Consider the following 112,666-nt stretch of genomic DNA (forward strand, 5'->3'; position numbering starts at 1 on the left):
ATGCGCGGCAAAACGGCAAATTTCGTGAACACGGCAGTGCGAGAGAAAAAAACAGACGAGGAGCTGGGTCAGGAAAACCTGAACGCGGTCATCCGGCAACATTCCGAATGGCTGGCCAGCCAGTTGCATGCCCAGCGTGAAAACCTTTTTCCGCCCGACGCGCACAAGGCCATGCGCAAGTTCACCTCGGGCGAGGCTGCCGCGCTTCTGGATGTGAATGATAGCTATCTGCGCAAGCTGCATCTGGACGGCAAGGGTCCTTCGCCTGAGATGACGGCCGGCAATCGCCGTATGTATTCCGTGCAGGATATCCAGGAACTGCGGGAACTTCTGGAGAGAACAGCCCGGAACCCCGGGGATTACCTGCCGGGTCGCCAGCCTGGCGACAAGCTGCAGATCATCGGCGTGATGAACTTCAAGGGAGGGTCCGGCAAGACGACGACCTCGGCCCATCTGGCGCAACGGCTGGCCTTGAAGGGCTATCGCGTGCTGGCCATCGATCTGGACCCGCAGGCGTCGATGACGGCCTTGCACGGGGTGCAGCCGGAATATGACCTCCAAGACGGCGGGACGCTTTACGACGCGATCCGCTATGAGGACCCTGCCCCGATCCAGGACGTGATCCGCAAGACCTACCTGCCGAATCTCGACCTCATCCCCGGCAACCTGGAGCTGATGGAATTCGAGCATGAAACGCCTCGGGCCTTGGCGCAGGGCAATGCCGGACTGTTCTTTTTTCGTGTGAAGGAGGCCTTGGCGCAGGTCGATCCCGATTACGATGTCGTGGTCATCGACTGCCCGCCCCAGCTGGGGTTTCTAACGATGTCGGCCCTGTCGGCAGCAACCGGGGTTCTGGTCACGATCCACCCGGAAATGCTGGATGTCATGTCCATGAGCCAGTTCCTCCGAATGACGGCCGACCTAATGGACGTGATCGCCGAAAGCGGCGCGGACATGTCGCATGATTGGATGCGCTATCTGCTGACCCGTTACGAGCCGACGGATGCCCCGCAGAACCGGATCGTGGCCTTTCTGCGCACGATGTACGGCGACAAGGTGCTGAATGCGCCGATGCTGAAGTCCACCGCCATTTCGGATGCGGGGCTGACGAAGCAGACACTTTACGAGGTCGATCGATCAGCCTTCACGCGATCCACCTATGATCGGGCGATCGAAAGCCTGAACGCCGTCAATGACGAGATCGCGCAGCTGATCCAGCAGACATGGGGGCGCAGATGAGCGACAGCAAGAAGCGGCGCATGTCGATGCTAGACACCCTAGCCCAGGGTGCAGCAGCCGCGCCGCCGTCGATGATGTCGAACAACCGCGCGCTGCGTTCAGCACGCGATGCCGTGGACAGCCACCGGATCTGGGAATTGGATCCAGAGCAGATCATAGATAGCCGGGCCATCGACCGCATGGACCCTCAGGATGTGGGGGATCTACGCGCCTCGATCGAGTCTGTGGGTCAGACAGTGCCGATCCTGGTCCGCCGCGATCCGGCAGACCCGGACCGCTATCTGCTGGTCTATGGGCGCAGGCGGCTGGAAGCTGTGCGTGGATCGGACAAGGTCACTAAGATCCGCGCGATGATCGCGTCTATGGATGATGGTGCTGCTATCCGCGCCCAAGCATCCGAGAATACCGGCCGCCGCGACCTAAGCTTTATCGAGCGCGCGATGTTTGCCCAGCAACTGGCCGAGAGTAATTTTGGCACGCAGGCCCAGATCGCAGAAATCCTGAACGTGACCAAATCGGCAATTTCGATGTTCCTGGCCGTCGTGCGAAGCGTGGGTGCCGACCTTGCTCTGGCGATCGGCCCTGCCCATGGCACGGGCCGCCCCCGATGGGAGGCCTTGGCCACCGCGTTGAACGAGACGGAGGCGGACCGCGCTGAACTGGTCGATCTTGCGACACGGGTCAGGGCGCAGACCGATCCTGATATTGCCGATCCCTCGGTTACAGCGTTTGAAGCGGTAACCCGCCGTTTACGAAAGATGGCCACCCTGCCCCGCCCGACATCAGGAGATTCGAATGTCCTGACCATCGATGGCAAGCCCGCTGGCAAGATTGTCAGGACAAAGGCCGGAGTCCGGCTGGACATCAGGGTCGAGGACGCGACATTCGCGGAATGGCTGCAATCCGAGGCAGCCGGTGCGATCGAGGAACTTCACGCCCGCTGGAAGAAGCGCGGCTGAGTGCAAGACAGGTATAACAGCAAGGAGGCACGACCCAGCCAAAGAAAAGGTCCCGCAAAGCACGAAACCTTACGAGACCCTTTGATCGTAGCACATTAAAGGTAATCGCCGTCGGAAGCCTCTGCAAGTCCCTTCGTGACTTGCAGCGCGGGATTTCTTTGTCTTCGTGAACGAAAAATGACTTATCACGCCATAACGCCGTTCCGGCGACCGGTGGATGCTGACCGCGTTCGCCGCCACGCGACGCTGATGCGGTCTGCGGTCGGGGAAAGCGTCAACAAGTGGGCCATATTGCGCGATCTGGTGGCGGGACGCGATGCCTTTGGGGTTTCGGATCGCGACTTGACGGTCCTGCAGGCGCTGGTCAGCTTCCATCCTGGCAATGACCTGGATGATCCTGCAAGGTTGATCGTTCACCCCTCGAACGCCACGATCTGCGAGCGGCTCAACGGGATGCCCTGTTCGACCATGCGCCGTCACCTTTCCCGTTTGGTAGAGGTCGGTCTGATCCTTCGTAATGACAGTCCTAATGGGAAGCGATACGTCCGTCGGAGTTCCTTTGGCGAACAACGCTTCGGCTTTGACCTGTCCCCCTTGTTGCAGCGTGCCGGCGACATCCGGGCGGCTGCCCAGCAGGCGCGCGACACCGCAGCAGCAATCGCAGCTCTGCGCAGCGACATTAGCCTGATGCGGCGCGACGTAATCGGACTCCTCGACCTGGCCGAGAGGCAGGGAAGCCCCCTACCCCACAGAGACCACTACCAAGACCTCGTGGCCCTGACAGCCCGCGTCCTTCGCCGCAGGCTTGATACGGCAAAACTTGCTGCCTTGCGCACTGAACTCGCCACCATACTTCGTGATATCCAGACCCAGATCACGAATTGCCAGGCAGATGATGTGAGCATCAGGGGCAGCCAAAATGAGCAGCACCATCAGAGATCAAATAAAGAAGAATCTGAATCTGAATGCCATGAAGAAAAAGACTTGTGCTTACCGCGTTCTGGCCAAGCCCAAAGCTTGAGCTTGAGCGTGATTTTGTCAGCTTGCTTTGACATCGTGCAGCTGAGTACCCATGACATTAAAGACTGGTCTGGTCTGATCCATGCCGCCGATCAGGTTAGCCCGATGATGGGGATTGAACCGTCGGTATGGTCTCGGGCAAAGCGGAGAATGGGAGCCATTTGTGCAGCAGCAACCCTTGCGGCTATTCTACAGCGGTTCTCTCAAATACGCTCGCCGGGAGCTTATTTGCAGACACTCGCTACCAAGGCCGAGGCAGGCCAGTTTTCGGTCGTCCGAATGATAGAGGCAATTACTCGTCAGGATAGGCCAAAGTTCACAGCTGTGAACTGTTAGTCAAATGCAGCATGGCTTGACATACATGTCGCGCGGCTCTGAAATCGGACTGTTGGGCTGGACTTCATCACCACAGCCAGGGAACAAAAGAAAAGCGCCATCGCATCTGCCGACACAGGCCAACTCCCGCGACAGATCCTCGATCCGATGCACTACAAAATGCACCACCTCGCCCTCTCTCTGGATGCGGCCCTGTACAGCGATCATGCTGGCCCCCAGGACGATCCGACGATGCGCCTCGAAAACCTTCGCCCAGACCACGACGTTGGCGACGCCTGTCTCGTCCTCCAGCGTGATGAACATCACCCCCTTGGCTGACCCCGGGCGCTGGCGCACTAGCACCAGGCCTGCGGTGGCGCACCAGCGGCGATCCCGGCTGGCCATGGCCTCGGCGCAGGTGATGACCCTCCGCTCCCCTAGTCTCCCCCGCAGAAACGAGACGGGGTGCCGGCGCAGGCTGAGGCCGGTATGGCCATAGTCCTCGACCACCTCGCGGCCCAGAGTCATCGGCCGGAGTGTAACATTTGGTTCTTCGGCCTCTGCTCTGGTCTCGTCGTTCCGCCACTCGGGTATCCTTGCGTTCCCTTCCCCTCGTGCTTCGCCTTCCTGCTGCTCCGATGCCTGCCGTGCCGCGGCAAAAAGCGGCAGCTCCTCCGGCCCAAGCCCCTTGATGGCCCAGAGCGCCTCACGGCGGCTGAGCCCGAGCGAGGGGCAGAACCCATCCGCCTCGGCGATGCGGGTCAGGGCTGCGATCGGCACCAGGACCCGGCGCCAGAGTTCCTCGACCGAGGCAAAGGGCTGATCGGCCCGCGCCGCGACGAGGGCGGCGGCATGGCTGTTCGCCAGCCCCTTGATCATCCGCAGCCCGAGGCGGACGGCAAAGCGGCTTCCCTCGTCGCCCGGCCGTCCGGTTGGTTCCAGCGTGCAGTCCCATCGGGAGGCGTTCACGCAGACGGGCCGGATCTCGACACCGTGCTCCTGCGCGTCGCGGACGATCTGCGCAGGCGCATAGAAGCCCATCGGCTGGCTGTTCAGAAGTGCCGCGCAGAAGGCATCGGGGTGCCAGCACTTCAGCCAGGCCGAGGCATAGGCGACGAGCGCAAAGCTTGCCGCGTGGCTTTCGGGAAAGCCGTAAGAGCCGAAGCCCTCAAGCTGGCGGAAGGTGCGCTCGGCGAAGTCGGGATCGTAGCCGCGCGCGACCATGCCGGAGACGAGCTTGTCCTTGAAAGCCGAGACCCCGCCGGTGAACTTGAAGGTGGCCATGGACTTCCTGAGCATGTCTGCCTCGCCGGGGGTGAAGCCTGCGCACTCGATGGCGACCCGCATGGCCTGTTCCTGGAAGAGCGGCACGCCCAGGGTCTTGCCCAGCACCTTCTCCAGCTCCGGAGTGGGATACTCCACCGGCTCCAGCCCCTCCCGTCTGCGCAGATAGGGATGGACCATGTCGCCCTGGATGGGGCCGGGCCGCACGATCGCCACCTGCACCACCAGGTCATAGTAGGTCCGGGGCTTCATCCGCGGCAGCATGGCCATCTGCGCCCGGCTCTCGATCTGGAAGGTGCCGAGCGTGTCGGCCTTGCGGATCATCGCATAGGTGCGCGGGTCCTCGGGCGGAATGGTGGCGAGGTCATAGGAGACGCCCTTGTGCTCCTCGATCAGCGCCAGCCCCTTGGCCATGCAGGTGAGCATGCCGAGCGCCAGCACATCGACCTTCATGAACCTCAATGCGTCGATGTCGTCCTTGTCCCATTCGATGATCTGCCGGTCTTCCATGGCGGCAGGCTCGATCGGCACCAGATCATCGAGGCGATCCTGGGTCAGGACGAACCCGCCCGGATGCTGTGACAGGTGCCGGGGAAAGCCCATGAGCTGGCGGGCCAGCTCCAGGGTGAGCCGCAGCCGCCGGTCGGAGGGGTCGAGGTTCAGTTCCCTGATCTGCGCCTCGCTTACGCCTTCCTCGGACCAGGCCCAGATCTGGCCGGAGAGGGTCTGGATAAGGTCCTCGGGCAGGCCCATGGCCTTGCCGACATCGCGCAGCGCGCCCTTGGCACGGTAGCGGATCACCGTGGCGCAGAGCGCGGCGCGATCCCGGCCGTAGGTCCGGTAGACCCACTGGATCACCTCCTCGCGGCGCTCGTGCTCGAAGTCGACATCGATGTCAGGCGGCTCGTGGCGTTCCTCGGACACGAAGCGCTCGAAGAGGAGATCGTTGCGGCCCGGATCGATGGCGGTGATGCCCAGCACATAGCACACGGCCGAGTTCGCAGCCGAGCCCCGGCCCTGGCAGAGAATGTTCCGCGAGCGGGCAAAGCGGACGATGGAATGGACCGTCAGGAAGTAGGGGGCATAGGACAGCTTGCCGATCAGGCGCAATTCATGGGCCAGTGACGCCTTCACCTCATCGGGGACTCCCTCGGGATAGCGGGATGCCGCCCCTTCCCACGTCAGCCGCTCCAGCGTCTCCTGCGGGGTGAGGGTCGGATCGTCCCGTTCCTCGGGATACTGGTAGCGGAGTTCATCCAGCGAGAAGCGGCAGCGGGACACGATCTCCGCCGTCCGGGCCAGGGCCTCCGGGTAGCGCGAGAAGAGCCGGTGCATCTCGGCGGGCGGCTTCAGATATCGGTCGGCATGGCGCTCGCGGTGAAAGCCCAGGGCTTCGACTGTCACAGTGTGGCGGATGGCGGTGACCACGTCCTGGAGGATGCGGCGGGAGGGCTCGTGGTAGAGCACGTCATTGGTGACGACCGTCGGCACCCGCAGCTGCGCAGCCATGATCGACAATTCATGCAGCCGGAGCTGGTCATTGGGACGGCGGCGCAGGGTCAGGGCGAGGTAGGCGCGGTCACCGAAGACATCGCGCAGCCGGCGCAGGCGCAGGGCGCCCGTGTCATCGGCCATGTCAGGCACCAGCACCGCGATCAGCCCCTCGGCATGCTCAGCGACATCGGACCACTCGAGATGGCACTTGCCCTTGCCGGCGCGGGACTTGCCCAAGGTGAGCAAGCGGCAGAGCCGGCCATAGCCCACCCGGTCCATCGGGTAGACCAGCAGCGCCATCCCGCAGGCGAGATCGAGCCTGCAGCCCACCACCAGCCGGACATCGGTGGCCTTGGCCGCCTCCCAGGCCCGAACGATGCCCGCCAGCGTGTTGCGGTCGGTCACGGCCAGGGCCTCGATCCCCATCATCGCCGCCGTGGCAAACAGTTCCTCGGCCGAGGAGGCGCCGCGCAAAAAGGAGAAGGGCGAGGTCACCTGCAGCTCGGCATAGCGCGGCCTGGTCATCCGATGACACCGTTCATCCGAACACCCCGTGCAGGAACCAGCGGTGCGAGCCGGTCTCGGCATGCTCGCCGTCGCCTGCCCGAAACACCCAGTAGCGCTCCCCGGTCTCGTCCTCGATGCGGAAGTAGTCCCGCACGGCGATCATCTCAGCATCGCGCTTCCACCATTCGCCGAAGACCCGCTCGGGTCCGTCGGCACGGGCCACCTTGCGGCGGATGCCCCGCCAGGTGATGGAAACCGGCGGGTGATCGGGCAGGAGTGCCATGGTCTCGATCGGCTCGGGCCGGGGCAGCAGGCGGGTGGGCCGCGGCCAGTGATCGGGCCAGCCGGCGCCGACAGGCTCGGACAAGGGCGCGACGCGGGTCACGGAGCGTTCAGGGACGTCGCTCGCCACAGGCGCCATCCGGTAGACGCCGCGTGCGCCCACGCGGTTCGCCAGCACATCGACGAGACCGGAGAGATCCGGGGCAGGGGCCTCCAGCAGGGAGCTGACTACTTGCCGCGCCTCCAGGGGCTCGACCATCACAGCCGTCAGCGACAGGATCTCGATGCCAAAACCCGGCGCAATGGTCTCGATCTTCTCGCAAAGGAGCCGGGTCAGCCGCTGCGGGTCGCGCTGCGGGCGGGCTAGACCCACGCGGACGGTCTGGACATGGGCATCGACCCGCCAGCAGAGGAGATCGAGCCTGCGGGCGCCGAGGCCGCGCTCCTCAAGCGCAGCGCAGAGCTGGACCACCAGCTTGCCGAGGTAGCGGGCGATGGTCTCGGCGGCGGCAATGGGTTCGGCAAAGGAGCGACGCACCTCGACAAGCTCCGACGGGCGCAGCGGCTCGATCGGCTCGGAGGCACGGCCCAAGGCCTGATCAAGCCTGCGGACAAGGTCGGGGCCGAAGCGCCGGGTCAGGGGCGCGCGGGGCTGATGGAGGAGATCGCCGATGCAGACAAAGCCCAGGGTGCGGAGGCTCGCAAGCGTCGCGGGCGGCATCCGCAGGGCCGAGAGGGGGAGGGGGCTCAGCAGCGCCTCGGCTGTGCCCGGCTCGGCCACATGCATCGGCGCTGCAACATGCCGGGCCAGGGCATGAGCGGCGCCCCAGGTGTCGGCGACAGCGGCGCGGGCGGTGACGCCCGACATCACCAACCGGCCGATCAGTGTCTCGAGCATCGCCCCCTCGCCGCCATGGAGATGATCGGCGCCGGTGGAGTCGATCACCAGCCCGTCAGGCGGATCGACCGCCACAATGGGCGAGACCCTCTGCAGCACCCAGAGCGCCAGCCGTTCCAAGGAGGCGGCATCGGCTGCCGGATCATGGGGCATCACCTGCAGGTCCGGGACCATTGCCTGCGCCTTGCTCACCGGCATGCCGACCGAGAGCCCCAAGCCTTGGGCCACAGCACAGGCCGCCGTGACCAGCCGGCGGCTGCCGACGCGGCCCGCGAGCACCAGCGGCCGCGCGTCCGAGCCAGGTGCTGCCTCAGGCGCCGACCGCCTGAGCCGGTCGATCGGCCAGAGCGGCAGGGTGACCGAGATGACCCGTGCCATCACACGCCTCCAGTTCGATATCGAGACTTTCACCCGCCCGCGCCCGGATCAGCTCGATGAGCCAGCGGGCCCGGCCGAGACCGGGGACCGGCAAGGGGGCGGAAGGCAGGACCGAGATGCGCCAGCGGGTCATCGCCGCGGTGGGCTGGCCGAAGTCATAGGCCTCCTGCTGGCGGCGCCAGCGTCTGAGCGCGATGCCGGTGGTGCCCGATCCCTTGGCCGCCAGATGCAGCCGGCGCGAGGCGGTCATCGGCAGCCGGGCAACATCGGCCACGACCGCGCCAAGGCCGCCATGGCGCAGGCCTTCCTCCATGCAGGCCAGCACCGAGACATCGTCACCGGCCTCGACATAGATCACCCGGTCGGGACCCAGGCCCGCCTGCTCGAGGCCTGGCGCAAAGAGATCGGCTTGCGTCACGCACCAGAGCACCTCTCCCGGCAGCCGCGCGGCAATGCCGGCGGCAAAGCAGGAGGCTGCTGCGCCATCCACCGCGCCGTTGCCGCCGCCTGCCACCTCGTGCAGGCAGCCAAGCGCCAGACCGCCACCAGGCAGGCGGCGATCAAGATCCGGCACACCGAAGGGCAGCACCCCGCGGGTTGGTCCACCTTCGCCCTCCATGGCCGCGATCTGCTCGCGCAGGGCAGCTAGGGCAGGATTGAAGGACCGGGCGGGCATGACCAGAAGGGCTCCGAGGCAGTTGAGGACAAACAGAATCGTTCTTGTTTTGTTCCATTATTGCAGAAACTGTCAATCCGGGGCAAGGCAGTCTTCTGGGGATATCTCGTCCGCCTAGTTGCGTTATGCTGTTGAAAACCGCAGAGTCTGCGATGTGCTGGTGTGGACGGCTTTTCATCCCAGCATGTTGTTGTGGCGACCCCTCGTGGCGCCATCATCGTCACATGGCCGGACTGACGCGCGACGGGCATGCGATGACAACACGAACTGCCCATGCAACCAGTTATCCAGCCATCTCCCGGGGCACGCATCGGCGTCATCTCCGACACCCATAGTCTGCTCCGCCCCGAGGCGCTGGAGGCTCTCGAAGGCGTCGACCGCATTCTGCACGCGGGCGATATCGGCGATCCCACCCATCTTGAAGCGCTGGCGCGCATCGCCCCGGTGACGGCAATCCGCGGCAACATCGACCGCGGCCTTTGGGCCAAGACCCTGCCCGAGACGGCGAGCCTTACGATCTGCGGCCTGCGGATCCACATGATCCATGACCGCAAGGCCCTGCAGGCTGATCCGCGAGCCGAGGGGTGGGACGTCGTGATCTCGGGCCATTCCCACAAGCCCGGCATCGAGGAAACCGGCAGCGCCCTGTGGCTGAACCCTGGCGCAGCCGGCCCCCGCCGCTTTCGCCTGCCGATCACGCTGGCTTTCCTGTGGGAAGAGGCCGGCCGCCGTAACCACCCGATTTCCACCGCCTGCCTGAGCGTGGGGCTGACCGGCTAAGACACGTGCGTAGCGACGTCGTTAACGACGTGTCTTATGCGGGGCTTTCGATGCGTGGTGACATTCTGGGTCTGGAACGGCGGCGTCGCTGGAGCGACGAGGAGAAACTCGGGATCGTGCTGTCGGTCGGGGTGGAGGGCGCGACGGTGACGCAAGTGGCGCAGCGCTATGAGGTGACCCGACAGCAGATCTATGCCTGGCGGCATGAGCTGAAGAAGAAGGGGCTGCTTTCCCCCTTTCCGGAGACCCTGTTCCTGCCGGTGGAGTTGAACGCGCCCGCCGAATTGGCGGTGCCTTCCTTGGCTGAAGATTTGACGCCGCAACGCCCCGCCCTGATTGAGCTTCAGCTGGCCAATGGCCGGTGCCTGCGCTTTGACCCGATGCTGGACACGACCACGCTGACGCGGTTGATCCGGGTGGTGGAGGCGGCATGATCGGGCCCGGCACCGGTGTCCGGGTTTATCTGGCCTGCGGGGTGACCGACATGCGCAACTATGCGGCGACCATAATTATGCGGAGTCGAGGACGTTGACGTGCGCATTTCCGGGTCTCACGACATCTGTCGACTCCACATAACTAGGCTATCGCGCAGCGAGCATTGCGATCAATTTGTCCGGCGGGCGGAATTTGCCTGGCTTGATGCCGAGCGGCGCCAAAGCGTCGAGCATCTCGAGTTTTTCGGCCGGATCAGCGCGCAAGTAGATCTCGGTGCTCTGGAGAGTGGCATGACCAAGCCACAGTGCTACCTTGCGGATATCCCGGGTGGCCTGAAGCATGTGCATCGCGCAGCTATGCCGCAGAACATGAGGCGATATTGACTTGGCGGTAAGCGAGGGCACGACGTTCGCAGCTACCGCGGTGTGCTTTGCCAGGATATATTCGAAGCCGGCGCGCGTCATCGCCCGGCCGGCCTTGTTGAGGAAGAGCGCGGTGTCGCCATCCTTGGGTCTGACCGCGACCCAGGCCCGGATCGCGCCGGCGGTCTCCTGCCAGAGTGGCAGCACGCGCTCCCGCCGTCCCTTCCCGATAATATGGATGCTGGCCGGCGACCGTCCCTCGAACTGGTCGAGGGCGAGACCCACCAGTTCGGAAACGCGCAGCCCGCCGGCGAAGGCGAGATGCAGCATGGCGCGATCGCGAATGCCCGATGATGTCCTCCGATCCGGTGCGTCGAGCAGCGCTTGAACTTCGGCGCGCGAAAGGGAAGCGATCAGCGCCTCGTCGACCTTCTTCATTGGAATGGCGTGCACCCGAAGGGCCTGATCGAGAACCGCGGGGACGCGGTGCTCGAGATAGCGGAAGAAGGACTTCACGGCCGCCAGCCTTGCGTTGCGCGAACGGGCCTTGTTGCCGCGCGCCTCCTCGACATGTTCGAGAAAGGCAAGGATCATCGGCACGTCGAGGTCCTCGATCTGCAGCAGGCAAGGCCTCTTGCGCAATCGTCGCGCGGCGAACGTCACCAGCAGCTGGAAGCTATAGGCATAGGCATCGCAGGTATGCACGCTGGCGCGTCGTTCGCGGGGAAGGTGCTCGCGAAGGAACGCGGTGAGGTGCGGGGCGAGCTGGGTCATGCCGGCACTCTCCGATGCAAGGCCTCGCCGGCCGCCGCCATGTGCGCCATCAGCTCGGGCGTCGCCTCAAGATACCAGTAAGTATCGGTCACATGGGCGTGCCCCAGATAGGTGCTCAGGGCGGTGATATGCCGGGCTACCGCCTGGGCATCGTGCGCACAGCGTTCGAGAGAGCGAACGGCGAATGTGTGACGAAGATCGTGGATCCGTGGTCCTTGCGATCCTGGAGTGCCGCGCAAGCCGATCGATCGAATGATTTGCAGGAAGACAGTTATCACGGTCGGATAGAGGGGCGGCGTTCCCTGATGCGAAATGAAGAGTGCATCGCTCTGGCTCGAGGCCTTCAGGCGAATGGCGAGGTATCCGTCCAAGGCGCGCCGGGTCGTTGAATGGAGCGGCAGCAACCGGCTCTTTTTGAACTTGGTCTGGGCAATGATTAGCCCATCGTCGGTCACGTCCGGCAGCCGAATGGCGAGCGCCTCCGAAACGCGCATGCCGGTCGCCGCGATCAGCCCGAACATCGTGGCGTAGGTGATCGGTCGGATCGAACCGTCGGGACCAAGGCGATGCGCGGCATCGATCAGCCGTCGGATGTCGCGGGGATCGTAGACATAGGGTGTGCGGCGCCGGTGACTGGCGCGACCGAAGAGGTCAGCCGAGGGCACCTCATGGCTCGGATCTTCGGCATGCAGCGCGAGCGCGAAGCGGCGCACCGTCAGCAGACGGTTGCGTCGTTGCTCGGGCGATGGTGCCTGCAGTGCCCACTCGCGCACGGTCGCCGTCGTGACGACACGCTCCCCGCGATGCTCGGCGAAGGCGACAAAGTTGCGCAGCAGGATGCCCGGGGTCCGGAACTTGAATCCCAGTGCACGGTGCAGCGCTGCATGATCGGCGAGGAGTTGACTCAGCATGCCAGCTCCCCCGGCCAGGGCTGGGCAATCTGTTCCAGCATCGCAATGTCGACCTTGGCGTAATGCGCGGTCATATCGAGCGAACGATGACGCAGCACCGTGCCGACAGCCTCGAGCGTGGCGCCCGAGCGCAGCATCGAGGTCGCCGCAGAGTGACGCAGCAGGCTGGCTCCGGTCGATGGAGCATCGGAAATGCCCGCCCGCTTCAGCGCTAGTGCTACGATCGTGGAGATGTGGCTGGACTGCGAGAATGATCGGTAGGGTGCGACCATCATGAGAAAGACCGCCTCTTGATCCACGCGCGGCCGTTCCTGCTCGATGTAGGCGAGGATCGCATCGCCGACGTCCTGCGGGAGCGGCAGCCGAACCTGCCGGCGCGCTTTGCCACTCAAGCGCAGCATGCCAGACGTCCAATCGAGATCGCTGAGTCTGAGTCCAGCGACATCCCCGGCCCGCAGCCCCAGACGTGCGAGCAGGAGCAGGATCGCACGGTCCCGTAGGCGCCCCCTGGTAAGTTGATCGCAGGATGCAACGACGCGTTCGAGATCGGCGGCAGCAAGATACCGTGGCAAAGACGAAAGGCGCCATTGCACGACCGGCGGGATGGCGTGATCAAGGTTGGGGCGACAGAGGCCGGCACCCGCGAGGAAACGAAGATAGCTGCGCAAGGTGCTCGTTACGGTCCGCAGGTTCGCCGGCCCGGTTCGCTCGCGCCACTCGCGGACAACATTACGGACTAGGGCGGCATCATAGTCGTGGGTCGCCGTGCCAAGTTCCGACAACAACTTATGCAGGTGGCAAAGATGGCGGGCGATCGTCCGTTCCGACAGTCCCCGGTGGACACGCAGCCAGTTCCGATAATCGTCAAGCAGAGGATAGGTCGAGGCGACCTTCACGGATGGGTGCGCGACACCTTTCCTTTGCAGGAAAACAACGAACCGCCCGGCTCGGCGCGAATATTTTGATGAAACCCGCAGCCATCGCCGCCCACCAGGACATCCACACCGATGTTCGGCAAAGCGACGAACGACATCGTCACCAATGTCATCGATCGCGATACCTGCGCTACCAAGCCAAGCCGCAAAATGACGCGCCGAGGCCGTGTAGCCTTCAATCGTCAGCGGCGTATATCTCTGAGCGGCAAGCTCGGCCGCGAACTGATCGATCCACGACGACAACGGTCCCGGATCGAGGAACCAGTGATTACGACTATTGGCATCCATCTTTGCTCTCCTCACGATGATGAACCATCGCAAGGGAACATAATTATGCGGAGTAAAAGCCTGCTCTCTGGCTACCTAGGCATCTATAAAAACAACCTAATCTATAGATCGGCAACGCCAACTCCGCATAATTATGGTCGCCGCATAGTTCCTGTTATGTGGTGCACCACATAACCGCAAGGGCATCGAGGGGTTGGCAGCCCTGGCGCAGGATCAGCTGCGCCAGAAGCCGACAGGCGGTGCGGTGTTTGCGTTCCGCGGTCGGCGAGGCGACAGATTGAAGCTCTTGTATTGGGATGGCCAGGGCTTCTGCCTTTACTACAAGGTTCTGGAACGCGGGCGCTTTCCCTGGCCGAGCAGCAAGGACGGGACTGCACGTCTGACATCGGCGCAGATGGCCATGCTGTGGGAGGGAATTGACTGGAGGCGGCCGGACTGGGGTGCGCCACCGGCCCGGGTCGGCTGATTATCTTTTTGTAATTACGTGTTTTTGTAGTGTTCAACATAGGGACATGGTATCCATCCCCATGTCCAGAATGGCCACGCCACTGCCCAATGATCCTGCCGCCTTGAAGGCGATCATTGCCGCGTTGCAGGCAGAAAATAAGAAGATGACCGCCAGCTTGCGCGCGCATGACCTGCTGGTTCAGGGGCTGCGCGTTCGGATTGCCAAATTGCAAAAGCAGAAGTTCGGAGCCAGTTCGGAAAAGATCGAACGCGAGATCGAGCAGCTGGAACTGGCGCTGGAAGACCTGCAGCTGGCTCTGGCCGAGGCCAATGACCCGTCGCCCGCTGCCGAGGAGGGGCCGGACACGGAAGCACAGGCTCCGGAGCCGGCTGAACCCCAGGAAACCAAACGCCGCCGCCCGAAGGTCTCGAAGGACACGCCGCGCGAACGGCGCACGTATGATCCCGGCGAGAATTGCCCCGATTGCGGTGGCGATCTGCGGGTGATCGGTGAGGATGTCAGCGAACTGATCGACATGATTGCCGCGCAGTTGAAGGTCATCGAGATCGCGCGCATCAAGAAGTCCTGCCGGCGCTGCGAGAAGATCGTCCAGGTCCCGGCACCCAGCCGGCCGATCCCGCGAAGCATGGCGGGACCGAACCTGCTCGCCTATGTCCTGGTCTCGAAGTTCGACGATCATGTGCCGCTCTACAGGCAGAACGAGATCTTTGCCCGGATGGGCGCCGATATCGCCGACACGACGCTCGTGGACTGGTGCGGCGGGGCGATGAAAGCCCTGGCGCCGCTGATCGAAAAGATCGAGGCCGAGATCATGGCCAGCAATCTGCTCCATGCCGATGACACGCCCATCCGGGTCCTCGATCGCAGCAAGAGCGACAAGGGGCTCGGCAAGGGTGTCAGGAAGGGCAGGATCTGGGCTTATGTCCGCGATCAGCGCCCTTGGGCAGGCCAGGCCCCGCCCGGTGCGGTGTATCAGTTCGCCCCGGACTGGAAGGAAGACCATGTCCTCGGCCATCTGGGCCAGGCCGGCGGCATTCTTCAAGCAGATGGCTACAAGGGCTATGCCAAGCTCTATGCCCCCGATCTGGAGGGCAAGAGCCAGTTCCGCGAGGCCGCCTGCTGGGCGCATCTGCGCCGTGACTTCCATGATGTCTGGACATCGACGAAATCCGAGATCGCGCGCGAGGCGCTCGACCGGATCGGTAAGTTCTACGACATCGAGCGCGCCATCAGCGGCAAGCCCGCCGAGCTGCGGCTGGCGGTGCGCCAGAAGGAAACCAGGCCCAAGATCGACGCCTTCCGGGACTGGGCCGAAAAGCAGCTGACGCGCATCCCGGGCAAAAGCGATCTGGCCAAGGCCTTCCGCTATGGGCTGAGCCGCTGGTCTGCCCTCACGCTGTTCCTCGAGGACGGGCGCGTGGCCATCGACAACAATGCGGCCGAGCGTGCCCTGAGGCCAATTGGTGTCGGCAGACGGAACTGGCTATTCGCAGGCTCGGATGCGGGCGGCGAAACGCTCGCCCGCGCCCTGACCGTCATTGAAACGGCAAAGATGAACGGGCTCGATCCGCAGGCCTATCTTGCCGATGTCCTGGACCGCATCCACGATCACATGAACACCCGTCTCGGCGAATTGCTGCCCTGGAACTGGACGCCAATGGGCACAATCAAGACCGAGGCCGCGTAAACAGCGCCCGGAAGAGTTCCTCGGACTGCCTCAGGCCCTCATCGGTCAGGACAACCGACTTGGCCTTGTTGACCGGATCGGCAATCAGGCCCCTCGCATGCAACCGCTCCAAGGCGTCCCAGTCAAAGCCCTTCCACGCCCGCCGCTCGTCATGCAGCGTCAACCACATCAGCGCCAGAACGGCATCGTCTATCTTGTCCCGATCAATCTCCATGGACCGAGCCTACCACGGAGAGCCGTAGCGCGAGACACAACATCATCAACGCCTGTCAATGAAAAATGGCCGCGGTGCAAACCGGGTGGTTACCGGCCGCCCCCGCGCCATGATCCATCCCTTGCCGGTCTGACCTGCTTCCGCCCGGACAGGGCCACCTATGTTGTCAGCTTCGTGCCTCATCCGAGTGCAGGCGGCCCTAAGCTGCCGATCAAGCTACGCCGAAGCTGCACTGTGGCGTTCTCCGGAGCGGCCGTTCGTTAGCGACACAATATCTCAATTCGGGCGCTGCCTGACTGCACTTAGAGTATTGCACCATGCAGCCGCACGGGACAGGAGCAAAGGCTTGTAGCGGCGGCGCAGCGGACTCTCTGGTCGGCTGCTCTGGTGACCGCCCACTTAGTCAGCACCAAGCCAGTACAGGGCCTAGATAGCTGCTTGCTGCATTGTAGGTCATCTTGATAGAGAACTGATATCTAAGAGAAGAACGACGCGGCTTTGTGATACGAGCACTGTTTAAAAAAGCGCGAAAAGGCCGCGATCGAATGACGTTGTACCTTAACTTTGGCGATGCGAGGGATCAAATTGGCTTTCGATAGGTATGTTCCGCTTCGATCGAGAAGCATCGCCATCAACGAATTCAACGATCGACAGACTGAGATAAACGAGCACTTCTGGTCGTTCGTCGTGATGGCGGAAAATGCTCGATATCTTGCTAGAGAGGCGCAGAAAATTGATTCTAAGACTTCGACGGCAACTCTATTCCACGCTAATGGTCCGAATGTCTCTCGAATTCCTCAAACTGTCGAGGGATGGCTAAAGGCTAACGATGCGCTTGGCAACTGGCTTCGTCTGTCTGCTTTAGTTTCAGCTGTGGCTTTCCACGAAGCATATCTTAGCAGGATAATTCGAACTGCCTTGATGTCTGATCCTCTCTGTCGCTTTGGGGCCTCACGCGATCTGGATGGAACTGTCCTCCTCAAACGCGGCGTAGAGATTGACTTCGCAGCCGACCAAAAGTTGCTCACTCGGAACGATTGGAGTGCACGAGCTGCCAACTTTAAGCGTATCTTTGGTGTCACAGATACCTCGAAAATGTTTCCAGTGGCAAAGCTCGAGAAGATGAGGGAACTTCGAAATCAGTTCGCCCATGGTTTCGGTCGATCCCTCGATGTGCCTGAGCCTTCAGATCTGCTAGATCGGCTTTCAGGAACGATTTCTCAAGCTACACTTCTAACTTATCTCGGGGTTCTTGCGAAATCAGCAGGCGCTATAGATAATTATTTGATGGCAAAATGCATAGGCTCATTCGAGGTTCTCCACATGTACCACGGCTGGAGGACCGACAACGCATCCAAGAATGCTCGCGATTTTAAAAAACACCTGATCGCCAACGGATTTCCAAACGCCAATGTCAATTACTGCAAAGGATTAATATCTTTCTATGAAAATATATAACAGAGGTGGAATTGGAGCTTCACATCATCTTTTAAAGAAACAATTTATGCCGCCCGTTGTCACAGCGACGATAGCCGGCTGCCAGTAAAATGATCTACGACGTAGGAGCCGATCCGTTCATGCGGTGACGCCGCACCAGACGGCGCCGCGGGGTCGACACTTCATATCACGTGAGCATCCCGAGCGTCGTCTCACCTATATGCGTGCACCTTAATCCGCCTGTGGGCTAGGTACAGGTGCCTCGGCCCCAAAGCGTTGTTCTACCTACTGCGACTGCTCGACTGCAAGCTAGGCGTGCCCACTCCAGGACGCCGGTCCCCAACATCTTGACAAACTTCCGAAATATTCCTTGTAAGGCATATATATTGTGACTACAAGTTGGAGGAAAGAGAGGTTGATGGAATGGGCAGATTACAGGGCAAGGTCGTAGAGGTTCGAGCGTCGAGCTTGAACGAGCATTGCCTAAAGATAGGTGAGGCACTCAAAGAGATTCGGAGGCTGTCAGGCTTAACACAAGCCGAGATGGCCGAACTACTCGATGTTGGACAGGCTTCCGTATCAAAGTTCGAGAAGGGCCGCACTGACATGCAGCTTTCCACAGTCCAAAAGTATGTGGAAGCGCTTGGTGGAACACTTCAGGTAAGTGCAGCCTTTGATTCTAGTAGCTCGTTGTGTCTGCACGTTCGCGAAGCATTTGACTTTGAGCTAGACCAAGAAGATCAACTTGTACTTCCGATCTTCACAGAAGAGCGGTTTCAATCTCTTAGAGATATTGTGCTTAGTATAAGGCCGAAGTTTAGCAGCAAGATTATGTCGGGTGAGAAGACTGTTGAGCTCCGACGTAGGTTCCCTGTGTCTGCGCCAAAGGGTACAATTGCGTACATTTATTCGACATCTCCAGAGCGTGCGATGGTTGGCATGGCGGAGATTTCGTCTGTGAAGAAGCTACCCATTGAAGAGATTTGGCGACGCTACGCGAATGTAGCATTTATTGAACGCCCAGAATTCGATCGCTACTTTGAAGGTCTTGATGAAGGTTTCGCTCTGGAATTTGCAAATGCCCGGCAGTTTGAAACACCAATAGACCTTCATGACCTTAGAGAGCGATTTGGCTTTGAGCCGCCTCAATCATTCTTGTATGCCAAACGCGACTTAAGAAAGGCCCTGAAAGATGAGCAATCAGTCGTATCTCATTGATACGAACATCATCATTGGCCTTGAAGACAATCACACTGTCAAACCCGCCTACGCCAAGTTCTCTCAGTTGGCTGCAAAGCACAAAGTTGATGTTCTAGTTCATGAAGCTGCGCGCGATGATATCAATCGCGACAAAGATGCTGCACGTCGCGCCATTTCGCTTAGCAAGGTCGACAAATTTCAGATCCTCGAAAAGGTCAAGGGCGTCACCAAGGAAAACCTTCAGCAAGCATTCGGCAGGATCCGAAAACACAATGATGAGGTGGATGCCACCCTGCTGCATGCGCTCTCTATTAATGCCGTAGATTTTCTCGTTACAGAGGATCAGGGGCTACATGAACGGGCGCAAAAATACGCTCCAGACCTCGTAAACCGGGTTTTGTTTATAGCCGACGCGGCTCAGTTGCTCACAACAACCTACGAACCCCGCGCCGTACCCATCCGCCATGTCGCCGATGTTTCTGCCCATACGATACCAGTTACGGACAGCTTCTTTGACAGCCTTCGTGACGGGTATCCGGAGTTCGATGACTGGTGGAAGACGAAGTGTGTAGCAGAACGCCGGCCATGCTGGATTGTTTATGACAACGATGAGATTGCTGGACTAGTTGTCCGGAAGGACGAAACCGGAATTAATACCGACGCGACGCACAAAGCGAAAAAGATCCTCAAAATCTGCACTTTTAAGGTCAGCCCAGAAAAAAGGGGTATCAAACTGGGCGAGCTATTGCTTAAAAAGGTACTGTGGTTCGCGCAAAAGAACAATTATGACTTGGCTTACTTGACGGCCTACCCGGATCAAGATGCATTGATTGCCCTGTTGGAGTTCTATGGGTTCGAGAAGACCGGGACCAAAGGCTCCGATGGTGAGCTTGTTCTCGAACGCTCCTTCTCGAATGCACAGCTTACCCGTGTCGTTGGCACATCGGTCTACGAAACAGACCGAAGAAGCTATCCACGTTTCGTGGCCGACGCGGACGTACGTGGTTTTATCATCCCGATCAAAGAGAACTACCATGATGTTCTTTATCCAGACCTCCGAGATGCGCGTCAGCCAGATATGTTTCGCGACGCCCCTCACGGAGCTGGTCCAAGACGGCCAGGTAACACCATTAGGAAGGTTTATCTCTGCCGCGCGCCTTCAAACCTTGGCTCGCCGGGATCAGTACTTTTTTTTTACAAAGGAAAATCGGTGGAGAGCCCGTCTCAGGCACTAACAGCGGTTGGTATTCTCGACGATGTCTCACTCGCAACGTCCACCAAAGAACTTATGAAGCTGACTGGTGGCCGATCGGTTTACAGTGAAAAAGAGCTCGAGGACTATCACGCCACAGTTGATGATCCGGTGAAGGTTATCAATTATTTGCTCGTTGACTATATTGATCCCCCGATTTCCCTAGACGAGTTGCAGGATACCGGGATCCTTGCAGGACACCCGCCACAATCTATCGTGGAGTTGAAGGGCAAGCGACTGCGCGAAGCCTTGGATCGCTGCAATTTCGGGTTCCCCCTTTGACGCGTAGAGTTGGTATTGTTACTGGCATTTCCGGAGTAGGTAAGACGTCTCTACTCAAAAAAGTCGCCACGGCCATCCCAATGCAAGTTCTCTCTGCCAGCAGTCTGATCCGCAACTCACTTGCACAAACTGAGGAACAAAATACGCCGCAAGACCGTCTTTGCGCTCGCGACATTGATGACAACCAAGCCGCTATGCTGAAAGCTTTCAAGCGATATGCCAATCCTGACACAACACTTATCGTTTTGGACGCGCATGTCGTCGTCGATACTCCTAATGGATTGACGCGTGTCGGTTCAGATGTGTTTCGTGAGATCAATGCGGACTTTGTCGTCTTCGTTAAAGATGAGCCCCGGAAGATTCACACGAACCGTGAACGCGATGGAAGCCGGTCAAGACCCAAGCGGAGCGTCGAATCTTTGGCTAAATACCAAGACATTGCCATTGCAGCTGCGCGCGACCTCTCAAAAGATTTGAGTATACCTATATATTTTGTGGACGGCGGTGACGGCAATGCGCTTTCCGAGATTTTGAAAAACATTCAAGAGATTGGACCCGATGTCTGACAGCAAATCCATTGCATTTTGGTGCGAACGCGCAATTGCTACCGCAGAAGTCCACGCAGAGTTCCACGTAAATCTCTGGCACTTTTCAAGCACGAAGCGTAGCGACTTTATAGAAATCGGTGTGATGCCAAGCAACCCTTCGGCATTATCAGCAATTCGGATCTTTGTTCCCTTCTTCTTGCGACGTGAAAATGTTACAGACCTTGGGCCAGAGTTTGCGTCGACTGAACTTGCTCAGGGAATTTTCAATGAAACCCTCTCATCCACAAAAAAGCCTAGCGGCAAGTCGGTAGAACTGAAGATCGGCACCAAAACCTATTGCCACGTCCATATCTTCTCGCCTGAAAACGGTTCAATCGATCCGTGCGAACTTGACATAAGAGAGAAGGACGGAGGTACTTTGCTTTCGATTACCTCAATCGCATTGCAGTCACTTGCGAGACAATGCAACAGCAACCCAGAATGCGGCTATTTTCGCCTTCGTCTATTGCCAACTAAGCACGATACGCGGCCGTTTGTGACTGCGATCAAACCCAAAGACAGAGCGTGGACCAGCGGATTTGAGGAGATTGAGTACATCGATTGCCGCTTAAATGAGGCACGTACGCTTCCAACATCAATCGAAGCATCAGCCGATGCTGCTCCACATGGTCTCGCAGACGTTTCTCGTATCGTGTTCTTGGCCGTGGTCCCAGTTACGTCGTCGATTACATCATCCCATGCTGAGTGGCATAAAAGTCGTTTACTCGAGACCCAGATTTGGAAGGATTATGTCCCCCAGGGCTTGGAAGATGGCATGGTAGTCTATCATTGGCGGAAGGAATTCAAAGGCGTTAAACATAATTCGCTGCAGGGATTTTCAGCATTTGTGAAGCTACAGACAAGAAAGACGAGCTCAGTAGTGATCGGCGTTTACGCTTCAGTTGCACTGGCATTGGGTGTCGTTGGCAGCTTGACAGCAAGTGCAGTTCAGTGGTGGGTCACTAATGGCGGTGGTCCCTAAGCAATCAGTTTTCATGGTCGGCTATTGCGAGCTAATAATATACTACTTTGCACCCGCCGCTGAGGCCCTTTTTTTGTCCTACGTGTCAACTATATGATCGTAAGTTTTTGTGGTTGCGACGAACGACTGCTTTTGCTTGATGCTGCAGTGGCCTTGGTGCACCGCCCTAGGGCCGCTTACCGCCCGTTGCGACGTTCAAGCTTTTAGATTACGCCAAGACTCGGAAGCCTCAGACCGTCTCAACGCTGACCCGCGCCCGTTCCCCGCCCAGGGCCGCGAAAGCCCGCTGGCGGCAGGTCAGGACCAGGATCTGCTGGTCCTGGGCCACGCGGTGCAGGGCGGTGAACATCGCCTCGATCCGGTCGTCGTCGCTGTGGACCAGGGCGTCGTCCAGGATCACCGGCACCTGGGTGCCCGCCCGCGCGAACAGCCGCGCGAATGCCAGCCGGGTCAGGATCGCCACCTGTTCCCGCGTTCCCCCCGACAGGATGTCCAGGGCCTCGGGCTGGCCGTCTCGGGTCAGCACGGCGGGCAGCAGGGTCTGGTCGTCGATCTCCAGCGTGGCGCCGGGATGGATCACCGCCAGCAGAGGCTGCAATTCGCGCAGCACCGGCCCCAGATAAGCGTCCCGCGCCTGGCGCCGCGCCTCGTCAAGCGCCCGGCGCAGGCGGGTGAGCGACTGCACCTCGGCGGCATAGCGCGCGGCGCGGGCCTCGGCGTCGGAAAGCCTGCCGCGCACCTCGTCCAGGCGTTCCTCGATCCCTTCCTCGGCCAGGGTGCCGATGGATCCGTTCAGCATCGCCAGATCCTCGCGCAGGCGGTCGCGCTGCGCCTTGGCCTGGGCCGCGACCGACTGGGCGCGCGACAGGGCGGCGCGGGCCATATCCAGGTCGGGGGCGGCCCGTTCCAGCCGCGCGCATTCGGCCTGGGCATCGGCCAGCCCGGACTGGTGGCCCGTCCGGGCGTCGCGCAGATCGCGCAGCCGGGCCGTCAGCGCCGCCGGATCGCCGGCCTCGGCGGCCGCGGCCTCATGGGTGCGGCGGGCGGCGGCAAGCGTGGCGGCGGCGGCGGCCCGGGCCTCGGACGCGGCACGCAGGGCAGACTGGGCCTCGGCCGCGGCGGCGCGGGCCCCATCCTCGGTGGCGGTGGCGATGGCAAGGTCCGCTTCAAGGGCGGCGGGGTCGCCCGCGTCCTCAGCGCCCGCACCGGCTTCCGCGACCGTCTGGGCATGGGCCTGGCGCAGGGCCTCCAGCCCGTCGGGGGCAAGCTGGGCCAGAAGGGCCTGGGCGCTGCGCAGGCTGTCGTCCAGCCGCTGCGCCTCGACCAGGCGGGCGCGGGCCTGGGCCAGATCCTCGGCCCCGCAGGCGGACAGCCGCTGGGCCAGCGTGGCCGCGGCCTTGTCCAGTTGCGCCCGGTCGCCGCCGGTCTGGGTGCCGGGGTCGATCCGCATGGTGCCGATGCCGGGCAGGTCGAAGTCGCGCGGGCCGGTCAGGCGGTGCGGGCCTTCGGGCAGGTCGGCCCCATCGGCGCGGACCCGTGCGGCGCCGCTATAGGCAAGGGACAGGCTGACCGACTGCGCGTCCAGGCGGGCCTCGGCCCGGTTCAGCTCGTCGGCGGCCTGTTCGGCGGCGGCAAGGGCCTGCGGCGTCACCACCAGCAACCCGCGCTGCGCCCGCTGTGCCTCGATCTCGGCGCGCAGGCGCTCGGCCTCGGCCAGGCTGCGGGCCAGGTGCGTGGCGCGGTCCTGCGCGGCGCGGGCAAGGCGCGCCCGCTGCGCCAAGGCCAGACGGTCGCGCAGGGCGCGGGTGGCGGCCTCGGCATCCCGAAGGGCGGCGGCGGTGTCGCCTTCGGCCTGGGACAGGGTGGCTGTGCGGCTGTCATGACGGGCCGCATCCTCGGTCGCCGCGGCCAGGGCCTGGGCCGCGCGGGCGGCGCGGTCCGACAGCGTTTCCAGCCGCTCGATCTCGGCACGCGCATTGTCGTCGGTGGCCTGTGCCAGGGCCAGGGCGCGCTGCGCCGCCCCCAGCCGGTCGGCATGGGCCTCGGCCTCGGCCAGGGCGGCGCGGGCAGCAGCCAGGGCCTTGGCGCGGCGCCGGTCCTCGGCCGGGTCGTCCAGGGCTGCAAGCTGGCGCTGCGCCTCGCTGCGGCTGGACAGGTCGCCCGACAGCCGCGCGGCCTTGGCGGCAAGCTCGGCCTTCTCGGCGCGCAGGGCCTCGGCCTCGGCCTCGGCCCGGGCCCATTCGCCGCCTGCCTTGGCCTTGCCGGTCGCGGTCGCGAGCCTGCCAAGCGCATCGCCGACCTTTGCCGCCACCCCATCCAGCCGGCGCCCGCCGGTCATCATGTCGATCTCGCCCGCGACCGAGGACAAGAGATCCCGCCGCGCCGACAGCGCCCGTTCGCGGTCGGACTTGTCGCTGGCCGAACTGCCCTCGGGTTCCAGGCCCAGCAGGCCTTGGCGCACCCACAGAAGGCCCGACGGCCCCGACAGCCCGGCCCCCAGCATCCGGTCGATCCAGGCCTCGGCCTCGTCGTCCTGGGCCACGGTCCGCCCGTCGCGCGACACCCTGGCCGAGGCGCGGGTCAGCCACCGCTTTTCCACCCGGTAGCGCCCGTCGGGCAGGTCCAGATCCGCCGCCACCTCGGGCGCGCCGCCGACATGGGGTTGCAGCGCCTTGATCCCTGCGCGGGTGGCGCGGTGGCGTTCGAAGAACAGCGCGTGGATGGCGTCGAAGAAGGTGGACTTGCCGAATTCGTTGGGCTCGCACAGCACGGTGATGCCGTCGCCGATCCCCTCGATCCGGGCGGTGTGGCCGGCGAAGCGGCGCACGTTGGTCAGTTGCAGCGCGCGGATCTTCATGCCCCCACCTCTTGCGCCAGGGCATAAAGCCGCGACAGCGCGGATGCGGCCACCGCGCGCTCAGTGGCGCTGCGATCCCCGTCGCCCGCCTCGGCCAGCAGCGCCTCGGCCGCCTGGCGCAGCGCACCCGCGCGATCGATCCCGTCCAGGTCATCGGGCCGCGCCTCGGTCGCAAGGCCTGACAGGTCGTGGCCGAACCAGCCGAAATCGGGGGCGGCCGCCTGCGCCGCCGCGTCAAGCGCGGCCCGGTCGGACAGGGGCAGGCGGCCGGTGGCGACAAGCCGGACCAGCAGGTTGCGCCGCATCATCGGCAGGGGCAGGGCGCCGTCCAGCCGGGCCAGCGGATCGTCGCCGGGCAGCAGGTCCAGCGTGACGGTCTGCCAGCCCATGCTGCCGGTTTCCACCGGTCGGACGCGCGCCGTCCCGTCCAGCGTCACCAGCAGTGCGCAGCAGGCGGCAGAGTGCTTGAAGCCGTCGGCCTCGGGCGTGCCGGGATACCAGGTGGCCGCGTTCACCTCCATCCGGCCGTGCCAGTCGCCAAGCGCCAGGTAGTCAAGGCCGCAGAGCCGCGCCCGGTCGGGGGCGATGATGCCCGCCACGCCTTCCTCGCCCGAGAAATCGGCGATCGCGCCGTGGCCCAGGCCGATGCGCAGGCAGCCGTCGGGGGTGGGGGCGGCCATCGCCTCGGTCAGGTCGCGGCCGGGGCGGCGCTGCGTGCAGGGGGCGGGCAGGACAATCACGCCGGGGGCTAGTTCCACCGGATCGGGGCTGGTGATCGCCCGCAGGTTCGGGGGCGCCTCGGACCCGATGCGCCGCCACAGTTCGGTCGCGGCCAGGCTGTCATGGTTGCCCGGCAGCATGATCCAGGTGATGTCGGCCTCGGCCGCCATGGCGCGCAGGGCGTGGCGCAGGGTGTCGGGGGCAGGGGTCTCGGCATCGAAGGTGTCGCCCGCCAGCAGCACCGTGGCCGCGCCCCCGTCCCGCGCGGCCTGGGCCAGCCGGGCGATCGCGCCGTGGCGGGCCTCGCGCAGGCGGTTGCGGATGGCTTCGGGATAGGTGCCGAAGGCCTTGCCCAGGTGCAGATCTGAGGAATGCAGGAAGCGATACATCGGAAAGGGGATCCTTCGGGTCGGCACTGTCGCGGATCGAGAACAGAACACGCACGCCGCTGGTTCGGCAAGCCCAAAGAGGCGTTGTGCGCTTTGTCCTGGCAGGCTGATGACCCGCCTGTCCTGCGGCGCTTGCCATAGAGAGCCAGAGGTCTGGCGGACTGTCCGTGACGGGTCGAGGGCTGGAGGAGAGGCCTCCGGCGCCCGTCGCGGAGGACATTCCAATGTCTGGACCAAGGCGAGCTGCCCGAGCGACAGATCCTGCAGGCGGCGGTCATTCCACAGGGTCCCGTCGCTCCCGGGGAACTGTCCCATCATCTCACGGGACACATCCTGAAGCGCGTGCTGACATCTACACGCGCGTTACCGCAGAGATCATGGCAGCCCTCGAGCACGGGGCCGGTGAGTGGCACGCCCCGTGGTTCCATGACGGTGCCCATGCCGCCCGCCCGACCAATGTTGCATCAGGCAAGCGTTACCGGGGCATCAACACCGTGGCGCTGTGGGTCGCGGCCATGACATCGGGCTACAGCGATGGCCTGTGGGGCACCTACCGGCAATGGCAGGCTGCCGGTGCTCAGGTTCGCAAGGGTGAGCGCTCGACCACCGTGGTTCTGTGGAAGCAGATCGCCTCGCGCGAGGAGACAAAGGCAGAGGACGACGGCAAGGACGATGGCGGTCGCGCCCGGATGGTGGCGCGGGCTTTTGCGGTGTTCAACCTGGCCCAGGTGGACGGATACGAACGCCCTCTGACACCGTGCCTGCCCGAGAGCGAGCGTCTGGCACATGCGGAAGCCTTCATCGCCAACCTTGGGATAAGAACCGTGTTTGGCGGCTTAGAAGCCTTCTACCGTCCCTCCGTGGACACGGTGTTCATGCCCGAGTTCGCGCAGTTCCGGGACGCTGCCTCGTTTTATGGGGTCTGGCTGCATGAGCATGGCCACGCCTCGGGGGCAAAACACAGGCTTGATCGCGATCTCTCGGGCCGGTTCGGCTCAAAGGCTTATGCGGCAGAGGAATGCTGTGTCGAGATCCTCAGCGGCCTCGTGCTTGCCGATCTCGGCATTGCCCATCATCCGCGGCCCGACCATGCCGCCTACATCGCCTCGTGGCTCAAGGTCATGGCTGCAGACCCCCGCGCGATCTTCACGGCTGCCGGCAAGGCCCAGCAGGCCGCCGACTGGATGCATGCGCAGCAGCCCGCTCTCACACCACCCGGCGCACCCGATGAACCGGAGGATGGCCACCCTTGGTCTCCCGTTGTCGTCGGCACCGTCTAGCAAGCTCGCCTGAAGACGTGTCAGCGCAACGTGGGCTTTTTGCCTACGATCAAACTGCCAAGTTCGGGAGCCATCGCCCTCTGGCAAACGTCTTAATTCTGACAGCGCGCCAGAGGCGGCTTGCGGAGAGCCAGAGGAGGGCTGGGGTGTTCGTGACGGGTTGAAAGCCAGGGAGAGAGGCTCCCCGGCGCCCGTCGTGGAGAACACGGCCATGGCTAAAGCCAATTCCCCCATCACCCTCGCGTCCGCGCGCGACATTCCCTTCGACAAGCTGGTCCTCAGCCAGTCCAATGTCCGGCGGATCAAGTCCGGCGTTTCGGTCGAGGAGCTTGCCGCATCCATTGCCCGGCGCGGCTTGCTCCAGTCCCTCCACGTGCGTCCCGTCCTGGACGAGGACGGCCAGCAGACCGGTCTTTTCGAGGTGCCCGCCGGCGGCCGACGCTTCCGGGCGCTTGAACTGCTGGTCAAGCAGAAGCGTCTGGCGAAGACCGCGCCCGTGCCCTGCATCGTCTCGGGGAGCGGGTCCGATACGGATGTGCTCGTGGCCGAACTGTCCTTGGCCGAGAACATCGAGCGGGCGCCGCTCCATCCGCTCGATCAATTCCGCGCCTTCCAGACCCTGCGGGAGACCGGCATGACAGAGGAAGCCATTGCCGCGGCCTTTTTCGTCGACGTGAAGGTCGTCAAGCAGCGCCTGCGGCTGGCCTCTGTCTCGCCCGCGCTGCTCGAGGTCTACGCCGAGGACGCCATGACGCTCGAGCAGTTGATGGCCTTCACCGTCTCGGAGGATCATGCCCGCCAGGAGCAGGTCTGGCAGGCCGTCAGGGACAGCTGGTCGAAGGAGCCCCACACCATCCGCCGGATGCTGACCGAGACCACGGTGCGGGCGTCCGACCGGCGGGCGCTCTTCGTGGGCATTCCCGCCTACGAGGCGGCCGGCGGCACGGTGCTGCGCGATCTCTTCGAGGGCGACGATGGGGGCTGGCTGCAGGACGTGGCCCTGCTCGACCAGCTGGTCGCGGAGAAGCTGAAGTGTGAGGCCAAGGCGATTGCCGCGGAAGGCTGGGCCTGGGTCGAGGTAGCCGCGAGCTTTCCCTATGGCCACGACGCGGGCTTCGGCGGATTGCCGGCACCACCATCGACCTGACTGACGAGGAGCGCGCCGCGCGCGAGGCCCTGCGCGACGAGTACGACCTGCTCGAGGCCGAGCATGCGGAAGCCGAGGAACTGCCCGAAGATGTGGACCGGCGGCTGGGAGAGATCGAGGCGGCGCTCGAGGCTTATGAGCACAGGCCGGTGGTCTTCTCGCCCGAGCAGATGGCGCGCGCCGGGGTATTTGTCAGCATAGGCGCCGACGGCAGGTTGATGGTCGATCGTGGCCATGTCCGGCCCGACGATGAGGCCGGGCACGGGGCTGAGGACGGTGCGGCTGGGGGATTGCCCGATGCGACGGGCGGCGTCACGCCCCACGACGCCGGACAACTCGCCGCCATCACGATGGCGGGTGAGCCAGGCACCGGGGAGGATAGCTCCGAGGACACCGACACCCTCAAGCCCTTGCCCGAGAGCCTGGTGGTTGAGCTGACCGCATATCGCACCTTGGCGTTGCGCGACGCCCTGGCCGCGCACCCGCATGTCGCGCTGACAGCCCTTCTGCACCGGCTGGTGCTGGACTGTTTTGTCAGCCGCGGCTGCGGCGCGGCCTTGGAGGCCTGTGTCCGGACCGTCTACTTTCCCGTGCAGGCCCCGGGTCTGGCCGACAGCCTGCCCGCGCAACGGATCGCTGCGCGCCATGCGGTGTGGCAGGCCGACCTGCCCGATGCCGAGGATGACGACCGGCTCTGGTCCTGGCTCGAGAGCCTCGACGACGCAAGCCGGCTGGCACTGCTGGCTTACTGCGTCAGCTTCGGGGTCAATGCGCTTGTCGAGCGGCCCGGCTTCAGCGGCGGCACGAGCGTGAGCCAGGGGGGTCTCGAGCGGCGCCTCCGCGAGGCCGACCGGCTGGCCCGGGCGACAGAGCTCGATCTCGTGGAGGCGGGCTGGCGGCCGACGGTCGAGAGCTATCTTGGCCGGGTGACCAAGCCGCGCATCCTTGCGGCAGTGCGCGAAGGCGTCGGGGAGGCAGCGGCGCAGCGCATCAATCACCTGAAGAAACCCGACATGGCGCGGGAAGCCGAGCGGCTCCTGGCGGAGACCGGCTGGCTGCCCGAGCCGCTGCGGCTGGGAGACGCCGACAGCGGAACCATCGGCGTCGAGGTTGCCGGGTCAGCTTGCCTGCCGACCGACCCGACCGGCGAGGCCAATAACGCGGAACCAGACGACGCGGACGATCCGCACGGGAGCTCCGTCCGGAGCAGGCGAAGACGGCACTGTCCGCGTGGAGGAGGCCAATCCGCAAGGCATGGCCGCCGAGTGAGGATGGGAGACGGGGCGGCATAGCCGCCCCGTCTCCCGCTCTCCCGGTTCACGACGGCTTGGTCGTGTCGCGCTGACCTGAGGCCGGAGCCGTGAACAGCACCCTCCTTATCAAGAGGCAGAGCCGGTGGGGGAGGGGACAAGCCCGGCGCGAGGAGGGAGAGCCGCGCCGTGGCGTTCCTGTCATTCCCTCTCCCGGAGGACCTTTCCATGACCAATTCCGAACATGCCGGCAAGCCGGACCTCGACCTTGCTGCAAGCATGCCCGTGTTCTTGCCGAACACGATGCTCATCAACAACGCGCAGCCGCGCTGCGCCCGGCAACAAGGCCGCGCTCTTCGATGCCCTGGAGGCCGCCGGGATCCACCGTCACGGTGACCTTCGACGGCTACGGCGACAGCGGCCAGATCGAGGATGTACCGGCAACGCGGCGAGACCATTGTCGACCTTCCCGCAGGCCAGGTTGCGCTGGCGTCCGCTACGTGGAACTCGGACGATGTGTCACGCCCAAGTGGAGATCGGGGCCGCCCTCGAGCAGCATTGCTATGACTGCTCGAGCAAAGCCATCCCGGCTGGGAGAACAACGACGGCGCTCTGGCGCGTTCGTCTTCGACGTGGCGGCCCGGGCGATCACCCTCGATCACAGTGAGCGCTATACGCCACTGAAACCTACAGCCACGTGTTCTAAGGAGGAGACCATGGCACATCCTTATCATCACGCCTCTCCTCGGTCCGCAGCTGGGGCGGCAGCATCGAGGAATACCTGGCCGTCCATGCCTGGTTCGATGGCAGCAAGGAGATCCTTGCGACTTCCGGCACCGGGGCGCTGCGCCATCATGCCGAGGGCATCTTCATGTCGGAACGGCTGTTCGGCACCACGCTCACCCTGGCTCGGGGCGGCAGATCCCACCCGGTGGATCGGCGAGCAGCATGTCGCGAGGATCTGGGCCATATCCAGCTTCGCCGACTGGGCCAGGGCGATCCGCCCGGAGCCGTGGATGGGACGGAGCCAGGCGCTCGACTGGTCGTCGATCCCGCTTGGCCACACGAGGCGGAAGATCCTGATGTTTGCGGCCTCTCTGGCGGGTCACCGCCGGAGCGTCGATCAGGCCGACAGCCGGGCAGCAGAGACAGAGGAAGGCTGGGAGAAGGCTGCGCCTGCCGGAGCTAGAGAGCGACATGGCAGGCGCATCCCCGTATCTCATAACCGGAGATCTCCGCCATGAGCCTCACCGCACCCTCATTCTCCTCTGCCATGCCCGTTCCCGAGGAGCGCCGCATGGCCTTTCTGCCTCGGCTGTTCGGCGCCCGTCTTCTCCTTGTCGGCGAGCACACGTCTTCGGCTTCATGGAAAGGCTGAGCCCGACGGACTACACCGGCGGCATGTGGGACTTCCTTGAGCGGGCAGGCGACCCCTTATCTCGCCCCGACCTGCAGGCCGCGCTTCCATCTCGTCTGGGACGGTAACGGCTATGAAGGCGAGGTATCGGCTGACGCCGCGGGCATCATCGCCAGCTCTTTGCCTTCTCCCACCTGTCGTTCCGCCATGACGCCCCGGAACTCTCAGACGGCTTTGCCCGCCTTTACGCCCATGCCGCGGATCATCCCGAGGCCCGCGAGATTTTCCAGGCCATCGACTGAACCGTGCAAGCGCCCTGCTTTACGGCGGGGCGCTTGTTTCCTGCTGGCTTTCGCCATGGCGCCGCAGGAGGGCGGCTCAGACGGCAAGCGAGAGAAGCCTACCTCTGGACACGCGCCGGATCTAGGGCCGAGGAGAAGATGCGCATCAGGTCGTTATCCTTGGCAGAAGGCGGTCCGATCAGCAGGCGCGTGGCTACCAAAACGGCCCCTGTCGAGCGGCTTGGCTGCAATCTCGTGCTGTCTTGCCGAGCAGCCCACCTTGGGGTTACCGGATGATCATGGCCGTGCATGCAAGGCGGACCCACGATGGAAGAGCGCACAACCCGCGATGAACGCCTGGATGACTTGGCGCAAACCCTGGCGGACATGCTGGGCGTCGACAAGACGGAAGCCATGCGCCTGGCTCTCCAAAACGAGATCGAGCGTCTGCGGTCCACACCCACCATTGATGACCAGATTGCGACCTTGCGCGAGACGGTGAAAAACTACGGCCGCAAATCGACGCGCATGGTGCACCCGTCAAAAAAGCGCTGAGGGTCATACCAACGCTTTCGTCTGACCGCCTTGCGCGCTGTGCGCACAGAGGCATCCGCTGTCACAGTTGACGCCGCTTCGTCACATGACTGCGGGTACTTGTCGCCGACCTGTGCCTTGAAGCCCAAGACCCTGCTTCCGCCAGCAGACCAGGGGATGGCCATCACGGAAGGCTGTGAGGGTGTGCCGCCCGGCCGTGGTGCGGTGATGGAGACCGCCGGCAAAGACAGAGGGGGGTCGGGGCAGGAGGGTTGAGCCGATGCGGTCGAGAGAGTGCCGCGAATTCGTGCTTTCCGCCCCCGGGAAAACGCCGCGACCGAGGGTCCGCGGTCCGGACCCCGGAGGCGGCAGATGCCCCAGCACACAGGAGGTCCTCTCATGCCCCATCGTGACGCGTCCGATCTGGCGATCCGTCTTGGCCGGGAGGCCGAGGCAGTCTGCCGCCATTACCTGTCCTCTGGCCGCAAGACCGGCAACTACTGGCTGGTGGGCGATGTGAGAAACACTCCTGGCCGCTCGATGTTCGTGCGTCTGGCGGGCCCAGAGACCGGCGGGGGGGCCGCGGGCCGCTGGTCCGATGCCGCCACGGGCGAGCACGGCGATCTGCTCGACCTCATCCGCAAGGCGACGGGCCTTTTCGACTTCAAGGATGTGGCTGCCGAAGCCCGCCGGTTTCTTGCTCTGCCGCGTCCCGACCCGGAGCCTGGCCTTTCTCCGGACGGTCGGCCATTGCGCAGGGCACCCGGCTCCCGACAGGCGGCACGGCGGCTCTTCGCCATGGCCGAGCCGATCGGCGGCACGCTCGCGGCAACCTATCTGGCCGGGAGGGCGATTACCTGCCTTTCCGGCACGGGTGCGCTGCGCTTCCACCCCCGGTGCTACTACCGGCCGGACGAGCATGGGCCAACGGAGACCCGGCCGGCGATGATTGCCGCTGTCACCGATCTCGCCGGCCGCCAGACGGGCGCGCATCGCACCTGGCTTGCTGCCGATGGGTTGGGCAAGGCCCCGATCGCCACGCCGCGCCGGGCCATGGGGGAGCTTCTCGGCCACGGCGTCCGCTTCGGGGTGGCCGATGATGTGTTGGCCGTGGGAGAGGGCATCGAGACTGTGCTGTCGCCCCGCCAGGTGCTGCCCGGCATGCCGATGCTGGCAGCCCTCTCGGCTGCCCATCTTGCTGCCGTGCTCTTTCCTCCCACGTTGCGCCGCCTGTATGTCCTGTGCGACCGTGACCCCGCCGGCGACAGGGCGCGCGACAGCCTTCTGACCCGAGCGGCCAGCCTCGGCATCGAGGCGATTGCCCTTGTGCCCGTCGGAGGCGACTTCAATGAGGACCTGCGGCACTTCGGGCTGCAAGTCCTGCAGGCGGCGCTGAAGGACGCGCTGCATCCTGACGACCGGCACCGTTTCCTGAAGGGGTGAGGGCAGGCTCGGGGGTGCAGGGGTGCCAGCCTCTGCCCTTTGGCCGGGTCCCTCCCTGTCCCGGTCACCTCTCCTTCACGCGCGGAGATCCGCGTTCCGGGCCTTCGAGGGGGGCAATCGGCGCACAGCCGGCCCGTCGGGCAATGGCGGCGGCCGACTATTTTCCGCCGCGTCCTGCGGACGCTTTGCATCGCGAAGCAAAATAGCCGGCCTTGGCCATCAAGGCCCTCGCGAGGCGCGAGGGCTGCCCGTCCGTCCCGCCCGTGCGCGTCGATGCCCGCGAAGGCCGCGAGAAACGTGCGCCCCGCCCCCATCGAAGGAGAACGCGATGACACAGGATCCCGACGACCAGGCCCCCGAGCCGGTCCACACCGCCTCCCAGACCGACCACGTCCTGACCGAACTCCAGCTTTACGGCTGGCGCCCCTTTCAGGACGAGCCCGACCCCCGGCCGCTTCCGGAGGCGGACACCGTCTCCAGCGCCGTGTCCGACATCTTCGACGCCCTGGTGGCGAGCCTCAGTGACACCCGGCTCGAGCCCGATCTCGAGGAACTGCTCTGGGGCACCGTCAATCTCTTCCACCGTGCCGCGGCCCGCGTCGAGCGCGAACTCGACAGCAACGAACAGGCGCAGCGCCGGCTGCAGCGCGAGCAGGACGGCAGCGAGGTGAAATCCGTCGAACTCGAACGCCTCACGGCCGAAGGGCAGACCTTGATCGAACGGCGCGCCGGCATGGAGCTCTTCCGCGACCTCGCCACCGAGGCCTTCGAGCACCACACCGGCAGTGCCTGGCGGCCACGCACGGGCTCGATGGTCAGCCATCGCCATCTCACGGCGGCAATGATCGACAGCCGCGACTTCCTGGCCGCCAAGCGCCGGGCCGAGACGGAGGTGATGCTGCCTGCCGGGCCAAAGGTGGCCCTGACCGGCGGGGTGGACTTCAACGATCACCGGCTGATCTGGGCCAGGCTCGATCAGGTCCATGCCAAGCACCCGGACATGGTGCTCCTGCATGGCGGCTCACCGAAAGGGGCGGAGCTCATTGCCTCCCGCTGGGCCGATCACCGCAAGGTGCCCCAGATCGCCTTCCGTCCCGACTGGACGAAGCACGGCAAGGCCGCGCCCTTCAAGCGCAATGACGCGCTGCTCGATGTCCTGCCGGTCGGTGTCCTGGTCTTCCCCGGCACCGGCATCCAGGAGAACCTGGCTGACAAGGCCCGCAAGCTGGGCATCCCGGTGATGAAGATCGAGGGCGGCGCGTAAGCGCCGTTCTCTACGGCCCTCTTCCTGCCACGGCTTCGTTGTCAGACGCCGCCTGCTGCGCCGCTCTGCGGCGTGTGGTCCGGCAAAAGGTCCGGGTGACGCGGGGAGCGCCGTGCAGGGGGGATTCGGTCAAGCCGAACGCCCCCTGCAGGCTGATTGGGTGCAGATGACAGCTGTCGCAAGGAAGAAAGAGGGGAACCGCCGGTTCCCCCGTCAACCGCAAAATACGGCGCCCTAAGGGGGCACCCCCATCTTCCGCGCCGCCAAGCGGCGGCTTGTGCAGACGGGGCCCCCGACCCTTGGGGCTTGATTTTGCAGTTGCCGGGCCCCCCTCCCGCCCTCGCCGGGAGGCAGCCCAGGAAGGTGAGACGCGCCGGGGGCGCGGCTCGCCTTCCCGGTCCGCTCCCATTCTTGAAGAAGGGCAAGGCCGGGAGGGGATCGCCAGATCATAAGGAGGGTTTTCTCATGACGCGGTATCAATGCATCTCCTGCGAGGCCACCCAGACCACGGCGGGCACCCGTCCAGACGCTTGCCGCCATTGCGCGGGGCCGGTCTTCGATCTGGACCGCTACGAGGCTGCCATGGCCGAGGCGCGGATCATGGGGGCGCAGAACGACGCCTTCCGGGCAGCCCTTGGGCAGACCGAGTGGCAGGGCGAGACTCTGCGCGGCAGGGTGGTCGTGACGCGCGGGATCGTCGCCCGTGGCCCTGACTTCATGGACGCGGCCCTCGACCGGGTGCGCACGGACGCGTCCGTCGTGGACGATCATGGCACCGATGGCCTCCGCAGCTTCGGCATGCCGGATGTGCCGCACGGAGACGAGACCGTGCGCATCTACTGGAAGATCGACCTTTACGACACCGACGGGCTGATGGGACCGGAGCAGGAAAGCGATCCCGCGCAGACGATCCGTGTTCTCACCTTGTGTCTGCCCGACGAATACTGATCTCGCACGGGCGGCTTCGAAAGCGGGGCCGCCTGACTATCGCACATAGTTTGTCCGGGAATATAAGGCGTCAGGAGAGCTGGACTGCGACGTCCGAGCACCCGCTTTGACGCGCATCCTAAGGCCGCTCGCACCGGACCTGGGGACAGTGCCTTGCCGATGTCCCGAGAGCTTCTCAAGCCATTCGGCTCCACCTGATACAGGTCCCGCGGCGTGACAGTCATCCCAGCACTCCTGGGGTGAGAACAGGGTGCCGATGGTGCCGAGGGCGTCAGGTCAGACATCGCCTCGTTCCGAGACGTCCGCGAGTATTTCGTTTTTGTCAATTGCTGGCCCCTTATGAGCAGAAGGATCGTTGTTTCTCCTCATCCCCTGAGGGAGGGCAGCACATGACCGACGCGACACTCTCGCTAGACGGCCTTGAGCCGATCAGTGGCACCGTTGAAACCGGGGGCGACTATATCCGGTTCAGCGCAGACGCGGCTCTCGACGAAGGTCAGATCAACGGGCCTCATGAGGGGCAGCTTACCCTGGACGGTGCCGACGAACGGGTCGTCGTTGAGAGCTATCACGTCCTTGAGGGCGGCGGCTGCGAAATAACCCTTCGACGCATTACGCCAACTGCGTCCTGATAAGGGTCAGTCATATTGGCAGATGCAACCAAATGGCTCTTGGTCATGACCTCGGCTATTACTCTAACGTTGTAGTCAGCATTGGCAAAGGCGGGACCGCAGCAGGTTTACTCTGCCGGCCCCCTAAGAAATCTCTTGCTGCGCGGTTGAACCCTATGCCAAGCAATGGCTTGTTGCGCAGCGGAGAGGGACGATGGCACGCGGGACAGTCAAGTGGTTCAACACCGACAAGGGTTATGGCTTCATTGCGCCGGAGACCGGGGGCGGAGATGTGTTCGTCCATATCACGGCCGTTCAGCGCGCCGGGTTGGACACGCTGCGGGACGGGCAGAAAGTCTCCTTTGAGCTGGAGACCGGCCGCAACGGCAAGACGAGCGCGGTTGATCTGCAGGCCGTCTGAGACGCCAAGGGGGTCGCCGCCCTGCCGCAAACGTGCTGCGGGTGAAGGTTCTTTCACAGAATCTGCTGGCACCGTCCCGCCCTGTTAACGGCTCCTTAACCGGGTTTGCCTTATGCAAATAGCGCATAAGAGGATCGGGCATGAGCTACCGGATCACCACCTACAGCGCCTTGCAGGCCAACCTGTCGGCGGCCAACACGGCCGTAATGCTGTGCCGGGCCAACATTGGTCGAATGCCTTTGTCCAGCCAAGAACGCGATGCAACGATCGACCGGATCAGAAAGCAGATCGGCGAATTGGAGACGCTCATCCTGGAGCTTGAAGGACCCGGTGGCAAGCACGCCGCGCCCTTCATCCGGACGCGCGTCAGAAAAGCACCTCCGCCCCGCCGAGCCAGCACCCTGTCGGACAACAGGACGTAACAGCGGATCCCGATATCAAGGACCCAGGCGAAGGCGCGCCCGTGCTTCACGGAAGGGTCCCGGAGATCTTTCCCGCCCCCGACACCGATGGCACCACGCCTCACGGATGGGGGATCTCTCAGCCGGGCGGGAACACTCTGAAACCAACCACACACACCCGCTCGGCTGATAACACCTTTATGTCTGCGCCGGGCTTCAGGGGATAGTTGTTCTTTCGGGCAGGGGGCAGTGCCGTTAGGCATCTGCTCCGGGCGGCTGCGACTTACCCGCTGTGACCTGTCGCCCACCCCTCTATTCAGCAGGGACCTGCCGGGGTAGAGCAGTGCGGTTACGCGAAGACGGCGAAGCCGAGAAGCGCAGCTTAGGTCGGCCTCAGCGGTGACCCAGCCATCGGGCTGACCACCTCCTGAGAAGAGGTCAGACGCTTGCGGGAGGTGTGGGGGTGATCTCCTCTCTGTGCGGGACAAAACCCGTGACAGATCCCCCAGAATGTGGCATGGTAAGAAGAGTAGGCGTGGCAGGAAATGCACGATGTCTACACCAGTGGACAGGAGCGCCCGATGGCCCTTCGAGACACGACCCAGACCCTGGCAGACACACCACGCCCTGGCGATGACGAGCGATTGACTGCAAAGCGGCGCGTCCGCTCCCAGCCTGCCGCAACGGCGAACACGAGCCGGCCCCACCATAGCCGGGAAACCGCCACCACGGAGGGCAAGCCCGTCTCGGCGCGGCTGTCGCCTGCCGAGAGGGAGGCGCTCGAAGCCCTGAAGGCGCGCCATGGCCTTGGCTCGACCTCGGACGCGCTTCGCGCCCTGGTGCGCTCTGCCTCGGGCCTGCTGGAGGCGGAGCCGGCAACGGCCAGCGGGCTTGAGGCGATCCGTGCCGAGCTGCACGAGATCGGCGTCGCCGTGAACGCGATCGCCCTGGCGGCGGGCCAGGGCCGGATCGATCCGGCTCATGAGCACTGGGCGGCACTCAGTACCCTGCGCCAGGCCCTGCCGGAGATGCGCTCCTATCTGCGGGCGGTGGTGGACGAGCAGCGCCGGCGCGGCATCCGGCTGTTTGCCGAGTTCAGGGAGGCCGAGCATGGCAAGCCTCGCGGATGACCTGATCGGCGAGATCCGGCTGCGCCGCCTCGGCGGCCGCGTGGCGCGGGACAGCGGGTTTGGCAAGGCGCGGGGACGCCGGTCGGGGGCAGGGGGGTCGTCCTTCTCGGCGCGAGCCCGCAATCTGTGGCGGGTCGGCCAGGGCTCGAACGCCGCGGTGCTGAAGAAGATCGCCCGCGGCGGCACGCAGACGCCGGTCCGGCTCAAGGCGCAGCTCCGGTATCTCTTCACGAAGTCCGAGGCCGTGTTCGGCAACACCATCGGGCTTGATCCCGACGCGGAGGGGCTGACGGCCGATCAGCGCCGCGCGATCGCGCTCGAGTGGTCGGACGGCTGGCGGGGCGAGCCCAAGAACGGCCACACCACGCATCTGCTCCTCTCCTTTCCTTATGATCTCTCGCCCAAGAAGGCCTTGCGGATTGCCGAGGCCTGGGCCTTCGAGATGTTCCAGTCAGGCACCCATATGCAGGATGAATGGGCCTATGTGGCGGCGCTGCATACCGACCGCTCGCATCCGCATGTGCATATCGTGGTGAACAACCGCGGGCTCGAGGAGGGCACCTGGTTCTTCATGGCGAAGGACCATGCCTTCAACCTCGCCATCATGAAGGAGCGCCTGGTCGAGATCGCGGGCGGAATGGGGGTGGAGCTTGATGCCTCCTCGCGGCTCGAGCGGGGCATCCTGACCTATGGGCCGAGCCGCGCCGAGATCGAGGGGGCCGCGCGCGAGCATCGCCCGGTGCGCGAGCGGGCGCTGCAGGGCCCGGCGCTTGAGGAGGGGCTGGCAGTGGTCACCCGCAGTGCGGCCACGCTCAGGACGCTGGCCGGGATCGCCAGCCTCGCCCGGCTGGAGGACGTCAAGATGGGCATGGAGCGGGCCGCGGCGATCCTGGAGGCGGGCGGCATCGTGAGTTCGAAAACCCTGGAGGGTGAGATGATGGATGTGCAGAACACGGATAGCCCGCGGACCCGGCAGGATCTGGACCGGGTCTTCTCGGGCTGGCTCGACCGGGTCGAGGGCGAGATCGCCACGTTGGGACCCAAGGACCGGCGCAAGATGCGCCACGAACTGGCCAAGGTCACGACCGCGATCCTGCGCGATCTGGGCGATGCGCGCGGGGCCGAGCTGGTGCAGGAGCCGCCGCGCTCGACGCTTTACCGGACCGAACTGGACGGGGACGCCATTACCCGGGGCAGCGCGACACGGGTGCTGAGTGGAGAGACCACCCGCGAGATCCGCGCGGCAGTCGTGGCGGCGGCCGAGGCGGTGGGCATCGAGCGCGGCGCAATGGAGCGGCGGCTCGAGCATCGCGCCGCGAATGCCTGGCAGGAGCGGGAATGGGTCAAGGCGGATCTCAAGGCCGTCTCGGCCGCGCAAGGGCTCGATCTGGAGGACGCCAAGGGGCGCGCGCAGGCCGCAGATCTTCTGGACCGCTTCCATGCCCGGGCCACGACAATCCTGGACGGGGCCCTGGGGATCGGTGCGATCGAAAGGACCGCGCACCAGCAAGACGACGACCGCCTGGTCCGCACCCTGGAGACGCTGGCCACGGTGCACCACCGGCACGGCCGGGTGGAGTTCGAGCGGGAGGATCATGCCGAGCGCTTTGCCACCGACCTGAAGGAGCGCTACGGCGAGACGATCATGGCGCAGATCGCTTCAGGCGATGATCGGGCCTTGGCCTCCGACTTCCCCGAGCCGGTGCAGCGGCGCGAGATTGCCCGTGCCCTGGTGGCGGCGGCCGAGAGCCACGAAAGCATGGGGCTGTCCCGGCGGCAGGCCGAGCTGGCCCGGGAACGGCTCCTGGCGCGCGAACACAGCCGTGAGACACCGCAGCACGAGCTGCGCCGCAAGGATCACGATCTGGATCTCTGAAAGGGCGGCAAGCGGCGTTTGATCGGTCGGGACGTGCCTGACGACGCTGTCGCTGGCGCCACGACATGGGAGCCAAGAAAGTACCCGATGTTGCGGATCAAAAGTGTGACTTGATAACTGTTATGAATGCTGCCACTTTGGTTCCAGCATAAGGAGCAGGACATGCTGAGTGCCGAACTTGGACCGAAGCTTGAAGGCTATGTGGCGGAGCTTGTCGAAAGCGGCCGCTACAACTCGAAAAGTGAGGTCGTGCGCGAGGGCATCCGCCTGATCCAGGAGCGCGAGATGCGCCTGGCCGTGCTGGACCAGGCTCTGGCGCGTGGCATGGCCGATGCCGACGCAGGGCGGGTGCGGCCAGCTGCGGACGTGGCGGCCCGGCTGGAAGCCAGATACGAGGCATGGCCGCGCGGCACGGAATGATCGTCGAGATCACCGCCACGGCCGAGGCGGACCTGGAGGGGATCGGCGATTATATCGCGCGCGACAATCCTGCCCGCGCCGTGACCTTCATCCGGGAGCTTTACCAGTGCTGCATGGACTTGGCGGAGATGCCGCTGGCGTGGCCAATCGTGCCCCGCCATGAGCGCCACGGCATTCGGCGCCGGGTGCATGGGCGGTATCTGATCTTCTATCGCGTCACCCCTGAGCGGATCACGGTCCTGCATGTCGTGAACGGCGCCATGGACATCGAGGCGATCCTGTTCCCGGACGGGTGACGCCGCGGGGCACCAATCCCGAGCCGGATCGAAGCCCCGGGGACACCGGCATCGTGCCCTTGCTCACGACAAGTCGATCTCAACGGCAGCGGCCTTCGTTTCCCGCAGTTGGCGATCGAAATCGTCCATCCCGGCCTGGACTGCTGCAGCAACGTCATTGTCTACGACACCGGAGCCCGCCGGGACATCCGCCTCCTCCAGGACCGTCTGCGCCAGATGCCCGGTTGACGCCGCGGGCTCCCTTGCCGGATGGGGAGGTCGTCTCGAAGAATAGACGACCCGGGCATCGCGCAGCGCGGCCATTTCCGCCCGGAGGGTGTCGAGTTCGTCCCGCAGGGGATCGGGATAGGGCAGCGGTCCCTTCTGGGCGTCGACAAGGGCTTTGAACCGGGCGTCCTCATAATAGACGATCCGGTCAGCCAGAATGGGGTTCTGCCGCTCGGGGATCAGGATGACCTTGTCCGGGGCGAGCCTGCGGATCTCGTCGGGTGTCATCAGCGGACGCTCCTCGTTGCGCCGCGAGACCGACCGCTTCAACAAACCCTTGCCGTCCTGCGAGTAGCTGTCGCTCAGCGCCAGCCGGGTGGTCTTGCCCAGGGCCTCGGCCACCTCGCCGGCGGTCTTTTTCTCGTTGGGCGCGATATAGAGCTTCATCCCGGCGGCCGCCTCGATCGACAGCCGCTCGTTCTCGGAGTAGATGCTTTCCAGCCCCGGCACCGACTGGGTGATGATCGACACCCGCGCGCCATGACCGGCAAGCTGCTTCAGCGATTGCACGATGATCGGCATGGGGCCAAGCTGGTCGAACTCGTCGAGGATGATCTGCACGGGCCAGGGCTCCAGCTTCGGGTCAGGGATGCGCGCCCGCATGGTGGCGATCAGTTCGCCGAACATCAGCCGCAAGAGGGGCGCGAGTGTGGGGACGTCGTCCGAATTGGCGACAACATAGATCGCGTGCGGGCTGCGGCGGATGTCGTTCCAGGAAAAGTCGTTGACCGCCGTGACCTTGTCGATGCGCGGGTTCAGCCACAATCCCAGGCCCGCCCCGTCGAGGACCGAGACATAGGAGGACAGCGTCCGGTCCGAGTAGCCCGAGAAGTTCAGAAAGATCGTGGCCGAGGGAGCGTGGCGCGTCTCGCCCGCAAGCCTGCGAAAGGCGATCTCCTTGTTGGCGGTATCGAAAAGAAGACGGGCGATCGCGCCGATGCTGGCCGTGCCACGCTCGATGGCCAGCATCCCGGCGGCCACGAACAGCTGGCGCGCGCCTACGATGAAGTCCGACGCGCCGCCCTTCTCGGTCTTCGGGATCAGGAAATAGCTGGCGAGCTTCGAAAGTTCGGTAAAGCGTTGATCGGTGTCGGCGATGCGGGCGATCCGCTCAAGGGGATTGTAGCGGTGGGTCGGATGGTCGAAGTCGAAGGGCGCGATGCGAAACACCCGATCGCCCCCGCCCTGCCGGTGCCGGGCGGTCGCTTCGAAGATCTCGCCCTTGACGTCCATGATGACGCAGGAGCCGGGAAAAAGGAGTGTGTTCGGGATGACATAGCCTACCCCCTTGCCCGAGCGGGTCGGCGCGGCCACCAGGGCATGCGGAAACCTGTCATAGCTGCCGCAGACGAAGCGGCCCGTCCTGTGCGGTTGCCCGAACTTGCCGAACACCAAGCCCGAACCCAAGGGTTGCACGAGCCCGTTCCGCCGGACCTCGCGGCGGCTCTGGAAATGCGCCTTGCCGTAGGTTGTCAGCCGCCGGGAAACGGACAGGAACGCCGCCACAAGTCCCAGCAGCACCGTGCCCGCCAGAACGATCCCATAGGCCGATCGCCACGGCTCCCGTCCCGCCGCCCGCAGGCCCGGGAAATCGGTGAGGAGCACGAACGGATGCCCGGCGTTGGGGTTCATGCCTGATTGCCACTGCAGCCAAAGGCCGCCGATCATCAGGCCGACAAAGGCCCCGGTGATCAGCCCAACCGGAACGGCAACGCTCAGGCGGGTCATGGCCTTTCCCCATCGAGCCCCGGAAACCACGTCTCCAGGATGCCGCGATCAGTTCCGATCCGCCCGGTCTGCACGACGACATCGACGGACTGGAGAACATAGTCGCGGATCTCCGATAGCGTCAGCGGCATGCCTGCGCGCATCACTAGGAAGGCTAGCCTGTTGACGGCCTTGCGCGCGCTTGTGGCATGGATGGTGGTGACGCTGCCCTCGTGACCGGTGTTGATGGCCTCGAGGAAGGTGACCGCCTCGGTCCCACGGAGTTCGCCCAGGATGATCCGGTCGGGGCGCAGGCGCAGGGTCATTTCCAGGAGTCTGTCGGTCGAGCGCGCGGAGGCCTCATTCCGTTCGGCGATCAGGCTGACGGTGTTCTCCTGGCCGGGAAGCAGTTCGGATGCATCCTCGATCAGGGCCAGGCGATGCTCGTCTTTTACCATCCACAGGAGCCGCCGCGCCAGTTCGGTCTTGCCCGAGGAGGTGCCCCCCGAGATCACGAGGTTCATGCGCGCCTCGACGCAGGCCCGCAGGAAGGTGTCGGGATCCTCATCTTCGAGCGCCATCCGGCGGATCGCGCGCAAGAGTTCCAGCCGCTCTGCTTCCAGCGACACGGTCTGGTCGCGCAAAAAGTGGAAGGGCCGGGGGGCAGTGCCGGCTTCCCTGCGGCGGAACACCCGAACCGAGATCACCGTGCCCCCCGCCGAGGCGGGCGGGATGATGGCTTGGCAGCGCAGGGCTGCTCCGGTAACCTCGACAGTGGTCGAGATCGCGGGCTGGTTGTCGGTCAGGGTCAGGCGCTGCTTGTTGGCGATCAGACCCGCCAGATCCCTGACCTCGACGGGCGGGAGGATGATCCCGGCCAAGGACATATGACTGTCGCCTGCACGCTCGACCCAGACCCGGCCGTCGGCGTTGATGGCGATCTCGATGGTGGCCTCGTCGCCGATCAAGGGCTGCAGGATGCCAAGCCGGGTTTCCAGGTGGCCCACCTCCGTCATGGGAGCATTTCCAGGTCGGCGTTCACCATGACCATGATCACGGCGCCCTGATCGACGCTGATCGTGGCAGGGATGTCGATGTAGTCCTTGATCACCCCGCCGATCGCATCGCTGGCGTTGCTGCCAATGTTTTCCGCAGTGTCGCGGGCGATCCCGTCGTCGCTGCCCTCCTCGACGGCGGCCGCGAGCACCGCAGGGGCGGCGCCGATGATCGACACGGCTGCCGCCGCCGAAAAGCGTGCCAGGGTGCGGGTGTTGACCCGGCCCGTCACCCCTGCTCGGCCCACGCGGTCCGTCCCGTAGGCGGCAAGGTCGACCGACTGCCCGTCCGGCGTCACCACCCGGTCCCAGGCCACCATGATCCGCCGCTGGCCTTTCTCGATGGACGAGCTGTAGCGGCCAAACAGCCGCGAGCCGCGCGGGATCAGGACATTGGCCATGTCCATCGACCAGACGTCATAGCTGACCGTGGCCGCGACATTGCCTTCAAGCTGGCTGGAGATGGCGTTGGCAAGCGTGGCCTCGATGAGCGTGCCCTGGACCACGGTTCGCGAGGGTTCGGAAATGACCTCCGACTGGACGGCCTCGGAGCGGCCCGCGCGCCGGAAGCGCTCGGCGGCGTCAGACCGCTCGTCGGTGCCGCCCGCCCCGCTGTCTTCCCCTGTCCCGCTGCCGCCGCCGGCACGATAAGCGACCATCGCCGACTGCGTGCGGGCTTGCAGCAGGGCTTCTTCCTCGGCACGGCGCGCTTCCATCTCGGTTCGGCGCCGCTCAAGCTCTGCCAGCTGCTGCGCTTCCAGATCGGCCTGCACCTGCGTCTGGTTGGCCAGTTCGGCAGCAAGGTCCAGATCGGATTGCAGGCGCAGGTTCTCGCGGGTCAGCTCATCGAGCGCCTGGTCCTTGCCGGCCATGTCGACCTTCAGCTGGTCCAGCTCCGCGCGCAATGCCTCGAGATCGGCGGCGGAGGTTTCCGGGTTGGCTCTGGCTGCGGCCAACTCGGCCCGGACCGCCGCGAGTTCAGCCCTGGCCCGCTCCAGGGCCGCGCGCGCTGCCGCCGCATCAGCCGGGGCCTGCGGATCGGCAACCGTTCGTACCTCGGTGCGCGTGTCCGGCAGCGCTTGCGCAGGGTTTGGCTCGTTCTCGGTCAGCGTGAAGCCGTCAAGTCCGCTGTCGTCTTGGAACTCGCGAACCTCCGAGGTCGGCAGGGGAGACGGAGCCGGATCTCCCGATGGGACCACCGTCGCCACATAGGCGCCCCCGGCAAGTCCCGCCGCCAGCATCCCCGCAGGCAGCGCCAAGCGCCGCCACAGGGGCGGCCTGGCTGCCGGTGGCTGCATCCGGCGCAGCCGTTCCTGCAGGGGATCGGCTTCTGCCATCAGCGCGTCCTCTGCCCGGCACCAGGCTTCGTGCCCTCCACGCAGACATGGGCGTCGCCATGGCGCAGTACCCAGCGTTCCGAGCGCGCGCCGACGGTGATGACGGTGCCGTTCACACTGGTGTTGACGCTGTACTCCCGGCCCCTTGCATCGGCCCGGAAGACCGACGGGATCGGCGCGCCCGGCGGGATCTGGAACAGTGTGCGCTTGCCGTCATCCGAGATCCCGATCGGCGCGAACTCCGCGGCACCCCTGCGACTCAGGACGCGGTAGGTCATCGGCACCTCCGCCGGGATTGCCGCTGCCGCGGCCGCCCCGCGGGAACGAGACCCGCCGCTGCCCGGCACGGTGAACTTCACCGACCAGTGGGGCGTGGCCCGCGAGGACTCCACGGCATGGATGAAGTAGAAGCGCCGGTTGGTCTCAACCGTCAGATTGGTGCTGACGCCGTCGAGGACGGGCTTGACGGTAAAGACGTTGGAGCCTTCAAGCTTCTCGATTTGAAAGGCCTCGCTGTCGCCGATGGCAATCGAGCGGATCGTCTCGCCATCCCCAAGTTCGACCAGAGTGACGTTCCGGACCCGGGTGTTGATGGTATAAACCTGCCCCTCCTGAAAGGTGGCATAGGTCAGGCGGCTGTCATTTCCACCCGCGCGGGGGCGCGCTTCCGCATAGGCCAGGGCGGGCAGGGACAGCGCGAGCAGCGCGACGATGGTGACGGAGCGGATCATGGCCGGACCTCCATATCCTGAGCCTCAAAGCTTTCCGCCGTGATGCGGTAATCAGTGACGGTGAAGCCGAAGGGGTTCTCCCAGACGAGTTCCACCGCACTCGCGGTCGTGGGCTCGAAGGCATAGCGGACCGTGGCATAGAACTTGCCGATCCTGTCCGGCTCGCCGGGCTTCTCGAGGCGCTTGGTAAAGCGGACCTGGGCGGTGTTCTCGGCGACCGGCGTGATCGAGAGCACATCCACGACGACCTTGCCGCTCGCGCCATAGATCAGCGGCGGATAGTTTGGGTTCGTCTTGTTCCATTGTGCCTTCAGCGCCGCCTGCACGCGGGTCGCGGACATGCGGTAGACGCGCAGGATGCGGGCCTCGTTGTCGGCCTCGTCATAGGTCTCGCGGTTCTTGACGTAGTTGTAGAGGAGCGACTGCTCGACAGCGGCACCCTGCTCGACACCGGCCGCCTCGATCCGCACCGCGCGCTCAGCCAGACCGGTGTCCTTGTCCACGATGGTTACGAAAGCCTGTGTTTCCTTCAGGGGCAGCGTCAGCCCTGCGACGGCGACCCCGCCAAGGCCCACCAAAACCCCGCCGATGGCCACACCCCATGCAAACCGCTCGCGCCGGCGGACACCGAAGATCAGTTCGGTTTCCAGGATCGTCCTGCTGTCAGCCTCGCCGTCCTTCATGGTCTTCTCCAGAACTTGGATGCCTCATTGGCTGCTGTCACCCTTGCCCCGCATGATGTTGATGCCGCGCAGCTTGGCGCGCAGATCGGCGCCCTTCTCGGCCCATGCTCGGTCCCGAGCACGGGCGGCAAGCATCGGCGTCTTGCCCGTGACAACCCCGGATAGAAGGGCCTCCCCACGGGCCTTGAGCGCCTCTCCTCCCCTGCGTATCCCGGCTCCGGCCGCAGTTGCAGGAAGCAGCACCGGACGCCCGACCAGCCGCACCGCCTCGGGGGCGAAGTTGGCCAGATTGAAGTTGCCGGTGATGTTGGCCGCCGCAGTCGGGATCGCCAGCAGTGCGAAGATGCCCACAAAGGCGACGCACATAAAACCGAGGATCATGGAAAAATCCCGCACCTCGGCTTGCGGTCTGAACTGCGCTTCGGCCATTGCGACAACCGCGCCAATCACTGCAGCTGCCGCAATGGGGTAAAGCAGGTATCCTACGAACGAGGTGAGCCAAGCTTCGAAGAGGCTCTTGGTGCGCTCGAACAGCGTGGCAATCATCGCTAGCGGTGCCACACCCAATAAGAACGCGATCATGATCTTCGAGAAGCCGACGATCAGCACATAGGCCGCCATCAGGATCGACAAGATGATGAACAGGAACCCGGCGATCACGCCCCGGGCGATGGCACTTTGAGCCGCCGCGGCCCCGTCCGCCACATCCGACATCTGCACCGCGAACTTGTCCATGGCCGCCTCGGGCGTGGCTGCCCCGCCGTGAAAGAAGCTAAGGGCAAGATTGCCCGCGCCTGAAGAGAGCGCATCATAGATCGTGCCGAAGTTCGCCCAGGAGCGGGCAAACAGGAAGACCAGCACGATCCTTGACACGACCTGCCAAGCATCGCGCATGGACAGCCGATAAGCCCCAAGCGCCATGTTGACCCCGACCAAGGCGATCAGGAGCGTGGTCACGATCGTCAGCAGGGGGTCGAGAGCATCGGCAGTCGACGTGAAGTATGTCTCGCCAACGTCGAGGACTGCTGCGTCCAGGTCGCCGAGAATGGTTTCCACCAAGGCCATCAGTATTCTCCACACATGGCGTCGACGATCTTGATCTGTCGTTCGTAGGCTTCGTAGAGGCCGCGGGTGTGGTCAGGCGTAAGGACATCCACGTCCAATTCCTTGCGCAACCGATCCTCGAACCTGACCACCGTCTCGTGTGGGATGATTTTTCCGGCACAGGTGCAGTCCTGTGTTGCGATGACATTCGTCGTTGAAAGATAAACCGCAATGTCTCGGTAGGCGCGATCGCCAGGCTTATTGGATCGGCGCAGATTGGCATTCATCTCCGGTGTAGGCTCGCAGGTCCGGTTCGGTTGGTTCTGATCTGCGCTTGGCACCCGTTCGACACTCGACACGTCAACATCGGATGACAGGTCGAGGTTCAGGAAATCCTCCTCGGCTTTCCGTTCCGCCTCGCTCATTTCGGCCTGTTGGTCCAAGAGTTCCTGCAGTTCCGGCTCGGGGAGGTCAGGAGGCGCTCCGGAGGTTTGCGCCAGGCCCATCGTGCCAATGCCCAGGATCACCAGCCCGCTCAGCAATGCCGTCCGTCTCATGGTCAGTCCTCCAGCTTCATGCGCAGGTACCTTTCCTCGTCGGCCGCGGTTGCCGCGTCCATGACGCCCATGTTACCCTGACCGACCGTCTGGATCGCCTCCATCGACCAGACATTGGCAAGCGCAATGCCAAGCTCGGCGGTGACCCGCGTGTTGAGATCGATGGCTTCCTTCAGCCCGGCCGTGTCAGGGATGGTCTGCACGAGACCATCGAGCCGCGTCAGGCTGTCGGTGGCCGCCTGTGCCGAGCTTTCCGCGGCCACGCTCATGAAGGCATTGACGTTGGCGGACTGCCCGATCCTGGCCGCTGTGTGGTCCTCGCTGCTGGCCAGCGTGTCGACGCGCTCCCGCGTGAGGCCCGCGGTTGCAAAGGTGCCGTCCACATGACCCGTGACGGTGCGCCCGCTGCCCAGGACATCGCCCGAGGCCAGCACGCGGGTCCAGTCGCCCATGCGCGCGGCCTTGAACCGCCCCGGGTTTACCGGAGAGTAAAACACTCAAAGGATGAGCCCTATGTCAAAGCCGAGATTCACCCCCGCCTATCCGGCCGAGCTTCGCGAACGCGGTGTTCGACTTTTCCGAGAGAACCGCGGCGACTACGCGAGCGACACGGCCGCCTACAGGGCGATTGCGCCGAAGCTTGGCTGTTCGCCCGACAGCCTGCGCGTCTGGTGCCAGCAGGCCGAACGTGATGCCGGTCAGCGCGGCGGTCTGACGAGCGCGGAGAAGGACCGGATCAAGGAACTGGAGCGCGAGGTCCGTGAACTGCGCCAGGCCAATGAGATCCTGAAGAAGGCCAGTGCGTATTTCGCAGCGGCGGAGCTCGACCGCCCCTTCCGCAAATGATCGCGTTCATCGACGATCACCGTTGTGTCCATGGTGTCGGGCCGATCTGCCGGGTTCTGGGGATCGCACCATCGACCTATCATGCCTTCAAGGCCGTCGAGCGTAATCCCGATCTGGCGTCGGATCGGGCCAGGCAGGATCGCCTCGACATGGCTGCCATCAAGGAGGTTTTCGATGGCAGCCGGGGCCGTTATGGCGCGCGCAAGGTCTGGCACCAATTACGCCGCGAAGGGCACGATATCGCCCGCTGCACGGTGGAGCGGCTGATGAAGGCGATGGGATTGCAAGGCGTTGTGCGTGGCAAGAAGGTCATCACGACCCACCCCGATGCGGCTCAGCCTTGCCCAGACGACAAGGTGAACCGGGCCTTCGTTGCGGACATGCCGAACCAGCTATGGGTCAGCGACTTCACCTATGTCTCAAGCTGGCAGGGCATGGTCTATGTTGCCTTCGTCATCGACGTCTTCGCCCGGAAGATCGTCGGCTGGCGCGTCTCGAGCTCGATGACGACTGGTTTCGTGTTGGATGCTTTGAACCAGGCTATCTGCCAGAGGACCCCATCCGAGACTGACAAGCTGATCCATCATAGTGATCGAGGCAGCCAATACCTGTCGATCCGATATACCGAACGGCTGGCTGAGGCAGGCATCGACACCTCGGTCGGCAGCGTCGGGGACTCCTATGACAATGCCCTCGCGGAAAGCATCATTGGTCTGTTCAAGACCGAGGTCATCAAGTTCCTCGGACCCTGGAAGTCCGTCGGTCAGGTCGAATGGGAAACCTTGAAATGGGTCGACTGGTATAACAAGACGCGCCTGCACAGCGCCATCGGTTACGTCACGCCGAACGAAGCAGAGGAGGCCTTCTACGCAAGCTTGAACGCAGCCGAAAAAGCAGCCTAATCATTGAACCACAAACTCTCCGGTAAACCCGGGGCGGTTCACCTCGACCGAGGTAGTCAGGTCCGAGAACCCAGGCAGGATGTCTCGGAGGAAGCTCTCGGGATCGACGCCGAGGTCGGCCAGGGTGAGCCCATCGCGCAAGGCGCGGATCTGGTCCTGCAGCAGCACGATCTGCTGGAGAAGCTGTGTCGTCTGCTCGTCGAGCTTGAGGTTCTGGGCGATCTGCTCCTTCAGCTGCAGCTTTGCCTCGGTCAGCTGTTCGGCGAGCTTGGCCAGGCTTGTTGCGTCAATGGTGGGCACGCCTTGTCCGCCGGCGGGCAGGGCCAGGACGCCGAGTGCGAGTGCTTTCGAGATCCGTCTCATCCGTCGATCCTCATGTTCAGGTAATCCTCGTCCGGCGCATAGGCTTCGAGGAGCAGCGCGGTGCGGGCGGCCTCGACCTTGCGCTCCACCGCCTGCAGCCGGGTCAGGATCACCGCCATGCGCGCCACCTCGGCGCGGGCATAGGTGTTGAGATCCATGGCGGCCTTCGCGGACCGGGTCGCCTCGACCTGCCGCAGGATGTCCTGCAGCCGGGTCATGGAGCCCGCCATGGTGTTCAGGCTGACCGCGGCATAGCCCCCGGCCGCGTCCGAGACGTTGGAGGCCTCGGCAATCACCATGTCGCGCGGATCAAGCGTGCCGACGGCCTGCGGATCGCCGCCCATGCGCGCCGCATAGCGGTTGTAGTAGCCGGTGATCTTCGCGACGTAGGTCCGGGTCTCCGCGTAGGGCGGGATGCCGCCATATCTCGAGACGGCGCCGGGTCCGGCATTGTAGGCGGCAAGCGCCAGCGGCATGGTCCCGAACCTGCCGAGCCCCTTCAGGAGATAGCGCGCGCCGCCATCAAGCTGGGTGCGGGGATCCTGGCGGCTGCCATCGTCAGGAATGCCCAGCTCGGTGAAGGTGCCCGGCATGATCTGGGTCAGCCCGAATGCGCCCACAGGGCTGCGGGCGCCGATGGAGAAGTTCGACTCCTGCTTGACGAGCGCCTGCAGCCAGCAGCGGAACTCGACCGCATCGATGCCCGACCGCGCCAGCGCCGGGTGTCCGGCATGCGCCTGCGCGGTGTCCGCGATCATCTGCTCGATCGTGAGTGGCGCATCGCCCATGATGCGGGCGGCATAAGGGTTGTTGTCGGGGGCGGCGTAGAGTTCCGCGGCACCCGTGAAGGCACCATCGCCCGAGACCCCCGCGGCTTCGAGGCCCGGCACGAAGCGGGAAGTCTCGGACAGCAGATCGAGCGTCTCCTGCGCCGCCGCCAGCTGATCGCCCCGCGCGCCGACCTGTCGGAGCCGCTCTTCGTTCTTGGCCTGCAGCTCCTCTGTCCTGGCCGCCTCCTCGCGCAGGCCGAGCACCTCTAGGGCTACCTTTTTCGCATCGATCACCGGCACGCCTTGCCCCGCCACGCCTGCGGGGATCACCACAAGGGCGATCAGGATGCAGGCGGGAGCGGAAACGCGGGCCTGCATCGCACCTCCTCCTACCGGCAGTCGCTTGTGGCCAGGAAGGCCATGCCCGACCAGCAGTTGGTCTTGCGGATCGGCGGGTCGCCGCAGCCCGCGAGCAGGGCGGCCAAGCCCGCGAGCATCAGGAGCTTACGCATCGTGGGTCCTCCAGAAATGCGGCCGCGTGGCATAGTCGGCGCCAAAGGCTCGGTGGCCAGCCTCGCCCCCACCAAGCGCCGTGAGGAGGGAGCCGAGCGGCGAGAGATCGACGTTGAGGATCGTGGAGCCGTCACCGTGGCGCCACAGCGCCTGGCGCTCGGCCGTGCGTCCCGTCAGGATGAAGTGCAACTCGTTGTCGGTGAAGCCGAAGCCCTCGTAGTCCGCGACATCGGCAGCCCGGTTGGGGAAGATCATCTGGTTCGGCAGGGCCTGGATGATCGCGCCGGAGTGGCTGTCGCGGATCTGGGATGGGAACTGCGTGAGCAGGACGACCACGACATTGAGCTTGCGCACGGTGACCAGCCACTTCGGCAGCCAGCAGGCAAAGAACGTGTCGTCAAAGACCGTGGAGGCCTCGTCGATCACGAGAAGGGTCGGGCGCTTCTCCTCGAAGAGAAGCTCAAGGCGTCGGAAGATGTAGGACAGCACCGCCGTGCGTTCCGTGGCCATGGACAGGATTTCGGTCAGGTCGATCCCCGTCACGGGCGCGGTGAGATCGATCACCGGCTGATCGGCGTCCCCGAAGACCCACGCATAGCGCCCTTCGGGTGCCCATTCGGCAAGTTTCATGGCCAGGTCGCGGTTATCCCCCACATCGCCGATCAGGTCCCCGAAATGAGCGAAGGTCCTGAGCGCCTCCGGCGCCTGGCCGTTCTGGCGAACGGCCCCTTTGAGCGCCTCGGCCTGCTGCGGCGTAAGCCGGGGGCCGTCGCACTCGACTAGCCGGGCCAGCCAGCCCAGAAGCCAGGCCTCGCCGCGGGGGCCGAGCTCCGTCAGAAGCGGATTGAGCCCGGTGGGCTGACCCGCGCGAATGGCCGCATACCGGCCCCCAAGCGCCGTGATCGCCATGCGCAGTGCCTGGTCCTTGTCAAAGAGGATCATCCGGGCACCCGTTCGCTGTGCCTGCGCGACCAGAAACGCCATCAGCGAGGACTTGCCGCTGCCCGAGGGGCCAAGACACAGCGTGTGTCCGATGGTGGGCTCCGCCTTGGGATCGCCAGGCGCATGGAAGCTGAAGCGATGCGCGGCACCCGTTACCGTCTGAAACACCGTGAGCGGCGTGTGCCAGGGCACGGCCTCTGCCCGGGTGCCCGCGCTTGCCATGTGGAAGGACGCCATGTCGGCGAAGTTGATCGACTTGGTGAGCGGGTTCCAGATCTCGTAGTCCCGGTTGCCGGGATGGGCCGCAAAGTAGGTGGCGGCCATTGTGTCGTTGCAGCGCACCAGCTTGATCCTGGCCTGTTCGGCCACGCCGCGGACCTGGGACACTCTGGCCTCCAGCGCGGCAGGGCTATCGGCGAAGACCGTGATCGTCAGCTGGTGCTCGCCGAAGCCGCAGCGGCCCGACTCCACATCGTCATAGGTCTCGTGCAGGTCGGCGGCAATGGAGCCGACCAGATCGCCCGCGGCCTCCATCTGCTGGATGCGGCGCTTGGCCAGTTCGCTGACCTTGTTCATGGCAACGGGTGTATAGGAGTGCGAAATCACCGTGTCGGTGCCGGCGTCAAGGGCATCGAGCATGCCGGGCCAGGTCTGCTGGGCATTGCGCCAGACCGACAGGACGGCCGCATGGCGCGGTCCGTCGAAGCCGTCGCGGAACTCGGCCACCGGTCCCCTGAAGCGGAGGGATATGAGCGAGACATCCTCGGCGATCAGCGTGTGCAGCCCGCGATACTCGGGCCGGTAAAACCCGGTGCCGATGGCGGCGTAGAAGCCGAGAAGCGTGCCGTCGCTGATCCTGAGGCGATGGCCCTTCAGCGGCAGGCTGGTCTCCAGGATCGAGACGACCTCGCGGAGCTCTCCAAGGCGTTCCGCGGTGTTGCGGTCGAGAAGCCGCCCGGCGGCCTTCGCAAAAAGCGGCACCCTGAGCGGCACCCGTTTGTTGCGCACCACCGTCAGCACCAGCATGAACTCGCGCAGGGCACGGCCGGACAAATGGCCGCGCCATGCTGTCTCCACGTCCTGCGCGAAGCCCTCGCCATAAAGGGGCTTCAGGCTGAGCGCGGCGGGCCGCATCAGCCGGTGGATGTAGAAGCTGAACCGGTCATCAAGCCCGTCGAGGATGGCCGCGAAGCTGCGGGCCAGATCGAGGATGTCTCGGTCGGAGGCGGTGATCCCGTCGATGCCGCCGATCTCCAGGCTCATCATCAGCGCGTTCTCGCGGGTGCGCACCGTGTGATCGTCGATCTCCAGCGCATAGGGCATCTCCGCATAGACCTGCGGCGATCTCGGCACATGGCGCCGCGCGCGTTCGCTGAGGGGGAGGGTTCGGGCGCTAAACATAGTGGCGGCCCAGCCTTCGCTTTTTGCGCGATACTGGCGGCGGGGTCTTCCTCATCACCACCACCACGGCCTTGTGGCCGTTCGGGTTGATCGCGGTGATCAGGCGGGCAAGGCCGTACCAGAGAGGTGCGGTCAGCAGCCAGGAGGCGGCCTTGACCCAGATGAAGGGCAGCATCACAAGCGCGCCAACCGCCATCGTGTAGGGCATCGGTAGCCCCAGGAGCTTGGCCTGGCGCGACAACCCGAGAATGACGGCATGGCGCTCCATCAGCTGAAGACCGCCTTCAGGTCCGCGACAAAGCCCGGCGCGCCGAAGACCAGGAGGGCGCCGACGGCAATCATCAGCACCCACATCCAGCTGATCTTGTTGAAGGCGGCCGCGAAGCCGGCCAGAACAATGGCCACCGTAAAGAACACGGTGGCGATGTTGCCGCGGATCCAGGTGACGAAGTCGTTGCCGACCGTGTCGGCTTTCGAGAAGTCCACGCCGGATTGCGCCAGGGCTTCGCCAGCCAGAGCGGTCACCAGGAGCGCGGCGAGGAGGAAGAACATCAGGAAACGGATCGAAGCCATGAGGGTGGCCTTTCCTAGTTTCGGAGGAGGCGGTCTCGTTCCGCCAGCACGCGGATCACGTAGTCGCGGGTTTCCCGGTAGGGCGGAACACCCCTGTATCTTTGGACGGCGCCAGGCCCGGCATTGTAGGCGGCAAGCGCCAGGAGCGGAGAGCGGAACACCTGCAACTGCAGGAGCAGGTAGCGGGCGCCGCCGTCGAGGTTCTGCATCGGGTCGTGCGGGTTCACGCCGAGCTTGGCGGCCGTACCCGGCATCAGTTGGGCGTAGCCTATGGCACCCTTGGAACTCCGGGCGCGCGGGTTGAAGCGCGACTCCTGCCAGACCAGGGCCTGAAACAGAGCGGCCCACTCCCGGGGCGGAATATCATTCTGCGTCAGGGCAGGGTGGTGCTGGTAGCGGAGCGCCACGGCTCGTGTGGCAGCAATGCCGGATGAGCGACTGGCAGAGGCAGGCAGGGCAGATCGCGATGCATCCTGCGGAGCCAAGAGCATCATGGTACTGCCGGAGTTGGCCGCTCCCTTTTCGAGGGCCGCCCCTTCTCGCATTTGCAGGTTGATGCGACGGCCATCAGCATCGAAGCGCTGTACAGAACTGGAACCCGGGATATCGATCTGCCTTCCGCTTGCATCAAAGCGGATGACGTCGGCTGCGGCGGGCGAGACAAGTCCAATCAGACTGATGAAGATTGCTGTCCTGAGAGACCTGTGTTGCCCGCGTTTGACGGAGGTCGCAGGATCCGTGACGAGAACAGAAGCAAAATTCCCGCGGTCTGGACGATATCTATTCTGAAACGCGGACGCCCTTGAGGCGCCTTGATTGCCTGAGCTAGAGCCGCGCGACCATGGTGATGCCTTTGGCTCCAGGAATGACTGTGGCGGTGATGCCCAAATCCATCTGGGCGTTGAACAATCCGGTGGTGGTCTTGATTTCTTTGTACGCGTAATCTGACGGATCAAGCTTACGACCAGATTGCTCAGCCCGCCGCCGTTCGCGGTACAGGTCCCTCTGAGTGACGACCACACCGAAACGACCTGTTTCCGGCTCGAAGGCCACAAAGTACCAAGAACCTCGAACCGTGTTTTGTGCCGGTACAGGATCTTCGGCACAAACAACGTGAAGCTCCCAACCGTCCCGCAGTTTTTCTCTGCACATGTCAAGGGTGAGCACCTCGTTGCTAACCTGGACTTGGTTGGTCATGCGACGCGCTCCCCAAAGGCAGTCTGACGCGTCTACGCCAGACTATCAAAATACGTATTCACAAGGCAAGTAGGTAAAACATTGATTTCCACCCCGGCTGCCGAGTCTTTGTTATCCGTGTTGGCCAAGACTCTTCAAGCTATGGCAACTCGATCGATGTGATCGTCTTCCGCTCAACTTTAGCTGATATTTGAGCAGCTTGATGCCGGGGAGATTTCGCCAGAACGAAACTGTTCGAGGCAACCTGAGACTGCCCATTTCGCGTCCGCCGGTGACTCTACCCGCGCATGCTGCCAGCAGCGGCTTCCAGCCAGTTTAGCCACCACGAACCATGACGGTCCCGACGAAGGTGTCTGCTGCCAAGCCTGCCCCAGCAGACATATCGACGAACAACCAGGCGTCGTTGCGCATCTTAGCGCTGGTGATCATTGCCACCCTCTCACCGCGCTCGCGATGACGGAGAGGACCTATGCAAGAAAACGAAAGTCCAAATCCTTCAGGGGTAACGACGGAGTAATGCCCTTAATTTCAATCCGGATAAAATAACATAAGGGGGGATTGATAAAGAATAATGGCCGCAGTTTGCTTCCAGGATATCCAGCGTGGCTCCGGCGTCTTTCAGCCGGTCGACAAACCGCTTCGACAGTTCAGGTAACACAACCTTGTCTCTCAAGGCCAGAACAATCAAAATGTCCAAATCTGGCCGAGCTAGCTTGTCGGTGTAGTTCTCCAGGTTCAATGGACCCCAAGCCCTGTTTAGATAACGTAAATTGATCTTGGACTCCAAGCTCTCCCGGATCGATTGTGTTGCACGACCGGTCCAAACCATATCGGCAAGACTTCCTGCCGTCAAAAACAACGCAGCTTTCTTGACGGTGATATCGTGCGCTGCGATCAGTCCTGCTACCCAAGAGCCTAAACTTATTCCGAGTACGGATATCCCCTTGTAACCCTCGGCCCTGAGCCATCGTATGAGCTTCCTGCCATCCAGTACTGCTTGCTTTACGGACCGGATCGTTCTGCCGAGATTGGCACTAAGCATATAGTCGGCATGAAAGGAGGCCGGACGCTTGCGTTCGAGGTGATAGGGCAGGGCGATCTCAACAACCGTTACACCTTGCCGAGAAAAAAACTTTGCTAGCAGATCATTCCGGGATCGTGCATTCCAATGATGGAACACGACCAACGCCTGATCCAAAGACCTGCCGGTTGTAATCTTAGCGAACGCCGTATTGTTCTCGTTAGTCTCCGTGGCGATATCTGAGGGGAAACTGATCCATCCATTTCGAGCTTCGATGGATATATCAGGTCCAATCGGTTCATCGAAGTACGAAGGGTCTGCAACGGCTTGATCGGCAAGGTCACAAAAGTCTGCAACACTGGCGACGCTGCCGGCCCTTGGGAAGGCCAATTCGGAAGCAAGGACAAAGTCCGTTGCCTTCTTTCCTTCCTCTCCGCGCTGCGCTCGGCGTTCATCCCAACGATCAAGCCAGCTGTGGTACATGGGGATCGTCCTCTCGCTCATCTTCCCAGCCGAAAAGCTGGATTGATCAAACTGTATATCGCGAGAAGCCCGCCGAGGCTTAGCAAGATGGAAAAGCCGGTGAAGACATCGATGAGCAGGTAGGTAGCTACAAGCAGCCCCACAACCCCAAACATCATTCCCAAACGCACACCAGGCTGGCCGAAGGTATCACCTTGCCGCTTTTCATGTGAAGCGTCAGCATTATTGAGCGCTTTTGCCTTGGCAAAAATCGAGCGAACTCGAGCGGCTCCATGCAGGAAGACTGCACACGTCGTCAATGCGACGAGAAGGCTGCTATAAAGTGTGGGTCTACTGTAGGAGAGGCGATCAGTGCTTGCTTGTTGTCCGATCACGGCCGACATCAGGTCGTCAACAAACCACGTGACGATGGTCGCTGCCCGCGACAACATGAACATGTTTTGAAGCTTCATGCAGATTGCAATGAGAAGCCCTAAAATGGTGCATCGGTATATGCCAAGCATCACTCTGGTGCAGGCCTCAAGAAGTTCTTTCTGATTGTCGGCAGTTGACCAGAGTTCTGACGTCTGTCCGATCTTTGATAAATCATGAGCCAGCGTGAAGAGTAAAATCAGGCCTGCGAAGAAAATAAAGAAGCATATACCCATATAGAGGTATGCAGCGCCAGTGAAGACGATTGCCTCTGGAACCGATATAATGTCTGGACGAAGAATTGCTATACGGCCCCAGTCCACACCAAAGTTGCCCGGATCGCTCGTCAGCAGCGGGACCAAGCACTCGTTGATCCATTGCGCTACAGAGGCAATGAGCAAACAAACAAGAAGACTTGCCCAGTATGGATATGAATAATCTTCAACGCGGCGCATCCAGTCACGGGTACACTGGTCTTTTCGTCCCCGTGTAAACTTCACGCGCCCTTCTTCTTTCCAGTAGGCGATTAATTCACCCGCGAACATGAGATACAGGGGAAGGATCACCAGGAAGAGAATTGTCCAATTCGGCGCCCACAGAAACCCCACCTGCTTGGTCCCTTCGTTCGGTTGGTCATAGATAACGCTATGAATATCGACAACGTACGACAGGAAGCCCAGTGCCACGGCGCCCGCAAACACCGTTGCCGGCAAATCCAGCAAGGATCGGCGACTGAAGAGTGCCTCGGATCGACTTGCCAGGCTGAAGCGTCGAAACGATCCAGCAGGGATGTTCTCGCTTGATGTCTCTGGCGGCGGGGCTGCCTCGTTACGGGAGGACGCAGATGGAGCCGTATCTGTGTTCTCCAAGGCACTGAGCCCATCTCCGCCGGTCTGCTTCCGTCTCCTGGCTGTCAGCCGTGATTGCGCCGTGCTGAGTTCTACCTGCCAATCGCCGGTCGCGACCGGATCATCACATCCTAGAATTCTCGCCAGCCATCGGATGTTGCTAGGGCTGATGCCCTTGTCGTTCTCCTGAAACCAAAGCTGCACCGTTCTCAGATCCACCCCATCCCGATTGCCCTCGATCTGTGAGATTGCTTCTGCAAGAAGCTCGGGCGTCCATGGGCCAGCGGGAAACCCATCGTTGTCCGCTGGCCGACCCGCACCGACGGCAGCTATTCGGGCGAAGAGTTCCTTGAAGTCACTCCCGTCTTTTGGGGGTGGCAGAAAAAACTTATTGTTCTTTTTGAAAGGAGTGGCGGGTTCCATTTCGTTTCGTTTCGCCTGATTTCATATCCTCTCGTGACTTCTTTCCTTATGGAAGCACAGCTACCGGGGGTGCAGAAAGGGTTTTGTCAGTTCGAGCGTGAACGAGACCTGACACAAGCCCCTCTTTTGCGGGCCGAGAGATTGCCCACTGGGTGGAGGGATAGATGATGCATCAGGATCAGACGACAAAACGGGAAGCGGTCCTCACGAAAACGGTTGTCGAGGGTCAGACAACCCGTGCGCTTTATCGCTGGAACACGGGTGAGTTTTCCCAGATTTCTGTTCCCGAAAACTTCTTCTTCGATCCATCGAGGGCCATCCGCCCGCGGACGTACTCGCAATCGCCGGTTGCCACGCAGGCACAGGTGGAGTAATCATAATACCGATCTGCATGGCAGATAGGTGTAATGACATGGCTGGCTGGCGCAGGATACGCGACATCGTCACGGGCGGGCTGATCATCGCAGTCCCGGCGCTCATGCCCTCTTCTGCCCTCGCCTATCCCATCGATTGCGCCATCTTGCTCTGCATGGCTGGCGGCTTTCCGGCATCGGCCGAATGCTCGGCGGCCAAAGCCGAGGTCATACGTCGCATCACCCCCTGGCCTGTCGAGCCGCCGTTGCAACTCTGGCGATGTCCCCTGGGGATCAGTCCCGGCCTGCCGGTTGGAGGCGAGGGAACCTTGCCGCCGGAGATCGCAGCATATCGTGACGCGATCGAGGTCTGGCACCTTGCCAAGCACGTGACGAGTGGCAGTGGAGGCCGGGACATGGTTCTGACGACCGTACGAGGCACCTACGATGCGTCTGGTCGCCTTGTGCGGCAAAGCGTTGACGAGGAGGACTGGCCTGCATGGCTGGACCCCGCAGTTCGGGCCAGAACCGGGAGCACGCTGCTAAATGAGTACGGTCCAAGCTTTCGGGCCGTCGTGCTGCGCATGCGGGATCACACCGGTGCATACTCCACGGAGTGGGTCAGCTACTGATGCCTGTATCGCCGTGGAGCATGCCACGACAATGAGAAGGGACAACGAGGTCATACAAACGATCACTGAGACATAGAAAACCCCCGCGCGGGGTCCGCACGAGGGAAGGTTCGATAACACAGGTTTGCAGACCTGTATCAGCTCTACTTGTTAGGAGCGATCGTGATTGAATCCGTCCCAAAAATCAAGCGTGAAAACGCATCCGTGCGAACGAATGCGTTTTGGCTGCGGCTCCCGTGCTCCCAGTTCTTGAGGAGCAAATGGCACGAACGTTCACAGCAAAGGCCCATCCTTATCGCGATCTCCCAGCCTACCCAATCCTGCCATTTGGATGGCAGCGCGACGCTTTCATTCACCTTGTGGAGCGGGTCGCCCCGCATCTCGGCGTTGGCCGGGCAGCGGCCCATACGTGGACCCGGCTGGCTGCCATGACCCGGCCGACAGATTGGGTAGAGCCCGACCGAGAGCCCAGCGTTTATTCCGCTGCGTCCGAACTGGCAAAATTGCTTGCTCTTTCCGAGGCACGGTTGCGCGCACATACGGCACGGCTCGAACAGGCAGGGCTTCTCGAGCGAAGGACAGCCGCAAATGGCAGCCGATCCCGCTACGCCGGAACCGGACTGTTCTTCAGTGGTATCATTGCCCGGTTTTCCGATTTGCTTGCTCTCGATGCGCAGCTGACCACAGCACGGCACAAGGCCATCTATCTTCGGGGTCAACGCAGTACTCATTGGCGCTGTCTCCGCCGGGCTCTGGAGCAGCTCCGCGACCTTGCCTCCCAGGATGCCCGTGTCCAAGCCATGGAGGATGCCTGGGCTGCATGGCCTCGTGCCGACCGGCTGCATGCCATGACGCTGGACGCGCTTGCCGCCCACGAGAGGGAAGCGGATACCCTGACGCGGGCCGCCCTCGATCTGCTCGAAACGCTCCAAAAATCAGTCGACCAACCGCTCGAAAACGAGCGGTCCCATCTACAAGATACAAGCGAAGATTTTTCCTTGTCTTGTGATGCCCGCGCCGAGGACAGACTGCCTATGGCTGAGCCGGCGTTCGCCCAACCTTCTCGCCTGTCACGGGTGAGCGGCAGACCAGACGCCGCGGACGCACGTAAGAGTGGAACGAACGCTGCCGGACGCGAATGGCTTATCAAGCTCGGCCCGGAGCGCTTGTTCCGGCTCGCCTCACCCGAGATGCAGTTCTACCTTTCCGGGCGGGCCGATCCCGAGCGCCTGAGGTTTCACGACTTCATCTGGACGGCTGAGCGGCGTGTGCTGGAACTGAGCATTCACCCCTCCGCCTGGTCCGATGCCTGCACGGCCATGGGCGAGGACGGCGCAACGGTGGCCATGTTGATCCTTGACGCGCGCCGGGACGATCCCGTGGCGCCGATCATCAGCCCCGGCGGCTATCTGCGGGGCATGACACGGGCCTGGCTGCAGGGTCACCTGAACATGATGGGCAGTCTGATCGGCCTCAGTGAACGTCGGCGCCGGGAGGAGGCGTTGTGACGCATCATCGCTTCATCACCGCCGCCCTGCTGTCGGGGCTTTCGATCCTCCCTACCGCAACGGCGCAGGCTCCGGTCTGCGTGCCACCCGAGGAGCCCTGGGTTCCGGAGCGAGACGCGGATATCCAGGCCTATGTCGATCTGGTGGCGGCTGATTTCGAGCGGTACTTCTCGGCATTGACCCAGCATTTCCAGTGCCTGGATCAGGCATGGCAGGATAGCCTCGCGCGGGGCCGCGCCGTTTCCGCCGCGCGCGAGACCTTCGTGCAGCGTGCGACAGCGCTTGGCCTCCGGGCGCGTCTCGGGGTCGAGCCGCAGCCGCCGTCAGACGGGAGGCCGAAATGAGCAAAGCGGCTTGGCTCGCCCTGCTTGTCCTCATGGCGGCAATGCTCGTGCTGGGCGCGCAGGAACACATGACCCCTGCGACTCGTGTGACAGGCCCTGCGCGGGTGATCGATGGCGACACGCTTGTCATCGGCGGGCGGCGGATCCGCATCCTCGGCATAGATGCCCCGGAACGGGACCAGACCTGCCACGACGCTGCCGGGGAGACATGGACCTGCGGCGGGGCTGCCAGACAAGCCCTAGCGGCGCGCATCGCTCGGCAGCCGGTATCCTGCCATGTCGCGGGTCCGGACCGCTACGGCCGCGATCTGGCACGCTGCTCAACAGGCGGCACCAATCTGGCCGCGTGGCTGGTCCGCGAGGGATGGGCCGTTCCCGCGGGCGAGGAGCAGGGCCGGTACAGGGCGGCCGCGCGTGAGGCGGAGGCCAGGGGGGCAGGCATGTGGCGCGGCAGCTTCATGCGGCCGGCGGACTGGCGCAGGGCAGGGGACCGGCCGCACAGGGAGGGAGCGGACGATGAGCGCTGAGGGCAGGTGCTACCGGCTGGGGCATGTCCGCTTTTGCGACGATGCGCCCGAGCTGCAAGGGATCCTCGCCCGGGCGCATGACGGTCATGCCCGCCCACTCTGCCAGTGCTGCGAGGCCGAACCGCCCATGTATGTGGCCTTGATCAATGGTGTGTTTCACCTCAAGCGTATGCCCGGCACCGGACATACGCATGACCTTGCCTGCCCGTCCTTCGATCCACCCCCGGAACTCTCCGGGCTGGGGCCACTCTCCGGACAGGCCATCGTCACGGACGAGGCAGGCGACACGATGCTCAGGCTCGGCTTTTCGCTGTCCCTGCGCGGCAGCAGGCCGTCCGCGCCCACGGGTGAGGATGAAGCGGACACCGTATCGGTGACCGCCAGCCCGCGCAGGCTGCGGCTCCTTGCCCTTTTGCACTATCTTTGGGACGCTGCGGGACTGACGACATGGCGCAAGGCTTACGGGCGGCGCAGCTGGTGGATCGTGCACCGCGAGCTCTGCCTTGCGGCGGCCCGAGCCCGGACCCGGTCTGGGCCGCTGTCGGACATTCTCTTTGTTCCGCCTCCCTACGTCCTCGAGGACAAGGAGCGCCTGGCAGGCGAACGGCGGCGCTTTCTCCACAGGCTGCGGCCTGTGGCGGGCAAGCCCACGGGGCTCGGCCTGCTGGTGGCCGAGCTCAAGGCTCAGGAGCCCGCGCAATACGGCCGCAAGCTCCGCTTCAAGCATCTGCCAGACTTTTCCGTTTTCGTCGACAGCGACACGGCCAAGCGGTTCGACAGGGCTGCTGCCCGAAAGGTGCGGCTCGTCGAGGCCACGCCGAACAGTCACCTGATGGCCATCGCGACCTTTGCCGTGAAAGGCAGTTATGCCGAGATCCGGGAGATTGCCATGATGGCGGTCGATGCACGGTGGATCCCCTTTGCGGGCGAGCGCGATCATGCGTTGCTCCAAGCCTTGGCCGAGCGGGATTTCGTCCGCTGCCTGCCCTACAACCTGCCGGCGGATGCGCCCATTGCCACCGCCGTTCTGCTCGATGGCGACGGACCGATCGCGCTCTATGTGCCGGCACCGGACATGTCGGCGGATCGCGAGGAGGATCTGCGTCGGATCGCGGCAGAGGGTCTTTATCCGGCCTGGCACTGGCCAGCGGGGGTTTTCGACATGCCGGAGCTCCCGCGGCGCGTGGACCATGGCGCACGGACCTGATCCACGCCCTCGGGCAAACATCGATCACACTCCGCCTGCTTGGTGGTACGGTGGTTCTGTCGCGTGTCGCATGGCCCGCAGGCCAAGTGGTGTGCGTGATCCATCAGCGAGACGAATCCCTGCTGGCGGATTGATTCCGATTTGTCATTGGACCTGCCGGGATGTTGGGCAGAGACTCTTTGCCATGATGCTAGAAACAGGCCGCAGCGCTTCCTCGGACGGTAATCCGGGCGACGACTGGGACCCGGACCGGGCTCCAGGCGTGGCCTTGTGCCGAAGCCCTGCGGCCTTGCCAGAGGTTTCTCTGCAGCAGGCCTCATACCCTTGCTGCACGCCACCCCCATGACACAGGGAGGACACGTCCATGCCCAACTTCACCGCGCATCAACATCCGGCCCTGGCGGTCGGCTGTCCCACCTGCGGCAAGGCACCCGATGAATGGTGCTGCGGCGCCAACGGCCAGCTGTCGCGCGATCTGCACAGGGCGCGCCAGGCGGAGGCCGACCGTGAGTTCGTCGAGCAGTATGGCGATCTTGCCGCCATCGTTCCTGCCGCGACCGGTTGGCTGATCGACCCGCATGGACGCGAGCGGGACTGAGGGTGGGCAAAGAGCCTGGCGGCCTTGTGATGAGGATGCGCTGCCCGCCTGGCTCGCGGCGAGCCTCGTACGCTCCTCGTGCAGGGGATCGGTTCGTTGTGAAGCCGAAGGCCCAGGATACCGTCAGCGCGCCTGGCCCGCAGCCAGCCACTCGTCGAGCTTTGACCAGCGGCGGCGTCCCGAAGCATTCTTGACCGCGATTGCCACGGCGCGCTTTTGACCGACCAGCACCACCAGCTTCCGGCCACGGGTCACGCCGGTATAGAGAAGGTTGCGCTGCAGCATGGTGTAATGCTGGGTCATCACCGGGATGACCACGGCGGGGTACTCTGATCCCTGGCTCTTGTGGATGGTGGCGGCATAGGCCGGCACCAGGGTGTCGAGTTCGCCAAAGGCGAACACAACCGTGCGGCCGTCGAAGTCGACCGCGACCTCGCCTTCATCCGCATCGACATCGGCGATGGTGCCGATATCGCCGTTATAGACGTCCTTGTCATAGTCGTTCTCGACCTGCATGACCTTGTCGCCCGGCGCAAAGGTCCAGCCGAAGCGCTCGATCTTCTTGTCGCCGGCGGGGTTCAAAGCCTTCTGCAGCTCGATGTTGAGCGAGCGGGCGCCGACACCGCCCCGGTTCATGGGACACAGGACCTGGATGTCCTTGATCGGGTCAAGACCGAAACGGCGGGGGATGCGTCGGCTGACCAGTTCCACGATGCGCGCCACGGCCTCTTCGGGATCGCCAGCCGGCACGAAGTAGAAGTCCGAAGCCGTGTCAGGGCGCGCGAGCTCCGGCATTCGGCCGGCATTGATGGCATGCGCGGTGGTGATGATCCTGCTTTGTGCGGCTTGGCGGAAGACCTCGGTCAGGCGCACCACCGGCACGGCTCCCGAGCCGATGATGTCGGCCAGCACCTGGCCGGGGCCGACCGAGGGCAACTGGTCGATGTCGCCTACCATCAGGAGTGCTGCGGTTGTGGGCACGGCCTTCATGAGCGACTGCATGAGCGGCACGTCGACCATGGAGCTTTCGTCCACCACCAGCAGATCGCAGTCGAGTGGGCTGTCCTCGTTGCGCTTGAAGGCGAAGGCCTTGGGATCGAACTCCAGCAGGCGGTGGATGGTCCGGGCCTCCAGCCCGGTGGTCTCGGTCATCCGCTTGGCGGCGCGGCCGGTGGGCGCTGCGAGCAGGAGCTTCACACCCTTGGCCGCGAGGATGCGCAGGATGGCGTTGACGATGGTGGTCTTGCCCACACCGGGTCCGCCGGTGATCACGGTGACCTTGGAGCGGAGCGCCAGGCGGATCGCCTCGGCCTGGCTCGGGGCCAGGCTGAGGCCGGTCTTCTCCTCGACCCAGGGCAGGGCACGATCGGCATCAATGGCGGACCAGGGCAGGGGGCCGGTGCCCAAGCGCCCGAGGTGGCCGGCAATGGCGCGCTCGGCCCCATAAAGCCCGGTCAGGAAGATGCAGTCTGCCTCGCCCACCCGGTCCGCGGTCACAGACCCTTCCGCAAGCTCATCGCCGATGGCGCTCTCGATGAGGGCCGGGGGCACCTCGAGAAGCTTTTCGGCAAGGGCTGTCAGTTCGGCCCGCGGCAGTCCGCAATGGCCGTCGCCCATGGCCTCGCTCAGGGCAAAGGACACGCCTGCCCGGATGCGGATGGCGGCGGTCTTCTCGATCCCGAGCTTTTCGGCGATGATGTCTGCAGTGCGAAAGCCGATGCCGCGGATGTCGCGGGCCAGACGATAGGGGTTCTCGCTCATCACCTGCACGGCGTCCGTGCCGTAGGTCTTGAAGATCCGTACCGCTCGCGCGGTGCCTACCCCGTGGCCATGGAGAAAGACCATGATCTCGCGGATGACCTTCTGGTCCGCCCAGCCGGCGGTGATCCTGGCGGCCCGGACCGGGCCGATGCCGCCCACGTCGCGCAGGCGCTCGGGCTCGGCCTCGATGATATCGAAGACGTCGGTGCCGAAGGCCTTCACCAGCCGCCGGGCATAAACCGGCCCGATGCCCCGGATCATGCCGGAGCCGAGGTATTTCTCGATGCCCTCGACGGACGAGGGCGCCGAGGCCTTGAGAAACTGCGCCTTGAACTGCAGGCCATGGGTGCGGTCGTTGAGCCAGACACCCGAGGCGGTGATCCATTCGCCCGCCGAGATCATCGCGGCATGGCCCACCACGGTGATCAGGTCCCGGTGCCCGCGCGCCTTGACCCGCAGCACGCAAAAGCCGCTCTCGGGACTGTGGAAGGTCACCCGCTCGACCGGCCCGGCCAGAACCTCCGTAGGATTGTGGGTATCCGGGGTCATCACCTGCGCCATCCACAATCCTCACCAAACAAGAGCGCGGCGCCGTGGCCTGACCCGACGTTGCACTGCGTCTGGTCTTCATCGCGGGCCTTGCCGGAGCAGCGCATTCGACATCTTTCCGCATCTTCGACCATGTTGTGCCAGCAGATATATGCCAGCCAGGTCCTGAACCAAGTTCCGAACTGTTGCGGGCGAACGGATCAGACATCCTCGATCCGCACCCCACCCTTCACATCCTCCCGTCGTCAAAGGGGAGGGCACAACCAGGGTCAGTCTTCCGGAAATCCTTTCCCGATGAAGACCTCAGGTGTTTCCCTTAAGGCAGTTGCCCACCTGACAGTTTCGTCAGCCGTGTTCCTCTTGAAAGACGTCAAGTCCTCCCTTCAAAGCTGATCGCCGCGGGGCGTGTTGTGATCATCGGCATCCAGCAAAGAGAATGGGCAAGCAGCGCCTGCTCTTGAAGCACAAAATGACTCTCAACGGATGTATCCGACAAGCCTCACGCCTTCCGCCGCGGGAGGGATGTCCGCAGCTTCAGTCCTTCCCTTGCAGATGCTGCATAGCAGCATCCCCGAAGGATCGGTTGTGCATCTGCAGTGTTAGCGCCATCTTTGGTGCATCGAAGGAGCGCAAGGCCAATCCGGGCAGGGCGCAGATGCAAGAACAAAGACGCTGAAAAGGAAACCCGCCATGGCTACGATTGCCCACACCCACAACGCCGCTGCCACCTCTGGCATCGCTGGCCGTCTGATGGCTGCGATCCAGCACATGCAGGAAAACCGCGCCCGTCGCGTGATCTATCGCCAGACCGTACGTGAACTGAACGCCCTGACCAACCGCGACCTGGCGGACCTGGGCATCAGCCGCGCGATGATCAGCCGCCTGGCTCACGAAGCCGCCTGGGGTGCGAAGTAAGATATAGACCTTTCCGGCCTCTTCTCCTCCCTAGGGCCGGGACTGGCGGCCTTCTTCTGCCAGAGGATGCCGCCCCTACATAGCCGCTCCATTTGCGGCACCCGACGCGACGGACCTCTCCTCCTCCCAATGGTCCGATCGTTGGCGGCAACGGCCTCTCCTCCTCCCTGGCCTTGCCGCACCCATACGCGGCCCCTCCCTCCTCCCTGGGCCAGCGTTCCGCGGCAGCACCCCTCCTCCTCCCTGGGTGCTGCCGCTTTTTCATGACGGACATTGAAGCTGGAGCAACGCCTCCGAACCGACCGGGATACCCGTCGTTTGCTGGGAGGGTGGGTCTTATCCTGATCACCTGATCGGTTCTTCTCTGTCTGACCTTGAGGACGGCTTTGCCGGAGACACCTTCATCAGCCTTGCCTTGCTGCTCCTGTCCTCCGCGCTCCTGGATGGACGCGAACGGAACCAGAACATGAGGCGCGTGTTTCCTTGCAGCATCCTGAGAAAGGCAGTGCCCCATGGCCGATGAAAACCCGAAATCCCACCCGACCGACAATGCCGAGAAAGATCCCGACACCTGGGTCAGCGGCGAAGACCCCATGACCGGCGCACAGGCGTCCTATCTCAAGACGTTGAGCGAACAGGCCGACGATCCCGACACTTTTGACGACACCATCAGCAAGGCGGAGGCCTCAAAGCGCATCGATGCGCTGAAAGCCAAGCTGGGCCTGGACCAGTAGGGCTTCGCTGTCGGAAGCCGGAGCGACATCCCGAGGTCATGGGTTCGGGCTTACTATGGTTTTGTAGGGCGATGCGGTGCCGATGCTCCTGGGGCTCGGCACCCTTTTTCCGAATGTATCACGCAACACGGTTCTGATGTGGCTCCGGATGATCTGGTGCAGTGCGCTTTTGCCAATCTGACGCTGGGCGAACGCCCAGTCATTACGAGAGCGCGGCAGGCCACGACGCCAAGGGCGCAGATTTCGGAGATGCCCAGTGGTCTCTGCCCTCAAAAGCTGTAGCCGACCCGTATCCCAATACCCCATGCGTGGCTGCCGTCGATCTCGGCGCGGGCTGTATCAGGCCTGCCGGTCTCGGGTCGGGCATCTCCCAGCCTGGTATAACTGATCCCGGTCGTGATCCTGATCCTGTCCTGCGTGTAGATGGCCGCAAGACTGACGCCCTTCTGGCCGTTTACCGGCGCCAGTGGCGAGACAAGGTCATTGCCGGACTTCTCGTAGGTGACGCTTGCCACGCCAGACCAGGTCTCGGTGAACGTGCGGCCCACGCCGATGGTGAAGGTGGTGGTGTCGTCAAGATCGACAAGTCCGCTGCCGGTCACCTGAAGGAGCTTCTCAGGGTCCACGCGAAAGCTTGACCAATCCACCCAGCGGATGGAGCCGAAGACAAGGGTGGTGGGATCGATGCCGGTCTGGAACTCGAGGTTCCAGGATTTCGGCGTCTTGACCGTCAGTCTGGAACGCCCGTCCAGAAGCGGCAAGGCCGGCGCGGGGCCGGGTCCGTCGGGGTCCACAAGAGGCCCGGTCTCAGAGATGTCGAAGTCATGCTCGATCACCGCATTATAGGTCAGGGACACACGGGCGGCAGTGTCCGGTCTTTCCCACGACACTCCGGCCAGCCACCCATAGGCGATATCCCTGTCCACATCGACACGGTATCCGCTGATGGGGCCAAACGCTGCGCCGGCCAAGGTCACGCGTCCGTCCGTGCGCGCTCCGCGGAGACCCGCGTGAACCCCGAAGCCGCTTTCCGGAACAGCAAAGCGGATGATGCCGGTCAGGTCGGTGTTGTTGATGACCACGCCGGTTCCGCCAAGATTGAACGAACCACCGGCAGGATAGGCGATATCGGCCCCGAATGGCTGGTCCAGGATGATGGCGGCTGTCCAGAGATCATTGAACTGGTGCTTATAGGCAAAGCCGAAGTTGCTGTAGGAGGGCGCAATATCTCCGGTGCGCTCACCACCGGAATAGAGGCCAAGCGGCAGGTCTGTTCCCGTGATGCGGGGCGAGACATGGCCATAGCTCAGCTCGAGATAGTTGCCTGGCTCGAACAGAGGACCGAGGAACTGGCTGCTCCGCTCGACACCACCAGCGTGAAGGATTGTTCCGCACAGGAGCCAGACGGCTGTGCCGATACATGCGGTCTTCATGAAGGCCTCGCGTCAAAGCTCGGGTATCATCACGACAGCGTCTGCAAGATGCTGCTGGGAAACGATAGCACAGAGAAAGCCGAGCATGGATATGAAACGTCCGACCGTTCGGCAGGCTTTCGACGCTAAACTAGCTTTCTACAGGCCTAATGTTCCATAAATCGGATTATCGACTTACCAGGTATAGCCGGGTGGATTCACAAACGAAGTGCAAATGCCAAGATAATACAGGTATTTGCATGAGGTTTACGAATGGCTTCCCACTACCAGCACCTGAGCTTTGAAGAACGCCGGAAGATTGCCCAATGGCGTGAAGGCAAGATGCCGGTGCCGGAAATCGCAGATCGGCTCTCGCGCCCAGCCTCGACAATCTATCGGGAGCTGAAGCGCAATACGTTTCTGGACACCGAGCTTCCGCAGTATAGCGGCTACTATGCGGTGACGGCCCAGGACAAGTACGAGCGCCGCCGCGCGGTTCATCGAAAGCTGGTCGCCTACCCGGAGGTGAAGGCAGCGGTCGAGGATGCGCTCAAGGCGGGCTGGTCTCCGGAACAGATCGCCGGCCGGATGCGGCTTGAGCAGCACCGCATCTGCGTCAGCCATGAAACGATCTACCGCTTCGCCTATTCAAAGCTTGGCCTCGCGGAAGCCTTCTATCGTCATCTGCCCGAGCATCGCAGACGTCGCAGGCCGCGAAACCACCGACGACATCAGCGTAGTCACATCCAGGACAGCCAGAGCTTGTGTCACCGGCCCTCGGCCGTTGCCGAGCGTCAGGAGTTCGGCCACTGGGAGTGCGATCTGATGATGTTCCGCAAGGAAAACGGCAAGGTGAATGTCACCTCCCTGGTCGAGCGGGTCAGCCGGTTTACGGTTGTCATGCGCAATGAGGATCGCCACTCCGAGCCGATCATGGAAGCACTGATCGCGGGGCTTGCCCCCTTGCCCGCCGAAGCACGCCAGTCAATCACCTTTGATCGTGGCACCGAGTTCTCGGCATGGCGACGGCTGAAGGACGGGATCGGCGCTGCGAGCTGGTTCTGCGATCCACAGGCGCCGTGGCAAAAAGGAACGGTCGAGAACACGAATGGCAGACTGAGAAAGCACCTGCCCCGCTCGACCGAACCGACGGCTCTGACAAATCGATACTTGAGGTCGATTTGTCAGAGCCTCAATTCCACACCGCGCAAGTGTCTGGGCTACCGAACACCCGCAGAGGTCTTTGAAAGCAACCTGATGGCTCTCAGAAACAGACTGGAGTAGAAGAAAAACAACGATTTGCGCTTCGGCGTGAGTTCACACCGCAAAGTTAAAATGTCTCACCTCTGCAATTCAGGAATGTCACACTCCCCTGGATGAGCATCGTGTCGATCCTTGGGAGCCGAGACATGGGATGGGTGATGATGAGTGAACGGGAACTGAACCGGGTCAAGGTTCTGAGCCAGGTGCTGCAAGGTGGGATGTCAGCCGTGACCGCGGCCGATGTTCTGGACCTGAGCCGCAGACAGGTTCACCGGCTGCTGAAGCGGTTCGGGGCTGACGGCGCGGCGGCGATCCGGCACCAGGCACGTGGACGGGCATCGAACAACCGGATCGACCCGACGATCCGGGAGGCTGCCATGTCGCTCGTTCGGGACCGCTATGCCGACTTTGGCCCGACCTTGGCGGCCGAGAAGCTGGCGGAGTGTCACGGGCTGACAGTGTCGCGCGAGACCTTGCGCAAGTGGATGCAGGATGCGGGTTTGTGGCTGTCGCGCAAGCAGCGCCGAACATTCCACCAGCCGCGCCTGCGCCGGGAGTGCCTTGGCGAGCTGATCCAGATCGACGGCTCGGATCATCGCTGGTTCGAGGATCGCGGGCCGGCCTGCACCTTGCTGGTGTTCATCGATGACGCCACCAGCACCCTGATGCACCTGGAATTCGTCAGCTCCGAGAGCACCTTCAGCTATTTTGGAGCCCTGGAGCGGTATCTGACGCTGCATGGCCGGCCCGTTGCCTTTTACTCCGACAAGCACACAGTGTTCCGGGTGCCAAAGCAAGGTGCCAGGACAGGCTATGGGATGACCCAGTTCGGCCGGGCCTTGAACGAACTGAACATCGAGATCCTGTGCGCCAACTCCTCGCAAGCAAAAGGTCGCGTCGAGCGCGCCAACCGCACCCTGCAGGACCGTCTGGTCAAGGAACTGCGGCTGGCCGGCATCTCCGACATGGAGACTGCCAATGCCTTTCTTCCCGGCTTCATGGCGCGCTACAACGCGCAGTTTGCCAAGGTGCCACGCCGTGCGGACAACCTGCATCGGCCACTGAATGTCGAACCGGATCGGCTGCGTGACATTCTGTGCTATCGCGACGAACGCTATGTCAGCAGCCAGCTGGCCTTTTCCTACGACCGGCTGCGGATCATCCTGGCCGAGAACGAGATCACCCGCGATCTGCCGGGCAAATACGTGGACAGCTATGAGTTCGCGGACGGCCGGCTGGAGTTCCGCTGGAAGGGTGTCTCGCTGCCCTACTCCGTGTTCGACAAGGATCAGCGGGTGACCCATGCGGCCATTACCGAGAACAAGCATCTGAGCGCGGTCCTGGAATACATCAAGGCCGAGCAGGACAAGGCTCCGCCGAAGGTGCACCGGGTCGGCAAGCAACGGACCCGCTACACGCCCACGGGACGCCGCAACAACGGCTGGAACTCCTCGGCAGCCCGCAAGGCAAAGGCGCATGCCGCTCCACCCCTGGAATGACGCTTCCCTGGCCCAGTTGCGGTGATACCCTGTGCTTTGATCGAGCACGCAGGGCAAGAACATGGCAGACAGCGCAGAGCCGGAGATCATCTTCTCGGATCTGACACAGGACGTGCTGATCGATGGCCACCGGTTCTCTGTCGAGATCTACCGGACATCGATCTCCCCTGGCTGGGTGCTGTCGGTCATGAACAGGTTCGGCACCCTGACGATTTCGGATAACCCGCCCTATCTTGTCGATGGTCTTGCCTGGCGGGATTTCGAGAAGCGGGTCGAAACGAAGGGCGTGCGCGCCTTCTACTCGCCAAAGGAACGTCGAAAGCTGCGGCTCTGACCGCATGGCCGGTCAGGGCTGCGATGGCGGATGTCTCCGCCCTGCCCGGCCATGCTTGCCCACCCTCGGTGAGACATTCCTACTTTGCGCAGCCAAGGACATTTCAACTTGGTTGCAACACCAGGCTGCCTGCAGCGCCGCGGCATGACACACGCCTTTCAGCAAGGCTAACTCAACTTGATGGGAATCCTGATCAGTCTGAGCGAACGGCGACACATGGAGCAAGCGCTGTGATTAACCCCTCTTGCATTGCTACTGCTGATGATCTTCGCGGCCTGGACCAAAGCTCAGACGCTTGTCTACGTTCCCCTGAGGAGCATGAGTCTATTCCGCAGCACTGGTAGACTGCATATGATGGAACATCTTGCTAGCCGACGTCCCGCATAAGCGCACGAATGGGAGTTGGGGCGGGCCGCACGGCGAGAGCATTAAGGCCACGATTACGTGGTTTTAGATGAGTTCCTCACGGCAACGTTGCTTTGCTTCCGGCTGAATTGGCAGAAGACCAGCAAGATAGCCCCGGCCGTGATCCATACATCTGCAAGGTTGAACACAAAAGGGTGCCATGCCCCGAAGTGCAGATCGAGATAGTCGGTCACTGTTCCATACACTGCACGGTCAATGACATTGGCAAGCGCCCCTGCCACGATGAAAGAGGCAGCGATACGTTCCAAGCCTTGCGATCTAAAAGCCCAGAGCCCGAAACTTGCTGTTAATGCGGCCGTAGCAAGCAGCAGCGTGAGCCGTGCAATCTCACCCTCGAATGAAAGCAGGCTGAACGAAACCCCATGATTGAAGGTCAGACGCAGCGCGACAAAGGGCAGAAATTCGGTTGCTGCGCCATAGGGTTCGAGGGAGGCGCGCGCCCATAGCTTTGCTGCAAGATCGAGCGCAGCTCCAAAGGCGATGATGAGTATAGGCCAAGCCATTTTCATGCACGGCCCGCCTGTTTGAGGTCGGAACGCGCATCTCGGATGATCGACCACGCCGATTGCAAGAACAGGCCCGCCACGGCGAACGCCACCAGAAGATCAGGCCAGGGCGAGCCGAGCGCCCAGACGAGGACGGCCGCGAGGACCACAGCAAGATTGCCAATCGCATCGTTGCGCGAGAACAGCCAGACAGCGCGCATATTGGCATCCCCTTTACGGTGCGGCAGCAGCACCAGGGCTGCAGCCACATTGACGATGAAGGCTACGACCGCGAAGCTGCCCATCAGGAAGGTTTCCGGCTGATGCTCGACAAAGACGCGGTAGAGCGTCGAGCCAATCACGCCAAGCCCGAGCAGGCCCAGAAACACACCTTGCAGCAGCGCCGCCTTGGCGCGAGCTGCGAGACCCCATCCCACTGCGATAAGGCCGAGGAAGGAAATCAGGCCGTCGCCTACAAAATCGAGCGCATCCGCCTGTAGGGCCTGCGAACCCGACAGAAAGCTGCCGATAATCTCGATCACGCCATAGCCGACATTAAGCAGGACGACGATCCAGAGTGCGCGCTTGTAGGCGGGGGTAACGTGCGACAGGTCAGGGATCTTGTCGTCATCCTCATCAGCCTCCACCCCGTCCACCTTGGGCTGGCCAATGCGGTCAAGCTGATAACCCAGGCTTGTTACCACTTGCTCAACAACAGGAAGCCGTGCCTGTGGATCATCGACATTGAGCGTCATGATCTGCGAGGCAATCGACACCTTCACATCGCCCACCCCTTCAACCTTGCGGGCCGCGCCCTCGATCTTGGCGGCGCAGGACGCGCAGTCCATGCCCGTGACGTGATAGCGGATTGTGTCGGTTGCAGCGGCCATTCGTTGGTCCTCGAAACTCTAGCCTTGCCCTGCTACAACCTGTAGCGACTACAGGAGCAAGGCAAAAAGATGCAGATCGGAGATTTATCCCGGCAGGCGGGCGTGAACATCGAGACGATCCGCTATTATGAGCGCATTGGGGTTTTGCCCAAGCCTGCCCGCCAGCTGAACGGACGACGCACCTACAGCCCCGTCGATGCCGAACGCTTGGGCTTCATCCGCCATGCTCGCGAGCTTGGCTTTGATCTGCCAAGCATCCGCATCCTGCTAGCCTTGCAAGAGAGGCCGGAAGCATCATGTGAGGATGCGAGCCGTATTGCCCAAGAGCAGCTTGAGGCAGTCGAAAGCCGTATTGCCCGTCTACTTCTTTTACAGGATGAACTGGCCCGCATGGTTAGAGAATGCAAACGAGGCAAGGTATCTGAATGCCGGGTAATCGAGGCTCTAGCTACCTGAGAATGATAGTCAATCAAGCATACGCCTCTCAGACTTCTCCGTGATGTGCATGCAGGCAGTTCTCGTGGTTGCTCAGGACCTCGATGACCTTGCAACCCGAGATTGTGCCCTGGGCGCATTGCGTCAGCATGCGTTCCAGTTCCTGCTGTAGGGCCTGAAGGCGCGTAATGCGGTCCTTGACCGAGACAAGCTGGCGCGTGGCGATGACATCAGCAGCAGCGCAAGACATGTCGGGCTGGTCCGAAAGACTGAGCAGTTCCCGGATGTCGTCCAGCGGAAAGCCGAGTTCACGGGAGTGGCGGATAAAGGCGAGCCGCTCCTGCTCCTTCACGCCATAGAGCCGCTGGTTGCCCGCGCTACGCTCCGCCTCGGGCAACAGACCAATCTCCTCGTAGTAGCGGATGGTGGGAACTTTGACGCCGGTAGCCGCGCTCAACTTTCCGATGCTCAACATGAGAAACCTCTTGAACCTCTAGTTGCTGGAGCTCCTATCTTGCCGACTCGATGAAGGAAAGACCTCAAGCGAGAAGCAATATGGCGGTTGAAACAGCAGAGCGGCGGGAGTGGACCGTGACGGGCATGGACTGCGCGTCCTGCACGACAAAGGTGACGCGGGCGGTAGAGCGGCTGCCGGGTGTGAGCGATGTCAAGGTGGCGCTGATGGCAGAACGGTTGTCGCTGAACCTGGCCCCGGGCACGACGGAGCCGGAGATCATCGAGGGCACTATCCGCAAGCTGGGCTTCGAGATCACGCCCAAAGGCCAGGAGGGACTGCGCAAGAAGGCATTCGTGTTGCCGGATGCTATGCCAGTCTCTCAGGCAAAGACCTCGCAGGACTTCGGTGACATCAGAGCCGTTGCTCCGGCGCAGCACGATCATGGTCACGCGCAAGCCGCCCCTGTCGAGCGAGAGAAATCCTGGCATCAGACAGGAAAGGGACGGCTCGTCATCCTGACGGGCAGCTTGCTTGCTGGCGCCTGGCTGATCGAGCTGCTGACGTCGGCCGAGGTGGGCTACTGGGCCTTTGTCGCTGCCTGCCTGATCGGCGTTCTTCCGGTGGCAAAGCGTGCCTTCGAGGCGCTGCGCATGGGCCAGCCCTTCACCATCGAGAGCCTGATGACCATCGCTGCCGGGGGCGCCCTGCTCATCGGTGCTGCGGAAGAAGCGGCTCTGGTTGTCTTCCTGTTTGCCGTGGGTGAGGTCCTTGAAGGCGTCGCGGCCGGCAAGGCACGCCAAGGCATCCGGGCCTTGGCAAACCTCGTGCCAAAGACTGCCTTGCTAGAAGCTGCCAGCAAGACAAGGACCGTTCCGGCAGACAGCCTGGTGATCGGACAGATCGTCCTTGTCCGTCCCGGTGATCGCATTCCAGCAGATGGTGAGATCATAGAGGGCACAAGCGGTGTCGACGAAAGCCCGGTGACCGGCGAAAGCGTGCCGGCGACCCGCAGCGTGGGGGACGGCGTCTTTGCCGGGTCTATCAACACTGAGGCCGTACTTCGCGTCCGCGTCACACGGGAGCCGAGCGACAACACCATCGCCCGCATCATTCGCCTGGTGGAAGAGGCCGAGGAGGCCCGCGCGCCCACGGAACGCTTTATCGACCGCTTCTCACGCATCTACATGCCAGCGGTCATCGCGCTCTCGGCACTGGTGGTCGTGGTCCCGCCGCTGGCCTTCGGTCAGGACTGGAGCACCTGGATCTATCGCGGCTTGGCGCTGCTACTGATCGGCTGCCCTTGCGCGCTAGTGATCTCGGTCCCGGCTTCCATCGCCTCGGCGCTATCCTCGGGAGCGAAGCGCGGGCTGCTGATGAAGGGCGGCGCCGTCATCGAGGCGGCAGCAAAGACCACCCATGTCGCCTTCGACAAGACTGGCACCCTGACGCGCGGCAAACCGGCTGTGACTGACCTGATCCCTGCCCCCGGCGTTGCCGAAGCCGAACTCCTGGCCGTTGCGGCCAGCGTCGAGGCCGGCTCAAACCATCCTCTCGCTCAGGCGATCCTGCGCCGGGCCAAGGCGGTCGAGGTGCCGGTCCCGGCTGCCCGTGACGCACGCGTTCTCGCGGGACGAGGCGTCGAAGCCATCGTTGGCGAGGCAAAAGCCTGGGTGTCCTCACCGTCCCATGCTGCAGATATCGGCGGGATCGGCGAAGTTGCCCTGCATCGCGCGACGATGTTGGAAAAGGAAGGCAAGACCGTTGTTGCCGTGTTCCGGGCCGGGCAGCCGCTTGGGCTGATCGCCATGCAGGACGAGCCGCGCGAGGATGCGGCCGAGGCTGTTCGTCAACTGCGCGCCTTGGGCGTCAGTGCCACCATGCTGACCGGCGACAATCCTCGCACGGCAGCGGCCATTGCCCAAAACCTTGAGCTAGACTTCCGCGCCGGGATGATGCCCGAGGACAAGCTGACTGCGATCCGCGACCTGAACCGCCAGGGCAGCGTCATGATGATCGGCGACGGCATCAACGACGCCCCTGCCTTGAAGGAAGCGCGGGTTGGCGTGGCAATGGGTTCAGGCACCGATGTGGCGCTGGAAACGGCTGACGGCGCGATCCTGCGGGATCGGGTGACCGATGCCCCTGCCCTGATCCGGCTGGCACGTGCGACGATGGGCAACATCAGGCAGAACGTGACGCTGTCGCTCGGGCTGAAGGGTGTGTTCCTCGTGACCTCGATCTTGGGCATCACCGGCCTCTGGATCGCGATCCTGGCTGACACCGGGGCCACGGTGCTGGTCACGCTCAACGCTCTGCGTCTGCTGGCCTTTGACCCGACAAAGGAGGCCTAAGATGCTGGGAGAGACGGGGTGGATCGCGCTCGGCATCGTGGCGCTGTATCTGACGTTCTTTGCCTGGGGCACGTTCGAGGCTGCACGCGTTGCGGAAAGACCGGTTTGGCTGTTCGGACGCTCGCGCGGGATTGAGCGGCTCGCTGCCTTCGGCTTCCGTCTGGCCTTTGCGCTGGCGCTTCTCGGACCGCTGCTGTGGCTGGTCTTTCCAATGCTTCACAAGCTAGACCCGTTCTGGATCGAAGGCCGGCATCACGTTATGGGAGTTGCCGGTGTGCTTCTCGCCGTGGCGGGTGCGATGCTGGCCTTTGCAGCGCAGATGTCTATGGGAGCATCCTGGCGGATCGGCGTCAGACAGGGTGAAAGCGGTGCCTTGGTCACAGGCGGGCTTTTCCGCTTCAGCCGCAACCCGACCTTTGTGGGGCAAGTCATGCTGCTAATGGGCATAGCCTTGGCAATCCCATCCTTGCCGACGTTTCTGGCGGTTGTCCTCTTTGTCACATCAGCCTCGGTGCAAATCCGGACAGAGGAGCGCGTCCTGCTTGCGGCTCATGGTGCGGCATACCGCAGATGGAGCGCACAGGTGCCGCGTTGGATCGGGTTGGGATCCTGATCCATTGAAAGGCGCACCACACAGCAAGGATCTGACAAAACTGTGAGGCCGCATTAAGCCGCTTGAACCTCATGTGGCTAGAGGTGCTACGCGTCGGTCGCGAAGATGGAATATCACTATGCTGAAGACAATCAGGATTGCCCTTTGGATCGCCGTGGCGGTCTCCCTTGTCATAGTTGGCGTGCTGCTCTGGCGTGCTGATCGGCAAGAGCAAGCGGCTGCTTTTCGGCCGGCGTTTTCCCTGCCGGATGAGACGGGTGCCATTCACACGACCGAGGAGTTCAAGGGCAAGTATGTTCTTGTCTTCTTCGGCTTTACCAACTGCCCTGACATCTGCCCGACCACCATGTCAGAAGTGGCCCAGGTCATGGATGATCTGGGACCACAAGCCGAGGATGTGCAGCCCGTGTTCATCTCGGTCGATCCGGCCCGTGACCGCGCGAGCGGCCTCGAAAAATATTTGGCTGCTTTCCATCCTGCCATACTCGGGCTCGCCGGAGACGAGGCCTCGACCCGCGCCGCCGTGGAGAGCTTCAAGGTCTTCGCCGATCCAGAAAAGGCGGCGTCAGCGCCCGGGGGCTACACAATGTCGCATAGCTCCAGCCTTTACCTGCTCGGGCCTCGCGGCGATTGGTTGCGCCAGTTCGAATATGGAACCCCCGCCGACGACATTACCGCTGATCTCAAAGGACGCCTGTAACATGATAAAGCCGATCATCGCCGGTTTGGGGCTCGTCGCAGTGCTGCCCGCTCTTGCGCTTGCCGAGTGCGCCGAGGTGTCCAAAGGCGACCTTTCGGTCCGTGCGGCTTGGTCCCGCGCCACCATCGGAACCGCGCGTCCGGCCGTGTTCTACGTCACCATCCAGAACAACGGCAGCACGGATGACCGCCTGACAGGGATCGAAACGCCCGTGGCAGGCATGCCCATGCTCCATGAAACAGTAACGAAGGACGGTGTCGCCAGCATGCCGCATGCGGCCGCCATCGACATTCCCGCAGGAGAAACCGTCAGTCTGGCACCGGGCAGCTATCACGGCATGCTCATGGACCTCGAAGAAGAGCTGAAGGAAGGCGAAAGCTTCCCCGTGACGCTGCAGTTTGAGAAGGCCGGAGGAGTCTCGATCGACACTGACGTCTTGCCGATCCGGGCACGAGAGGCGGTATGCGGCGTCGCACCCTGATCCTTGGCGCCGTCGGCCTCTTTGCCGCCTTCGGCTTCATGCTGACCATCGGCGCCTGGCAGAGCGGCGATCTGCCTTGGCAGGAAAAGAAGGCTGCGTCCGCCGCCCGGATACGCGCCGCCGATCTGAGCGCGATGACGTGGCAACTCACCAGCCACGAGGGCGAGCAGGTTGAGCCGCAGGACTGGCTCGGACAGGCGAACCTGGTCTTTTTCGGCTTCACCTGGTGCCCGGACGTCTGCCCGATGACGCTTCTGAACATCAGCGACTGGCTGGAAGAGTTGGGGCCTGACGCCGATCGGTTGGCCGTTCATCTGGTCACGGTCGATCCTGAGCGCGACAATCCCGAGGTCCTGGCAGACTATCTGTCAAACTTTGATCCGCGCATCACTGGCCTGACCGGCACGCCTGCCGAGATTGCCCGCGCTGCCGAGGCATTTGGCGCGACATACCGGCGCGTCCTCCGGCAAGACGGCGATTACACGATGGACCACACTTCCGGTGTGCTCGTGTTCCGCGCGGATGGGCGCTTGGCGAGGATCATCGACCTGCATGAAAATCCGCAAGCTGCCGTGCCAAAGATCAGGCAGGCGCTGAAGCAAGAGGGATAGACGATGACAAGATTGACACGACGCACCCTGCTGTGTGCGGCGGCCGCGAGTGCTGTGCCGCAATTTGCCCTTTCTGGCAGTGCGACCACCATCCATGTGGTCGAAGGGACGGGCTGCGAGTGCTGCAAGCAGTGGACCCGCTACCTGCAGGAAAGCGGTTTCGAGGTGACGCATGAGGAGCGCTTCGGCACGCTTCTCATGCAGCACAAGTTGGACTTGGGTGTGCCCATCGAGCTCTCGTCCTGCCACACCGGCTCGGTCGGCGGCTACTTCATCGAGGGTCATGTTCCCGCAGCCGATATTCGCAAGCTTCTGCAGGTACGACCCGATGCCCGCGGCATCACAGTGCCCGGTATGCCTTATGGCAGCCCTGGCATGGGACCCGAGACCAAGCGGGATGCCTATGATGTCCTGTTGGTTCGCAAGGACGGCACCAGCGAAGTCTTCACCCATTATCCCGCTGCATAGCTCTTCCCACTCATTCTCAAGAAAAATCTGTTTCCATGTCCATCTTGAACCGCCGCCATGTTTCCCTTGGATTGATTGCCGCTCTTGCTGCCTGCGGGAGGTCGGGATCGAGCAACTGGTCAGGCGATGTTCCTGAGTTCAAGCATTACTTCGGTCCTCCCGTCACACAGATTGTGGTTCAGAAGGCGCAGCGGAGAATGCACCTGCTCAGCGGTCAGACCGTGCTGAAGTCCTATGATTTTGGCCTGGGCAATCAGCCTGTCGGCCATAAGCAGTTCGAGGGTGATGGAAAGACACCTGAAGGGCTTTATTTCGTGGACCGCTTCAACCCGCGCAGCCGATACCATCTGTCAGTGGGCATTTCCTACCCAAATGAGCAGGACAAGGCTTATGCCGCACAGTTTGGCCGCGATGCGGGGGGCGACATCATGTTCCATGGCCGCGGTCCGGAGGGCAGAAAGCTGGCTCCCAAAAATCGGGATTGGACGGCCGGCTGTATCGCACTCACCGATGACGAGATCGAAGATGTTTATGCCATGCTGCAGCTTCGCACTCCGGTCATGATTTACGCCTGATCACAGATACAGATGGCAGGCTCCAAGCTTCAGAGCCTGCCGATTGATGAGCGAGGAATGAGGGCGGCTGCTTTGTGAATGCCGGTATTCTTGAAGCATCTGTTTCATGCAGGTGGTGAAGACAGGGCCGCCTTCACTACAGGGCTGGCTTTTCGCATCCTCACATCGATCTTCGTAAGTGCAAAGAATGATTGGAAAGTCGGCTTAGCGACACGTATCCCAGCTTCGCATCTCACCGCTTCGAGTCCTTCCCGGCAATGTCCGAATGGGGATGGCTGAGCGGACGCCAATGGTATTTGGGACATGCTGTGGTGACCAGACCAGCAGCAGTGAAGCCGATGATAGCGTCCGTCTGGAAAAGCGCGAAGGGAGTAAAAGGAGAATTTGGTGTGAAGAGCAGGGGCCCCTGAACAACGCGTCCGCTTGCGCCTCTAGAACACAGGCAAGCAGTAGCCAGAAGCACCTACTTCTTGCCTCGTATTCAATAATGGTCATATTGAAGACGTGATCAGAAAGGACCTTCCATGGCTCAAACCACAACCATGACCGTGCGGCTCGGCCCGGTACTGAGTGACTTCGTTGCGACCAATGTCGGCAAGGATGGATCCTATGAGAATGTCAGTGAATATGTCCGAGACCTGATCCGCCGCGACAAGGAGCGGGTCGAGACGGAAGCTTTTGTGCGCTTGCAAACCGAGCTCACCCGGGCGTTCGCCGCGCCTGAGAACAGCTATGGACCCCTGACGGCCGCTGAGGTGATCGCGCGCAACAAGGGCTGATCATGGCCGCTGTTCGCATTCAAGAGGCCGCATCACTGCGGTTGGACGACATCTATCGCTATACCCGTGAACGCTGGGGCGAACCGCCAGCCGATGATTATCTCGTTGGGCTTTTCGAAGCGTTCGAGCGGATCGAGGCTCATGGGGTTGCCTCACGCCCGATCCCGGCCGAGTTCGGCGTGAACGGCTTCTTCTTCCGCTACGAGCACCACTTCGTCTACTGGTGCCGATTGTCCAATGGCGACATCGGCATTGTGACAGTCCTGCATGAGCGCATGCACCAGATCGGCCGGTTCGCTGAGGATTTCAGACGCGAGTGACCTAGAGAAGGTTAGCGGGCAACTCAAAGCCGTGACAACTCCTGGTGGCTTAGCGCGACTTAACGAGTTGATCCCGCCGTACCCGGACAGATCATACTGAGCCGCGTGCAAGAGGCTGGCTTGGTATCGGAACATGAAAATCATTCAAGATACTGATAAAACTTCATAATCCCGATTATTAGCCCCGGAGGCTACCTACGGGGCATGACCCGCGCTTTCCAGCAAGGCCAGCTCAACTTGATGGGAAGCTTGATCGGCCTGAGCGAGCGGCGACGCACGGAGCAAGTGCTGTGATTACCCCTCTTGCGTTGCTACTGATCATGATCCTTGCCGCCCACGCTAAAGCGCGGACGTTAGTCTGCGTTCCCCCTGAGGACCATGAACCTACACCACAGCGTTGGTGGCCTTGGGGCATGGTTGATGAAGACAGCCTCTTACTGCCGCAGACGCGAAGAGCCCTGCCTGCTTTTGGTCCCAATTGCCTTGCGCGGCAACTGTAGTCCTAGATCACGAACACCGGCGCGAACCCGCCCCCTGGCGTCCTGAAGTTCGTGGTCTGACCCTGATAAAGGCGCGCGGCCACCAGAAGCACTTGGCCATCATAGGTATACAGTCGCACGTCCATCTTGCGCGTCTGTTGAATCTCGTCGATCTTGATCATGCGCTCGCTGGGGCGGACCAGCGTCTGGGCAACGTATTCGCCCCCTGCGATCTCCGCCCAGACTCCTTTCGTCAGCTTGTCGCCCCGATATACCGCCTTGCCGCCATGTCCGCCGGTTGGCTTGAAGAACAGGTCCTTGCGAGATTTCCAAAGTGCATCAGCATTGTCGGGATCCACCAGGACGGTGCGTGGAACGGCTGCAAGCCCGGCCCGAATTCCCGGGTCGACTCCCCATGCATCAATTGTCGAGGAGTTCGAAAGAAGCGAAAGGTTGCGCTTGTCGGCAAGGAGCGCGTGGTTGTGCGGGTTCGGCGTTACGACAACCGCGCCATCACGGTAGGCTTCCTGCAATGCCTTGTGCTCAGGCTGATCCAGGGCGAAATCGGTGACCCGGTTGTAAACGAGATCGATTGTCTTACCATCGACGCTGAGCCGACCATCCTCATAGCGAAGATGGCCGGCGTCGGCGATGACCGCGTCGATGCCTCGTCCCACTAAAACTTGCCGCGCGAGGAGGAACTCAGGGTAGAGATACTGTTCCGGTGGATTGTCATCGACGATGGCGATGCGTTGTGGCGCGCCCGTTCCCCGCTGCCGAATCCATTCGTTCTGGAACATGCCAAAGGCCGCATCCTCGAAGCTTTGTGACGTGGCGGGGAAATCCATTTCGGCGCAGCATGCGCGCTGCGCCCTTGCAAGGAAGGCATTGAGAAAAGCTCCGCCGGCGTTGGTATTGATCTCGATCAACCGGGGACCGTCTTCGCCAAGATGAAAGTCGTAGCCCATCAGCACCCCAAGCGGGCCGTGATCTACCCGAGCGATTTCCGGCGCCCAGGAGAGGACTGCGGCTTTATATGCCGCGAGTTGTGCGGTGGTCTCGACAGCCACTGCGATCTCGCGCATCTCGTCCACGGTGGCGGCTGAAAGAAACACCGGCACGTGCGAGAACAGGTGCGCCTTGGGGCGGATAAACGTCTCGAAAAACGCCGGGTCTCCAGCCTCTTGGTCCAGGGCTTCGCGCAGCGTTGGAGTGTCCAATGTAATGCAGAAGCAGTTCCTGTTGAGTCGGTCCGTGATGTCATGAACTCGATCGGGGGAGCTGGAGCCAGGACCGTTCATCAATGGACTGCCCGAAGCAGCGCCAAGATCGGGCGTGCTTCACACGCCAGGTAAGCAATTGACGATCCCACCAACATTGGTCCCAAAGGCTTCTTCAATCATGCCGATCCCAGTATCCCACTTCTATTTGGTAGCTTCAACGGAGAACACCAAGGTTTCCGCGCAGTATGGGTGTCTGGCCCCTTTCGAGTGGTGAGTTAAGCCATTGACCCGGTCGCCGGCCATCCCCCCTGACGTTACTGGCGCTGAGCCTCTATTCAGGTGGTGAGCTGTTCGGTCTCACGCTCCTGCGCCGCGAAGATCTCTTCGACGAGGGCGCGTTTCTCTTCGTCGTCCCCATGCTCGAGTTCGGCCTTGGCCATGCTGACTGCACCCTGGTGATGGAGGATCATGCCACAAGCTAAGGCAAGGTCAGGATCCTCGTTCATCATGAACCCGTGCGGCGCCCTCATGCCTCCATCATCATTGCCCGATGGTCGCCCATGTTGCCTATGCTGCTCATGTCGGCAGCTTCGGCGGACATTCAGGAGCCGTGCCACTTGCCCGCGGCACCTCCCTGCGTCTGGGCATGGACGGTGCGAGCGGATGCCAGCGGCGCGATCACAGCTAGAACGGCGGTGATCTTCGTTTGCATTTTTCCCTTGTGGGCTTCAGCGGAAGCGGCCTGGACGGTCGTGGAGCGAGCCTTATGGAGTGGAAACTGCAACGCTCATGCCAGTTCGGTCTGCGGATCATATGATCAGAACGTGCCCCAAACCGACACGGCCGCCTCAGCGTGCTTGCGATACGTTCTCCTGGTAGGTGCGTTCGTGCTCCGGCCACGTATTTTGGATATAGGCGAGCATGGCGCGGATCTCGGCATCGCCGAAGACATCGGCAAACCCTGGCAGGTCGCTCTTGTAGCCGTTCCCCACGATCGCGGCGGTGCCTTCCTCCACGATCCGCAACAGGGTGTTGTCGGGATGGTGCCACGTGTGGCCGCTTGCATCGTGCGGTGGTGCAGGGAGACGCCCGGACCGAAGGGGTGTCTTCCAGACCGGTTGCCCCTCGAACTGTACACCGTGGCAGGCCGCACACTGTTCAGCGTAGAGTTGCCGGCCCTCTTCGATGACATCTAGAGACGCCGCGACGGTGTACGCAGGTCTGAAACTGTGTCACCCAGCGAAAACCTCCAATATTGCAGCCCCAGTGAGCGATGCGATCAGGACGCGATTACGAAAGTTTGGTCCCAAGAATTGTATCTCCGCAGACAACGAAACGTCGGTCGGCTTCACGCTGGATTCGGGGTCTACCTGAAGCGAGTTGCCGGTGGCACTGGACATTTTCGAAAGCAGCATCTATACTTACGGTATGTTTGCCCGGCTCGTCACCATGCTTGCCATGTTCGCGATCGTCGTCATGACGACGGTGACTTCCGCGCATGCTGCTGGTTTGGACGCCGAGCCCCATCATGCTGTTAGTGTCAGTGAGTTGATGCAGACGGCGGACACCCAGCTTTCCTGTGAGCAAGAACAACCCTGCGCACCAGACCATGCTGGAGCATGTGAAATCCTTTGCGCGGGTCTGTCGGTCTTCGTGCCGTCGCCCAGCGGGAACGCCATACGCGGCTACGGGTTTGCCAGCCAGGACCTGCCTTCCACGACGATCCCTGCCAGCCTGGCGCCTGGTACGAACGAACGCCCTCCAGAACTCCGTCTCGTCTGATTGCATCGCGGCCAAGGCCGGCCGCGTTCCATTGCCTTTGACGAGCGGGACAGGAATGTCCCGAGGAGACACCAATGAACCCCCTTTCACGACGCGGCTTTCTTGCCGCAAGTGCGGCGGCATTCGCCACCGCTCATCTTCCTCGCGCCGTCATGGCGCAGGTGGCAGCGCCTCTTGCCTTGTCTGCCGCAACCCGCACGCTCGACATCGACGGACGCGCGGCCACTGTCCTCGGCCTTTCCGGGCCGCGCGGCCAGGGTCTGGTTCTCGACCCCGGACAGAGGTTCCGGGTCGACCTGACCAACGATCTCGACGTGGGTACCATCATCCATTGGCACGGCCAGATCCCGCCCAACGCACAGGACGGCGTGCCGGATATGCCGTTGCCCCTTCTTGCGCCGGGCGAGACCCGTTCCTACGATTTCGAGGCGCTGCCAGGCACATTCTGGATGCACAGCCATGTGCCGATCCAGGAGATGCAGCTTCTTGCCGCGCCGCTGATCGTTCGGTCGCCGGACGACCTGATCGGCGACCGGCAGGAGGTCGTGCTGTTCCTGCACGATTTTTCGTTCAAGCACCCCGAGGAGGTTCTGGCCGAGATCAGTGACGGCCATGGCGGCGGGCACGGCGCAGCACCTAGCATGCCCATGGCAGACAGGAGCGCGATGCCGGGCATGGACCACGGAGCCTCGGGAGGCATGCCGATGGGGAACATGGCGATGGGCGGCATGGCCATGGACCTCAACGACTATGATTGGGACGCCTATCTCGCCAATGACCGCACCCTGTCCGACCCCGAGGTGGTGCAGGTCGAGCGCGGCGGCCGTATCCGACTGCGGGTCATCAATGCCGCCGCAGCCACCGTATTCTGGATCGAGACCGGAACACCAAAGAGCCGGCTCGTCGCGGTAGACGGACATGCCGTTCAGCCCATCTCGGGCAGCCGGTTCGGGCTGGCCATGGGCCAACGCCTGGATCTGGAAATCGATCTGCCGAACAAGGGCGGCGCCTGGCCGATTCTCGCCTTGCGCGAAGGCGCACGAGAGCGCACCGGCCTTGTCCTCGCCACGCAAGGGGCAGAAGTGCGGCGCATGCCCGGATTGGCAGACACCGACGCACCTGCCTTCGACGCCGACCTTGCCCAGGAATCACGCCTGGTCGCCCTCGACGCCTTGCCGGAACGGCCCGTCGATCGCAGCCAGGTGGTCATGCTCGGGGGCTCAATGCAGCCCTACGTGTGGACGATCGACGGCGCCGTCTGGGGCCAGCACCGGCCGGTCGCCGGGCGAAGCGGCGAACGGGTCGTTCTGTCGTTCCACAACATGTCGATGATGGGCCACCCGATGCATCTGCACGGGCATGTGTTCCAGATCGTTGGGCTGAATGGACGTGCGGTCTCAGGTCCGCGGCGGGATACGGTTTACGTGCCTCCGATGTCGATGGTCGATATCGCGCTCGACGCCGGCGAGGCTGCGCGCTGGATGCTTCATTGCCACCACATGCCGCATCTTGCGACGGGAATGATGACCGAATTCGTGGTCGGCGCATAGGTCAGGCGACGGCAGAGGACGCCGGATCCTCGGCGTCCTGACATGGGCAAGAAGGAGGCACAAGCATGCTGATGTCGCAAGGCGCCTATGCATCAACGCGAAGCCGCTCGAACGCGATGCAAGGATATGGCAGCCACTCCGGCTGCCGAAATACGGACCCAAAAGGGGAAAGCCGCGATGGATAATCATGGCAAACATGAGCCGCAGCCGAGCGGCAGCTTCTGGAGAAGCCGAACCGGCTTCACCCTCGTCGCATTCCTCGCAGTGGCGGCGTTTTTGCTCGCGTACGAGCATCGGATCCACCTGTTCGCCGGCAATGCGAGCCTCGTTCTGCTGCTCGTCGGTTGTTTTGTGATGCATCTGTTCATGCATCGCGGCGGTCACGGTCATGGCGGCGGGTCAGGCCGCGGAGACGAGAAATGACCGAAACAGGTTCTGCCTACGGCCTGTGGGTACTCGTCATCGTCAACTCGGCGATCTTCGTCCTGTTCGCGTTCAGCTTCTTCAAGCCGCAGACCGCGCGCGACTGGCGCTCGTTCGGCGCGTTCAGCGCGTTCATTGTCGCGCTCTTCACGGAGATGTACGGCTTTCCGCTGACGCTCTATCTGCTCTCCGGTTGGCTTCAGACCCGCTATCCCGGCGTCGACTGGCTGTCGCATGACGCCGGACACCTGCTCGAGATGCTGTTCGGCTGGAAGGCCAACCCGCACTTCGGACCCTTCCACCTTATGAGTTTCGTGTTGATCGGGGCGGGCTTCATGCTGATCGGGGCAGCGTGGCGCGTCCTCTACACGGCGCAGCGGTCCGGCACGCTCGCCACCGGCGGCCCCTATGGGCACATCCGGCATCCGCAATACGCGGGCTTCGTCCTCGTCCTGCTCGGCTTCCTGCTGCAATGGCCGACGCTGCTGACCCTCGCCATGTTCCCGGTCCTGGTCGCGATGTACGTGCGCCTGGCCCGCAGTGAGGAACAGCAGGCAGAGGTGGAGTTCGGCGCCGCCTGGCGGCGTTACGCCGCGACGGTGCCGGCGTTTGTGCCGCGTCGGCGCCGGATGGAGCGGACATGAGGGGCCACGCCGATCTCCTGCCGCCGGCCCCTCACGCGAGCGAGCGTGTCGATTTTGCATTCGGCGCCGGCCTTCCCGGCTTCGGGCTCGGAGAGATCGCGACTGCTATCGTTCCGTCCAACGGCATCCTCTTACAGCAAACCACCGTCCGGCCGCGGAACATTCGGGCCTTTCGCCCCACGCCGTCCCCAGAGCCTGTCCGCGAAGCCGGGCGCGGCGAACCAACAGAGCAAAGGAGTAAAGATCATGACCCAGCAAGCGAGAACGCGCGTCGCTGTCAACGGCTACGGAGTGATTGGCAAACGGGTCGCTGACGCAATTGCCCTCCAAGACGATATGGAGCTGGCCGGCATCGCCGATATCGCATCCGACTGGCGCATTCGAGTGGCAGGGGCCAAGGGCTACGCCATCTTCGCCGCCACGGAAGAACGGCTTGATCCGATGCGAAAGGCGGGGCTCGACCTCGCGGGCGCTCTTGGCGATCTGCTGGAAACCGCAGACGTGGTCGTCGACTGCACGCCGAAAAACGTGGCCGCAAGGAATGTTGCAGTCTACCGGCAGAAGAACGCCAAGTTCATCCTCCAGGGCGGCGAGAAGCACGAGGTCACCGGCCATTCCTTCGTCGCTGACGCGAACTATGAGAGCGCGATCGGCCGCGACTGCACCCGCGTCGTCTCGTGCAACACGACATCGACGGTCCGAACGCTGACGGCGCTCAAGCGCGCCGGGCTGCTCCGGAAGGCCCGCGGGACTTTGCTGCGGCGGGCCACCGACCCGTGGGAGAGCCATCTCGGCGGCATCATGAACACGCTGGTGCCCGAACCCGAAATCCCGAGCCATCAAGGACCTGACGCGCAAAGCGTCGACCCCGAGCTGGACGTCCTGACGATGGCGGTGAAGGTGCCGCAAACGCTGGCGCATCTGCACTACTGGACCGTGCAGCTGACCCGCGCCGCGAGCAAGGACGAGGTGCTCAACTCGTTCCGCGCCTCCTCGCGGATCGCGCTCGTCGAGATCGGCGACGGCCTTTCGGCGATCAACGCCGTCAAGGAGATGATGGCCGACCTCGGGCGCCCCCACGACAACCTCTACGAGGTGGCGCTCTGGGCTGACATGCTGAGGGTCGAAGGCGACGAGCTCTTCTACGCCTACATGGTCGACAACCAGGCGATCGTAATCCCCGAAACGATCGACGCCATCCGCGCCCTGACCGGGCAGGAGCGCCACGCCGAGCGCTCGGTCGCTGCCACGGACCGCTCGCTCGGCATCGGCGCGATAGCCGATGCACTGGGGCGAGGCTGATCGATGTCGGCCCTCGCCCCGTTCCTGTCGCGGACGCGCATCGCGTACTTCACGATGAGATGGCCTCAACCGGATAGCACCTGTTTCAGGGCCTGGGATCGCTCGCGGCAACACGGCCCGGCCAGTCGCCGCACCGCCAGCATCACACTGATACGCAAGAGCAACGTCATCTCGCGGCTCTGCCGCACAAGTAAGGACAGGAGCAACTGATGAGCTCTCCACACTCCCACCACCATGGCCATCAGAACCATCAGGCGCATGCGAGCGCGCCTCGCGATGGTGAAGGCCAACGCGGCGACTCGCAGATTATTGCCGCCACCGGCTCCAGCCATTCCGAGCATGCCGGGCACGGCGGTCACGACCACGGCGCGATGGTGGCGAACTACCGGCGCCGCTTCTGGCTGGTTCTGGCGCTGACGCCGCCGATCCTGTTGCTTTCGCCGATGATCCAGCATTGGCTTGGCATCGCAGAGACTCTGGCGTTCCCTGGCGACCGCTACGTCATCTTCGTGCTCTCAACCATTGCGTATCTTTATGGCGGATGGCCGTTTCTGACGGGCTTTACCTCCGAGCTGCGCAAACGCCAGCCCGGCATGATGACCCTGATCTCGATTGCGATCTCGGCTGCCTATTTCTTTTCGGTCACCGTCACGTTCGGCTTTCCGGGCCAAGAACTTTACTGGGAACTGGTGACTCTCATCGCGATTATGCTGCTCGGTCACTGGATCGAGATGCGTTCGGTCATGGGAGCATCCCGCGCGCTCGAGGAACTGGTGCGGCTCCTTCCGGATTCAGCCACGCGGATCAAGGCTGACGGATCGTCGGAGGAGGTGCCAATCTCAACCCTTCAGCCCGGTGACAAGGTCATCGTACGGCCCGGTGCAAAGGTTCCAGTGGACGGCCAGATCATCGAGGGTTCGTCCGGTTTCAACGAGGCCATGCTCACGGGCGAATCGCGGCCCGTGACCAAGGGGGTCGGTGCCGCCGCCATCGGCGGTGCGATAAACGGGGCCAGCGCCGTTACCATCAATGTAACGGCGACAGGCGGCGCCACCTATCTGTCGCAGGTCATCGAACTGGTAAAAAAGGCGCAGGCGACGCGATCGCGGACACAGGATGTCGCCAACCGTGCGGCCGCCTGGCTGACCTACATAGCACTCATTGTGGGATTCGGCACGCTGTTCGTCTGGTGGCTTTTCCTCGACGCGCCCCTCGAATTTGCCATCGAACGCATGGTGACGGTCATGGTCGTTGCCTGCCCTCACGCCCTCGGCCTTGCTGTCCCGTTGGTGGTCGCGGTCAGCACGTCGCTGTCGGCCGGCAACGGGCTGCTGATCCGCGACCGCGCAGCCTTTGAGCGGGCGCGCAATCTCAGCGCGGTCGTGTTCGACAAGACCGGCACATTAACTGAGGGTCGTTTCGGTGTCAGCGACATCGTATTGCTCGCCGATGGCGATGAAAACGAGGAACTCAGCTTTGCCGCAGCCGCCGAGAGCCAGTCCGAGCACCCCATCGCTCACGGCATCGTGGCCGAGGCGAAGGAACGAAGCCTGGTCATTCCCAAGGCAACTGACGTTAGCAACATCACCGGCGAAGGCATCGTGGCCAAGGTGGACGGCCAAGATGTGCGTATCGTCAGCCCTGGGCACCTGGCACGGCAGGGCAACGCCATTGCCCATAACAGCCTCAAGCATCTGGAAGGACAGGGCAAGACTGTTGTCGTGCTCGTCCGCGACGGTACGCCGCGGGCACTCTTTGCGCTGGCTGATATCGTTCGCCCGGAATCGAAGGATGCCATTGCCGAACTCAAATCCCTCGGGATCAGCTCGATCATGCTCACCGGCGACGCCGAGGGCGTCGCAAAAACGGTCTCCGAGGAACTCGGAATCACCGAATACTTCGCCGAAGTGCTGCCGGATCAGAAATCCCAAAAGATCGAGGAGCTCCAAGCGCGAGGGCTCTCCGTTGCCATGGTCGGCGACGGGGTGAATGATGCGCCTGCGCTCGTGGTGGCCGATCTCGGGATCGCCATCGGCGCGGGCACCGATGTTGCCGTCGAATCTGCCGATGTGGTTCTGGTGCGCAGCGACCCACGCGACGTGGGCGCTATCCTCGGTCTGTCCCGGGCCACCTATCGCAAAATGATTCAGAACCTCGCTTGGGCGACCGGCTACAATGCGATCGCCATCCCGATGGCGGCCGGCATTACCTTCGGGACCGGCTTCATGATGACCCCTGCTGTTGCGGCCGTATTCATGTCGGCCAGCACCATCATCGTCGCCATCAACGCTCAGTTCCTGCGCTCTTACAGGAGGCACACATGACGACAAGAAGCGCATACCTGGAAGCTCCCGCCATGCGAGTGATCCTTCCGTTGCCGGGTAACGAAACCTTCGCGCGCCGTCTCGCTGACGAAGGAGGATGGGAACTGGGCGCGCTGGAAACGCGGCGTTTTCCTGACGGCGAGACTTACGTCCGCATCCTTTCTGAGGTGAAGGACAAGGTAGTCGACCTGGTTTGCACACTGGCGCGTCCCGACGACGGATTTCTGCGGTTGATCTTCGCGGCCGATGCAGCGCGAGATCTGGGCGCCCGTCAGGTCAACCTGATCGCCCCCTACCTTTCCTACATGCGGCAGGATCGTCGCTTTCAGCCGGGAGAGGCGGTGACATCCAGGAGCTTCGCGCGGCTTGTCTCGGCGAGCTTCGACCGGTTGGTGACTGTAGATCCGCATCTCCATCGCTATGCGGCGTTGTCGCCTCTCTACACGATCCCCACAGATACACTGCATGCTGCGCCGCTGCTGGCGGACTGGATCGCCGCCGAAGTCGACAAACCCCTGATCATCGGCCCTGACAAGGAAAGCGAACAATGGGTCTCGGCGATCGCGGCACGCATCGGTGCGCCGCACGCTGTGCTGCGCAAGGTGCGCCACGGCGACCGCAATGTTGAGGTTGAGCTATCGGACCTTTCCGAATGGCGCGGCCTGCAGCCGGTGCTTGCCGACGATATAGCGTCGTCAGGCCGTACACTGATTGAGGCCGCCCGCATGCTTCCGCTGCAAGGCTTTGTCCGGCCCATGGTTGCTGTGGTGCATGGAATATTCGCGGACGATTCCTTTCAACGCCTCACAACCCTTTGTGACCGCATCGTCTCGACAGACTCCGTACCCCACGAAAGCAATGCCGTCGGGCTCGCCTCCCTGGTCGCCAGGGCGATTGCGTCTGCGTCCGGTGATGAGGCCGATCTCATTCGGCATCGACGACCGCCGGAACCGCCAGACGATGTGGAATAGGCGGACTTCTTTCCCGGCAGCGATCCACGCCCGTGGACGGCCGGACGGTGAAGCGCCCCCCTCGCAGGAGCAGTACAATGGAACAGCACAACGTTACGGCCAAAGCGGGATCCCGGCTCAAGCGGGCGGAACTGGCATCGTCCTTCGGGGCCGGCCTGCTTGGGGGTGGTCTGGGAGTTCTGGCGGCGCCGTACGCGGCCGACCTTGCCGTGCCCGTGCTTTTCGCAGGAGTCCTGATGCATGGCTGGGGCATGTACGACAAGCATGCCATCCAGCGGGATCTCGGCCGACTGGAGGCACCATGGATGAAGGTGCTTTACTGGCTGTGCTGGGCCATGCTGGTGGGATTGAGCATCCTGCTCGCCGACAGGGTGTTTTTCTAGGCAGCGGGGTTCCCAATCCCCGTCCCCGCCGGGTTTCCGCCGTACGGGAACCCGGCACATTCGATCTCCAGGGAAGGTCCTTTCAATGAACCGTGAGCTATCAACTGATTATGTTGCCTGGGCAGAGGGTTACGGTGTGATCAGGCACGCGCCGGAGACTAGGGAACGTGCTCAGCAACTCGGGTACCTGCTCGTTGAATGCGGGCAGATACCCGACGTCGATGCGTTCTACAGGCTGCTCGCGGCTGCCGACCGCCTGTCCTCCGCCGCAATGTGGACTGTTGCCCACATGACCTATGCCCAACGTGTCGACCTTTCCGGCGCACCGCTGCCTGCCGACGCGTTCAAGAAGACGCCCGAGGGCCACACCGGCGGATCCCTGAACATGGTGCCGGCCTTCGTGGGCTATCTCGCCGCCAACGCGATCAGCGCGAAAACCCGTTCATGGATGATGGGACAAGGCCATTCTGTCGCCGCGATCGAGGCGGTCAACGCGTTGACGGGGGATGTTTCTCCTGCGCAGAGGGGCCGCTATGATCGGAGCGAGAGGGGTCTCTCGCAGCTTGCCGCCGATTTCTACTCCTATGCCATCGACGCCCACGGCGCTGCGGCAGTCCCGCTCGGCAGTCATGCCGGTCCGAACACCGCCGGTGCCATCTCGGAGGGTGGCTATCTCGGCTTCGCCGAAGTTCAGTACGTCCATGCGCCGCTGCCCGGCGAAAGCCTCGTCGCCTTCCTGAGCGACGGGGCCTTCGAAGAGCAGCGCGGCTCGGACTGGACGCCCCGGTGGTGGCGCGCTGAAGATTCTGGCCTCCCAATTCCAGTCATGATCCTCAACGGCCGGCGCATAGAGGAACGTGCCCAGATTGCGCAGCAGGGCGGTGCGGACTGGCTCACCGACCACCTGAAGCTCAACGGCTTCGATCCCTTCATCATCGATGGCCGTGATCCTACGGCCTTCGCCTGTGCGATCATTGAGGCTGAAAGGCGACTTGAACGTTTCGCGTCCGATCCTGCCCGCACCTACCCGGCGCCTATTCCCTATGTCATTGCCGAGACGGTCAAGGGCTTCGGCTTTCCAGGCGCCGACACCAACGCGGCGCACAACCTACCTCTCGGCGGCAATCCCGCACAGGACCAGCTGGCGAGAGACGCCTTCAACGAGGCGGCGCGAGCGCTGTTCGTTCCCGCCGAGGAAATCGAAAGCGCTGCCGCGGAAATCACCGTCTATCGCAAGCAGGGACGAGAGCCGGAAAGCCGGCATGCGCTCGCATTGCGCAGCCCGGCCGCACCGAACCTGCCCGAGCCGGACTGGATGGTCTCAGGCGATCCGCCCGATTGCGCCATGCATGCGCTCGACCGCTGGTTTGTCCGCGTCGTGAACGCCAACCCTGGACTCCGCCCGCGTGTGGGCAATCCCGACGAGCTGCGCTCCAACCACATGGGAGCAACACTCGACCGGTTGCGCCACCGGGTGAATACCACTGAGCCCGGCGTTGCCGATGCCATCGACGGTGCGGTCATCACTGCACTCAATGAGGAAGCGGTTGCGGGCGCGGCGCTGGCCAACAAGGGTGGGATCAATCTGATCGTCAGCTACGAAGCCTTCGCCATGAAGATGCTTGGTGGTATGCGGCAGGAGATCGTCTTTTCCCGGCGGCAGCGCGAAGCCGGCCAGAAGCCGGGCTGGATTTCGGTGCCGCTGGTCGTCACCTCCCATACCTGGGAGAACGCGAAGAACGAACAGTCACACCAGGACCCGACCATTGGCGAGGCGCTGCTGGGCGAGATGTCCGACACCTCGCGGGTGCTTTTCCCGGTGGATGCGAACAGCGCCATGGCTGCGCTCCGATCCATCTACGCGGGCCGCGGTCAGGTGGGGTGCCTGATCGTCTCCAAGCGCGACATGCCGCACCGCTTCGATGCTGAGGCCGCCACCCGTTTCGTCACTGATGGTGCTGCCCATGTGCAGGACGAGACGGAAGGAGCCGAGCTGCAAATCGTGGCGATCGGCGCCTATCAGCTCGAGGAGGCCCTGAAGGCGGCCCATCGGCTCAGGGGCCATGGTCGCCACGTGCTCGTGACGGCGATCTCTGAACCAGGCCGCTTCCGCACGCCCCGTGATCCCATTGAGGCCGCTTTCACAGCGAGCGACGAGAACCTGGCTGCCCTGTTTCCACCGGGCATTCCGCGCCTGATCGTTTCCCATACGCGGCCAGAACCCATGCTCGGCTTGCTCCGGCGACTGGATTCCGGCCCGCGGACGACGGCTGCGCGCGGCTACATCAGCCGGGGCGGCACACTGGACGTGCCAGGGATGCTATTCGCCAATCGCTGCACCTGGGCGCATCTGATCGACGCCGCTGTTCCACTCACCGGCTGGAGCAGGGATGACCTCCTTGCTCCGGATGAACAGGACGCCGTGGAAGGCCGCGGGGATCCCGCTAACATCACCGCATTCAACATCTGAGGTCATCATGCTGACGCTAACCTCTCTCGGCGGCGCAAGTACCGTCACTGGCTCCAAACACCTCCTCACCAACGGCGACAAGCGCATCCTGATTGATTGCGGCCTCTTCCAGGGGCTCAAGAACCTGCGCGAGTTGAACTGGACGCCGCTGTCAGTGCCGCCGTCCAGCATCGATGCCGTGGTGCTCACCCATGCCCACCTCGACCATTCGGGCTATCTCCCGCGACTGGTGCGCGATGGATTCAAGGGTCGGATCTATGCCACCGCGGCGACGCGTGACGTGGCCGAGTTGATCCTCAAGGATAGCGGATTTCTCAACGAGAAGGATGCCGAATACGCCAATCGCAAGGGCTTCTCCAAGCACAAGCCGGCGCTACCGCTTTACGGTGTGGGAGATGTGGAACGGGCGATGGAACTTTTTACAGTTGTTCCATTCGACCAGCCATTTCAGCTTCCCGTTGGCGCGATCCTGACGTTCCGCCGTGCCGGCCACATTCTCGGTGCGGCCAGCGCCGATATCGAATGGGGCGGCCGACGCATCGCGTTCTCGGGCGATCTCGGGCGGTATGGCGATCCAGTACTGCCCGATCCGGCTCCCGTAGCCGACGCTGACTACATTGTCGTCGAATCAACCTACGGCAACCGCATTCACGATCCCGCCGACACAACCGAAGTGCTGGGCGAGGTTATCGAGCGAACTGCCGGCCGCGGGGGCACTGTAGTCATCCCCGCCTTCGCAGTGGGTCGTGCGCAATCTATCCTTTATCATCTCTGGAAGCTTCGCGCGGCAGGCAGGCTCCAGGCGGTGCCGATCTATCTCGATAGTCCGATGGCAATCAACGCCACGGACCTGCTTCACGCACACAGCGAGGATCATCGCTTGACTCATGATGAATGCACGGCGATCTGTGCAGTCGCCACTTATACCCGCGACGTCGAAGCCTCAAAGGCGATCACTGCCAGCGTCTGGCCCAAAGTCGTGATCTCTGCCAGCGGCATGGCGACTGGTGGCCGCGTGCTTCATCACCTTAAATCCTTCGCGGGCGATCCGAAAAACACGATCCTGTTTTCCGGATTCCAGTCTGCCGGAACCCGGGGCCGCGCAATGGTTCAGGGCGCGCAGGAGATCAAGATCCACGGTCATTGGATACCGGTCAGGGCGGAGGTCAAAAATCTGTCGGTGCTCTCGGCCCATGCCGACAGCAACGAGTTGATGCGCTGGCTTCTGGAGTTTCGGCGCGAGCCGTCACGCGTCTTCATCGTTCACGGTGAGGACACGGCATCCGAGGCACTGAGGATCCGGATCGACCGCGAACTCGGCTGGAATGCCACTGTGTCCCGCCAGGATCAGGTGTTCGATCTATGACCACGCTCCACTCTTCTCCCGGACCAGAGCAGGCAACGCTTCGTGTTCGGCGTCTGCGATTGCACACCCAACACCAGCCGGTTGTCGTCATGCGGACCGACTGTCATGTTTGCCGCGCAGAAGGGCTTTCTGCGCGCTCGCAGGTCCTCGTTTCCGGCGGTGGCCGGGAACTGCAGGCAACGCTCTTCCAGGTGGAGGGCGATGGGCAACTGGCCCTCGATGAAGTCGGGCTTTCCGAAACGGCCTGGGAGATGCTGGGGATCGCCGAGGGCGCAGAGGCCCGAGTCACGCATGCACCCGCGCTCGAGTCGCTGGCAAGCGTTCGTCGACGCATCTATGGCAACCGGCTCGACGCGGCTGCCTTCACGGGGATCGTGCAGGACGTGGTCGCCGGCCGTTACACGGATGTTCAACTGGCTGCGTTCCTGACGGCGAGTGCGGCTTTGCCGCTCGACGAGAACGAGACCGCCTACCTAACCGGGGCAATGATTGGGGTCGGCGATCGCTTGCAATGGGATGCCCCTGTTGTCGTCGACAAACATTGTGTAGGCGGCCTGCCGGGGAACCGGACTACTCCCATCGTCGTGGCGATCGTCGCAGCCAATGGGCTTGTGATGCCAAAAACATCATCACGAGCCATCACCTCGCCCGCAGGCACCGCCGATACGATGGAGGCCCTCGCTCCCGTCGACCTCGACATCGCTGCCATGAAGCGCGTGGTCGACGCCGAAGGAGGGTGCATCGTCTGGGGCGGAGCGGTCCATCTTAGCCCGGCTGACGACATCTTCGTACGCGTTGAACGCGAACTCGACGTCGATATGGAGGGCCAGCTCATTGCCTCCGTCCTCTCCAAGAAAATCGCCGCGGGAGCCACCCATGTCGTCATAGATATCCCCGTTGGACCCACCGCCAAGGTGCGCAGCGAAGCTGCGGCATCTCACCTTTCCACGCGGATTATGGCAATCGCCTCCCGGTTCGGCGTGAGTGCGAAATGCCTGCAAACCGATGGGTCGCAGCCGGTCGGTAGAGGCATCGGTCCCGCGCTCGAAGCGTTCGACGTGCTGGCCGTTCTGCAGGATGCGCCTGGCGCGCCGGATGATCTACGCATGCGCGCCGCCATATTGGCAGGCGCAGCACTCGAGATCGGCGGGAAAGCCGAGACCGGGAAAGGTTTGGCGCTCGCGCTCGAAACACTGGCCGACGGACGTGCCTGGAAGAAGTTCGAGGCGATCTGCGAGGCTCAGGGCGGGATGCGCATTCCACCCAAGGCGGTCCATGTCCATCCGCTGGAAGCACCACATGCTGGACGGGTTGTTCAAATCAACAACCGCAAGCTTTCCCGACTTGCCAAGCTTGCAGGCGCACCGGAAGCCAAGGCAGCCGGCATCCACATGAAGGTTGGCTTGGGTGATCGGGTGGACAGTGGACAGCCGCTTCTCCACCTCCACGCGGAGACGCCCGGCGAACTGGCATACGCGATCGATTACGCTGCGCAGGCCGCCGACATAATTGAGATCGAGGCATAAGTTGGTCCCTGGTCAACATCGAGGCGTAGCGCGTCTCTCTCATGCCCCGCCACATCTAGCCTGAGCCTGAAAATCGCATGTCCGGGCGCGTCCGAGAACCCCTGCAAACTCGGAAATCCCTGAGAACGCTCTACGTGTGCCGCATGTTCGCTGCGGCTGATGGTGACGACCGGCAGCATATACTGCGGACACTGGAGCGCCGAAGGGAGGCCCTTATGGTCCTCACCATGCTTTCTCTCTTAGGCTACCCGCTCGACTTCAATCGTCAGGTGCGACAGATCGTGGATATGTGACAGGCGAGCGCGGTAAGCTGCGGGTTCCTGCGGGTCTGAGGAACGGAGCGCAATAATCGCACCGTGATGACCGGGACCAAGTTGCCAGACATGCAGATCTGTCACCTGATCGGTCCCCGTCTCGATTGCAGCCCGGATCTCGTCTGGCAAATCCTCGTCGTCGGGCATGTAGTCGAGCAGCACCCGGCCGGTATCGCGGATCAGCCCCCAGGACCAGCGAGCGATCACCAAGGCGCCGACAATACCCATGGTCGGATCGAGCCAATTCCAGCCATAGAGGCTGCCCAGCGTTAACGCCGCAATGGCCAGCACGGAGGTCAGCGCGTCGGCCAGAACGTGGAGATAGGCGGCCCGCAGATTGTTGTCGGTCACATGCCCCTGCTGATGGCCGTGCTCATGGACATGATGATCATGCCCGTGCCCATGAGCATGGCCGTGACTGTGCCTGTGTCCATGATGGTGATGGCCATGATCATCGCGAAGCAACCAAGCACAAAGAAGGTTAACGAGCAGTCCGATCACGGCCACGGCAATGGCTTGGCCGAAGCTGATGGCAATCGGGCTGTAGAACCGCATCAGGCTTTCCCAGCCGATCAGCAGTGCGATCAGTGCCAGCACGACCGCACTCGCAAAGCCTGCCAGATCCCCCATCTTGCCCGTGCCAAAGGTGAAGCGGGGATTGCGGGCGTTGCGACGGGCATAGCGGTAAGCGAGTGCGGCAATCAGCATCGCCCCGGCATGGGTTGACATGTGCCAGCCGTCGGCGATCAGCGCCATCGAGCCGAAGATACTGCCGGCAGTGATCTCGACCACCATCATTGCGGCCGTGATGATGATGACCAGCCAGGTCCGGCGTTCGTTACGCTCGTGATTGTCACCGAGGTAAACATGCTCGTGCGGACTCGCTAGGCGCGAGGCTTGAATGTTCATTTGAGATAGGTCCTGATGATGTCGATCAGTTCGCCGGCGGCCTGCCCGCGTGCGACGTCCTCATCCCGATCCGGGTTCGAGACATGCACGCGAATATGATCCTCGATCAGCTCTGCGGTCAGGCCGCCGACCGCGCCACGGATGGAGGCGACCAGGTTCAGGACCTCGCCGCAGGGAGCGTCAGCTTCCAAGGAACGCTCAACGGCCTCAATTTGTCCTTTAAGGCGGCGGACGCGGGCCAGGAGCTTGGCCTTGTGCTTTGTTGTATGACTTATAGTATAGGGGGATACCCTATTTAAGCTACAACGCAAGTCCGAATGCTGCAGACTTGACCTGATCAGCCCGTCGTTAATGGAACCTCGAACGGAAAGCCTTTCATCTTTGGCAATCAGGCGCAGCTGCGTGTCATGGAACATCTTGCCAAGCTCGGTTACGATGCTGCTCGTCAACGCCTCGCATCTCTTTGGCCGTCAATGGAGGCGGGTGCGGAGGTTGACCTTTGATCACACGCGAGCAATTCTCCAGAGATGCCGATAAACGCCTCGCCTGCTTTTGCTGTTTGGGTGAAATGGCTGCTTGCCTTGGCATTCGTCTGTGCGGCTGTCTGGACAGCATGGACTTACAGCAGACATCAAGGGCTGCAGCGGGGGTCCGAGCTTTATGCCGCACATTGCGCGGCATGCCACGGAACTCAGCTGGAAGGTCGACCTGACTGGCAGATCATGGGGGAAGACGGGGTTCTGCCCGCCCCACCTCATGACGAGACGGGCCACACCTGGCACCACGACGACGCGATGCTGACTGACTATATCCGCCGGGGCGGTCAAGCCGTCCTGGATGACATGGGCGTTCGCATGACATCCGGCATGCCGGCGTTTGGCGCCGTTCTGGAGGATGACGACATCGCCGCCATCCTCGCCTTTATCAAGTCCAACTGGCCTGCGCGGATACAGGCTGTCCAGACAGAGCGGAGTGGTGGCTGAGTGCCCTCCTGGAGGCAGTCCCAGAGATGGGCCTGCCGCAAGTATGCCTTTTTTCACATGATGCCGTTCGCCACCTGAACCTCCCGGACGAACCTGATGATCTGGGCCAGCTCCGCATCGGTAACATCCGGCACCGGCGCCATGTTTCCAAAGGTCCAATGATGCGCGCGCACGCCGCTGCGCGCAGCCATTACAAACGCCATGTCGCTGTGGTGGCCAGGCTCGTAGATCTTGTGGATGAGCGGCGGCGCGAGCCCTGCCTTTCCTTCGGCGTTGGTGCCGTGGCAGGAAGCGCAGTTTTCCACAAACGCCTGCTGGCCGGCCCGGGCCTCGGTCGACAAGGTGGCCGGTATCGTCACGACGGCAAGCGCTTGGCCGTTTTCCGCCAAAGGCTGGCTGTCGGGGCGATCCGACAGCCACCAGGCGCCACCCGCGACCAGAACGGCAACCGCCCCAATCCAGAACGTCCTCATGTCATTTCCTGTGGTGATCTCGTGATGAAGAACTCAGTGGCGCCGGAAATTCCGGCGCCACCTGCCGCAAGGCGTTAGCGTGAATGTCCATGCACGATGCCGTTCGGGCCATCGCCGACCGGCACGGTCGCCACCACCTCTTGCCGCTGGGCATCGATGATCGAGACGCTGTCATCGCTGATGTTTGTCACGAACACGAAAGCTCCGTCAGACGATACCCATACGCCATGCGCGCCAAGGCCGGTCTTCACCGTCTTCGTGACTTGGCCGCTCTCGGTGTTGATCACCGACACGGTATCATTCGGGGCTGCCTCAGAGCCCTGGTTCGCAACATAGACATACTTTCCGTCCGGCGTGGCCATGAGCTGGATCGGACCCGGTCCGACGTCGATCTTGCCTTCGACCTCGCGCGACGCGGTATCAATCACCGCCACGCGATCTTCATCTCGCAGCGAGACATAGGCGCGCGTGCCGTCAGGGGTGAAGCCGACCTGCACCGGGGCCGCACCGACCGAAATACGCGCCGCCTCGTTGAGGCGTTGCGTGTCGATGACCGAAACCGACCCATCCTCGACATTGGCCACGTAAAGCTCGGCACCGTCAGGGCTGAGCCGAAGGCCATGCGGATAGGCGCCGGTGCCGATGCGGGCAACGACCTTGCCTTGTGCCAGGTCAACGACCGCAATTTCGTTGCTGCCCGACACCGAGGCAAAGGCGCGGCCATTCCGGTCGGCCACGACATGGGCAGGATGTGAGCCGATCTCGACTGTCGTAGCCGGTTTCGCCAGATCGCGCAAATCGAGTATCACCAGAAGACCTGCCGCATCTCCGTCGTGCCCATGCCCCTCCGAGTCATCATTGCCGGAGGCCGGCGTACCCACCGCCAGAAGAAGGCGCCCGTCAGGCGTAAGGTCGACATTGTGGGGTGCCACAGGTATAGCTACGTCGTTGACGGTTCCGGTTGCCAGATCGAGGGCGCTGATCGTGCTGCCGCCTTCGTTGGCAGAGTAGACGGTGCCGCCTGTCCGACCGAGGTCGAACGATGCCGAGTTGCCATTCTCGGACAGCCAGTTCTCCATTTCAGCGATCTCGCGCTCCTGGGCCTCGATAACCTGGGCTGCCCAAACCTTTGTCTGCGGATCGTCGCCGTGCTGCTGCACAACGCGGGCCATCTCGATCGCACCCTGATGATGCGGGATCATGCCGCGAACAAAGGCGATGTCCGGATCATCGGCCATGACGCCCTGCGCCATGGGCGCATGCATCGCGTCCATGGCCTCGATATAGGCCTGCGTGAAAGCGGGGGCGTCCTTGCTGACCGGGGTTGCCGCAACAGGCGAAGACGTAGCCATAATGGCCTGCATCATCTTCTGCATGGCAGTCACGCATTCGGCAGACATTCCCTGCATCATGGTCGAGGATGGACCGTTCATGCTCTCCATCGGCATTGCGGGTGAGGCTGGCGTCGCAACCTGACCTTGCTGCTCGGCAGAATGGTGAGTTTCATGCTCGCCCTCGGCCAAGGCAGCAGCGGGTAGCACCGCTGACAGACCCAAGGAAAGGGCAATTGCAGTTCGTTTCATTGATTTATTCCTGTGCTCTGGAGGAGCGGCGTCACGCATGGACACACGGCTCCTGCCGAAATCCGGTTTTCAGGGACAGCGCTTTCAGCCGATGGGCTGAGACGGCCGCGAGACATGCGTCCCGTCGGCCCTGGGCCTTTAGGCAGCCACGAACGAACGCGGCGGCCGAAGGGGCCCCAGAGCCGTCCGACCGAGAGGGTCCGACCAGATTTTGAACAGGAAGTCTCCGCCGACAAACGGATCGGTCAGCGTTTGACGAGGCAGAACGATAGAGAGGGTGCAGAGCTGGTCGCAGTTGTCGCCATAGGCATCCAGCCTGTCCGCATCGGCACCGCAGTGATCCGAGGAGGAAAGTCCAAACTCGCCCGCAGCCGCGTCAGAAGGTTGGCAATGGTGATCTGCCGCCGCCATTGCCAAGTGGTCATGGCGTATGTGCGCGCCCATCCCGGCATGCGCCGTTGTCTGCAGGATCAGGACGGCAAAGGCTACCATCAGGATGGCAGTGGCGGCCTTCCGCAGCCAGTCCTGCAGGCTTAGCCTGAGAGATCCAGCCTCAGCACTCATAAGGATAATCCGATTTCAGGGCCCGGCATTCGTGTCAAACCCCCTGCACGACCGCGAACAAGAGCGCATGGATACCCTTCAGACGCCCCCGGCAGTTGATCGTGGTTGGTCAGCACCCTGTGCCTCATGTTGCTGCGCCCTTTCTACTCCTCATATCAGGCCAAAGACAGTCAAGTGGAAGATGGGAGCGACAAAGTGCCGCGACCACGTTGCATCCGGCGGACCCATTCCCGGCTATCAGCGATAACGTTCCTGTCAGCCAAACCAAAATTCTGTTGTTGCGACGGCTCCGCGGATTTATTCGGGTAAGAATGTCGAGCTTGCTGCGCCAGCTTGTTACCGTGTTTGTCGTGACGATTGTCTCGGCCAGCTTCGCTATATCGTCAGCCAAGGCGGCGATGGCACTGGAATGTGAGATTACATCGGCACGGGCAGTTTCCGATACCTTCACCAACCAGCTGGCCGCATTGAACCAGGATAATCCTGGTCATGATGACATCGCGACCGACACTGAAAGCGCCGCTCATCAGCACCAAGGACATGCTGAAGATAATGATGCGTCCAAGGACGCTCATGCTTCTCATTGCAAAGCGCACGCCTGTCCCTCAACCGCGCTCCCCCCTTTCAACAATGTCATGCCGGCCACTGACGTCGGGCAGACCTTGGCCGTGATTCAGTCGGGATCATTGGTCGAGCTCACGATTCCGGAAGGTCTCCGCCGCCCTCCGCGAGGCTGATCCGAACGATGCTTGTTGTGGCCTGACCAGGTCGCAGCCCCCATCATTCTGATCTCAAGCGGAACCCAAACCTCATGAAACCGATCTTCACGGCGGCTTTGCCGCTGTTGGCAGCCGCGTGTGCGCCGCTTCCACCCCTGGATATGTCTTCTCCTCCCGCGGCAGATGCCGCAGGCCCCGTTTCAATCGCTCCGGTAGGACCAACGGTCAATTATACAGCGCGGCAGGTCAGGGAACCTGCGGACTGGACCACCCTGAACTCCGATCTGACCGGGGGTGGCGAATGAGAAAGTTCGTGTTTTTCTCCCTGGCCGCCGTTCTGATGCTGTCGGCTTGTGCCGATGTCGCGACAATGAAGAAGGCCAGCGACCAGCGAGCCGGATTTGCTCCGGTCTCCGATCTCTCTCGCCGCGCCGCAGGTGCCGATGCGGTGTGGTTGCAAAGCCCTGCTGAACGGGAAGCGAATGCTCAGCGGGTTCGTGCCATGGCTCACCGCAAGACGCTGAGTGCCGATCAGGCGGTCCAGATCGCGCTGTTGAACAACCCTGGACTTCAGGCGCGATATGCCGAACTGGGGCTGTCAGCGGCCGACCTTTGGGAAACCGCTCGTGGTCCGGTTCCTTCGGTAGGACTTTCGGTGTCCGGGTTGGCGGGCGGCGATGTTACCCGCTCGATCGAGGCAACGCTCATTTCGTCGATCCTTGACATTGCCACCCAGAAGCCCCGGACAAGGGCGGCCGAACTTCGCTTCCGGCAGGCTCAATTGGCGGCAGCGGGCGAAACCCTGGCCTTGGCACATGAAACGCGGCGCAGCTGGATCGAAGCCGTCGGGGCCTTTGAAGCGGCAGCTTTGATTGGCCAGTCTCAAAGTACCGCCAATGCGGCGTCAGAACTGGCCTCCGAACTGGGAGCCACAGGCGCGATGAGCCGCGCCGATCAGGCACGTGAGCATGCCTTCACCGCCGAACTGGCCGCAGAGCAAGCGGCAGCCAAGCTGGAAGCACAGCTTGCCAAGGAAAAGCTGGTCCGGCTGATGGGCCTGTGGGGCAGCGGGACCGACTTCTTTGTTCCCGATCGCCTGCCAGCACTGCCCGGAGGGGCGCCGGGCCGAGCGGACATCGAACGATCGGCTCTGGCCAATCGCGTCGATCTGGCTGCCGGACGCCTGGAGCTGCAGGCCATTGCCAGCCGCTATCGTCTGGACGGGCAGACCCGGATGATTACGGATGCAGGGTTTGCCACCGGCGTGGAAATCGAACGCGAAGGCGGAGAATCTGAGCGCTCCCCCGTGGTGGATATTGAGTTCCAGATCCCGGTCTATGACACCGGCGGGCTGCTCTCGCGCCGTGGCAGCCTGGAATACATGCGATCCGCCAATAGTCTGGCCCAGGCGGCCGTCGATGCTCGCTCTGAGGCTCGTGCAGCTCATACCGCGGTCACCGGCAGCTATCAGATTGCCCGCCATTGGCGCGATCAGGTTCTCCCTCTGCGGCGCGAGATCAATGAACAGGCGCTCCTCAGCTACAACGGCATGCTGACCTCGACCTTTGAATTGCTGAACGACGCTCGTGAGCAGCTGGAGTCGGAGCTGAGCGCTGCCGAGGCAAAGCGCAATTACTGGTTGGCCGAAGCCGATGCGACCGCAGCGATTTGGGGCGGGGCGACAGGTGGAAGCGCAAGCGAGGAAGGGGAAGAGGAATGATGAACCGCAGAGCAATGCTGGGCGCGGGAATCGGTGCCGGTGCGGCCGCACTGACCGTAAGTGCGGGGATGGCACAAACGCGGTTTCGCGATCTGCCGGAAGCGGCGAGTACCGATAGTCCCTATACCCAGATACCGCCGCGCCCGACGACAGGCATCGAATACAACCCCATCGTCACGCTGAACGGCTGGTCGCTGCCCTACCGGATGAACGGGAACGTCAAGGAATTCCACCTTGTCGCCGAACCCGTCGAACGGATCATGGCCGACGGGATGGTGGCTCGCCTTTGGGGCTATAACGGCCAGTCCACAGGCCCCACGATCGAAGCCATCGAGGGCGAACGGGTCCGCATCTATGTTACCAACCGCCTGCCCGAACACACCTCGGTTCACTGGCATGGGCTGATCCTGCCATCCGGCATGGACGGGGTGGGGAACTTGAGCCATCCCTCCATCCCGGTCGGCAAGACCTATGTCTATGAATTCGACTTGGTGAAGTCGGGCACGTTCATGTACCACCCCCATGCCGACGAGATGGTCCAGATGGCCATGGGCATGATGGGGCTCTTCATCGTGCACCCGCGTGATCCGGCCTTCATGCCGGTGGACCGCGATTTCGGGATCCTGCTGGCGGCCTATGACATCGATCCGGGTACCTACATCCCGCGTGTCGCCGAGATGACGGATTTCAATCTCTGGACGTTCAACAGCCGAATTTTCCCGGACATTGATCCGTTGGTCGTCAGCAAGGGAGACCGGGTGCGGGTACGTGTGGGCAACCTGACCATGACCAATCACCCCATCCATATGCACGGCTATGATTTCGAGGTGACATGCACGGACGGTGGATGGGTTCGGCCCGAGGCCCGTTGGCCGGAAGTCACCATCGACATTCCGGTAGGATCCATGCGGGCCTATGAGTTCAACGCCGATCATGTGGGTGATTGGGCATTCCATTGCCACAAGTCGCACCACACCATGAACGCCATGGGCCATGAACTGCCCACCTTCATTGGTGCCAACAAGGCCCGTGTGACGGAGATGATCCGCAAGCACCAGCCAGGTTATATGCCAATGGGGACCGCAGGCATGGCGGACATGGGCGAGATGTCCATGGAGATCCCTGAAAACACGATCCCGATGATGACCGGTTGGGGTCCGTTCGGGCCCCTGGAAATGGGGGGCATGTTTTCTGTCGTTAAGGTGCGCGAGGGGATCGCGCCCGACGATTACTCGGATCCGGGTTGGTATGAGAACCCTCCCGGTACGCAGGCCTGGGAATGGACGGGTGAGTTGCCCGAACATGCCAGCAACGACAGCCCCCGAACCATCCTGACGCCCCGTGGCGGCAATCGGTTGGGCTGACCCTCACTATCGAGCAACAATCAAGGAAAATCTGATGAAATCGTTGATGCTGGTAACTGCTGTTGCCCTCTTCCCGTCCTTTGCACTGGCGGCAGGAACCCATGAAGGCGGTCATGACTACGCTGCGGGCGCCCCGGCAACCGACGGTGAGATGAAGACCGTCGAGGTGTCCATGCGGGAAACCGATGATGGCGCCATGGTCTTCGAACCCAAGGAGCTGTCATTCGCAGCTGGCGAGACTGTCCGTCTGGTCATCACCAACAAGGGTGAACTGGAGCATGAGTTCGTCATGGATACGGTCGAAGCCAATGCCGAGCACAAGGAACTGATGGCCAAGTTTCCTGAAATGGAACACGACGACCCGAATGCAGTCCGCCTGCAGCCGGGCGAGACCGGAGAGATCCTCTGGACCTTTACGAATGCAGGCGAATTCGAATTCGCCTGCCTGATGCTGGGCCATTACGAGTCCGGCATGCACGGCCCCCTGAACGTAACCAAATCCTGAACCGCAAGGACGAGACCATGAAACTCATTCAAATCACCGCAGCCGCCCTGATCGTTTCCGCTGGAGCCGCTTTCGCGGACACCCACATCACGGACGGAACCGTCACCAAGATCGACACCAAATGGAACAAGGTGACGGTGGATCATGAGGAGCTGAAAAACCTCGACATGCCCGCCATGAAGATGGTGTTCCAGGTGGCTGAGCCAGAGATGCTTGAGAAGCTCAAAGAGGGCGACAGCATCCAGTTCGCTGCCGATCGCGTAAATGGCAAGCTGACCATTACCGAAATTCTGGAATGATTTTCTAAAGAAATTGGAGCGTAAGATTGAAGAACATCTTTGTAGCTGCTCTGGCTGTGGCCAGCTTCACAGCAAGTTTTGCAAATGCTGAGGAAGCAAGTCACGGCACAAGAGGATCTCAGTCGGGTCATGGCGGGGATCATTCTTCTGTAAACAGCACGGCCGAAAAACCTGACCCAATCTCAGGTGTTGCTAGCCCTACAAGCACGATCCCCGTTCCAGCCGGGCGTATAATGTCCACCAAAGAGTTAAACAGAGCAGGATTGAAACCTGATGACGTGATCATGCACGTATCCGTTTTCTGATCGTCAGCTTACCCTGGAACGTCCACCTAACCTAATTGGGGGAAGACACATGACTTCTGTTAAAATACTTGCCGCATTGGCAATCGCTGCGACCACATTTTCGGGGCCGGTTTTTGCACAGGATGCTGAATTCCAGCTTCCCGAACAGTGTGCCGCATCCTCCGGCGAGATGGAAGGGGCCTCGACGGGATCCGATCAGCAAGCTGGCGGCATGGGATCCGGTATGGCAGGCATGATGGGCATGGGCGGCATGAAGATGGAGGATATGCCCCAGCATGTTCAGGAAAACATGCGCAAGATGATGGTCACGATGCCGGCCATGCATGAAGGCATGATGAATGAAGATGCGGATGTGGCTTTTGCCTGTGGGATGATTGCCCACCATCAAGGCGCCATCGACATGGCTGAAGTCCTCCTTGAGCACGGCAAAGACGAGCAAATGCGTGCACTTGCAGAAGAAATCATCAAAGCGCAGGTCGGTGAGATCGAGCAGATGACAACCTGGCTCAACGAAAACGCAAAGTGACATAGTTTTGGCCGCGCGGTTTCGGCCGCGCGGTCACATTGGCGGTTCAGACTATTTCGCCCCTGCCACGCGCAGACGACCCAAGATTTCTGCCGTGGCAATTTGACCGGAACGCGCGCCCCGGACCAAGGAAAGACCGAAATGGAACACCATCATCATAGTGCGGCCGCAATTCCAGAGGGTGCGCAGACCGCTATCGACCCTGTCTGCGGCATGACCGTTGCCGTCGGCGCGAATACACGCAAGGCCCAGTTCAGTGGCAAGACGTTTCACTTCTGTTCGGCAAAGTGTGATGCTGCCTTCAAGGAAGATCCCTGGTTCTATGCCAGTGGCCGCGCCCAGGGCCGCAAGGCCGCGCAGCCTACCGGCACGACATGGACCTGTCCGATGCATCCGCAGATCATCCGCGATGCTCCCGGGAACTGCCCGATCTGCGGCATGGCATTGGAGCCGATGCTGCCGACCGGCGGTCCTAGCCCCGAACTGGTGGAATTCACCCGCCGGATGTGGATCAGTGCCGCAGCAGCCATTCCTCTTATCGTCCTCACCATGGGTGAACTGGTGAACCTGCCGGTCAGGGATTGGATCGGACATCGCCTGGCGTCTTATATCGAGTTCGCCATAGCTACGCCGATCGTCCTGTGGGCCGCTGCGCCGTTCTTCCGCCGAGGCTGGGAGTCGATCAAAAACCGATCGCCCAACATGTGGACGCTGATCTCACTCGGGGTCGGCGCGGCCTATCTTTATTCCATTGTCGCGACCTTCCTTCCCGGACTGTTCCCTGAGGAGTACCGGATGGGTCATGGCGTTGGCACCTATTTTGAGGCTGCAGTCGTGATCGTGGCGCTGATCTTCGTCGGCCAGGTGTTGGAACTGCGAGCACGCGAACGCACAGGCGATGCGATCCGGGCGCTTCTGGACTTGGCGCCAAAGACCGCACGGCGTGTTCTGGAAGACGGCACCGAGTACGATGCACCCTTGGAGAATGTCGTCGAAGGTGACCGGCTGCGGGTGCGGCCCGGTGACAGTGTTCCAGTAGATGCGACGGTGATCGATGGCCGGTCATCGATAGATGAAAGCATGATCACCGGCGAAGCGGTGCCCGTCGAGAAAGGCCCTGGCGATCCTGTCACCGGCGGAACGATCAACAAGAACGGCAGCTTGGTGATCGAGGCGCGGCGCGTGGGTGCCGATACCGTCCTGTCGCAGATTGTCGAGATGGTCGCGAACGCCCGACGATCACGCGCTCCGATCCAGGGGCTTGCGGACCGGGTGTCGTCGGTGTTTGTTCCGACAGTGGTCGTGATCGCCATTCTTTCCTTTGTAGCTTGGCTCACCTGGGGACCGGACCCAACCTTGATCTTTGCAGTGGCCGCCGCTGTTTCCGTGCTGATTATCGCTTGCCCTTGCGCACTTGGCCTGGCCACACCGATCTCGATCACCACAGCGGCTGGCCGTGGCGCACAAGCCGGGGTCCTGATCAAGGATGCCGAAGCCCTGGAGCGCATGGCGGCGGTCGATACGCTGATCGTGGACAAGACCGGCACGCTGACCGAAGGACGGCCAAGGCTGACCGATGTCATCAGCTTCGGTGATCTGGACGAAGAGGATCTCCTCGCTGTTGCTGCGGCACTGGAGCGCGGGTCAGAGCATCCCTTGGCCGAAGCCATTGTCGAGGGCGCCGTATCTCGCGAAATAGGGACGCAGACTGCATCGGACTTTGAAGCTATTACCGGAAAAGGGGTGCAGGGCAGAGTTCAGGGGCGGACGGCGGCCTTGGGTAACACGGCCATGATGACGGTTCTCGGACTTGACGCCAGTCTGGCCGAGGCACGGGCCGATGCACTGCGCAGCGATGGCAAGACTGCCATGTTCGTTGCCGTTGACGGCCAGCTTGCCGGCATCGTTGCCGTGGCCGATCCGATCAAGGCCTCCACAGCTGAGGCGATCCGCACCCTTCACCAGCTCGGAATGCGCGTCATCATGGCCACGGGCGATAATCAGCGAACCGCCGAGGCTGTCGCTGCCAGGTTGGGGATCGATGAGGTTCGAGCCGGTGTCCTGCCGGAGGACAAGAAAAACCTCATCGATGCCCTGCGCGAGGATGGTGCCGTGGTGGCCATGGCAGGCGACGGGGTGAACGACGCCCCGGCTCTTGCTGCCGCTGATGTCGGCATCGCCATGGGCACCGGGGCGGATGTTGCGGTCGAAAGCGCCGGCCTGACGCTGCTGGGGGGCGACCTGATGGGCGTGGTCCGCGCCCGGCGCCTGGCCAAGGCCACGCTACGCAACATCAAGCAGAACCTGTTCTTCGCGTTCGTCTACAACGCCGCCGGTGTGCCAATCGCGGCGGGACTGCTTTATCCCCTGACCGGCATGCTGCTGTCGCCGATGATCGCAGCAGCGGCGATGAGCCTGTCGTCAGTCTCCGTCATCGCGAACGCTCTTCGGCTCAGGCGAGTCACGCTCTGAGCCAGTCATCCATCTTGGAAAGGACATGAAATGACCCTTGAGAACCTTTCACGCCGAACAATCCTGACTGCGGGCGCGGGGTTGCTCGCCCTGTCCGCCCTTCCGGCAAGAGCGCGCGGCATCGACAATCAGATGCTCGTGGTGAAAGACCCCAACTGCGGGTGCTGCGCGGCCTGGATCGAGATTGTCGAAGCCGCAGGTTTCGCGGTCACGATTGAGCTCAGCGCCGGAACTGCGCTGATGCGCTACAAATCCGACAACGGCATTCCAGAGGCGATGGCATCCTGCCATACGGCACGGATCGGGGGCTACATGCTCGAAGGCCATGTGCCGGTGGCCGACATCCGCCGCTTGCTGGAAGACCGGCCTGACGCCATCGGCCTAGCCGTTCCTGGGATGCCATACGGCTCACCCGGTATGGGACCCGAAAGCGAACGCGAGGCCTATGATGTTGTGCTCATTCGCAAGAACGGGACAAGCGAAGTCTTCGCGCACCACCCCGCTGCATAATTTTCTGAATCTTTTGAAGAATATACCTCAATGTCCAATTTTAGCCGCCGCCACCTTTCCCTGGGGATGATTGCCGCTCTTGCCGCATGCGGAAGGTCTGGATCGTCCAACCGCCCGGGTGACGTTCCTGAGTTCAAACATTACTTCGGCCCTCCTGTTACACAGGTGGTGGTCCAGAAGGCACAACGCAGAATGCACCTGCTCAGCGGAAAGACCGTCCTGAAGTCGTATGATGTTGGCCTGGGCATCCAGCCTGTCGGTCACAAACAGTTCGAGGGGGACGGGAAGACTCCCGAAGGGCTTTACTTTGTGGACCGCTTCAACCCGCGCAGCCGTTATCATCTGTCTGTGGGCATTTCCTACCCAAATGAGCGGGACAAGGCTTATGCCGCACAGTTCGGCCGCGATGCGGGCGGCGACATCATGTTCCACGGCCGTGGCCCAGAGGGCCGAAAGCTGGCGCCGAAAAATCGGGATTGGACAGTTGGCTGTATCGCATTCACCGATAAGGAGATCGAAGATGTCTACGCTATGCTGCAGCTCCGCACTCCTGTGATGATCTATGCATGACCAAAACAGCGAGATTAGCCCTCCCGGCCCCTGTTCCGTTATACAGGGCTGCGGCCGTACTATGCTCATGGCTTTATGCGAATGCGCGTGACAGTTTTGCACCTGCAGCTCACGTCTCCTTGGTTCGCATCGTTGCCCCTGAGCGAAACGGCATTGGTACGAAGAAGCTTGGTGCTGTCAGTCAATAGCCTGCGGCAGGCCGCCGACCTTGAATCGCATTGGCGATAGCACAAGCGGATTTGATCTCAAAACTTCAGAATGGCGGGCTGAGCAGGTGCGTTGAAAGCATGGGTCGGAAGGACACTAGACAATAATAGGAGCGTAACAAATGTTGACAAGACGACACTTCATTTCCACAAGCATGGCGCTGTTCTCGGCAACTATCTCCGGTCCTTCGTTTGCGGCATCATGGCCGACTGAAGAACAAAAGGCTGCTTGGGACGCACAGATTACGCCTGCCGGTTACAATCCGGGCACGTCCAATCCGTGGGGTTTGCACCCACGTTTCTTACCCCAAAGGGTAAGGGCCAATGACGGCTTGGTACCGGGTGACATCCATGTGGATGCTGTGGCGAAGTATCTTTACCACATTGAGGCTGGGGGAACTGCGATGCGCTATGGCGTAGCCATCGGACGAGGGGATCTCTACGAACCAGGGGTTTATACGATTGAGCGAAAGGTCGAATGGCCTCATTGGACGCCAACGCAGAACATGATCAATCGGGAGCCGGAGATCTATGCGCAGTTCGAAGGGGGAATGGAGCCCGGTCCCGAAAATGCCCTCGGCTCACGAGCTCTCTACCTCTATGTCGGCCGCAAGGATACTTACTTACG

Annotated in this window: 109 protein-coding genes, 4 pseudogenes and 1 other annotated feature (1 of these 114 cut by a window edge); of the genes and pseudogenes, 73 read left to right on the plus strand and 40 right to left on the minus strand. The window is 62.7% G+C overall.

Going from position 1 to position 112,666, the window contains the following annotated elements:
- The 3 genes from repA to repC (FIU66_RS14915) all read left to right on the plus strand — a co-directional run bounded on the left by repA (position 1) and on the right by repC (FIU66_RS14915) (position 3,554).
- On the plus strand, positions 1–1,239 hold the full coding sequence (repA, locus tag FIU66_RS14905) for a plasmid partitioning protein RepA (RefSeq protein WP_240544802.1): 1,239 nt from the start codon (positions 1–3) through the stop codon (positions 1,237–1,239).
- The gene (gene repB / locus FIU66_RS14910) at positions 1,236–2,198 is read left to right on the plus strand and encodes a plasmid partitioning protein RepB (RefSeq protein ID WP_167623708.1); all 963 of its coding nucleotides are present in this window, start codon (positions 1,236–1,238) and stop codon (positions 2,196–2,198) included. Before repA ends, repB begins: the two co-directional genes overlap by 4 nt.
- 177 nt (positions 2,199–2,375) lie before the next feature.
- On the plus strand, positions 2,376–3,554 hold the full coding sequence (gene repC, locus FIU66_RS14915; protein WP_167623709.1) for a plasmid replication protein RepC: 1,179 nt from the start codon (positions 2,376–2,378) through the stop codon (positions 3,552–3,554).
- On the opposite strand, the gene FIU66_RS14920 is transcribed toward repC (FIU66_RS14915), so the two are convergent.
- From FIU66_RS14920 to FIU66_RS14930, 3 genes are read right to left on the minus strand one after another with little or no spacing between them, the layout of a single operon-like run.
- Complete coding sequence (locus tag FIU66_RS14920) at positions 3,555–6,836, minus strand: error-prone DNA polymerase (protein ID WP_167623710.1); 3,282 nt, start codon at positions 6,834–6,836, stop codon at positions 3,555–3,557. It abuts the gene before it with no gap.
- A gap of 13 nt (positions 6,837–6,849) precedes the next feature.
- Positions 6,850–8,376: a DNA polymerase Y family protein gene (locus tag FIU66_RS14925; protein ID WP_167623711.1), complete on the minus strand. Its 1,527-nt coding sequence runs from the start codon at positions 8,374–8,376 to the stop codon at positions 6,850–6,852.
- A complete protein-coding gene (locus tag FIU66_RS14930) occupies positions 8,309–9,052 on the minus strand; it encodes an ImuA family protein (RefSeq protein WP_167623712.1) in 744 nt (247 codons plus the stop codon). The genes FIU66_RS14925 and FIU66_RS14930 overlap by 68 nt, the downstream gene beginning before the upstream one ends.
- A 273-nt stretch (positions 9,053–9,325) precedes the next feature.
- Here FIU66_RS14930 and FIU66_RS14935 point away from each other — a divergent pair, with 273 nt between their 5' ends.
- Entirely contained in the window at positions 9,326–9,832 is a 507-nt protein-coding gene (locus FIU66_RS14935) for a metallophosphoesterase family protein (RefSeq protein ID WP_167623713.1), read from the plus strand.
- Positions 9,833–9,882: 50 nt separating this feature from the next.
- A complete protein-coding gene (locus FIU66_RS14940) occupies positions 9,883–10,266 on the plus strand; it encodes a transposase (protein ID WP_167623714.1) in 384 nt (127 codons plus the stop codon).
- 147 nt (positions 10,267–10,413) lie between these two features.
- Here FIU66_RS14940 and FIU66_RS14945 read toward each other — a convergent pair whose 3' ends face one another.
- From FIU66_RS14945 to FIU66_RS14955, 3 genes are read right to left on the minus strand one after another with little or no spacing between them, the layout of a single operon-like run.
- Positions 10,414–11,403: a tyrosine-type recombinase/integrase gene (locus FIU66_RS14945; protein WP_167621668.1), complete on the minus strand. Its 990-nt coding sequence runs from the start codon at positions 11,401–11,403 to the stop codon at positions 10,414–10,416.
- A complete protein-coding gene (locus FIU66_RS14950; RefSeq protein ID WP_167621669.1) occupies positions 11,400–12,314 on the minus strand; it encodes a tyrosine-type recombinase/integrase in 915 nt (304 codons plus the stop codon). The genes FIU66_RS14945 and FIU66_RS14950 overlap by 4 nt, the downstream gene beginning before the upstream one ends.
- Positions 12,308–13,537 carry a tyrosine-type recombinase/integrase gene (locus tag FIU66_RS14955; protein ID WP_167621670.1) on the minus strand — a complete coding sequence of 410 codons (1,230 nt, stop codon included), beginning with the start codon at positions 13,535–13,537 and terminating at the stop codon, positions 12,308–12,310. Before FIU66_RS14955 ends, FIU66_RS14950 begins: the two co-directional genes overlap by 7 nt.
- A 151-nt stretch (positions 13,538–13,688) precedes the next feature.
- Here FIU66_RS14955 and tnpB point away from each other — a divergent pair, with 151 nt between their 5' ends.
- The gene (gene tnpB, locus FIU66_RS14960) at positions 13,689–14,003 is read left to right on the plus strand and encodes an IS66 family insertion sequence element accessory protein TnpB (RefSeq protein WP_167623862.1); all 315 of its coding nucleotides are present in this window, start codon (positions 13,689–13,691) and stop codon (positions 14,001–14,003) included.
- A gap of 61 nt (positions 14,004–14,064) precedes the next feature.
- Positions 14,065–15,693 carry an IS66 family transposase gene (locus tag FIU66_RS14965; protein WP_167623863.1) on the plus strand — a complete coding sequence of 543 codons (1,629 nt, stop codon included), beginning with the start codon at positions 14,065–14,067 and terminating at the stop codon, positions 15,691–15,693.
- On the opposite strand, the gene FIU66_RS14970 is transcribed toward FIU66_RS14965, so the two are convergent.
- Positions 15,674–15,907 carry a DUF6429 family protein gene (locus tag FIU66_RS14970; protein ID WP_167623715.1) on the minus strand — a complete coding sequence of 78 codons (234 nt, stop codon included), beginning with the start codon at positions 15,905–15,907 and terminating at the stop codon, positions 15,674–15,676. The genes FIU66_RS14965 and FIU66_RS14970 overlap by 20 nt on opposite strands.
- Before the next feature lie 585 nt (positions 15,908–16,492).
- Here FIU66_RS14970 and FIU66_RS14975 point away from each other — a divergent pair.
- The 5 genes from FIU66_RS14975 to FIU66_RS14995 all read left to right on the plus strand — a co-directional run bounded on the left by FIU66_RS14975 (position 16,493) and on the right by FIU66_RS14995 (position 21,647).
- On the plus strand, positions 16,493–17,365 hold the full coding sequence (locus tag FIU66_RS14975) for a hypothetical protein (protein ID WP_167623716.1): 873 nt from the start codon (positions 16,493–16,495) through the stop codon (positions 17,363–17,365).
- A gap of 402 nt (positions 17,366–17,767) precedes the next feature.
- Positions 17,768–18,562, plus strand: coding sequence for a helix-turn-helix domain-containing protein (locus FIU66_RS14980; protein WP_167623717.1), 795 nt, complete (start codon positions 17,768–17,770; stop codon positions 18,560–18,562).
- On the plus strand, positions 18,537–20,078 hold the full coding sequence (locus FIU66_RS14985; RefSeq protein WP_167623718.1) for a GNAT family N-acetyltransferase: 1,542 nt from the start codon (positions 18,537–18,539) through the stop codon (positions 20,076–20,078). Before FIU66_RS14980 ends, FIU66_RS14985 begins: the two co-directional genes overlap by 26 nt.
- Entirely contained in the window at positions 20,075–20,644 is a 570-nt protein-coding gene (locus FIU66_RS14990) for an AAA family ATPase (RefSeq protein WP_167623719.1), read from the plus strand. The genes FIU66_RS14985 and FIU66_RS14990 overlap by 4 nt, the downstream gene beginning before the upstream one ends.
- Positions 20,637–21,647 carry a hypothetical protein gene (locus tag FIU66_RS14995; RefSeq protein WP_167623720.1) on the plus strand — a complete coding sequence of 337 codons (1,011 nt, stop codon included), beginning with the start codon at positions 20,637–20,639 and terminating at the stop codon, positions 21,645–21,647. Before FIU66_RS14990 ends, FIU66_RS14995 begins: the two co-directional genes overlap by 8 nt.
- Positions 21,648–21,876: 229 nt before the next feature.
- Here the strand turns inward: FIU66_RS14995 and FIU66_RS15000 are convergent, their stop codons facing one another.
- Positions 21,877–24,504: an AAA family ATPase gene (locus FIU66_RS15000; protein ID WP_167623721.1), complete on the minus strand. Its 2,628-nt coding sequence runs from the start codon at positions 24,502–24,504 to the stop codon at positions 21,877–21,879.
- Positions 24,501–25,613: a DNA repair exonuclease gene (locus FIU66_RS15005; RefSeq protein ID WP_167623722.1), complete on the minus strand. Its 1,113-nt coding sequence runs from the start codon at positions 25,611–25,613 to the stop codon at positions 24,501–24,503. Before FIU66_RS15005 ends, FIU66_RS15000 begins: the two co-directional genes overlap by 4 nt.
- 224 nt (positions 25,614–25,837) lie before the next feature.
- Between FIU66_RS15005 and FIU66_RS15010 the strand changes: the two genes are divergently transcribed.
- The 16 genes and pseudogenes from FIU66_RS15010 (at position 25,838) to FIU66_RS15085 (ending at position 40,272) form a co-directional block, all read left to right on the plus strand.
- Positions 25,838–26,893 carry an ArdC family protein gene (locus FIU66_RS15010; RefSeq protein WP_167623723.1) on the plus strand — a complete coding sequence of 352 codons (1,056 nt, stop codon included), beginning with the start codon at positions 25,838–25,840 and terminating at the stop codon, positions 26,891–26,893.
- Positions 26,894–27,104: 211 nt separating this feature from the next.
- Positions 27,105–29,224, plus strand: a pseudogene (locus FIU66_RS15015) (ParB/RepB/Spo0J family partition protein); the annotation flags it as partial.
- Positions 29,225–29,518: 294 nt separating this feature from the next.
- Positions 29,519–29,686 (plus strand): hypothetical protein, encoded by a 168-nt coding sequence (locus tag FIU66_RS15020; RefSeq protein WP_167623724.1) that lies wholly within the window; start codon positions 29,519–29,521, stop codon positions 29,684–29,686.
- Positions 29,687–30,006: 320 nt separating this feature from the next.
- Positions 30,007–30,330: pseudogene (locus FIU66_RS18210) on the plus strand (hypothetical protein); the annotation flags it as partial.
- Between the two features lie 200 nt (positions 30,331–30,530).
- Positions 30,531–30,949 (plus strand): annotated as a pseudogene (locus FIU66_RS15030) (antirestriction protein).
- A gap of 306 nt (positions 30,950–31,255) precedes the next feature.
- A complete protein-coding gene (locus FIU66_RS15035; protein ID WP_167623725.1) occupies positions 31,256–31,483 on the plus strand; it encodes a type II toxin-antitoxin system VapB family antitoxin in 228 nt (75 codons plus the stop codon).
- 378 nt (positions 31,484–31,861) lie between these two features.
- Positions 31,862–32,905, plus strand: a complete 1,044-nt coding sequence (locus FIU66_RS15040) for a toprim domain-containing protein (protein WP_167623726.1) — start codon at positions 31,862–31,864, stop codon at positions 32,903–32,905.
- A 328-nt stretch (positions 32,906–33,233) separates the two neighbouring features.
- The gene (locus tag FIU66_RS15045) at positions 33,234–34,169 is read left to right on the plus strand and encodes a DUF2493 domain-containing protein (RefSeq protein WP_167623727.1); all 936 of its coding nucleotides are present in this window, start codon (positions 33,234–33,236) and stop codon (positions 34,167–34,169) included.
- A 465-nt stretch (positions 34,170–34,634) separates the two neighbouring features.
- Positions 34,635–35,117 (plus strand): DUF3768 domain-containing protein, encoded by a 483-nt coding sequence (locus tag FIU66_RS15050; protein WP_167623728.1) that lies wholly within the window; start codon positions 34,635–34,637, stop codon positions 35,115–35,117.
- A gap of 389 nt (positions 35,118–35,506) precedes the next feature.
- Entirely contained in the window at positions 35,507–35,749 is a 243-nt protein-coding gene (locus FIU66_RS15055) for a hypothetical protein (protein WP_167623729.1), read from the plus strand.
- Positions 35,750–35,942: 193 nt separating this feature from the next.
- Positions 35,943–36,149, plus strand: a complete 207-nt coding sequence (locus FIU66_RS15060; protein WP_167623730.1) for a cold-shock protein — start codon at positions 35,943–35,945, stop codon at positions 36,147–36,149.
- Positions 36,150–36,289: 140 nt separating this feature from the next.
- Positions 36,290–36,571: a hypothetical protein gene (locus FIU66_RS15065; protein ID WP_167623731.1), complete on the plus strand. Its 282-nt coding sequence runs from the start codon at positions 36,290–36,292 to the stop codon at positions 36,569–36,571.
- Positions 36,572–37,131: 560 nt separating this feature from the next.
- Positions 37,132–37,680 (plus strand): DNA mobilization endonuclease VirD1/MobC family subunit, encoded by a 549-nt coding sequence (locus FIU66_RS15070; RefSeq protein ID WP_167623732.1) that lies wholly within the window; start codon positions 37,132–37,134, stop codon positions 37,678–37,680.
- Positions 37,661–39,556 (plus strand): relaxase/mobilization nuclease domain-containing protein, encoded by a 1,896-nt coding sequence (locus FIU66_RS15075; RefSeq protein ID WP_167623733.1) that lies wholly within the window; start codon positions 37,661–37,663, stop codon positions 39,554–39,556. The genes FIU66_RS15070 and FIU66_RS15075 overlap by 20 nt, the downstream gene beginning before the upstream one ends.
- A gap of 162 nt (positions 39,557–39,718) precedes the next feature.
- Positions 39,719–39,976 (plus strand): type II toxin-antitoxin system ParD family antitoxin, encoded by a 258-nt coding sequence (locus FIU66_RS15080; RefSeq protein WP_167623734.1) that lies wholly within the window; start codon positions 39,719–39,721, stop codon positions 39,974–39,976.
- Positions 39,973–40,272: a type II toxin-antitoxin system RelE/ParE family toxin gene (locus FIU66_RS15085; RefSeq protein WP_167623735.1), complete on the plus strand. Its 300-nt coding sequence runs from the start codon at positions 39,973–39,975 to the stop codon at positions 40,270–40,272. Before FIU66_RS15080 ends, FIU66_RS15085 begins: the two co-directional genes overlap by 4 nt.
- Positions 40,273–40,335: 63 nt before the next feature.
- On the opposite strand, the gene FIU66_RS15090 is transcribed toward FIU66_RS15085, so the two are convergent.
- Genes FIU66_RS15090 through FIU66_RS15125 form a run of 8 tightly spaced genes read right to left on the minus strand, consistent with a single transcriptional unit; the run spans position 40,336 to position 48,105 of the window.
- Positions 40,336–42,267, minus strand: a complete 1,932-nt coding sequence (locus FIU66_RS15090; RefSeq protein WP_167623736.1) for a type IV secretory system conjugative DNA transfer family protein — start codon at positions 42,265–42,267, stop codon at positions 40,336–40,338.
- Positions 42,264–43,262, minus strand: a complete 999-nt coding sequence (locus FIU66_RS15095) for an ATPase, T2SS/T4P/T4SS family (protein ID WP_167623737.1) — start codon at positions 43,260–43,262, stop codon at positions 42,264–42,266. The genes FIU66_RS15090 and FIU66_RS15095 overlap by 4 nt, the downstream gene beginning before the upstream one ends.
- On the minus strand, positions 43,259–44,638 hold the full coding sequence (locus FIU66_RS15100; RefSeq protein WP_167623738.1) for a TrbI/VirB10 family protein: 1,380 nt from the start codon (positions 44,636–44,638) through the stop codon (positions 43,259–43,261). Before FIU66_RS15100 ends, FIU66_RS15095 begins: the two co-directional genes overlap by 4 nt.
- A complete protein-coding gene (locus FIU66_RS15105) occupies positions 44,638–45,369 on the minus strand; it encodes a TrbG/VirB9 family P-type conjugative transfer protein (protein ID WP_167623739.1) in 732 nt (243 codons plus the stop codon). Before FIU66_RS15105 ends, FIU66_RS15100 begins: the two co-directional genes overlap by 1 nt.
- Positions 45,366–46,052, minus strand: coding sequence for a virB8 family protein (locus FIU66_RS15110; RefSeq protein ID WP_167623740.1), 687 nt, complete (start codon positions 46,050–46,052; stop codon positions 45,366–45,368). The genes FIU66_RS15105 and FIU66_RS15110 overlap by 4 nt, the downstream gene beginning before the upstream one ends.
- Before the next feature lie 24 nt (positions 46,053–46,076).
- The gene (locus FIU66_RS15115) at positions 46,077–47,117 is read right to left on the minus strand and encodes a type IV secretion system protein (RefSeq protein WP_167623741.1); all 1,041 of its coding nucleotides are present in this window, start codon (positions 47,115–47,117) and stop codon (positions 46,077–46,079) included.
- Positions 47,117–47,653 carry a hypothetical protein gene (locus tag FIU66_RS15120; RefSeq protein WP_167623742.1) on the minus strand — a complete coding sequence of 179 codons (537 nt, stop codon included), beginning with the start codon at positions 47,651–47,653 and terminating at the stop codon, positions 47,117–47,119. Before FIU66_RS15120 ends, FIU66_RS15115 begins: the two co-directional genes overlap by 1 nt.
- Positions 47,654–47,655: 2 nt before the next feature.
- On the minus strand, positions 47,656–48,105 hold the full coding sequence (locus FIU66_RS15125; RefSeq protein ID WP_167623743.1) for a type IV secretion system protein: 450 nt from the start codon (positions 48,103–48,105) through the stop codon (positions 47,656–47,658).
- Positions 48,106–48,166: 61 nt separating this feature from the next.
- Here FIU66_RS15125 and FIU66_RS15130 point away from each other — a divergent pair.
- Positions 48,167–49,401 (plus strand): IS3 family transposase gene (locus FIU66_RS15130; protein ID WP_370528908.1). Its coding sequence is split into 2 segments (ribosomal slippage): positions 48,167–48,467 and positions 48,467–49,401, totalling 1,236 coding nucleotides; the frame shifts between segments, so codons are not numbered across the junction.
- Positions 48,454–48,570: a sequence feature (AL1L pseudoknot), on the plus strand. It overlaps the preceding gene by 117 nt.
- On the opposite strand, the gene FIU66_RS15135 is transcribed toward FIU66_RS15130, so the two are convergent.
- The 10 genes from FIU66_RS15135 to FIU66_RS15175 form a co-directional block, all read right to left on the minus strand.
- Entirely contained in the window at positions 49,402–49,764 is a 363-nt protein-coding gene (locus FIU66_RS15135) for a hypothetical protein (protein WP_167623744.1), read from the minus strand.
- Positions 49,761–50,912, minus strand: coding sequence for a lytic transglycosylase domain-containing protein (locus tag FIU66_RS15140; protein WP_167623745.1), 1,152 nt, complete (start codon positions 50,910–50,912; stop codon positions 49,761–49,763). The genes FIU66_RS15135 and FIU66_RS15140 overlap by 4 nt, the downstream gene beginning before the upstream one ends.
- Before the next feature lie 11 nt (positions 50,913–50,923).
- The gene (locus FIU66_RS18280; protein WP_255432416.1) at positions 50,924–51,046 is read right to left on the minus strand and encodes a hypothetical protein; all 123 of its coding nucleotides are present in this window, start codon (positions 51,044–51,046) and stop codon (positions 50,924–50,926) included.
- Positions 51,039–53,312 carry a type IV secretion system protein B4 gene (locus FIU66_RS15145; protein WP_167623746.1) on the minus strand — a complete coding sequence of 758 codons (2,274 nt, stop codon included), beginning with the start codon at positions 53,310–53,312 and terminating at the stop codon, positions 51,039–51,041. Before FIU66_RS15145 ends, FIU66_RS18280 begins: the two co-directional genes overlap by 8 nt.
- A gap of 70 nt (positions 53,313–53,382) precedes the next feature.
- Complete coding sequence (locus tag FIU66_RS15150) at positions 53,383–53,658, minus strand: VirB3 family type IV secretion system protein (RefSeq protein ID WP_167623747.1); 276 nt, start codon at positions 53,656–53,658, stop codon at positions 53,383–53,385.
- Positions 53,658–53,963, minus strand: a complete 306-nt coding sequence (locus FIU66_RS15155; RefSeq protein WP_167623748.1) for a TrbC/VirB2 family protein — start codon at positions 53,961–53,963, stop codon at positions 53,658–53,660. The genes FIU66_RS15150 and FIU66_RS15155 overlap by 1 nt, the downstream gene beginning before the upstream one ends.
- 14 nt (positions 53,964–53,977) lie before the next feature.
- Positions 53,978–54,370, minus strand: coding sequence for a lytic transglycosylase domain-containing protein (locus FIU66_RS15160; RefSeq protein WP_240544805.1), 393 nt, complete (start codon positions 54,368–54,370; stop codon positions 53,978–53,980).
- Between the two features lie 418 nt (positions 54,371–54,788).
- The gene (locus FIU66_RS15165; RefSeq protein WP_167623749.1) at positions 54,789–55,160 is read right to left on the minus strand and encodes a hypothetical protein; all 372 of its coding nucleotides are present in this window, start codon (positions 55,158–55,160) and stop codon (positions 54,789–54,791) included.
- A 496-nt stretch (positions 55,161–55,656) separates the two neighbouring features.
- A complete protein-coding gene (locus FIU66_RS15170) occupies positions 55,657–56,664 on the minus strand; it encodes a S9 family peptidase (RefSeq protein ID WP_167623750.1) in 1,008 nt (335 codons plus the stop codon).
- A gap of 17 nt (positions 56,665–56,681) precedes the next feature.
- Entirely contained in the window at positions 56,682–58,346 is a 1,665-nt protein-coding gene (locus FIU66_RS15175) for an RcgA family putative transporter (protein ID WP_167623751.1), read from the minus strand.
- Positions 58,347–58,510: 164 nt separating this feature from the next.
- On the opposite strand from FIU66_RS15175, the gene FIU66_RS15180 reads away from it, so the two are divergent.
- The 7 genes from FIU66_RS15180 to FIU66_RS15210 all read left to right on the plus strand — a co-directional run bounded on the left by FIU66_RS15180 (position 58,511) and on the right by FIU66_RS15210 (position 63,515).
- Entirely contained in the window at positions 58,511–58,720 is a 210-nt protein-coding gene (locus tag FIU66_RS15180; protein ID WP_167623752.1) for a hypothetical protein, read from the plus strand.
- A gap of 104 nt (positions 58,721–58,824) precedes the next feature.
- Positions 58,825–59,331: a hypothetical protein gene (locus FIU66_RS15185; protein ID WP_370528972.1), complete on the plus strand. Its 507-nt coding sequence runs from the start codon at positions 58,825–58,827 to the stop codon at positions 59,329–59,331.
- A 260-nt stretch (positions 59,332–59,591) separates the two neighbouring features.
- A complete protein-coding gene (repC, locus tag FIU66_RS15190) occupies positions 59,592–60,839 on the plus strand; it encodes a replication initiation protein RepC (RefSeq protein ID WP_167623753.1) in 1,248 nt (415 codons plus the stop codon).
- Positions 60,836–61,183, plus strand: a complete 348-nt coding sequence (locus tag FIU66_RS15195) for a hypothetical protein (RefSeq protein ID WP_167623754.1) — start codon at positions 60,836–60,838, stop codon at positions 61,181–61,183. The genes repC (FIU66_RS15190) and FIU66_RS15195 overlap by 4 nt, the downstream gene beginning before the upstream one ends.
- 68 nt (positions 61,184–61,251) lie before the next feature.
- Complete coding sequence (locus FIU66_RS15200) at positions 61,252–61,710, plus strand: thermonuclease family protein (RefSeq protein WP_240544806.1); 459 nt, start codon at positions 61,252–61,254, stop codon at positions 61,708–61,710.
- Positions 61,700–62,917, plus strand: a complete 1,218-nt coding sequence (locus FIU66_RS15205) for a DUF1173 family protein (protein ID WP_167623755.1) — start codon at positions 61,700–61,702, stop codon at positions 62,915–62,917. Before FIU66_RS15200 ends, FIU66_RS15205 begins: the two co-directional genes overlap by 11 nt.
- Positions 62,918–63,281: 364 nt before the next feature.
- A complete protein-coding gene (locus FIU66_RS15210) occupies positions 63,282–63,515 on the plus strand; it encodes a hypothetical protein (protein WP_167623756.1) in 234 nt (77 codons plus the stop codon).
- Positions 63,516–63,638: 123 nt separating this feature from the next.
- Here the strand turns inward: FIU66_RS15210 and FIU66_RS15215 are convergent, their stop codons facing one another.
- Entirely contained in the window at positions 63,639–65,837 is a 2,199-nt protein-coding gene (locus FIU66_RS15215; RefSeq protein ID WP_240544807.1) for an ATP-dependent RecD-like DNA helicase, read from the minus strand.
- Between the two features lie 678 nt (positions 65,838–66,515).
- Between FIU66_RS15215 and FIU66_RS15220 the strand changes: the two genes are divergently transcribed.
- Complete coding sequence (locus tag FIU66_RS15220) at positions 66,516–66,740, plus strand: DUF1127 domain-containing protein (RefSeq protein ID WP_240544808.1); 225 nt, start codon at positions 66,516–66,518, stop codon at positions 66,738–66,740.
- A gap of 512 nt (positions 66,741–67,252) precedes the next feature.
- On the plus strand, positions 67,253–67,474 hold the full coding sequence (locus FIU66_RS15225) for a DUF3072 domain-containing protein (RefSeq protein WP_167623757.1): 222 nt from the start codon (positions 67,253–67,255) through the stop codon (positions 67,472–67,474).
- A 269-nt stretch (positions 67,475–67,743) separates the two neighbouring features.
- On the opposite strand, the gene FIU66_RS15230 is transcribed toward FIU66_RS15225, so the two are convergent.
- A complete protein-coding gene (locus FIU66_RS15230) occupies positions 67,744–68,907 on the minus strand; it encodes an OmpP1/FadL family transporter (protein ID WP_167623758.1) in 1,164 nt (387 codons plus the stop codon).
- A gap of 252 nt (positions 68,908–69,159) precedes the next feature.
- Here FIU66_RS15230 and FIU66_RS15235 point away from each other — a divergent pair, with 252 nt between their 5' ends.
- The 3 genes from FIU66_RS15235 (at position 69,160) to FIU66_RS15245 (ending at position 71,982) form a co-directional block, all read left to right on the plus strand.
- Positions 69,160–70,170 (plus strand): IS30 family transposase, encoded by a 1,011-nt coding sequence (locus FIU66_RS15235; RefSeq protein WP_167622018.1) that lies wholly within the window; start codon positions 69,160–69,162, stop codon positions 70,168–70,170.
- Between the two features lie 125 nt (positions 70,171–70,295).
- Positions 70,296–71,648, plus strand: coding sequence for an ISNCY family transposase (locus tag FIU66_RS15240; RefSeq protein WP_167623423.1), 1,353 nt, complete (start codon positions 70,296–70,298; stop codon positions 71,646–71,648).
- A gap of 61 nt (positions 71,649–71,709) precedes the next feature.
- On the plus strand, positions 71,710–71,982 hold the full coding sequence (locus tag FIU66_RS15245) for a hypothetical protein (RefSeq protein WP_167622019.1): 273 nt from the start codon (positions 71,710–71,712) through the stop codon (positions 71,980–71,982).
- A gap of 440 nt (positions 71,983–72,422) precedes the next feature.
- On the opposite strand, the gene lspA is transcribed toward FIU66_RS15245, so the two are convergent.
- Both lspA and FIU66_RS15255 read right to left on the minus strand, forming a co-directional pair.
- Positions 72,423–72,917 carry a signal peptidase II gene (lspA, locus tag FIU66_RS15250; RefSeq protein WP_167623759.1) on the minus strand — a complete coding sequence of 165 codons (495 nt, stop codon included), beginning with the start codon at positions 72,915–72,917 and terminating at the stop codon, positions 72,423–72,425.
- Positions 72,914–73,783, minus strand: coding sequence for a cation transporter (locus tag FIU66_RS15255; protein WP_240544809.1), 870 nt, complete (start codon positions 73,781–73,783; stop codon positions 72,914–72,916). Before FIU66_RS15255 ends, lspA begins: the two co-directional genes overlap by 4 nt.
- Before the next feature lie 69 nt (positions 73,784–73,852).
- Here FIU66_RS15255 and FIU66_RS15260 point away from each other — a divergent pair, with 69 nt between their 5' ends.
- Positions 73,853–74,239, plus strand: coding sequence for a helix-turn-helix domain-containing protein (locus FIU66_RS15260; protein ID WP_119136422.1), 387 nt, complete (start codon positions 73,853–73,855; stop codon positions 74,237–74,239).
- A gap of 28 nt (positions 74,240–74,267) precedes the next feature.
- Here FIU66_RS15260 and FIU66_RS15265 read toward each other — a convergent pair whose 3' ends face one another.
- On the minus strand, positions 74,268–74,693 hold the full coding sequence (locus FIU66_RS15265) for a helix-turn-helix domain-containing protein (protein WP_167623760.1): 426 nt from the start codon (positions 74,691–74,693) through the stop codon (positions 74,268–74,270).
- Positions 74,694–74,773: 80 nt separating this feature from the next.
- Here FIU66_RS15265 and FIU66_RS15270 point away from each other — a divergent pair, with 80 nt between their 5' ends.
- From FIU66_RS15270 to FIU66_RS15310, 9 genes are all read left to right on the plus strand, one after another.
- Complete coding sequence (locus tag FIU66_RS15270) at positions 74,774–77,026, plus strand: heavy metal translocating P-type ATPase (protein WP_167623869.1); 2,253 nt, start codon at positions 74,774–74,776, stop codon at positions 77,024–77,026.
- A 1-nt stretch (position 77,027) separates the two neighbouring features.
- On the plus strand, positions 77,028–77,639 hold the full coding sequence (locus FIU66_RS15275; protein WP_167623761.1) for an isoprenylcysteine carboxylmethyltransferase family protein: 612 nt from the start codon (positions 77,028–77,030) through the stop codon (positions 77,637–77,639).
- 118 nt (positions 77,640–77,757) lie between these two features.
- The gene (locus FIU66_RS15280; protein ID WP_167623762.1) at positions 77,758–78,339 is read left to right on the plus strand and encodes an SCO family protein; all 582 of its coding nucleotides are present in this window, start codon (positions 77,758–77,760) and stop codon (positions 78,337–78,339) included.
- 1 nt (position 78,340) lies between these two features.
- Complete coding sequence (locus FIU66_RS15285; protein ID WP_167623763.1) at positions 78,341–78,820, plus strand: copper chaperone PCu(A)C; 480 nt, start codon at positions 78,341–78,343, stop codon at positions 78,818–78,820.
- Positions 78,802–79,431 (plus strand): SCO family protein, encoded by a 630-nt coding sequence (locus tag FIU66_RS15290; RefSeq protein WP_167623764.1) that lies wholly within the window; start codon positions 78,802–78,804, stop codon positions 79,429–79,431. The genes FIU66_RS15285 and FIU66_RS15290 overlap by 19 nt, the downstream gene beginning before the upstream one ends.
- A 3-nt stretch (positions 79,432–79,434) precedes the next feature.
- The gene (locus tag FIU66_RS15295) at positions 79,435–79,899 is read left to right on the plus strand and encodes a DUF411 domain-containing protein (protein WP_103174120.1); all 465 of its coding nucleotides are present in this window, start codon (positions 79,435–79,437) and stop codon (positions 79,897–79,899) included.
- 35 nt (positions 79,900–79,934) lie between these two features.
- A complete protein-coding gene (locus FIU66_RS15300; RefSeq protein WP_103174121.1) occupies positions 79,935–80,474 on the plus strand; it encodes a murein L,D-transpeptidase family protein in 540 nt (179 codons plus the stop codon).
- A 524-nt stretch (positions 80,475–80,998) separates the two neighbouring features.
- Positions 80,999–81,253, plus strand: a complete 255-nt coding sequence (locus tag FIU66_RS15305; RefSeq protein WP_103174122.1) for an addiction module antitoxin — start codon at positions 80,999–81,001, stop codon at positions 81,251–81,253.
- A gap of 2 nt (positions 81,254–81,255) precedes the next feature.
- The gene (locus FIU66_RS15310) at positions 81,256–81,573 is read left to right on the plus strand and encodes a type II toxin-antitoxin system RelE/ParE family toxin (protein ID WP_103174123.1); all 318 of its coding nucleotides are present in this window, start codon (positions 81,256–81,258) and stop codon (positions 81,571–81,573) included.
- A gap of 502 nt (positions 81,574–82,075) precedes the next feature.
- Here FIU66_RS15310 and FIU66_RS15315 read toward each other — a convergent pair.
- The 3 genes and pseudogenes from FIU66_RS15315 to FIU66_RS15325 all read right to left on the minus strand — a co-directional run.
- Positions 82,076–83,353 (minus strand): hypothetical protein, encoded by a 1,278-nt coding sequence (locus FIU66_RS15315; RefSeq protein ID WP_167623765.1) that lies wholly within the window; start codon positions 83,351–83,353, stop codon positions 82,076–82,078.
- 257 nt (positions 83,354–83,610) lie between these two features.
- Positions 83,611–83,784 carry a DUF305 domain-containing protein gene (locus FIU66_RS15320; RefSeq protein ID WP_239986115.1) on the minus strand — a complete coding sequence of 58 codons (174 nt, stop codon included), beginning with the start codon at positions 83,782–83,784 and terminating at the stop codon, positions 83,611–83,613.
- A gap of 339 nt (positions 83,785–84,123) precedes the next feature.
- Positions 84,124–84,468: pseudogene (locus FIU66_RS15325) on the minus strand (cytochrome c); the annotation flags it as partial.
- 193 nt (positions 84,469–84,661) lie between these two features.
- Between FIU66_RS15325 and FIU66_RS15330 the strand changes: the two are divergent.
- The 11 genes from FIU66_RS15330 to FIU66_RS15380 all read left to right on the plus strand — a co-directional run bounded on the left by FIU66_RS15330 (position 84,662) and on the right by FIU66_RS15380 (position 98,016).
- Positions 84,662–85,057 carry a hypothetical protein gene (locus FIU66_RS15330; protein WP_240544810.1) on the plus strand — a complete coding sequence of 132 codons (396 nt, stop codon included), beginning with the start codon at positions 84,662–84,664 and terminating at the stop codon, positions 85,055–85,057.
- A gap of 74 nt (positions 85,058–85,131) precedes the next feature.
- Positions 85,132–86,607 (plus strand): multicopper oxidase family protein, encoded by a 1,476-nt coding sequence (locus FIU66_RS15335; RefSeq protein ID WP_103174166.1) that lies wholly within the window; start codon positions 85,132–85,134, stop codon positions 86,605–86,607.
- A 177-nt stretch (positions 86,608–86,784) separates the two neighbouring features.
- On the plus strand, positions 86,785–87,030 hold the full coding sequence (locus tag FIU66_RS15340; protein WP_103174203.1) for a DUF2933 domain-containing protein: 246 nt from the start codon (positions 86,785–86,787) through the stop codon (positions 87,028–87,030).
- Entirely contained in the window at positions 87,027–87,674 is a 648-nt protein-coding gene (locus tag FIU66_RS15345) for an isoprenylcysteine carboxylmethyltransferase family protein (protein ID WP_103174167.1), read from the plus strand. Before FIU66_RS15340 ends, FIU66_RS15345 begins: the two co-directional genes overlap by 4 nt.
- Before the next feature lie 246 nt (positions 87,675–87,920).
- Positions 87,921–88,976 carry a type II glyceraldehyde-3-phosphate dehydrogenase gene (locus tag FIU66_RS15350; RefSeq protein ID WP_103174168.1) on the plus strand — a complete coding sequence of 352 codons (1,056 nt, stop codon included), beginning with the start codon at positions 87,921–87,923 and terminating at the stop codon, positions 88,974–88,976.
- 209 nt (positions 88,977–89,185) lie between these two features.
- Positions 89,186–91,300, plus strand: coding sequence for a heavy metal translocating P-type ATPase (locus FIU66_RS15355; protein ID WP_103174169.1), 2,115 nt, complete (start codon positions 89,186–89,188; stop codon positions 91,298–91,300).
- Positions 91,301–91,332: 32 nt separating this feature from the next.
- Complete coding sequence (locus FIU66_RS15360) at positions 91,333–92,271, plus strand: ribose-phosphate pyrophosphokinase (protein ID WP_103174170.1); 939 nt, start codon at positions 91,333–91,335, stop codon at positions 92,269–92,271.
- Between the two features lie 77 nt (positions 92,272–92,348).
- Complete coding sequence (locus FIU66_RS15365) at positions 92,349–92,654, plus strand: hypothetical protein (protein WP_103174171.1); 306 nt, start codon at positions 92,349–92,351, stop codon at positions 92,652–92,654.
- Positions 92,655–92,739: 85 nt separating this feature from the next.
- Positions 92,740–95,124 carry a xylulose 5-phosphate 3-epimerase gene (locus FIU66_RS15370; protein WP_167623766.1) on the plus strand — a complete coding sequence of 795 codons (2,385 nt, stop codon included), beginning with the start codon at positions 92,740–92,742 and terminating at the stop codon, positions 95,122–95,124.
- Positions 95,125–95,131: 7 nt separating this feature from the next.
- Positions 95,132–96,490 carry an MBL fold metallo-hydrolase RNA specificity domain-containing protein gene (locus tag FIU66_RS15375; protein WP_167623767.1) on the plus strand — a complete coding sequence of 453 codons (1,359 nt, stop codon included), beginning with the start codon at positions 95,132–95,134 and terminating at the stop codon, positions 96,488–96,490.
- Positions 96,487–98,016, plus strand: coding sequence for a thymidine phosphorylase family protein (locus FIU66_RS15380; RefSeq protein ID WP_103174174.1), 1,530 nt, complete (start codon positions 96,487–96,489; stop codon positions 98,014–98,016). Before FIU66_RS15375 ends, FIU66_RS15380 begins: the two co-directional genes overlap by 4 nt.
- 239 nt (positions 98,017–98,255) lie before the next feature.
- On the opposite strand, the gene dmeF is transcribed toward FIU66_RS15380, so the two are convergent.
- Together dmeF and FIU66_RS15390 are read right to left on the minus strand one after the other, a co-directional pair.
- Entirely contained in the window at positions 98,256–99,239 is a 984-nt protein-coding gene (gene dmeF, locus FIU66_RS15385; RefSeq protein WP_167623768.1) for a CDF family Co(II)/Ni(II) efflux transporter DmeF, read from the minus strand.
- Entirely contained in the window at positions 99,236–99,514 is a 279-nt protein-coding gene (locus tag FIU66_RS15390; RefSeq protein WP_103174204.1) for a metal/formaldehyde-sensitive transcriptional repressor, read from the minus strand. Before FIU66_RS15390 ends, dmeF begins: the two co-directional genes overlap by 4 nt.
- Positions 99,515–99,802: 288 nt before the next feature.
- On the opposite strand from FIU66_RS15390, the gene FIU66_RS15395 reads away from it, so the two are divergent.
- Positions 99,803–100,222: a cytochrome c gene (locus FIU66_RS15395; RefSeq protein WP_240544798.1), complete on the plus strand. Its 420-nt coding sequence runs from the start codon at positions 99,803–99,805 to the stop codon at positions 100,220–100,222.
- 53 nt (positions 100,223–100,275) lie between these two features.
- Here FIU66_RS15395 and FIU66_RS15400 read toward each other — a convergent pair whose 3' ends face one another.
- The 3 genes from FIU66_RS15400 to FIU66_RS15410 form a co-directional block, all read right to left on the minus strand.
- Complete coding sequence (locus FIU66_RS15400; protein WP_103174176.1) at positions 100,276–100,695, minus strand: cytochrome c; 420 nt, start codon at positions 100,693–100,695, stop codon at positions 100,276–100,278.
- A gap of 74 nt (positions 100,696–100,769) precedes the next feature.
- The gene (locus FIU66_RS15405) at positions 100,770–102,278 is read right to left on the minus strand and encodes a DUF305 domain-containing protein (RefSeq protein WP_167623769.1); all 1,509 of its coding nucleotides are present in this window, start codon (positions 102,276–102,278) and stop codon (positions 100,770–100,772) included.
- A 138-nt stretch (positions 102,279–102,416) separates the two neighbouring features.
- A complete protein-coding gene (locus tag FIU66_RS15410; RefSeq protein ID WP_120444790.1) occupies positions 102,417–102,842 on the minus strand; it encodes a hypothetical protein in 426 nt (141 codons plus the stop codon).
- A 311-nt stretch (positions 102,843–103,153) separates the two neighbouring features.
- On the opposite strand from FIU66_RS15410, the gene FIU66_RS15415 reads away from it, so the two are divergent.
- From FIU66_RS15415 to FIU66_RS15455, 10 genes are all read left to right on the plus strand, one after another.
- On the plus strand, positions 103,154–103,579 hold the full coding sequence (locus FIU66_RS15415; protein ID WP_167623771.1) for a hypothetical protein: 426 nt from the start codon (positions 103,154–103,156) through the stop codon (positions 103,577–103,579).
- 283 nt (positions 103,580–103,862) lie between these two features.
- Positions 103,863–105,281, plus strand: coding sequence for a TolC family protein (locus FIU66_RS15420; RefSeq protein ID WP_167623774.1), 1,419 nt, complete (start codon positions 103,863–103,865; stop codon positions 105,279–105,281).
- On the plus strand, positions 105,278–106,645 hold the full coding sequence (locus tag FIU66_RS15425; RefSeq protein WP_103174181.1) for a multicopper oxidase family protein: 1,368 nt from the start codon (positions 105,278–105,280) through the stop codon (positions 106,643–106,645). Before FIU66_RS15420 ends, FIU66_RS15425 begins: the two co-directional genes overlap by 4 nt.
- Positions 106,646–106,679: 34 nt before the next feature.
- On the plus strand, positions 106,680–107,150 hold the full coding sequence (locus tag FIU66_RS18040; RefSeq protein WP_201281138.1) for a plastocyanin/azurin family copper-binding protein: 471 nt from the start codon (positions 106,680–106,682) through the stop codon (positions 107,148–107,150).
- Positions 107,151–107,167: 17 nt separating this feature from the next.
- On the plus strand, positions 107,168–107,449 hold the full coding sequence (locus FIU66_RS18045) for a copper-binding protein (protein WP_201281139.1): 282 nt from the start codon (positions 107,168–107,170) through the stop codon (positions 107,447–107,449).
- Between the two features lie 354 nt (positions 107,450–107,803).
- Positions 107,804–108,280: a DUF305 domain-containing protein gene (locus tag FIU66_RS15435; RefSeq protein ID WP_167623776.1), complete on the plus strand. Its 477-nt coding sequence runs from the start codon at positions 107,804–107,806 to the stop codon at positions 108,278–108,280.
- A 141-nt stretch (positions 108,281–108,421) separates the two neighbouring features.
- The gene (locus FIU66_RS15440) at positions 108,422–110,752 is read left to right on the plus strand and encodes a heavy metal translocating P-type ATPase (protein ID WP_167623777.1); all 2,331 of its coding nucleotides are present in this window, start codon (positions 108,422–108,424) and stop codon (positions 110,750–110,752) included.
- Positions 110,753–110,782: 30 nt separating this feature from the next.
- On the plus strand, positions 110,783–111,262 hold the full coding sequence (locus FIU66_RS15445) for a DUF411 domain-containing protein (protein ID WP_167623779.1): 480 nt from the start codon (positions 110,783–110,785) through the stop codon (positions 111,260–111,262).
- Between the two features lie 30 nt (positions 111,263–111,292).
- The gene (locus FIU66_RS15450) at positions 111,293–111,832 is read left to right on the plus strand and encodes a murein L,D-transpeptidase family protein (protein ID WP_103174187.1); all 540 of its coding nucleotides are present in this window, start codon (positions 111,293–111,295) and stop codon (positions 111,830–111,832) included.
- A 328-nt stretch (positions 111,833–112,160) separates the two neighbouring features.
- Positions 112,161–112,666: the 5' portion of a L,D-transpeptidase gene (locus tag FIU66_RS15455; RefSeq protein WP_103174188.1), read on the plus strand. The gene runs 160 nt beyond the window's last position; only the first 506 of its 666 coding nucleotides appear in the window; it begins with the start codon at positions 112,161–112,163; its stop codon lies off the right edge, out of view.

The organism is Paracoccus sp. AK26, from assembly GCF_011801365.1.
Taxonomy (GTDB): domain Bacteria; phylum Pseudomonadota; class Alphaproteobacteria; order Rhodobacterales; family Rhodobacteraceae; genus Paracoccus; species Paracoccus aerius.

Excerpts from the sequence above, each read along its gene's own strand:
- repA (WP_240544802.1), top strand. The coding sequence starts at position 1 with ATGCGCGGCAAAACGGCAAATTTCGTGAACACGGCAGTGCGAGAGAAA.
- repB (WP_167623708.1), top strand. The coding sequence starts at position 1,236 with ATGAGCGACAGCAAGAAGCGGCGCATGTCGATGCTAGACACCCTAGCC.
- repC (WP_167623709.1), top strand. The coding sequence starts at position 2,376 with ATGACTTATCACGCCATAACGCCGTTCCGGCGACCGGTGGATGCTGAC.
- FIU66_RS14920 (WP_167623710.1), bottom strand. The coding sequence starts at position 6,836 with ATGACCAGGCCGCGCTATGCCGAGCTGCAGGTGACCTCGCCCTTCTCC.
- FIU66_RS14925 (WP_167623711.1), bottom strand. The coding sequence starts at position 8,376 with ATGGCACGGGTCATCTCGGTCACCCTGCCGCTCTGGCCGATCGACCGG.
- FIU66_RS14930 (WP_167623712.1), bottom strand. The coding sequence starts at position 9,052 with ATGCCCGCCCGGTCCTTCAATCCTGCCCTAGCTGCCCTGCGCGAGCAG.
- FIU66_RS14935 (WP_167623713.1), top strand. The coding sequence starts at position 9,326 with ATGCAACCAGTTATCCAGCCATCTCCCGGGGCACGCATCGGCGTCATC.
- FIU66_RS14940 (WP_167623714.1), top strand. The coding sequence starts at position 9,883 with ATGCGTGGTGACATTCTGGGTCTGGAACGGCGGCGTCGCTGGAGCGAC.
- FIU66_RS14945 (WP_167621668.1), bottom strand. The coding sequence starts at position 11,403 with ATGACCCAGCTCGCCCCGCACCTCACCGCGTTCCTTCGCGAGCACCTT.
- FIU66_RS14950 (WP_167621669.1), bottom strand. The coding sequence starts at position 12,314 with ATGCTGAGTCAACTCCTCGCCGATCATGCAGCGCTGCACCGTGCACTG.
- FIU66_RS14955 (WP_167621670.1), bottom strand. The coding sequence starts at position 13,537 with ATGGATGCCAATAGTCGTAATCACTGGTTCCTCGATCCGGGACCGTTG.
- FIU66_RS14965 (WP_167623863.1), top strand. The coding sequence starts at position 14,065 with ATGTCCAGAATGGCCACGCCACTGCCCAATGATCCTGCCGCCTTGAAG.
- FIU66_RS14970 (WP_167623715.1), bottom strand. The coding sequence starts at position 15,907 with ATGGAGATTGATCGGGACAAGATAGACGATGCCGTTCTGGCGCTGATG.
- FIU66_RS14980 (WP_167623717.1), top strand. The coding sequence starts at position 17,768 with ATGGGCAGATTACAGGGCAAGGTCGTAGAGGTTCGAGCGTCGAGCTTG.
- FIU66_RS14985 (WP_167623718.1), top strand. The coding sequence starts at position 18,537 with ATGAGCAATCAGTCGTATCTCATTGATACGAACATCATCATTGGCCTT.
- FIU66_RS14995 (WP_167623720.1), top strand. The coding sequence starts at position 20,637 with ATGTCTGACAGCAAATCCATTGCATTTTGGTGCGAACGCGCAATTGCT.
- FIU66_RS15000 (WP_167623721.1), bottom strand. The coding sequence starts at position 24,504 with ATGAAGATCCGCGCGCTGCAACTGACCAACGTGCGCCGCTTCGCCGGC.
- FIU66_RS15005 (WP_167623722.1), bottom strand. The coding sequence starts at position 25,613 with ATGTATCGCTTCCTGCATTCCTCAGATCTGCACCTGGGCAAGGCCTTC.
- FIU66_RS15010 (WP_167623723.1), top strand. The coding sequence starts at position 25,838 with ATGTCTGGACCAAGGCGAGCTGCCCGAGCGACAGATCCTGCAGGCGGC.
- FIU66_RS15020 (WP_167623724.1), top strand. The coding sequence starts at position 29,519 with ATGACCAATTCCGAACATGCCGGCAAGCCGGACCTCGACCTTGCTGCA.
- FIU66_RS15035 (WP_167623725.1), top strand. The coding sequence starts at position 31,256 with ATGGAAGAGCGCACAACCCGCGATGAACGCCTGGATGACTTGGCGCAA.
- FIU66_RS15040 (WP_167623726.1), top strand. The coding sequence starts at position 31,862 with ATGCCCCATCGTGACGCGTCCGATCTGGCGATCCGTCTTGGCCGGGAG.
- FIU66_RS15045 (WP_167623727.1), top strand. The coding sequence starts at position 33,234 with ATGACACAGGATCCCGACGACCAGGCCCCCGAGCCGGTCCACACCGCC.
- FIU66_RS15050 (WP_167623728.1), top strand. The coding sequence starts at position 34,635 with ATGACGCGGTATCAATGCATCTCCTGCGAGGCCACCCAGACCACGGCG.
- FIU66_RS15055 (WP_167623729.1), top strand. The coding sequence starts at position 35,507 with ATGACCGACGCGACACTCTCGCTAGACGGCCTTGAGCCGATCAGTGGC.
- FIU66_RS15060 (WP_167623730.1), top strand. The coding sequence starts at position 35,943 with ATGGCACGCGGGACAGTCAAGTGGTTCAACACCGACAAGGGTTATGGC.
- FIU66_RS15065 (WP_167623731.1), top strand. The coding sequence starts at position 36,290 with ATGAGCTACCGGATCACCACCTACAGCGCCTTGCAGGCCAACCTGTCG.
- FIU66_RS15070 (WP_167623732.1), top strand. The coding sequence starts at position 37,132 with ATGGCCCTTCGAGACACGACCCAGACCCTGGCAGACACACCACGCCCT.
- FIU66_RS15075 (WP_167623733.1), top strand. The coding sequence starts at position 37,661 with ATGGCAAGCCTCGCGGATGACCTGATCGGCGAGATCCGGCTGCGCCGC.
- FIU66_RS15080 (WP_167623734.1), top strand. The coding sequence starts at position 39,719 with ATGCTGAGTGCCGAACTTGGACCGAAGCTTGAAGGCTATGTGGCGGAG.
- FIU66_RS15085 (WP_167623735.1), top strand. The coding sequence starts at position 39,973 with ATGATCGTCGAGATCACCGCCACGGCCGAGGCGGACCTGGAGGGGATC.
- FIU66_RS15090 (WP_167623736.1), bottom strand. The coding sequence starts at position 42,267 with ATGACCCGCCTGAGCGTTGCCGTTCCGGTTGGGCTGATCACCGGGGCC.
- FIU66_RS15095 (WP_167623737.1), bottom strand. The coding sequence starts at position 43,262 with ATGACGGAGGTGGGCCACCTGGAAACCCGGCTTGGCATCCTGCAGCCC.
- FIU66_RS15100 (WP_167623738.1), bottom strand. The coding sequence starts at position 44,638 with ATGGCAGAAGCCGATCCCCTGCAGGAACGGCTGCGCCGGATGCAGCCA.
- FIU66_RS15105 (WP_167623739.1), bottom strand. The coding sequence starts at position 45,369 with ATGATCCGCTCCGTCACCATCGTCGCGCTGCTCGCGCTGTCCCTGCCC.
- FIU66_RS15110 (WP_167623740.1), bottom strand. The coding sequence starts at position 46,052 with ATGAAGGACGGCGAGGCTGACAGCAGGACGATCCTGGAAACCGAACTG.
- FIU66_RS15115 (WP_167623741.1), bottom strand. The coding sequence starts at position 47,117 with ATGGCCTTGGTGGAAACCATTCTCGGCGACCTGGACGCAGCAGTCCTC.
- FIU66_RS15120 (WP_167623742.1), bottom strand. The coding sequence starts at position 47,653 with ATGAGACGGACGGCATTGCTGAGCGGGCTGGTGATCCTGGGCATTGGC.
- FIU66_RS15125 (WP_167623743.1), bottom strand. The coding sequence starts at position 48,105 with ATGGGCGACTGGACCCGCGTGCTGGCCTCGGGCGATGTCCTGGGCAGC.
- FIU66_RS15135 (WP_167623744.1), bottom strand. The coding sequence starts at position 49,764 with ATGAGACGGATCTCGAAAGCACTCGCACTCGGCGTCCTGGCCCTGCCC.
- FIU66_RS15140 (WP_167623745.1), bottom strand. The coding sequence starts at position 50,912 with ATGCAGGCCCGCGTTTCCGCTCCCGCCTGCATCCTGATCGCCCTTGTG.
- FIU66_RS18280 (WP_255432416.1), bottom strand. The coding sequence starts at position 51,046 with ATGCGTAAGCTCCTGATGCTCGCGGGCTTGGCCGCCCTGCTCGCGGGC.
- FIU66_RS15145 (WP_167623746.1), bottom strand. The coding sequence starts at position 53,312 with ATGCCCTATGCGCTGGAGATCGACGATCACACGGTGCGCACCCGCGAG.
- FIU66_RS15150 (WP_167623747.1), bottom strand. The coding sequence starts at position 53,658 with ATGGAGCGCCATGCCGTCATTCTCGGGTTGTCGCGCCAGGCCAAGCTC.
- FIU66_RS15155 (WP_167623748.1), bottom strand. The coding sequence starts at position 53,963 with ATGGCTTCGATCCGTTTCCTGATGTTCTTCCTCCTCGCCGCGCTCCTG.
- FIU66_RS15165 (WP_167623749.1), bottom strand. The coding sequence starts at position 55,160 with ATGACCAACCAAGTCCAGGTTAGCAACGAGGTGCTCACCCTTGACATG.
- FIU66_RS15170 (WP_167623750.1), bottom strand. The coding sequence starts at position 56,664 with ATGTACCACAGCTGGCTTGATCGTTGGGATGAACGCCGAGCGCAGCGC.
- FIU66_RS15175 (WP_167623751.1), bottom strand. The coding sequence starts at position 58,346 with ATGGAACCCGCCACTCCTTTCAAAAAGAACAATAAGTTTTTTCTGCCA.
- FIU66_RS15180 (WP_167623752.1), top strand. The coding sequence starts at position 58,511 with ATGATGCATCAGGATCAGACGACAAAACGGGAAGCGGTCCTCACGAAA.
- FIU66_RS15185 (WP_370528972.1), top strand. The coding sequence starts at position 58,825 with ATGCCCTCTTCTGCCCTCGCCTATCCCATCGATTGCGCCATCTTGCTC.
- repC (WP_167623753.1), top strand. The coding sequence starts at position 59,592 with ATGGCACGAACGTTCACAGCAAAGGCCCATCCTTATCGCGATCTCCCA.
- FIU66_RS15200 (WP_240544806.1), top strand. The coding sequence starts at position 61,252 with ATGACCCCTGCGACTCGTGTGACAGGCCCTGCGCGGGTGATCGATGGC.
- FIU66_RS15205 (WP_167623755.1), top strand. The coding sequence starts at position 61,700 with ATGAGCGCTGAGGGCAGGTGCTACCGGCTGGGGCATGTCCGCTTTTGC.
- FIU66_RS15210 (WP_167623756.1), top strand. The coding sequence starts at position 63,282 with ATGCCCAACTTCACCGCGCATCAACATCCGGCCCTGGCGGTCGGCTGT.
- FIU66_RS15215 (WP_240544807.1), bottom strand. The coding sequence starts at position 65,837 with ATGGCGCAGGTGATGACCCCGGATACCCACAATCCTACGGAGGTTCTG.
- FIU66_RS15220 (WP_240544808.1), top strand. The coding sequence starts at position 66,516 with ATGGCTACGATTGCCCACACCCACAACGCCGCTGCCACCTCTGGCATC.
- FIU66_RS15225 (WP_167623757.1), top strand. The coding sequence starts at position 67,253 with ATGGCCGATGAAAACCCGAAATCCCACCCGACCGACAATGCCGAGAAA.
- FIU66_RS15230 (WP_167623758.1), bottom strand. The coding sequence starts at position 68,907 with ATGAAGACCGCATGTATCGGCACAGCCGTCTGGCTCCTGTGCGGAACA.
- FIU66_RS15235 (WP_167622018.1), top strand. The coding sequence starts at position 69,160 with ATGGCTTCCCACTACCAGCACCTGAGCTTTGAAGAACGCCGGAAGATT.
- FIU66_RS15240 (WP_167623423.1), top strand. The coding sequence starts at position 70,296 with ATGGGATGGGTGATGATGAGTGAACGGGAACTGAACCGGGTCAAGGTT.
- FIU66_RS15245 (WP_167622019.1), top strand. The coding sequence starts at position 71,710 with ATGGCAGACAGCGCAGAGCCGGAGATCATCTTCTCGGATCTGACACAG.
- lspA (WP_167623759.1), bottom strand. The coding sequence starts at position 72,917 with ATGAAAATGGCTTGGCCTATACTCATCATCGCCTTTGGAGCTGCGCTC.
- FIU66_RS15255 (WP_240544809.1), bottom strand. The coding sequence starts at position 73,783 with ATGGCCGCTGCAACCGACACAATCCGCTATCACGTCACGGGCATGGAC.
- FIU66_RS15260 (WP_119136422.1), top strand. The coding sequence starts at position 73,853 with ATGCAGATCGGAGATTTATCCCGGCAGGCGGGCGTGAACATCGAGACG.
- FIU66_RS15265 (WP_167623760.1), bottom strand. The coding sequence starts at position 74,693 with ATGTTGAGCATCGGAAAGTTGAGCGCGGCTACCGGCGTCAAAGTTCCC.
- FIU66_RS15270 (WP_167623869.1), top strand. The coding sequence starts at position 74,774 with ATGGCGGTTGAAACAGCAGAGCGGCGGGAGTGGACCGTGACGGGCATG.
- FIU66_RS15275 (WP_167623761.1), top strand. The coding sequence starts at position 77,028 with ATGCTGGGAGAGACGGGGTGGATCGCGCTCGGCATCGTGGCGCTGTAT.
- FIU66_RS15280 (WP_167623762.1), top strand. The coding sequence starts at position 77,758 with ATGCTGAAGACAATCAGGATTGCCCTTTGGATCGCCGTGGCGGTCTCC.
- FIU66_RS15285 (WP_167623763.1), top strand. The coding sequence starts at position 78,341 with ATGATAAAGCCGATCATCGCCGGTTTGGGGCTCGTCGCAGTGCTGCCC.
- FIU66_RS15290 (WP_167623764.1), top strand. The coding sequence starts at position 78,802 with ATGCGGCGTCGCACCCTGATCCTTGGCGCCGTCGGCCTCTTTGCCGCC.
- FIU66_RS15295 (WP_103174120.1), top strand. The coding sequence starts at position 79,435 with ATGACAAGATTGACACGACGCACCCTGCTGTGTGCGGCGGCCGCGAGT.
- FIU66_RS15300 (WP_103174121.1), top strand. The coding sequence starts at position 79,935 with ATGTCCATCTTGAACCGCCGCCATGTTTCCCTTGGATTGATTGCCGCT.
- FIU66_RS15305 (WP_103174122.1), top strand. The coding sequence starts at position 80,999 with ATGGCTCAAACCACAACCATGACCGTGCGGCTCGGCCCGGTACTGAGT.
- FIU66_RS15310 (WP_103174123.1), top strand. The coding sequence starts at position 81,256 with ATGGCCGCTGTTCGCATTCAAGAGGCCGCATCACTGCGGTTGGACGAC.
- FIU66_RS15315 (WP_167623765.1), bottom strand. The coding sequence starts at position 83,353 with ATGAACGGTCCTGGCTCCAGCTCCCCCGATCGAGTTCATGACATCACG.
- FIU66_RS15320 (WP_239986115.1), bottom strand. The coding sequence starts at position 83,784 with ATGATGAACGAGGATCCTGACCTTGCCTTAGCTTGTGGCATGATCCTC.
- FIU66_RS15335 (WP_103174166.1), top strand. The coding sequence starts at position 85,132 with ATGAACCCCCTTTCACGACGCGGCTTTCTTGCCGCAAGTGCGGCGGCA.
- FIU66_RS15340 (WP_103174203.1), top strand. The coding sequence starts at position 86,785 with ATGGATAATCATGGCAAACATGAGCCGCAGCCGAGCGGCAGCTTCTGG.
- FIU66_RS15345 (WP_103174167.1), top strand. The coding sequence starts at position 87,027 with ATGACCGAAACAGGTTCTGCCTACGGCCTGTGGGTACTCGTCATCGTC.
- FIU66_RS15350 (WP_103174168.1), top strand. The coding sequence starts at position 87,921 with ATGACCCAGCAAGCGAGAACGCGCGTCGCTGTCAACGGCTACGGAGTG.
- FIU66_RS15355 (WP_103174169.1), top strand. The coding sequence starts at position 89,186 with ATGAGCTCTCCACACTCCCACCACCATGGCCATCAGAACCATCAGGCG.
- FIU66_RS15360 (WP_103174170.1), top strand. The coding sequence starts at position 91,333 with ATGCGAGTGATCCTTCCGTTGCCGGGTAACGAAACCTTCGCGCGCCGT.
- FIU66_RS15365 (WP_103174171.1), top strand. The coding sequence starts at position 92,349 with ATGGAACAGCACAACGTTACGGCCAAAGCGGGATCCCGGCTCAAGCGG.
- FIU66_RS15370 (WP_167623766.1), top strand. The coding sequence starts at position 92,740 with ATGAACCGTGAGCTATCAACTGATTATGTTGCCTGGGCAGAGGGTTAC.
- FIU66_RS15375 (WP_167623767.1), top strand. The coding sequence starts at position 95,132 with ATGCTGACGCTAACCTCTCTCGGCGGCGCAAGTACCGTCACTGGCTCC.
- FIU66_RS15380 (WP_103174174.1), top strand. The coding sequence starts at position 96,487 with ATGACCACGCTCCACTCTTCTCCCGGACCAGAGCAGGCAACGCTTCGT.
- dmeF (WP_167623768.1), bottom strand. The coding sequence starts at position 99,239 with ATGAACATTCAAGCCTCGCGCCTAGCGAGTCCGCACGAGCATGTTTAC.
- FIU66_RS15400 (WP_103174176.1), bottom strand. The coding sequence starts at position 100,695 with ATGAGGACGTTCTGGATTGGGGCGGTTGCCGTTCTGGTCGCGGGTGGC.
- FIU66_RS15405 (WP_167623769.1), bottom strand. The coding sequence starts at position 102,278 with ATGAAACGAACTGCAATTGCCCTTTCCTTGGGTCTGTCAGCGGTGCTA.
- FIU66_RS15410 (WP_120444790.1), bottom strand. The coding sequence starts at position 102,842 with ATGAGTGCTGAGGCTGGATCTCTCAGGCTAAGCCTGCAGGACTGGCTG.
- FIU66_RS15415 (WP_167623771.1), top strand. The coding sequence starts at position 103,154 with ATGTCGAGCTTGCTGCGCCAGCTTGTTACCGTGTTTGTCGTGACGATT.
- FIU66_RS15420 (WP_167623774.1), top strand. The coding sequence starts at position 103,863 with ATGAGAAAGTTCGTGTTTTTCTCCCTGGCCGCCGTTCTGATGCTGTCG.
- FIU66_RS15425 (WP_103174181.1), top strand. The coding sequence starts at position 105,278 with ATGATGAACCGCAGAGCAATGCTGGGCGCGGGAATCGGTGCCGGTGCG.
- FIU66_RS18040 (WP_201281138.1), top strand. The coding sequence starts at position 106,680 with ATGAAATCGTTGATGCTGGTAACTGCTGTTGCCCTCTTCCCGTCCTTT.
- FIU66_RS18045 (WP_201281139.1), top strand. The coding sequence starts at position 107,168 with ATGAAACTCATTCAAATCACCGCAGCCGCCCTGATCGTTTCCGCTGGA.
- FIU66_RS15435 (WP_167623776.1), top strand. The coding sequence starts at position 107,804 with ATGACTTCTGTTAAAATACTTGCCGCATTGGCAATCGCTGCGACCACA.
- FIU66_RS15440 (WP_167623777.1), top strand. The coding sequence starts at position 108,422 with ATGGAACACCATCATCATAGTGCGGCCGCAATTCCAGAGGGTGCGCAG.
- FIU66_RS15445 (WP_167623779.1), top strand. The coding sequence starts at position 110,783 with ATGACCCTTGAGAACCTTTCACGCCGAACAATCCTGACTGCGGGCGCG.
- FIU66_RS15450 (WP_103174187.1), top strand. The coding sequence starts at position 111,293 with ATGTCCAATTTTAGCCGCCGCCACCTTTCCCTGGGGATGATTGCCGCT.